Annotated in this window: 106 protein-coding genes and 1 tRNA gene; 42 read left to right on the forward strand and 65 right to left on the reverse strand. The window is 74.2% G+C overall.

Features of this window, described 5'->3' with window-relative positions; translation table 11 throughout:
- Positions 1-513: 513 nt before the first annotated feature.
- Positions 514-2085: an FG-GAP-like repeat-containing protein gene (locus ACWCXH_RS24125; protein ID WP_449803538.1), complete on the reverse strand. Its 1572-nt coding sequence runs from the start codon at positions 2083-2085 to the stop codon at positions 514-516.
- Positions 2086-2240: 155 nt separating this feature from the next.
- Positions 2241-4205, reverse strand: a complete 1965-nt coding sequence (locus tag ACWCXH_RS24130; RefSeq protein WP_449803539.1) for an FG-GAP-like repeat-containing protein — start codon at positions 4203-4205, stop codon at positions 2241-2243.
- A 410-nt stretch (positions 4206-4615) separates the two neighbouring features.
- Here ACWCXH_RS24130 and ACWCXH_RS24135 point away from each other — a divergent pair, with 410 nt between their 5' ends.
- From ACWCXH_RS24135 to ACWCXH_RS24145, 3 genes are all read left to right on the forward strand, one after another.
- Entirely contained in the window at positions 4616-4939 is a 324-nt protein-coding gene (locus tag ACWCXH_RS24135) for a DUF1330 domain-containing protein (RefSeq protein ID WP_449803540.1), read from the forward strand.
- 224 nt (positions 4940-5163) lie between these two features.
- Positions 5164-5556, forward strand: coding sequence for a Scr1 family TA system antitoxin-like transcriptional regulator (locus ACWCXH_RS24140; protein WP_449803541.1), 393 nt, complete (start codon positions 5164-5166; stop codon positions 5554-5556).
- Positions 5553-5765: a DUF397 domain-containing protein gene (locus ACWCXH_RS24145; protein ID WP_449803542.1), complete on the forward strand. Its 213-nt coding sequence runs from the start codon at positions 5553-5555 to the stop codon at positions 5763-5765. The genes ACWCXH_RS24140 and ACWCXH_RS24145 overlap by 4 nt, the downstream gene beginning before the upstream one ends.
- Positions 5766-5902: 137 nt before the next feature.
- Here the strand turns inward: ACWCXH_RS24145 and ACWCXH_RS24150 are convergent, their stop codons facing one another.
- Positions 5903-6340 carry a hypothetical protein gene (locus ACWCXH_RS24150; protein WP_449803543.1) on the reverse strand — a complete coding sequence of 146 codons (438 nt, stop codon included), beginning with the start codon at positions 6338-6340 and terminating at the stop codon, positions 5903-5905.
- A gap of 443 nt (positions 6341-6783) precedes the next feature.
- Here ACWCXH_RS24150 and ACWCXH_RS24155 point away from each other — a divergent pair, with 443 nt between their 5' ends.
- The 3 genes from ACWCXH_RS24155 (at position 6784) to ACWCXH_RS24165 (ending at position 9290) form a co-directional block, all read left to right on the forward strand.
- Positions 6784-7017, forward strand: a complete 234-nt coding sequence (locus ACWCXH_RS24155; RefSeq protein ID WP_449803544.1) for a hypothetical protein — start codon at positions 6784-6786, stop codon at positions 7015-7017.
- A gap of 150 nt (positions 7018-7167) precedes the next feature.
- Positions 7168-7941: a serine/threonine protein kinase gene (locus ACWCXH_RS24160; RefSeq protein ID WP_449803545.1), complete on the forward strand. Its 774-nt coding sequence runs from the start codon at positions 7168-7170 to the stop codon at positions 7939-7941.
- 32 nt (positions 7942-7973) lie between these two features.
- Positions 7974-9290 (forward strand): serine/threonine-protein kinase, encoded by a 1317-nt coding sequence (locus tag ACWCXH_RS24165; RefSeq protein ID WP_449803546.1) that lies wholly within the window; start codon positions 7974-7976, stop codon positions 9288-9290.
- A gap of 120 nt (positions 9291-9410) precedes the next feature.
- Here the strand turns inward: ACWCXH_RS24165 and ACWCXH_RS24170 are convergent, their stop codons facing one another.
- Positions 9411-9962, reverse strand: a complete 552-nt coding sequence (locus ACWCXH_RS24170) for a hypothetical protein (protein ID WP_449803547.1) — start codon at positions 9960-9962, stop codon at positions 9411-9413.
- A gap of 280 nt (positions 9963-10242) precedes the next feature.
- Here ACWCXH_RS24170 and ACWCXH_RS24175 point away from each other — a divergent pair, with 280 nt between their 5' ends.
- On the forward strand, positions 10243-11292 hold the full coding sequence (locus ACWCXH_RS24175; RefSeq protein WP_449803548.1) for a hypothetical protein: 1050 nt from the start codon (positions 10243-10245) through the stop codon (positions 11290-11292).
- A 23-nt stretch (positions 11293-11315) separates the two neighbouring features.
- On the opposite strand, the gene ACWCXH_RS24180 is transcribed toward ACWCXH_RS24175, so the two are convergent.
- From ACWCXH_RS24180 to ACWCXH_RS24195, 4 genes are read right to left on the reverse strand one after another with little or no spacing between them, the layout of a single operon-like run.
- Positions 11316-11984 carry a response regulator gene (locus ACWCXH_RS24180; protein ID WP_449803549.1) on the reverse strand — a complete coding sequence of 223 codons (669 nt, stop codon included), beginning with the start codon at positions 11982-11984 and terminating at the stop codon, positions 11316-11318.
- On the reverse strand, positions 11981-13273 hold the full coding sequence (locus tag ACWCXH_RS24185) for a DUF7134 domain-containing protein (protein WP_449803550.1): 1293 nt from the start codon (positions 13271-13273) through the stop codon (positions 11981-11983). Before ACWCXH_RS24185 ends, ACWCXH_RS24180 begins: the two co-directional genes overlap by 4 nt.
- 34 nt (positions 13274-13307) lie before the next feature.
- Positions 13308-14171, reverse strand: a complete 864-nt coding sequence (locus ACWCXH_RS24190) for an ABC transporter permease subunit (RefSeq protein ID WP_449803551.1) — start codon at positions 14169-14171, stop codon at positions 13308-13310.
- On the reverse strand, positions 14168-15112 hold the full coding sequence (locus ACWCXH_RS24195) for an ABC transporter ATP-binding protein (RefSeq protein WP_449803552.1): 945 nt from the start codon (positions 15110-15112) through the stop codon (positions 14168-14170). The genes ACWCXH_RS24190 and ACWCXH_RS24195 overlap by 4 nt, the downstream gene beginning before the upstream one ends.
- A gap of 437 nt (positions 15113-15549) precedes the next feature.
- Here ACWCXH_RS24195 and ACWCXH_RS24200 point away from each other — a divergent pair, with 437 nt between their 5' ends.
- The 3 genes from ACWCXH_RS24200 to ACWCXH_RS24210 all read left to right on the forward strand — a co-directional run bounded on the left by ACWCXH_RS24200 (position 15550) and on the right by ACWCXH_RS24210 (position 24730).
- Positions 15550-17523 (forward strand): trypsin-like serine protease, encoded by a 1974-nt coding sequence (locus ACWCXH_RS24200; protein WP_449803553.1) that lies wholly within the window; start codon positions 15550-15552, stop codon positions 17521-17523.
- Positions 17524-17918: 395 nt separating this feature from the next.
- Positions 17919-19919: a trypsin-like serine protease gene (locus ACWCXH_RS24205; RefSeq protein ID WP_449803554.1), complete on the forward strand. Its 2001-nt coding sequence runs from the start codon at positions 17919-17921 to the stop codon at positions 19917-19919.
- Between the two features lie 263 nt (positions 19920-20182).
- The gene (locus ACWCXH_RS24210; RefSeq protein ID WP_449803555.1) at positions 20183-24730 is read left to right on the forward strand and encodes a polymorphic toxin-type HINT domain-containing protein; all 4548 of its coding nucleotides are present in this window, start codon (positions 20183-20185) and stop codon (positions 24728-24730) included.
- A gap of 106 nt (positions 24731-24836) precedes the next feature.
- On the opposite strand, the gene ACWCXH_RS24215 is transcribed toward ACWCXH_RS24210, so the two are convergent.
- Positions 24837-25484, reverse strand: coding sequence for a Fic family protein (locus ACWCXH_RS24215; RefSeq protein WP_449803556.1), 648 nt, complete (start codon positions 25482-25484; stop codon positions 24837-24839).
- Positions 25474-26211 (reverse strand): hypothetical protein, encoded by a 738-nt coding sequence (locus tag ACWCXH_RS24220; protein ID WP_449803557.1) that lies wholly within the window; start codon positions 26209-26211, stop codon positions 25474-25476. The genes ACWCXH_RS24215 and ACWCXH_RS24220 overlap by 11 nt, the downstream gene beginning before the upstream one ends.
- A 295-nt stretch (positions 26212-26506) precedes the next feature.
- Between ACWCXH_RS24220 and ACWCXH_RS24225 the strand changes: the two genes are divergently transcribed.
- Positions 26507-29071 (forward strand): collagenase, encoded by a 2565-nt coding sequence (locus ACWCXH_RS24225; protein WP_449803558.1) that lies wholly within the window; start codon positions 26507-26509, stop codon positions 29069-29071.
- 69 nt (positions 29072-29140) lie between these two features.
- Here ACWCXH_RS24225 and ACWCXH_RS24230 read toward each other — a convergent pair whose 3' ends face one another.
- The 4 genes from ACWCXH_RS24230 to ACWCXH_RS24245 form a co-directional block, all read right to left on the reverse strand.
- The gene (locus ACWCXH_RS24230; protein ID WP_449803559.1) at positions 29141-30211 is read right to left on the reverse strand and encodes an ALF repeat-containing protein; all 1071 of its coding nucleotides are present in this window, start codon (positions 30209-30211) and stop codon (positions 29141-29143) included.
- A gap of 264 nt (positions 30212-30475) precedes the next feature.
- Positions 30476-31255 (reverse strand): PE-PPE domain-containing protein, encoded by a 780-nt coding sequence (locus ACWCXH_RS24235; RefSeq protein WP_449803560.1) that lies wholly within the window; start codon positions 31253-31255, stop codon positions 30476-30478.
- Positions 31256-31478: 223 nt separating this feature from the next.
- On the reverse strand, positions 31479-32459 hold the full coding sequence (locus ACWCXH_RS24240; RefSeq protein ID WP_449803561.1) for an aldo/keto reductase: 981 nt from the start codon (positions 32457-32459) through the stop codon (positions 31479-31481).
- Between the two features lie 44 nt (positions 32460-32503).
- Entirely contained in the window at positions 32504-34066 is a 1563-nt protein-coding gene (locus ACWCXH_RS24245) for a PTS transporter subunit EIIC (protein ID WP_449803562.1), read from the reverse strand.
- A 50-nt stretch (positions 34067-34116) separates the two neighbouring features.
- Here ACWCXH_RS24245 and ACWCXH_RS24250 point away from each other — a divergent pair, with 50 nt between their 5' ends.
- Positions 34117-35922, forward strand: coding sequence for a glycoside hydrolase family 35 protein (locus ACWCXH_RS24250; RefSeq protein ID WP_449803563.1), 1806 nt, complete (start codon positions 34117-34119; stop codon positions 35920-35922).
- Positions 35923-35979: 57 nt separating this feature from the next.
- On the opposite strand, the gene ACWCXH_RS24255 is transcribed toward ACWCXH_RS24250, so the two are convergent.
- The 4 genes from ACWCXH_RS24255 to ACWCXH_RS24270 form a co-directional block, all read right to left on the reverse strand.
- Positions 35980-36402 carry a DUF4253 domain-containing protein gene (locus tag ACWCXH_RS24255; RefSeq protein WP_449803564.1) on the reverse strand — a complete coding sequence of 141 codons (423 nt, stop codon included), beginning with the start codon at positions 36400-36402 and terminating at the stop codon, positions 35980-35982.
- The gene (locus ACWCXH_RS24260) at positions 36399-37121 is read right to left on the reverse strand and encodes a helix-turn-helix transcriptional regulator (RefSeq protein WP_449803565.1); all 723 of its coding nucleotides are present in this window, start codon (positions 37119-37121) and stop codon (positions 36399-36401) included. The genes ACWCXH_RS24255 and ACWCXH_RS24260 overlap by 4 nt, the downstream gene beginning before the upstream one ends.
- A 16-nt stretch (positions 37122-37137) precedes the next feature.
- Positions 37138-38106 (reverse strand): alpha/beta hydrolase, encoded by a 969-nt coding sequence (locus ACWCXH_RS24265; protein ID WP_449803566.1) that lies wholly within the window; start codon positions 38104-38106, stop codon positions 37138-37140.
- 105 nt (positions 38107-38211) lie between these two features.
- Positions 38212-38793 carry a hypothetical protein gene (locus ACWCXH_RS24270; RefSeq protein ID WP_449803567.1) on the reverse strand — a complete coding sequence of 194 codons (582 nt, stop codon included), beginning with the start codon at positions 38791-38793 and terminating at the stop codon, positions 38212-38214.
- 198 nt (positions 38794-38991) lie between these two features.
- Here ACWCXH_RS24270 and ACWCXH_RS24275 point away from each other — a divergent pair, with 198 nt between their 5' ends.
- Positions 38992-39438, forward strand: coding sequence for an XRE family transcriptional regulator (locus ACWCXH_RS24275; RefSeq protein ID WP_449803568.1), 447 nt, complete (start codon positions 38992-38994; stop codon positions 39436-39438).
- 901 nt (positions 39439-40339) lie between these two features.
- Here the strand turns inward: ACWCXH_RS24275 and ACWCXH_RS24280 are convergent.
- Positions 40340-40810 carry a carboxymuconolactone decarboxylase family protein gene (locus ACWCXH_RS24280; RefSeq protein WP_449803569.1) on the reverse strand — a complete coding sequence of 157 codons (471 nt, stop codon included), beginning with the start codon at positions 40808-40810 and terminating at the stop codon, positions 40340-40342.
- A 154-nt stretch (positions 40811-40964) separates the two neighbouring features.
- A complete protein-coding gene (locus tag ACWCXH_RS24285; RefSeq protein ID WP_449803570.1) occupies positions 40965-41855 on the reverse strand; it encodes a LysR family transcriptional regulator in 891 nt (296 codons plus the stop codon).
- A gap of 65 nt (positions 41856-41920) precedes the next feature.
- Between ACWCXH_RS24285 and ACWCXH_RS24290 the strand changes: the two genes are divergently transcribed.
- Entirely contained in the window at positions 41921-42724 is an 804-nt protein-coding gene (locus ACWCXH_RS24290; protein ID WP_449803571.1) for an NAD(P)-dependent oxidoreductase, read from the forward strand.
- 29 nt (positions 42725-42753) lie between these two features.
- Here ACWCXH_RS24290 and ACWCXH_RS24295 read toward each other — a convergent pair whose 3' ends face one another.
- On the reverse strand, positions 42754-43488 hold the full coding sequence (locus ACWCXH_RS24295; RefSeq protein ID WP_449803572.1) for an alpha/beta hydrolase family protein: 735 nt from the start codon (positions 43486-43488) through the stop codon (positions 42754-42756).
- 152 nt (positions 43489-43640) lie between these two features.
- On the opposite strand from ACWCXH_RS24295, the gene ACWCXH_RS24300 reads away from it, so the two are divergent.
- Positions 43641-43808: an SflA family class IV lanthipeptide gene (locus tag ACWCXH_RS24300; RefSeq protein ID WP_449803573.1), complete on the forward strand. Its 168-nt coding sequence runs from the start codon at positions 43641-43643 to the stop codon at positions 43806-43808.
- Positions 43809-43896: 88 nt separating this feature from the next.
- Positions 43897-46515, forward strand: a complete 2619-nt coding sequence (gene lanL / locus ACWCXH_RS24305) for a class IV lanthionine synthetase LanL (RefSeq protein WP_449803574.1) — start codon at positions 43897-43899, stop codon at positions 46513-46515.
- A gap of 24 nt (positions 46516-46539) precedes the next feature.
- Here lanL and ACWCXH_RS24310 read toward each other — a convergent pair whose 3' ends face one another.
- A complete protein-coding gene (locus ACWCXH_RS24310) occupies positions 46540-46713 on the reverse strand; it encodes a hypothetical protein (protein WP_449803575.1) in 174 nt (57 codons plus the stop codon).
- 212 nt (positions 46714-46925) lie between these two features.
- On the opposite strand from ACWCXH_RS24310, the gene ACWCXH_RS24315 reads away from it, so the two are divergent.
- Positions 46926-47771: a BPL-N domain-containing protein gene (locus ACWCXH_RS24315; protein WP_449803576.1), complete on the forward strand. Its 846-nt coding sequence runs from the start codon at positions 46926-46928 to the stop codon at positions 47769-47771.
- A gap of 157 nt (positions 47772-47928) precedes the next feature.
- On the opposite strand, the gene ACWCXH_RS24320 is transcribed toward ACWCXH_RS24315, so the two are convergent.
- Both ACWCXH_RS24320 and ACWCXH_RS24325 read right to left on the reverse strand, forming a co-directional pair.
- Positions 47929-48423, reverse strand: a complete 495-nt coding sequence (locus ACWCXH_RS24320; protein WP_449803577.1) for a hypothetical protein — start codon at positions 48421-48423, stop codon at positions 47929-47931.
- A 368-nt stretch (positions 48424-48791) separates the two neighbouring features.
- Positions 48792-49403: a hypothetical protein gene (locus tag ACWCXH_RS24325; protein ID WP_449803578.1), complete on the reverse strand. Its 612-nt coding sequence runs from the start codon at positions 49401-49403 to the stop codon at positions 48792-48794.
- A gap of 821 nt (positions 49404-50224) precedes the next feature.
- Here ACWCXH_RS24325 and ACWCXH_RS24330 point away from each other — a divergent pair.
- The 4 genes from ACWCXH_RS24330 to ACWCXH_RS24345 all read left to right on the forward strand — a co-directional run bounded on the left by ACWCXH_RS24330 (position 50225) and on the right by ACWCXH_RS24345 (position 53325).
- A complete protein-coding gene (locus ACWCXH_RS24330) occupies positions 50225-51454 on the forward strand; it encodes an FAD-dependent monooxygenase (RefSeq protein ID WP_449803579.1) in 1230 nt (409 codons plus the stop codon).
- 131 nt (positions 51455-51585) lie between these two features.
- Complete coding sequence (locus tag ACWCXH_RS24335) at positions 51586-52356, forward strand: MerR family transcriptional regulator (RefSeq protein WP_449803580.1); 771 nt, start codon at positions 51586-51588, stop codon at positions 52354-52356.
- The gene (locus tag ACWCXH_RS24340) at positions 52353-52553 is read left to right on the forward strand and encodes a hypothetical protein (RefSeq protein WP_449803581.1); all 201 of its coding nucleotides are present in this window, start codon (positions 52353-52355) and stop codon (positions 52551-52553) included. Before ACWCXH_RS24335 ends, ACWCXH_RS24340 begins: the two co-directional genes overlap by 4 nt.
- A 148-nt stretch (positions 52554-52701) precedes the next feature.
- A complete protein-coding gene (locus tag ACWCXH_RS24345) occupies positions 52702-53325 on the forward strand; it encodes a carbonic anhydrase (protein ID WP_449803582.1) in 624 nt (207 codons plus the stop codon).
- 182 nt (positions 53326-53507) lie between these two features.
- Here ACWCXH_RS24345 and ACWCXH_RS24350 read toward each other — a convergent pair whose 3' ends face one another.
- From ACWCXH_RS24350 to ACWCXH_RS24370, 5 genes are all read right to left on the reverse strand, one after another.
- Positions 53508-53720: a DUF4287 domain-containing protein gene (locus tag ACWCXH_RS24350; RefSeq protein WP_449803583.1), complete on the reverse strand. Its 213-nt coding sequence runs from the start codon at positions 53718-53720 to the stop codon at positions 53508-53510.
- A 2-nt stretch (positions 53721-53722) separates the two neighbouring features.
- Complete coding sequence (locus ACWCXH_RS24355) at positions 53723-53974, reverse strand: hypothetical protein (protein WP_449803584.1); 252 nt, start codon at positions 53972-53974, stop codon at positions 53723-53725.
- 117 nt (positions 53975-54091) lie between these two features.
- Positions 54092-58078, reverse strand: coding sequence for a Pls/PosA family non-ribosomal peptide synthetase (locus tag ACWCXH_RS24360; RefSeq protein WP_449803585.1), 3987 nt, complete (start codon positions 58076-58078; stop codon positions 54092-54094).
- A gap of 410 nt (positions 58079-58488) precedes the next feature.
- On the reverse strand, positions 58489-58716 hold the full coding sequence (locus tag ACWCXH_RS24365; RefSeq protein WP_449803586.1) for a zinc-binding dehydrogenase: 228 nt from the start codon (positions 58714-58716) through the stop codon (positions 58489-58491).
- 382 nt (positions 58717-59098) lie between these two features.
- Positions 59099-59716 (reverse strand): PadR family transcriptional regulator, encoded by a 618-nt coding sequence (locus ACWCXH_RS24370; protein WP_449803587.1) that lies wholly within the window; start codon positions 59714-59716, stop codon positions 59099-59101.
- Positions 59717-59855: 139 nt separating this feature from the next.
- Between ACWCXH_RS24370 and ACWCXH_RS24375 the strand changes: the two genes are divergently transcribed.
- A complete protein-coding gene (locus tag ACWCXH_RS24375; protein WP_449803588.1) occupies positions 59856-60311 on the forward strand; it encodes a hypothetical protein in 456 nt (151 codons plus the stop codon).
- Positions 60312-60411: 100 nt separating this feature from the next.
- Positions 60412-60657: a hypothetical protein gene (locus ACWCXH_RS24380; RefSeq protein WP_449803589.1), complete on the forward strand. Its 246-nt coding sequence runs from the start codon at positions 60412-60414 to the stop codon at positions 60655-60657.
- 25 nt (positions 60658-60682) lie between these two features.
- Here ACWCXH_RS24380 and ACWCXH_RS24385 read toward each other — a convergent pair whose 3' ends face one another.
- A complete protein-coding gene (locus tag ACWCXH_RS24385) occupies positions 60683-61150 on the reverse strand; it encodes an NADAR family protein (RefSeq protein WP_449803590.1) in 468 nt (155 codons plus the stop codon).
- 298 nt (positions 61151-61448) lie between these two features.
- On the opposite strand from ACWCXH_RS24385, the gene ACWCXH_RS24390 reads away from it, so the two are divergent.
- Positions 61449-62204 carry a dienelactone hydrolase family protein gene (locus ACWCXH_RS24390; RefSeq protein ID WP_449803591.1) on the forward strand — a complete coding sequence of 252 codons (756 nt, stop codon included), beginning with the start codon at positions 61449-61451 and terminating at the stop codon, positions 62202-62204.
- Between the two features lie 414 nt (positions 62205-62618).
- On the forward strand, positions 62619-62822 hold the full coding sequence (locus ACWCXH_RS24395) for a DUF397 domain-containing protein (RefSeq protein WP_449803592.1): 204 nt from the start codon (positions 62619-62621) through the stop codon (positions 62820-62822).
- Between the two features lie 213 nt (positions 62823-63035).
- Here ACWCXH_RS24395 and ACWCXH_RS24400 read toward each other — a convergent pair whose 3' ends face one another.
- Positions 63036-63767, reverse strand: coding sequence for an MBL fold metallo-hydrolase (locus ACWCXH_RS24400; protein ID WP_449803593.1), 732 nt, complete (start codon positions 63765-63767; stop codon positions 63036-63038).
- 234 nt (positions 63768-64001) lie between these two features.
- Between ACWCXH_RS24400 and ACWCXH_RS24405 the strand changes: the two genes are divergently transcribed.
- Positions 64002-64535: a hypothetical protein gene (locus tag ACWCXH_RS24405; protein WP_449803594.1), complete on the forward strand. Its 534-nt coding sequence runs from the start codon at positions 64002-64004 to the stop codon at positions 64533-64535.
- On the opposite strand, the gene ACWCXH_RS24410 is transcribed toward ACWCXH_RS24405, so the two are convergent.
- On the reverse strand, positions 64522-65352 hold the full coding sequence (locus ACWCXH_RS24410) for a patatin-like phospholipase family protein (RefSeq protein WP_449803595.1): 831 nt from the start codon (positions 65350-65352) through the stop codon (positions 64522-64524). The two genes, ACWCXH_RS24405 and ACWCXH_RS24410, sit on opposite strands and share 14 nt — an antisense overlap.
- 72 nt (positions 65353-65424) lie before the next feature.
- Here ACWCXH_RS24410 and ACWCXH_RS24415 point away from each other — a divergent pair, with 72 nt between their 5' ends.
- Entirely contained in the window at positions 65425-65991 is a 567-nt protein-coding gene (locus ACWCXH_RS24415) for a TetR/AcrR family transcriptional regulator (RefSeq protein WP_449803596.1), read from the forward strand.
- 60 nt (positions 65992-66051) lie between these two features.
- Here the strand turns inward: ACWCXH_RS24415 and ACWCXH_RS24420 are convergent, their stop codons facing one another.
- The 7 genes from ACWCXH_RS24420 to ACWCXH_RS24450 form a co-directional block, all read right to left on the reverse strand.
- Positions 66052-67329, reverse strand: a complete 1278-nt coding sequence (locus ACWCXH_RS24420; protein ID WP_449803597.1) for a sugar ABC transporter permease — start codon at positions 67327-67329, stop codon at positions 66052-66054.
- Entirely contained in the window at positions 67326-68111 is a 786-nt protein-coding gene (locus tag ACWCXH_RS24425) for an ATP-binding cassette domain-containing protein (protein ID WP_449803598.1), read from the reverse strand. Before ACWCXH_RS24425 ends, ACWCXH_RS24420 begins: the two co-directional genes overlap by 4 nt.
- A gap of 67 nt (positions 68112-68178) precedes the next feature.
- On the reverse strand, positions 68179-69273 hold the full coding sequence (locus ACWCXH_RS24430; RefSeq protein ID WP_449803599.1) for a sugar ABC transporter substrate-binding protein: 1095 nt from the start codon (positions 69271-69273) through the stop codon (positions 68179-68181).
- Positions 69274-69829: 556 nt separating this feature from the next.
- Positions 69830-70195 carry a hypothetical protein gene (locus tag ACWCXH_RS24435; RefSeq protein ID WP_449803600.1) on the reverse strand — a complete coding sequence of 122 codons (366 nt, stop codon included), beginning with the start codon at positions 70193-70195 and terminating at the stop codon, positions 69830-69832.
- 118 nt (positions 70196-70313) lie between these two features.
- Positions 70314-71213, reverse strand: a complete 900-nt coding sequence (gene ypfJ / locus ACWCXH_RS24440) for a KPN_02809 family neutral zinc metallopeptidase (protein WP_449803601.1) — start codon at positions 71211-71213, stop codon at positions 70314-70316.
- Between the two features lie 318 nt (positions 71214-71531).
- Positions 71532-73607, reverse strand: a complete 2076-nt coding sequence (fusA, locus tag ACWCXH_RS24445; protein ID WP_449803602.1) for an elongation factor G — start codon at positions 73605-73607, stop codon at positions 71532-71534.
- A 120-nt stretch (positions 73608-73727) separates the two neighbouring features.
- Positions 73728-73862 carry a hypothetical protein gene (locus ACWCXH_RS24450; RefSeq protein ID WP_449803603.1) on the reverse strand — a complete coding sequence of 45 codons (135 nt, stop codon included), beginning with the start codon at positions 73860-73862 and terminating at the stop codon, positions 73728-73730.
- A gap of 276 nt (positions 73863-74138) precedes the next feature.
- On the opposite strand from ACWCXH_RS24450, the gene ACWCXH_RS24455 reads away from it, so the two are divergent.
- Positions 74139-74318, forward strand: a complete 180-nt coding sequence (locus ACWCXH_RS24455; protein ID WP_449803604.1) for a hypothetical protein — start codon at positions 74139-74141, stop codon at positions 74316-74318.
- A 202-nt stretch (positions 74319-74520) separates the two neighbouring features.
- Here the strand turns inward: ACWCXH_RS24455 and ACWCXH_RS24460 are convergent, their stop codons facing one another.
- Positions 74521-75432, reverse strand: a complete 912-nt coding sequence (locus tag ACWCXH_RS24460; protein WP_449803605.1) for a DMT family transporter — start codon at positions 75430-75432, stop codon at positions 74521-74523.
- A gap of 47 nt (positions 75433-75479) precedes the next feature.
- Here ACWCXH_RS24460 and ACWCXH_RS24465 point away from each other — a divergent pair, with 47 nt between their 5' ends.
- Together ACWCXH_RS24465 and ACWCXH_RS24470 are read left to right on the forward strand one after the other, a co-directional pair.
- Positions 75480-76019 (forward strand): MarR family winged helix-turn-helix transcriptional regulator, encoded by a 540-nt coding sequence (locus tag ACWCXH_RS24465; protein ID WP_449803606.1) that lies wholly within the window; start codon positions 75480-75482, stop codon positions 76017-76019.
- A gap of 51 nt (positions 76020-76070) precedes the next feature.
- Entirely contained in the window at positions 76071-76613 is a 543-nt protein-coding gene (locus ACWCXH_RS24470) for a DUF6328 family protein (protein WP_449803607.1), read from the forward strand.
- 51 nt (positions 76614-76664) lie between these two features.
- Here ACWCXH_RS24470 and ACWCXH_RS24475 read toward each other — a convergent pair whose 3' ends face one another.
- Positions 76665-76997, reverse strand: coding sequence for an ArsR/SmtB family transcription factor (locus ACWCXH_RS24475; RefSeq protein ID WP_449803608.1), 333 nt, complete (start codon positions 76995-76997; stop codon positions 76665-76667).
- A gap of 120 nt (positions 76998-77117) precedes the next feature.
- On the opposite strand from ACWCXH_RS24475, the gene ACWCXH_RS24480 reads away from it, so the two are divergent.
- Positions 77118-78326 (forward strand): MFS transporter, encoded by a 1209-nt coding sequence (locus tag ACWCXH_RS24480; RefSeq protein WP_449803609.1) that lies wholly within the window; start codon positions 77118-77120, stop codon positions 78324-78326.
- Positions 78327-78330: 4 nt separating this feature from the next.
- Here the strand turns inward: ACWCXH_RS24480 and ACWCXH_RS24485 are convergent, their stop codons facing one another.
- Entirely contained in the window at positions 78331-78729 is a 399-nt protein-coding gene (locus tag ACWCXH_RS24485; protein ID WP_449803610.1) for a nuclear transport factor 2 family protein, read from the reverse strand.
- Positions 78730-78861: 132 nt separating this feature from the next.
- On the opposite strand from ACWCXH_RS24485, the gene ACWCXH_RS24490 reads away from it, so the two are divergent.
- A complete protein-coding gene (locus ACWCXH_RS24490; RefSeq protein WP_449803611.1) occupies positions 78862-79335 on the forward strand; it encodes a MarR family winged helix-turn-helix transcriptional regulator in 474 nt (157 codons plus the stop codon).
- Positions 79336-79450: 115 nt separating this feature from the next.
- On the opposite strand, the gene pgm is transcribed toward ACWCXH_RS24490, so the two are convergent.
- From pgm to ACWCXH_RS24505, 3 genes are all read right to left on the reverse strand, one after another.
- Complete coding sequence (gene pgm / locus ACWCXH_RS24495) at positions 79451-81091, reverse strand: phosphoglucomutase (alpha-D-glucose-1,6-bisphosphate-dependent) (RefSeq protein ID WP_449803612.1); 1641 nt, start codon at positions 81089-81091, stop codon at positions 79451-79453.
- Between the two features lie 204 nt (positions 81092-81295).
- Positions 81296-81595, reverse strand: coding sequence for a YciI family protein (locus ACWCXH_RS24500; RefSeq protein WP_449803613.1), 300 nt, complete (start codon positions 81593-81595; stop codon positions 81296-81298).
- A gap of 51 nt (positions 81596-81646) precedes the next feature.
- A tRNA-Tyr gene (locus ACWCXH_RS24505) sits at positions 81647-81726 on the reverse strand.
- Between the two features lie 523 nt (positions 81727-82249).
- Between ACWCXH_RS24505 and ACWCXH_RS24510 the strand changes: the two genes are divergently transcribed.
- Positions 82250-82579, forward strand: a complete 330-nt coding sequence (locus tag ACWCXH_RS24510) for a hypothetical protein (RefSeq protein ID WP_449803614.1) — start codon at positions 82250-82252, stop codon at positions 82577-82579.
- A 144-nt stretch (positions 82580-82723) separates the two neighbouring features.
- On the opposite strand, the gene ACWCXH_RS24515 is transcribed toward ACWCXH_RS24510, so the two are convergent.
- Entirely contained in the window at positions 82724-84253 is a 1530-nt protein-coding gene (locus tag ACWCXH_RS24515; protein ID WP_449803615.1) for a multicopper oxidase family protein, read from the reverse strand.
- Between the two features lie 307 nt (positions 84254-84560).
- Here ACWCXH_RS24515 and ACWCXH_RS24520 point away from each other — a divergent pair, with 307 nt between their 5' ends.
- The 3 genes from ACWCXH_RS24520 to ACWCXH_RS24530 are packed head-to-tail and all read left to right on the forward strand — an operon-like array spanning position 84561 to position 87335.
- The gene (locus ACWCXH_RS24520) at positions 84561-85940 is read left to right on the forward strand and encodes a pyridoxal phosphate-dependent decarboxylase family protein (protein ID WP_449803616.1); all 1380 of its coding nucleotides are present in this window, start codon (positions 84561-84563) and stop codon (positions 85938-85940) included.
- Between the two features lie 49 nt (positions 85941-85989).
- On the forward strand, positions 85990-86688 hold the full coding sequence (locus ACWCXH_RS24525) for a hypothetical protein (protein WP_449803617.1): 699 nt from the start codon (positions 85990-85992) through the stop codon (positions 86686-86688).
- On the forward strand, positions 86685-87335 hold the full coding sequence (locus tag ACWCXH_RS24530; protein ID WP_449803618.1) for a DUF6875 domain-containing protein: 651 nt from the start codon (positions 86685-86687) through the stop codon (positions 87333-87335). Before ACWCXH_RS24525 ends, ACWCXH_RS24530 begins: the two co-directional genes overlap by 4 nt.
- A gap of 286 nt (positions 87336-87621) precedes the next feature.
- Here ACWCXH_RS24530 and ACWCXH_RS24535 read toward each other — a convergent pair whose 3' ends face one another.
- From ACWCXH_RS24535 to ACWCXH_RS24555, 5 genes are all read right to left on the reverse strand, one after another.
- Positions 87622-88245: a TetR/AcrR family transcriptional regulator gene (locus ACWCXH_RS24535; RefSeq protein ID WP_449803619.1), complete on the reverse strand. Its 624-nt coding sequence runs from the start codon at positions 88243-88245 to the stop codon at positions 87622-87624.
- Positions 88246-88249: 4 nt separating this feature from the next.
- The gene (locus ACWCXH_RS24540; RefSeq protein ID WP_449803620.1) at positions 88250-88861 is read right to left on the reverse strand and encodes a maleylpyruvate isomerase family mycothiol-dependent enzyme; all 612 of its coding nucleotides are present in this window, start codon (positions 88859-88861) and stop codon (positions 88250-88252) included.
- Between the two features lie 210 nt (positions 88862-89071).
- The gene (locus tag ACWCXH_RS24545) at positions 89072-89281 is read right to left on the reverse strand and encodes a DUF397 domain-containing protein (RefSeq protein WP_449803621.1); all 210 of its coding nucleotides are present in this window, start codon (positions 89279-89281) and stop codon (positions 89072-89074) included.
- A gap of 40 nt (positions 89282-89321) precedes the next feature.
- On the reverse strand, positions 89322-89531 hold the full coding sequence (locus ACWCXH_RS24550; protein ID WP_449803622.1) for a DUF397 domain-containing protein: 210 nt from the start codon (positions 89529-89531) through the stop codon (positions 89322-89324).
- A complete protein-coding gene (locus ACWCXH_RS24555; RefSeq protein ID WP_449803623.1) occupies positions 89516-90355 on the reverse strand; it encodes a helix-turn-helix domain-containing protein in 840 nt (279 codons plus the stop codon). Before ACWCXH_RS24555 ends, ACWCXH_RS24550 begins: the two co-directional genes overlap by 16 nt.
- 121 nt (positions 90356-90476) lie before the next feature.
- Between ACWCXH_RS24555 and ACWCXH_RS24560 the strand changes: the two genes are divergently transcribed.
- The 3 genes from ACWCXH_RS24560 to ACWCXH_RS24570 are packed head-to-tail and all read left to right on the forward strand — an operon-like array spanning position 90477 to position 91392.
- Positions 90477-90668, forward strand: a complete 192-nt coding sequence (locus tag ACWCXH_RS24560) for a hypothetical protein (RefSeq protein WP_449803624.1) — start codon at positions 90477-90479, stop codon at positions 90666-90668.
- A complete protein-coding gene (locus ACWCXH_RS24565; protein ID WP_449803625.1) occupies positions 90668-90925 on the forward strand; it encodes a hypothetical protein in 258 nt (85 codons plus the stop codon). The genes ACWCXH_RS24560 and ACWCXH_RS24565 overlap by 1 nt, the downstream gene beginning before the upstream one ends.
- 5 nt (positions 90926-90930) lie before the next feature.
- Positions 90931-91392: an NUDIX domain-containing protein gene (locus tag ACWCXH_RS24570; RefSeq protein WP_449803626.1), complete on the forward strand. Its 462-nt coding sequence runs from the start codon at positions 90931-90933 to the stop codon at positions 91390-91392.
- A gap of 94 nt (positions 91393-91486) precedes the next feature.
- Here the strand turns inward: ACWCXH_RS24570 and ACWCXH_RS24575 are convergent, their stop codons facing one another.
- The 12 genes from ACWCXH_RS24575 to ACWCXH_RS24630 all read right to left on the reverse strand — a co-directional run bounded on the left by ACWCXH_RS24575 (position 91487) and on the right by ACWCXH_RS24630 (position 103176).
- Complete coding sequence (locus ACWCXH_RS24575; protein ID WP_449803627.1) at positions 91487-92392, reverse strand: alpha/beta hydrolase; 906 nt, start codon at positions 92390-92392, stop codon at positions 91487-91489.
- Positions 92389-93096: an indole-3-glycerol-phosphate synthase gene (locus ACWCXH_RS24580; protein WP_449803628.1), complete on the reverse strand. Its 708-nt coding sequence runs from the start codon at positions 93094-93096 to the stop codon at positions 92389-92391. Before ACWCXH_RS24580 ends, ACWCXH_RS24575 begins: the two co-directional genes overlap by 4 nt.
- Positions 93093-93836, reverse strand: a complete 744-nt coding sequence (locus tag ACWCXH_RS24585) for a phosphoribosylanthranilate isomerase (RefSeq protein ID WP_449803629.1) — start codon at positions 93834-93836, stop codon at positions 93093-93095. The genes ACWCXH_RS24580 and ACWCXH_RS24585 overlap by 4 nt, the downstream gene beginning before the upstream one ends.
- Positions 93833-94978, reverse strand: a complete 1146-nt coding sequence (locus tag ACWCXH_RS24590) for an acyl-CoA dehydrogenase family protein (RefSeq protein ID WP_449803630.1) — start codon at positions 94976-94978, stop codon at positions 93833-93835. The genes ACWCXH_RS24585 and ACWCXH_RS24590 overlap by 4 nt, the downstream gene beginning before the upstream one ends.
- A gap of 97 nt (positions 94979-95075) precedes the next feature.
- On the reverse strand, positions 95076-95450 hold the full coding sequence (locus ACWCXH_RS24595; protein WP_449803631.1) for an ectoine synthase: 375 nt from the start codon (positions 95448-95450) through the stop codon (positions 95076-95078).
- Positions 95431-96450 carry a tryptophan synthase subunit alpha gene (gene trpA / locus ACWCXH_RS24600; RefSeq protein WP_449803632.1) on the reverse strand — a complete coding sequence of 340 codons (1020 nt, stop codon included), beginning with the start codon at positions 96448-96450 and terminating at the stop codon, positions 95431-95433. Before trpA ends, ACWCXH_RS24595 begins: the two co-directional genes overlap by 20 nt.
- Positions 96443-97582 (reverse strand): hypothetical protein, encoded by a 1140-nt coding sequence (locus ACWCXH_RS24605; protein ID WP_449803633.1) that lies wholly within the window; start codon positions 97580-97582, stop codon positions 96443-96445. The genes trpA and ACWCXH_RS24605 overlap by 8 nt, the downstream gene beginning before the upstream one ends.
- Positions 97583-97587: 5 nt before the next feature.
- Positions 97588-97857 (reverse strand): acyl carrier protein, encoded by a 270-nt coding sequence (locus tag ACWCXH_RS24610; protein WP_449803634.1) that lies wholly within the window; start codon positions 97855-97857, stop codon positions 97588-97590.
- Between the two features lie 97 nt (positions 97858-97954).
- Positions 97955-99589, reverse strand: a complete 1635-nt coding sequence (locus ACWCXH_RS24615; protein WP_449803635.1) for an AMP-binding protein — start codon at positions 99587-99589, stop codon at positions 97955-97957.
- Between the two features lie 7 nt (positions 99590-99596).
- On the reverse strand, positions 99597-100616 hold the full coding sequence (locus ACWCXH_RS24620) for a MaoC family dehydratase (RefSeq protein ID WP_449803636.1): 1020 nt from the start codon (positions 100614-100616) through the stop codon (positions 99597-99599).
- Entirely contained in the window at positions 100613-101869 is a 1257-nt protein-coding gene (locus ACWCXH_RS24625) for a beta-ketoacyl-[acyl-carrier-protein] synthase family protein (protein WP_449803637.1), read from the reverse strand. The genes ACWCXH_RS24620 and ACWCXH_RS24625 overlap by 4 nt, the downstream gene beginning before the upstream one ends.
- Before the next feature lie 98 nt (positions 101870-101967).
- Complete coding sequence (locus tag ACWCXH_RS24630; RefSeq protein ID WP_449803638.1) at positions 101968-103176, reverse strand: aminotransferase class I/II-fold pyridoxal phosphate-dependent enzyme; 1209 nt, start codon at positions 103174-103176, stop codon at positions 101968-101970.
- Between the two features lie 730 nt (positions 103177-103906).
- On the opposite strand from ACWCXH_RS24630, the gene ACWCXH_RS24635 reads away from it, so the two are divergent.
- On the forward strand, positions 103907-104776 hold the full coding sequence (locus tag ACWCXH_RS24635; RefSeq protein WP_449803639.1) for an AfsR/SARP family transcriptional regulator: 870 nt from the start codon (positions 103907-103909) through the stop codon (positions 104774-104776).
- Positions 104777-105166: 390 nt separating this feature from the next.
- Entirely contained in the window at positions 105167-105850 is a 684-nt protein-coding gene (locus tag ACWCXH_RS24640; RefSeq protein ID WP_449803640.1) for a hypothetical protein, read from the forward strand.
- 75 nt (positions 105851-105925) lie between these two features.
- Here the strand turns inward: ACWCXH_RS24640 and ACWCXH_RS24645 are convergent, their stop codons facing one another.
- Positions 105926-106906 carry a zinc-dependent alcohol dehydrogenase family protein gene (locus ACWCXH_RS24645; protein WP_449803641.1) on the reverse strand — a complete coding sequence of 327 codons (981 nt, stop codon included), beginning with the start codon at positions 106904-106906 and terminating at the stop codon, positions 105926-105928.
- Between the two features lie 665 nt (positions 106907-107571).
- Here ACWCXH_RS24645 and ACWCXH_RS24650 point away from each other — a divergent pair.
- Positions 107572-108921 carry a Tim44 domain-containing protein gene (locus ACWCXH_RS24650; RefSeq protein ID WP_449803642.1) on the forward strand — a complete coding sequence of 450 codons (1350 nt, stop codon included), beginning with the start codon at positions 107572-107574 and terminating at the stop codon, positions 108919-108921.
- 422 nt (positions 108922-109343) lie between these two features.
- Here the strand turns inward: ACWCXH_RS24650 and ACWCXH_RS24655 are convergent, their stop codons facing one another.
- The gene (locus ACWCXH_RS24655) at positions 109344-109466 is read right to left on the reverse strand and encodes a hypothetical protein (protein WP_449803643.1); all 123 of its coding nucleotides are present in this window, start codon (positions 109464-109466) and stop codon (positions 109344-109346) included.
- Positions 109467-110087 lie beyond the last annotated feature (621 nt).

Below are 110087 nucleotides of genomic sequence, written 5' to 3' on the forward strand. Positions count from 1 at the left end.
ATGATCAACCGGACGGTATCGACTCGATCCCTGCACGTCAAAGCGAAAATCCACACCAAAGCACCACATCGGCAACCACGTGTGAACCCGGGCCGAACTTGACGTGTCCCACGGCCCCTTCGGGCGCTCCGACGGCCCGTCAGGGCCCTGGCGGGGCGGCCGCTTCCAGTTCGGCGACGGCCTGCCGCCGGGTGGGGACCGCCGGTCGGGCCCGGGTGCGAGCCGGTCACCGGCCGCGGCTGCGGACGGACCGGTGGCCGCGGCCGGCGCCGACCGCTGCGCCGGTCCTGCCGGCGGGATCCGAGCTCGCCGGGTCGGTGGCGCCGGACTCCGCCGGCACACAGCCGGCTCCCCGTCGGGAGCGGAGTCGGGAGCGACGGTGCGGGCGTCCCGGCACTGCCGTCCCGGTCAGCCGGCCGGAGTGAGGTCTGTCCGGCGGATCTCACCACCCGCCGGAACACCGGCAGATCGGGGAGCCGGACCCTTCGAGCGGTGCCGTGCGCCGCCTCGCGGTCAGGCGCCGCCGGCGATCTGGCCGAGGTAGGTCCAGCCGTCCGGGCCGCTGGGGTCGCCGCCGTTGTTGGCGTAGGCGGTAACGTGGCCGTCCGCGTCGGTCCGCAGGTAGTCGGCGTGGGTGTCGGCGGTGAAGTCGACGAGTTGGACGCTGGTGTGGTCGGTGGTGACGCCGGTGGCGATCCGGCCGAGGGCCTGCCAGCCGCCGTGTCCGTCGCCGCCGCGGTTGAGCCACGTGGAAATGGAGCCGTCCGGGTTGATGACGTGGTAGTCGGCCTTGCCGTCGCCGTCGAAGTCGGCGAGGCGGACGCGGCTGCGGTCGGCGGTGACGCCGGTGGCCACCTGGCCGAGGGCCTGCCAGCCGTTGCCGCCGGCGGGGTCGCCGCCGCGGTTGAGCCAGACCTTGACCGAGCCGTCGGGGTTGATCAGCCAGTAGTCGGCCTTGCCGTCGCCGTCGAAGTCGGCGAAGCGTACCTGGTCCGGGTCGGTGGTCAGGCCGGTGGCGACGATGCCGATGTCCTGCCAGCCGCTGGGGCCGGACACGTCGCCGCCCTTGTCGAGCCAGACGTGGACGGAGCCGTCGGGGTTGATGAGGATGTAGTCGGCCTTGCCGTCGCCGTCGAAGTCGGCGAGGCGGACGCGGCTGCGGTCGGTGGTCAGGCCGGTGGCCACGCGGCCGAGGGCCTGCCAGCCGTTGCCGCCGGCGGGGTCGCCGCCGTGGTTGAGCCAGACGTTGACCGAACCGTCGTCCTCGATGACGACGTAGTCGGGCTTGCCGTCGCCGTCGAAGTCGGCCCAGCGCACCCGGCCGCTGCCGCCGGCCTCGGTGCCGGCGCGGGGGACGGCGCGGCGAGGGGCCCAGCCGTCGGCGACGGTGTGGTCGAGGGCGTCGTGGAAGACCTGGGCCATCTTGCGGTAGCCGTCGTCGTTGGGGTGCAGTTGGTCGGGCAGGTCGGTGGCGGGGTCGAGGGCGGCCGGGGCCGCGTAGCGGACGTGCCGGCCGGCGCGCTGCCGGTCGGCCAGCAGGGCGCCGGCCGTGCTGTTGAAGGCGGCGGTCTGCTGCTCTAGGCCGGGTGTGGCGGTGAGCAGGCCCTGGACGATGACGGCCGCTCCCGGCTTGTCGGCGTGGATGCGGTCGACGAGCTCGGACAGCCGGGTGGCGGCCTGGACCGGATCGGCCTTGTCCCACTTGAGGTCGTTGATCCCCAGGTGCAGCAGGACGACGTCCGGGTCGGCGGCGGTCAGCCACTGGTCGATGCCGTCGCGGATCTGTGCGATCCGGTAGCCGCTGTGGCCTTCGTTGTCCGGGTCCGCCATGGAGCCGGCGGAGTTCGAGCCGACCATGTCGATGGTGTAAGGGGACTGACTGGCAGTCATGTCCCACAGCGGCGCGCGGTAACCGGCGCGGGTGTTGCTTCCGGCCCCGTAGGTGATCGAGTCGCCGAGCGGCATGACCTTGATCAGGGGAGGCGCGGGCTTGGTGGCGGCGTGGGCGGCGGTCGGAGCCGGGCCGAGGCTGGCGCCGGCCACGGCGAGGAGGGCCGCCAGCGTCCGGGAGGCGGTCTTTTTCATGGCAGAAGGTGCGGCTTTCGAACGGGGCCGGTGGTGGCCGGCCGTGGAGTGCGTGGGGCCCGGGTCGCTTCGCGCGCCGTGCGGCGCGCGGAGCGACCCGGGTGGTCGTGTGACCGGGTAACGACCGGGCCCGGCCGGCCGTCACCCCAGGCGGGTCAGGCGCCGCTGGCGATCCGTCCGAGGTCCGCCCAGCCGTTCGGACCGGCCGGGTCGCCGCCCTTGTTGGCGAACGCGCGGGTGCTGCCGTCACCGGGGTTCCAGAGGTAGTCGGCCTTGCCGTCGCCGGTGAAGTCCGTCAGGTAGACGGAGTTCTGATTGGTCGTCAGTCCGGTGGCGACGCGGCCGAGGGCCTGCCATCCGTTGCCGCCGGCCACGTCGCCGCCCTTGTTGAGCCAGAGCTTGACCGAACCGTCGGGGTTGATCACCCAGTAGTCGGCCCTGCCGTCGCCGTCGAAGTCCGCCAGGCGGACGCGGCTGCGGTCGGTGGTGACGCCGCTGGCCACCTGGCCGAGGGCCTGCCAGCCACTGCCGCCGGCGGGGTCGCCGCCCTTGTTGAGCCAGACCTTGACCGTACCGTCGTCCCCGATGACGACGTAGTCGGCCTTGCCGTCGCCGTCGAAGTCGGCGAGACGGACCTGGTCCTGGTTGGTGGTCAGGCCGGTGGCGACGATGCCGATGTCCTGCCAGCCGCTGGGGCCGGACACGTCGCCGCCCCTGTTGAGCCAGACGCGGACGGAGCCGTCGGGGTTGATCACCCAGTAGTCGGCCCTGCCGTCGCCGTCGAAGTCCGCCAGGCGGACGCGGCTGCGGTCGGTGGTGACACCGGTGGCCACGCGGCCGAGGGCCTGCCAGCCGCTGCCGCCGGCCGGGTCGCCGCCCTTGTTGAGCCAGACCTTGACCGAACCGTCGTCCTCGATGGTGACGTAGTCGGGCTTGCCGTCGCCGTCGAAGTCGGCGAACCGCAGCCGACCGCTGCCGCCGACCTCGTTCGCGGTCGCCGAGCGGCGGTCGCGCGTGTCCGCGATCCACGCGGCGATGTCGTCGACCCGGGTCTCGCCGGCGCCGGTGCGGGTCTCGGTCTCGCCGAGGCAGCCGCCCTGCCAGGCACGGCTGGTGACGGCGGCGATCTCGTAGCCGCCGTTCTTGGCGCGCAGGGCGGGACCGCCGGCGTCACCCTTGCAGACGGTGGCATCAGCGGGGGTCTTCGCGGCGAGATCGAAGCCGGAGGCGGCGACCGTGCCGGTGGTGAAAGTCGCGCTGTGCGGCTGGGCGGGCAGCCAGTCGGTCCTGGTGCGGCCGAGGCCGAGCACCTGGAGGTCCTCGCCCGTGGCGGGCGCGGTGGTGGCGACGGCGAGCGGCGTGACACCGTTGACGGGCTCGACCAGACGGACCATGACGATGTCGCGGTCGGTGCGGGGAACGAGTGCGGAGACGTCGAAGCCGCGGCCGGCGATGGTGGCGGTGACCTGGGTCCTCGGCAGGCCGGCGGGGACGGTGCTGAGGTCGTTGGGGTTGTCGGCGAGGCAACTGGCCGCCGACAGCACCCACTGCGGGGCGACCAGGGTCGTGGTGCAGGCGCGCGAGCCGGGGTGGCCGGGCTGGCCGACCGTCAGGGTCCCGACCGCGGGGAAGGTGCTCGCGGGGGCCTGGACGGCGGGGCCGTCGGTGGCGTTGAGCTCCAGCAGCGTGGTCGAGCCGTTGGTGCCGCCCTCGCCGACCGGGGTCCAGGCGTTCTTGTTGACGTCGACGCTGGTGACCGTGCCCGCCGTGTTCAGCGTGGCCTTGATCGCGTGGTCGTCGCCCTTGATGTTGTAGATCTGCGGGATCTCCAGCGACAGGTACCCCGTGCGACCGGTGATCTTGAAGCACACCTGGCTCGGGTTCGCCGCCCGGCTGTACAGCTCCACCAGGCCCGGCCCCGACGCGCAGTCGGCCAGCATGATGTGCCCGTCGCCGGCCTTGAGGGTGATGTTGTGGTCCGCGAGGATCTTCGCGGCCCCCGGGTAGGAGTAGTCGTCCACCACCACCGGCGCGACAGCCTCCGCAGCCGAGGCCGTCACCGCCGGAACCGACCCCGCCACCACCGGTATCACCACTGCCAGGCCCATGGGCCAGGCCACTCTTCGCATCCTGCGTTGCACGAACTCTCCCGAAAAGGACATGCCCGGGGAGACGCCAACGCCCCCCAGAGCTGGCAAAGAAAAATGATCAACCGGACGGTATCGACTCGATCCCTGCACGTCAAAGCGAAAATCCACACCAAAGCACCACATCGGCAACCACGTGTGAACCCGGGCCGGACCCAACGTGCCCCACGGCCCCTTCGGGCGCTCCGACGGCCCGTCAGGGCCCTGGCGGCGCAGCCGCTTCCAGATCGGCGGCGGTGCCGGACATCACCGTGCGCAGGTGGCGGGTGAGGGGCTCGTGATCGGTCAGCCTACCTATGCACGACAGATTCGGAGGCGGTGCGCCACGGCCTACCGTCGTGGACGTCGACAGACGACAACAGCGGTAGGCCGAGGAGGAGTTCATGAGCGCGTTCGCGATCGCCCACGTCAGGTCGGTGGAGTTCGGGCCCGACATCGTCGAGTACCTGGAGCGCATCGACGCCACCCTGGAGCCGTTCGGGGGCCAGTTCGTGGTGCACGGCGGGAACGTCGAGGTGGTCGAGGGGAGTTGGGGGTCCGACATCATCGTCATCGAGTTCCCCGACCGGGAGCGGGTGCGCGCGTGGTACGACTCCCCCGCGTACCGGGAGATCCTGCCGCTGCGCACCCGCCACATGGACGCCGACGCCGTCTTCGCCGACGGCGTGCCCGAGGGCTACCGGGGCGCGGACTCGCTGTCGCACTGAGCGCCGGCGGGGCGCTCTCGGGCGACCAGGTCGGTGCGGCCGGCGGTGGCGTCGAGCCAGACGACACGGGTGCCGCGGTCGGCGGCGGGCTGCTCCTGGGAGCCGCGGTCGCAGGAGACGCGCTCGGGGGTGCCGCCGGTGAGCGGGAGCCGCCACAGCTTGCCGGTCTGCGCGTTGGTCCAGGCGCCCGTCAGCGGCGGCGGTCAGCCAGTTGACGGGACGCCATGGCACGAACACAAGCCATTGCTCACGCGCCCTTCGTCTACGCCGCCCTGGATGAGAGCGCGCTCCGATGGCAGCTCGGCGGGCCCTCTGTCATGGCTGAGCAGCTCGAACACCTCGAAGAACTGGCAACCAGGCCGAACGTCATGATCCAGGTCGTCCCGTTCAGCATGGGGGTTCACCGCTCTTTCGCTTCAGCCGTCACACTGCTGACCATCGGAGACAACAACACCCAGCTCGGATACACCGAGACGCTTCACCGCGGCTTCCTCGAACGAGACCGAACCACTGTCACAAGATGGCGCAGGAGATACGATTGCCTGCAGGTAGACGCGCCTCCCAGGGCTGAATCCCTGACCATGATCAGAAGAATCCGGAAGGAACTGGCACCATGAGCTCCCGCCTCGACCTGTCTTCTGCCCGCTGGGTCAAGTCCTCCCGCAGCACCAACGGAGGCCAGTGCATCGAGGTGGCTCCCGGCTTCACCGGCGTCATGCCCGTTCGCGATTCCAAGGACCCCAACGGCCCCGCGCTCATCTTCCCCTCCGCCGCCTGGCAGTCCTTCATCACCGCCGTCCGCGCCGGCGAATTCGACGCCCGGTGACAGCAGCTGCTCCTGGCCCCGCCGCCCCACGCCTGGGGCGGCGGGGCCCTTCGGTCTCCTGGCTCAAGGTCGGATCGACCAACTGACCAACATCCACAAGAGCACGAGACGAACTCACTGCCCGTCAGACGGATGAGCTACCCCGGCACGCCCGCTCGTGGCACCACCCAACGGACGAGCAGCGCAAGTCCGATGACGTACAGAACACTGGCCGCGGCCCCGGCGACGAGAAAGCTCCAGACCGGGCGGTGGACCAGACCGGCCAGGCCGGCGGCAGCCGGCACCACGCCCACCGGGACGAGGTTGCACAGCACCGCCTCCTGCAGCCGAACCGTCGCGGGCGCCCGGCGCAGGAGGACGCCGAGGAGGGCGCAGGCGACGAAACCCACGCTGGCGCCGACGACGAACATCCAGACGGCCATCGACGTGGGAAGCCCTCTATGAGCGATGGTGGTGGCCAGGACCCCGCTGATGCACAGGGTGTATCCGTGCGGAACCACCAGCATCTGTGTCGTGCCGCGCAGAGTGTCGGCCCAGTGGTCCGGGCGGCCGGAGCGCTGCCGTCCGGGGATCATCGCCGTCTCCGCGCGACCTGCGGGGCCGTCTCTTCGCAGGCGCTGGTCTGCAGCACGTTACGGTCCTCATCCTGTGCCGGCGGGCCTTCGCGGGCAGGCATCGAGCCGCGGTCCTCGCTCGCATCGCCCCGGGGGCTGAGCGTGCCCGCAAGCGCCGCATCACCCTATCGTCGGGCTGCCGGGTTCCCCCCACGACCCGGGCGCGCCCAATGGGTGAGGTACGAGGCACCAGCGGCCCGTCTGCCGGCCGGTCCCCGTCCTGTGCGGCGCCGCCGAGGCAACCCCCCGGACCTCGCCGCCGGCGCAGGAAGTCGGGCCCGCCGACTTTCCGCTCTTACCGGACTCCCCCACGGCTGCTCCCGGCCCCGCCGGCGGAGCGGGACCGGGCGTGGATCTGGGAGGATCTCCGGTGGCGTACGAACGGCTGAAAGACGGTGGGGAACATGGTCGGTGTGGTGCTGGTCGTCGTGCTGGCGCTCGTCATGGGCGGGTGCGGGTGCGTGGTGTGGGCGCAGCGTGGGGGGCCGGGGTGGGTGCGGGCGGTGGCGGCGGTGACGCTGGGGGCGGGCGAGTTGGTGCGCTCGGCGCAGCGCAGGCGCCGGCGGCGGCAGCGCAGTTCGATCGGTGGCGGCGACGTCACCGGTCTGGGTGACGGCGGCAGCAGCAGCGGTTCGTGAAGGACGGGCACACGCTTCGCGATCGACCCCGTACGTTGTGTACCGTCGCCCTGAGGGCGAAGGAGGGGCGCAGGTGAGCGAGCGCAGCGAGCGGGGCATTGTGAGGTGCGCGTTTCGCGAAGCGACCGCCGAGCGCAGCGGGGCGGGCGCATGAGCGGGGTTGTCGTCCATCTGCCGGCGGCGGGTGACGGGAGCGGGGCGGTGACGCTGCGGCTGGGGCCGGGTCAGGTGGCGCGGTTCGGGCGCGGGTCGGCGGCGGTGCCGGTGGAGCTGCGGCTGGCGGACGCGGCGGTGTCGCGGCTGGCCGGGGAGATCCGGGTGACCGAGGATCACTGGCAGTTGAGCAACCACAGTGCGACCCAGAGCTACCTGGTGGAGAACCCGGAGGGCGCCGGGGAGTACCTGCGGGTGCCGCCGCGCCGGGCGGGGGCGCCGATCCCGTTCGAGTTCTCGCGCGTGGTGCTGCCGACCCGTCACGGCGGCACGCTGGCCTTCCAGGTGTTCGCCCCCGACCACGTCTACCTCGACCCGGAGGGGCTCGACACCGGCGCCCTGCGGGGCACCCGGACGGTCACCGCGTACTCGCTGGACGAGACGGCCACCTACTTCCTCGTCCTGGTGGCGCTGTGCGAGCCGCGGCTGCGCGACGAGTCGCCGCTGGAGGTGCCGACCACGCCGCGGATCGTCGAGCGGCTGGCCGGCCACCCGGCGTGCGCCCGGCTGACGGCGCGGGCGGTCAGCTCGCACATCGACTACCTCGCCGAGGAGAAGATGCGGATCAGCACTCCTGTGGAGGAGCGCGGCGGGCGGCGCAACGGCAAGCGGGAGACGATCGTGGCCGTCGCGCTGCGGTTCGGGCTGGTGCGCGAGGAGCACCTGGTGCTGCTGCCGCCGCGCGGCGCGGGCCGTCTTGCCGGGGGCTGAGCGGCGTGCACCCGCTGCCGCCGGGCCGGCGCGTGGGGCGCTGGGAGGTCACCGGGCCGATCGCGGCCGGGGGTTGGGCCTGCGTGTACGCGGGGCGCCCGGCCGGCGAGGACGGCGAGGTCGCGCTGAAGATCCTGCCCACCGCCGGGCTGACCCCGCGCCAGGCCGCGAAGGTCGCCGAAACCGCCCGCCGCGAGGTGGAGTTCGCCCGCCGCACCCGTCACCCGCGTCTGGTGCGCCTGCTGGACACCGTCCAACTCGGCGAGGAGGGCGACGCGTTCCTCGACGGCGCGATCGTCCTGGTGATGGAGCGCGCCGAACGCAGCCTGCGCGACCGGCTGACGGCCGGGGAGGTCACCGAGGCCGAGGGCGCCGCGCTGATCGCCGGGATCTGCGAGGGCCTGGCCCACCTGCACGCCTCCGGCTGGGTGCACGGCGACCTCAAGCCCGACAACGTCCTGCTCGCCGCCGACGGCTCCGTCAAGCTCGCCGACTTCGGCCTGGCCACCGAGCTGACCGGGACCCGCGGCACCCACGGCCACGCGCCGCCGATGGGCACCTTCGACTACCTGCCGCCCGAGCGCTGGCGGGCGCCGCTGGACGAGCTGGGCGTCACCGTCCGCCCCAGCGGCGACATCTGGTCGCTGGGCATCGTCGTGCACGAGGTGTTCGCGCGCGGCGTCTCGCCGTTTCCCGGCGCCACGGCGGCGGCGCGCGCGGCCGCCGCCCAGGAGTACGCGGAGCGGCGCGCGCCGCTGCGCATGGCGGACGCGGTGCCGCCGTTCTGGCGCGCGCTGGCCGCCGACTGCCTGGCCCCCACCCACGCCGAGCGCGCCGCCCACACCGCGGAGAGCCTGCTCGCGCGCATCCGCGCCCACCGGGCCGGGGCCCGGCGCGGGCGGCGGCGCCTCGTGCCCGCCGGGCTCGCGGCGGCGGCCGTGCTGGCGGGCGGGGCGGCGGTGGCGGGCACGGTGGCGGCGGGCTGGACGCACGCCGGGGTCAGCTCCCCGGCGGGCGGGCACGTGCGGGTGTACAACGCCGATCCGGGCTGTCAGGCCCGTGCCGACCGGGACCCTCAGTGCAGTCTGGGCCTGGCGATCGACCCGCGCGAGCCGTACCTGGCCGGGAACGTGGTGGCGACCCGGGTGTGGCACGGCGACGTCCTGGACGCGGAGTGCCAGGAGCTCCACGGGGTGCCGATCGTGGACGAGATGGGCACCCAGTCCCCCCGGTGGTTCCGGGTGCGGCTGCCGCAGGGGCCCGGGCCGTCGACGGCGTGGCTGCCGGCCGTGCGCACGCTGGACCGCCCGGAGCTGCCGCCGTGCCCGTCCGTCTCCCTCGCGCCATGAGGACCGCCCCCCCGTGCCCCGGGCTTGACGTTGGACCACAGCGGTAGGGCAGCGTCTCTGATCAGGCAAGCGATCCTGTGTGATCCACGGGGAGCGTTCCGCACCTCGGGGGCCTCTCGGTCAGGTGGTGCGGCGGCGCCGCCGTGCGTAGGCGACCGTGACGACGGCGACCAGCGGCCCCCACAGCAGGAGCGGCGCGTAGCAGGCGTTCATGATCCACGCGGCCGCGCCCTGGGGGGCTTCGCGGCCGCCCACGGAGGCGGGCAGCCTGCCCCAGAACATCGGCGCTGTCACCGCCATCACCGCGAGCGCCCCCAGGGCCGCCGGAACGACCGCCGCCCACACCGGGACGCGCCTGCGGCCCAGGAGCGGGATCCAGTGCGGTGTCCTCTCGCCCCACGGCCTGACCAGGCCGATCGTCAGGAAGGCGAGCACCTCGGTGATGAGGGTCAGCAGGGTGATGTAGGAGGACGTCTCCAGGCCCGGCCGCCAGTCCTCGGCCAGCCGCCCGCTGAAGCCGACCGGGATCCCCACGGCCATGGCCATCCGCCACAGCCCCGACGGCAGGACCGCCAACGGCACGGCACGCGCCATCCGGTCCGACCAGCGCGGTACGGAACGGGAAGCGGCGTCGGCGTTCAGGTCGGCGCGCAGCGGTTTCGCGGGGGGCATGATCGTCTCCTGGGCGGTGTAGGCGTCACCTCAAGGCTGGCCGGGTGCCCCGCGGGTCACATCCCCGCGCAGAACCATCGCCATCCCCCGCCCGGGTGAGCCGCCGTCCGTCCGAGGACGGACGGAAGTGCCGTGGCCGCCGTCCCCGAGCAGCACAGAGCGGCCCGTTGGCGAGAGCCCGTCAATCCGGAGGCTTCCGGGTACCTGCCCCGCGCCGCCCGGGACTAGCTTGCGGACGTCCCGTCAGCGTCCTTCCACCGAGCACCCTCAGGAGTCAGCCTTGCGCACAACGCCGATCCTGCGGCGCGCCGCGCGCGCCGTGGTCCCCGTCCTGGCGGCGGCCGCGCTCGCCCTCGGCGCGGTGCCGTCCGCGAGCGCCGCGCCCGCCGGCGCGACCGCCGTCCGCTCCCCCGCCTCCGACACCGACGGCCCGATCGGGCGCGGCGAGGCGATGGACCGCGCCTGGTCGTGGATCGCCGAGCAGGTGCCGTACAGCCAGCAGGGCTGCCACGGCAACCAGTTCGGCTGCTACCGCCCCGACTGCTCCGGTTTCGTGTCGATGGCCTGGCACCTGGGCACCTCGCTCGACACCTGGCACCTGTGGAACGTCACCGCCGACATCCCGGCCGACGACCTCCAGCCCGGCGACGCGCTGCTCAAGGACTCCGGCGGCACCGACCACGTCGCCCTGTTCGTCCGCTGGGCCGACCCCGGCCACACCCAGCCGGTGGTGCGCGAGGAGTACGACTACGGGCACGTCGCCGAGGAGCGGACGTGGGGCGACGGGCTGCGCGGCTTCGCCCCGCGCCGCTACAACCGTCTGGACGACCTGATGCCCTACGGCTCGATCCGGGTCAAGTACGACAGCATGGGCGGGCTGAACAGCGTGCTGGGCGCGCCGGTCCGCGGCGAGCGCGACTCGATGGCCGGCGGGCGCTTCCAGCAGTTCCAGAACGGCATCATCCTGTGGCACCCGGATTCGGCCTTCGCCGTCCACGGCGACATCCTCACCCGGTTCTGGGCCACCGACGCCGAACGGGCCTGGGGCTTCCCGACGATGGACGAGGCGGACGCCTCGGCGGCCCCCGACGGCACCCGCGGGCGCTACCAGTTCTTCGAGCGGGCCCTGATCCTGTGGTCCGCGCCGACCGGCTCGCACGTCGTCCACGGCGCCATCTACGACGCCTTCCACGCCGCCGGCCACGAGAAGGCGGTGGGCTACCCCCTCACCGACGAGAGCGACGAACCGGGCGGGCGCGTCCAGAAGTTCCAGAACGCCACCATCCACTGGAACGCCGCCACCAACACGACGTCGATCACCCGACCCTGACGTCTCCGTGCGCCGGGCCCGGCTCAGGCGGGCTGGACGAGGCGGTTCTCGTAGGCGTAGACGACGGCCTGGACGCGGTCGCGCAGGCCGAGCTTGAGGAGGATGCGGCTGACGTGGGTCTTGACGGTGGCCTCGGCGAGGGTGAGTTCGGCGGCGATCTCGGCGTTGGACATGCCGCGGGCCACCTGGATCAGGACGCTGCGCTCGCGGGCGGTCAGGGCGGCGACGGCCTCCTCGCCGCGGGTGGCGCCGCGGCCGTCGGCGGGCAGGTGGGAGGCGAAGGTGTCGAGCAGGCGGCGGGTGACGCGCGGGGAGACGACCGCGTCGCCGGCCGCCACGCAGCGGATCGCGGCGAGCAGCTCGTCCGGCTCGGCGTTCTTCAGCAGGAAGCCGGAGGCCCCGGCGCGCAGCCCGGCGAAGGCGTACTCGTCGAGGTCGAAGGTGGTGAGGATGAGCACCTTGGTGTCGGGGTGGCGTTCGACGATGCGGCGGGTGGCCTCGATGCCGTCGGTGCCGGGCATGCGGACGTCCATGAGGACGACGTCGACGGGCCGTTCGGCGGCCAGGCGGATCGCCTCCTCGCCGTCGCCGGCCTCGCCCGCCACCTCCAGGTCGGGCTGGGAGTCGAGGGTCATGGAGAAGGCCAGGCGCAGCAGCGGCTGGTCGTCGACCAGCAGGACCTTGATCGTCATGCGGGGCTCGGCTCCTCGTCGGCGTTGGAGGGGTGGTCGTTCTCGGCGCGCGGGGAGTGGTCGTCGAGGTGGAGGGTGGCGGCCACGCGCCAGCCGCCGCCGGGGGCGGGGCCGGCGGTGAGGTGTCCGCCGTAGGCGGCGACGCGTTCGCGCATGCCGGCCAGGCCCTGGCCGAGGCCGGGGGCGGCGGCGGTGGGGCGGCCGTCGTCGCGGATCTCCAGGGTGACGGCGGCGGGGGCGGCGTGGACGGTGACGCGGGCGCGGGCGCCGGGGGCGGCGTGCTTGAGGGTGTTGGTGAGGGATTCCTGGACGAGGCGGTAGGCGGTGAGCTGGGCGCCGGGTGAGACGGCGGCGGGCTCGCCGCTGACGTGCAGCTCGGTGGGCAGGCCGGCGGCGCGCACGTGTTCGGCGAGGACGGCGAGCTGGCCGATGCCGGGCTGGGGGTGGCGCAGCGCGTCGGGTTCGTCGGCGCGCAGGACGCCGAGGAAGCGGCGCATGTCGGTGAGGGCCTGGCGGCCGGTCTCGGCGGAGCGGCGCATGGCGTCGGTGGCCTTGTCGGGGGCGGTGGCGTTGGCGTAGGCGGCGGCGTCGGCGAGGGCGACCATGACGGACAGGTTGTGGGTGACGATGTCGTGCATCTCGCGGGCGATGCGGGAGCGTTCCTCGGCGACGGCGAGGGCGGCCTGCTGGTCGCGCTGGTGTTCCAGGTCGCGGGCGCGCTGGCGCAGGGCGGTGAGCTGGGCGCGGCGGGCGCGGCCGCCGCGTCCGAGGGCGACGGCGGCCAGGACGGTGCCGGAGAACAGGACGAACACGCGCAGCCACATCGGCAGGTGGGTGCGGTCGCCGTGCTCGCCGAGGGGCGGCCAGCGCAGCAGGGCCATGACGACGCCGAGCTCGGCGATGCCGTAGGCGATGAGGGTCAGGCGGCGCCGGCAGTGGGCGGCGACGGTGTAGAGGGCGAGCAGGACGGCCGCGTCGGCGGGCATGGGGTGGCCGGTGGCCCATTGGAGGAGGGCGGCGAGGGAGATCGCGGCGAACACCGGGAAGGGGGCGCGCCGGCGCAGGGCGAGCGGCATGACGAGGGCGACCTGCAGGGCCCAGAGCCAGGGGGTGGCGTGCAGCTCGTGGCGCTGGGGCAGGGCGGTGAGCACGAGGATGCCGAGGGCGGTGACGAGGTCGACGAGGGCGGGGTGGCGCTCGGTGAGGACGGCCGCGCGCAGCCGGGCGAGCCCGCGCGGGACGCGGAGGCGTCCTGCGCGGGCTGCGGGGGTCCGTTCGGCGGTGGTCACCGGACCATGCTCACACGGATGAGGGGGGTGCCTGTCATGCGTCGCGTCGCTTGAGGACGACGGCGGCGCCGATCAGGGCGGCGAGGACGTAGAGGCACATCACGCCGAAGCCGGTCCAGGGGGCGAGGTCGTGGGGGCCCTGGTGGAGGGTGGCGAGGGCCTGGCCGGCGTTGCCGGGCAGGTAGGGGGAGATGGTGTCGCGCCAGGAGCTGGGCAGGGCCTCGGTGAGCAGCGGGAGCAGCATGAGGACGCCGAAGACGCTCGCGATGCCGCCGGCGGTGTTGCGGATGAGGGTGCCGAGGCCGACGGCGAGCAGGCCGACGGCGGTGAGGTAGAGGCCCATGCCGAGGACGACGCGGGTGACGCCGGGGGCGGTGAGGGTGGTGTCCAGGTGCTTGCCGGCGAGGATGGACTGGCCGACGAAGAAGGCGATCAGGCAGGCGGCCGTGGAGACGACCCAGGCGACGGCCCCGAACACGGCGGCCTTGGCCCACAGCACCGGCAGGCGCTTGGGGACGGCGGACAGCGAGGCGCGGATCATGCCGGTGGAGTACTCGCCGGTGATGATCAGCACGCCGAGGACGCCGATGGCCAGCTGGGCGAAGTGGTAGCCGAGGAGGCTGTGCTCGGCGGCGCCGAAGTGGAGGCGCTCCTCGGCGGGCAGGTGGTCCCAGCGGCTGACGGTGCCCCAGCACAGCAGGGCGCCGAAGCCGATGGTGAGGGCGACGGTGATGCCGAGCGTCCAGTAGGTGGAGCGCAGCGAGCGGAACTTGATCCACTCGGCGTGGACGACCCGGGCGAGGGTGACGCCGGGGCGGGCGGGGCGGGAGGAGGGGGCGAACGCGGGGGTCGCGGTCGCGGCCGGGGCGGTCCCGGCGGTGGGGGTGGCGGTGGTCATGCGGCCTTCTCCTTGACCGGCTGGGCGGGGGTGACGACGGCCTGGTACTCCACCGCGTCCTTGGTGAGCTCCATGAAGGCCTCCTCCAGGGAGGCCTGCTTGGGGGTGAGTTCGAACAGCACGAGGGAGTGGGCGGCGGCCAGGCGGCCGATGCGCTCGCAGTCGGTGCCGGTGACCTCCAGGCGGTCCGCCTCCTCGGCCTGCGCGACGTCGACGCCGGGCAGGTCGGCCAGCAGTTCGCGCAGCCGGGCCGCGTCCGGGGTGCGCACGAGGACGGCGCTGCCGGCGGCGCGGGCGGTGAACTCGGCCACCGAGGTGTCGGCGATCAGCCGGCCGCGGCCGATGACGATCAGGTGCTCGGCGGTCAGGGCCATCTCGCTCATCAGGTGGGAGGAGACGAGGATGGTGCGGCCCTCGGCGGCGAGCGACTTGAGGAGGTTGCGGATCCACCGGATGCCCTCGGGGTCGAGGCCGTTGACCGGCTCGTCGAGGATCACCGTGGCCGGGTCGCCGAGCAGCGCGGAGGCGATGCCCAGGCGCTGGCCCATGCCGAGGGAGAACCCGCCGGCCCGCTTGCGGGCGACCTCGCGCAGGCCCACCAGGTCGACGACCTCCTCCACCCGGCGCCGGGAGATGCCGTGGGTGGCGGCGAGGGCGGCCAGGTGGTTGAAGGCGCTGCGCCCGGTGTGGACGGCCCGGGCCTCCAGCATGGCGCCGACCTCGTGCAGCGGCGCGGCGTGGTCGGCGTAGCGGCGGCCGTTGACGGTGGCGTGCCCGGCGCTGGGGGTGTCGAGGCCGAGCAGCATCCGCATGGTGGTGGACTTCCCGGCGCCGTTGGGGCCGAGGAAGCCGGTGACGATGCCGGGGCGGACGGTGAAACTCAGGTCTTCGACGGCTGTGCGTGGGCCGTAGCGCTTGGTCAGGCCGACGGCTTCGATCATGGCGGGTCCTAGCTAGGGGGAGTCCGGGGTGTCGTCTCCACGCTAGGGGCCCGTAGCGGGGCGAACGAGCGCCACTGGGACGATCTCGCAGCGGCCCTGTTGGGCCGCGCGATGCACCCGGCGTACATCTCACGACGGATGCCGGGGGCGGGGGGCTCACCGTCACGTTGGGGAGGAAACGTCATCGAACCGTAATGGTCGGGCGATGGGCTTTCCGTCCTCTCATTCATCCTTAATGTCCGCATTCGGACGTCCCGGGCCCGAACAGCCCGATCGCGTTTTCCCGTGCGGTGCTTGACCGCAGGTCAGGAGCTCGCCGACCGCGCCCGCGCGCTTTGACGTGCGCAATTGCGGACCGATAGCGTCCGCTTGATTCTTTCTTTGCCAGCTCGGGGGTGCTGGTGTCTCCCGGGCGCATCTCTCTTTCTGGAGTCCCTGTGCGTACCGTTCGCAGACTGGCCTGGCCCCTCGGCGCGGCCCTGGCGATACCCGTCGTGGCCGCTCCGATGCCGGCCACGGCCGCGGAGGCCGCGCCGCCGAGCGCGGTGGAAGGCTTCTCCTACCCGGACGCGGCGAAGGTCCTCGCGGACCGGAACATCACCCTGAAGACGGGCGACGGGCACATCGTGCTCGCCGACTGCGCGTCAGGCCCGGGCCTGGTGCAGCTGTTCAGCCGGGCCGCCAACCCGAGCGAGGTGTGCTTCCGGATCACCGGGCCCACCGGGTACCTGGCCCTGGAGATCCCCAAGATCTACAACATCAAGGGCGACGACCACACCATCAAGGCGACGGTCAACACCGACGGCAACGCTGCCACCTTCGACGTCGTCAAGAACACCTGGACGCCGATCGGCGAGGGCGGGACCACCGCCAGCGCCACCACGCTGCTCGAACTCACCGCCACCGACGGGCCGGCCGCACCCGCCAACACCGACTACCCGGCCGTCGGCACCGTCACCGTCGGCCAGCCCGGCCACGCCGACGCCCGCTCCTGCACCGCGACCCTGGTGGACCGCTACTGGGTCCTCACCTCCGCCGGCTGCTTCAACGGCGCCTCCGGCACACCCGCCGTGAAGAGCACCGCCGCCATCGGCGGACACACCGTCGACATCGCCGAGCTCGTCACCCGCGCCGACCGCGACCTGGTCATGGCCCGCCTCGCCACCCCGGTCGACGGCATCACGCCGACCGCACTCGGCACAGCCGCGCCCGCCGCCGGCGAGAGCCTGCGCATCCCCGGCTTCGGCCGCACCACCACCGAGTGGGCACCCCTCAAGACCCACACCACCACCCACACCGTCGGCGCCGTCACCGCCACCGGCATCGACACCGCGCCGACTGCGGGCGCGGCACCGATCTGCCAGGGCGACGCCGGAGCCCCCCTGCTGCGCGACCACAACGGCACCACCGAGATCGCCGCCATCGCCTCCCTCTCCTGGCAGGGCGGCTGCCTCGGCACCCCCACCACCGAGACCCGCACCGGCGCCACCTCCTCACGCGTCGACGACCTCGCCGGCTGGGTGAAGGACCTGCGTTCCCGTACCGCGGACGTGAAGGCCGGCACCCACGTGCAGATCATCGGCGCCGACAACACCCTGTGGGACACCACCGCCGACTACAAGGCCGGCCGGTGGACGGGCAGCTGGTCACCCGTCACCAGCGGCGCCCTCACCGCCGTCGACTCCGTGGCCATCGGCGACACCGTCCACGTCTTCGTCGTCGGCTCCGACGGCCACGTCTACACCCGCGACGGCAAGGCCGGCGGCACCTGGACCCCGTGGGGCGAGATCCCCGGCGGCGCCGCCGGCGCCAAGGGCATCACCGCCACCGCCCGCGGCAACATCGTCGACCTCATGATCATCGGCTCCGACGGCTCCCTCTACAGCACCAACGCCGACTACACCGCCGGCCGCTGGAACCCCACCTGGAACCAGATCGGCACCAACAACCTCAAGGCGATCACCAGCACCGCCACCGGCAACGTCGTCCACGTCTTCGCCATCAACGAGGACGGCAGGGTCTACACCCGCGACGCCGACTACAACGCCGGCAAGTGGACCCCCTGGGGCGAGATCCCCGGCGGCGCCGTCGACGTCAAGGGCATCACCGCCGCCACCCGCGGCAACATCGTCGACCTGCAGATCATCGGCTCCGACGGCTCCCTCTTCAGCACCAACGGCAACTACGACGCCGGCCGCTGGGACCCCGCCTGGTCCAAGGTCAGCGACAACAAGCTGAAGGCCATCACCAGCAGCGCCGAGGGCAACGTCGTCCACGTCTTCGCCATCAACGAGGACGACAAGGTCTACACCCGCGACGCCGACTACAACGCCGGCAAGTGGACCCCCTGGGGCGAGATCCCCGGCGGCGCCACCGGCGTCAAGGCCCTCACCGCCGCCACCACCGGCTGACAACCGCCCGCCAGCGGCCCCTGACCCGGCGTCACCAGAGCCAGCGGCACCAGAGTCGGCGGACGGCCGCGCCACGCGCGGGGCCTCCGCCGCGGCCCGGGCGCCGGATGTGCCCTCCCCCGAGAAAGCCGTCCGACCGGACCGCGAACTCTCGAATTCCAGCACCATTCTGGCCCTGAATTCATCCAAAGCCGTCCGTGTACATCCTGGCCCGTTTCCCGGCGACCTGATCGCGCTTTCCCGTTCACTTGACTGCACGTCAGATATCTGCCACAGGCGGTCTCGTGCGCTTTGACGTGCGGGATTGCCGACCGATAGCGTCCGCTTGATTTCTTCTTCGTCAGCTCGGGGGTGCTGGTTTCCTCCCGAGCACATCTCTCATTTCTGGAGTCATTGTGCGTACCAGTCGCAGACTGGCCTGGCCCCTCGGCGCGGCCCTGGCGATACCCGTGATGGCCGCTCCGATGCCGGCCACGGCCGCGGAGGCCGCGCCGCCGAGCGCGGTGGAAGGCTTCTCCTACCCGGACGCCGCCAAGATCCTCGCGGACCGGAACATCACCCTGAAGACGGGCGACGGGCACATCGTCCTCGCCGACTGCGCGTCAGGCCCCGGCCTGGTGCAGCTGTTCAGCCGGGCCGCCAACCCGAGCGAGGTGTGCTTCCGGATCACCGGGCCCACCGGGTACCTGGCCCTGGAGATCCCCAAGATCTACAACATCAAGGGCGACGACCACACCATCAAGGCGACGGTCAACACCGACGGCAACGCTGCCACCTTCGACGTCGTCAAGAACACCTGGACGCCGATCGGCGAGGGCGGGACCACCGCCAGCGCCACCACGCTGCTCGAACTCACCGCCACCGACGGGCCGGCCGCACCCGCCAACACCGACTACCCGGCCGTCGGCACCGTCACCGTCGGCCAGCCCGGCCACGCCGACGCCCGCTCCTGCACCGCGACCCTGGTGGACCGCTACTGGGTCCTCACCTCCGCCGGCTGCTTCAACGGCGCCTCCGGCACACCCGCCGTGAAGAGCACCGCCGCCATCGGCGGACACACCGTCGACATCGCCGAGCTCGTCACCCGCGCCGACCGCGACCTGGTCATGGCCCGCCTCGCCACCCCGGTCGACGGCATCACGCCGACCGCACTCGGCACAGCCGCGCCCGCCGCCGGCGAGAGCCTGCGCATCCCCGGCTTCGGCCGCACCACCACCGAGTGGGCACCCCTCAAGACCCACACCACCACCCACACCGTCGGCGCCGTCACCGCCACCGGCATCGACACCGCGCCGACTGCGGGCGCGGCACCGATCTGCCAGGGCGACGCCGGAGCCCCCCTGCTGCGCGACCACAACGGCACCACCGAGATCGCCGCCATCGCCTCCCTCTCCTGGCAGGGCGGCTGCCTCGGCACCCCCACCACCGAGACCCGCACCGGCGCCACCTCCTCACGCGTCGACGACCTCGCCGGCTGGGTGAAGCAGGTGCGGGCGACCGCGACCGGCTGGAAGACCCAGGCCCTGGTCAAGGGCGACACCGGTCTGTTCCAGGCCACCCGCCTCTACGACGGCAGCTGGACCCCCTTCCAGGACGTCCAGGCCAAGGCCGGGAACATCGGCGGCGTCAAGGCCGTGGCCGCCGCCGGCATCAACGGCGACACCCACGTCCTCGCCCTCGGCGGCGACGGCCACCTCCACCACACCCTGCGCAAGCCCGACGGCACCTGGTCCGCGTTCGGCGACCTCAACACGGCCGTCGGCGACCTCGGGAACATCACCCAGGTCTCCGCCTCCTCCATCGGCGCCGACCTGCACGTCGTCGTCCTCGCCGACGGCCAGGTCTTCCACACCGTCCGCCACGCCGACGGCACCTGGACCGGCTTCGGCGCCGTCTTCGGCGCCGCCGGACCGCTGAACGGCGTCACCTCCGTGGCCGCCGCCGGCACCGGCAGCGAGCTCCAGGTCGCCGCCACCGCCGGCGGGAACGTCTACCACACCGTCCGCGCCGCCGACGGCACGTGGAGCGCCTGGGGCTCGGTCGCCGACGCCGCCGGACCCGTCGGCACCGCCGTCTCCGTCGCCATGGCCCGCCAGGGCGACGACATGGACCTCGTCGCCGTCACCGCGACCGGCGCCCAGTTCCACACCGTGCGCCGCGCCGACCGCACCTGGCAGGCGTTCCAGCCCCTGACCGGCGTCCTCGGCAACGTCACCGCCACCTCGGTCAGCGCCACCCCCGTCGACGGCGACGCCCAGTTCGCCGTCACCACCACGGACAACCGCGTCCTGACCACCGCCCGCCACGCCGACGGCACCTGGGCCCCCGTCCAGCCCGTCGACCTCGGCGCCGTCACCGGCAACCACACCGGCACCGCCATCACCGGCACCCTCTGACGGCTGCCCGAACAGCCCTCCCGGCCGGGCGGCGGTGCCCGTGCGATCGCCGTCACCGCCGCCCGGCCGGGCCCCCCAGCCACCTGCCGTCGCGTCCGTATCCGACGTGACGTCAGGTCCCCGTGGTGTCACGCCCTTCCCGGCGCCACCACACACGTCCGAGTGACGACCAGAGCCGCCGGCGCGGATTGCGGACGCCGGCTGCCGCACGGCACTTCGGTGCCCGATTCAGGATGGATTGCGAAATTTCGATGAGGATGTCATTGACATCACGGGCCCGGTCGCGCCTCGCGGCCGGGTTCGTGGCCGGCAGCCTGCTGACGGGGTTGCTGACGACTCCGGCGCTGGCGGCCGACGTGCCGTCGGCGACCGCCGCGGACCCGGACCGGGTGAAGGCGGTCGCGGCCTGGCAGGCGGGCGGTCCGGCCGTGCGCCACGCGGCGGAGACCGCGCTCACCGGCTCGGCCGACGACCTGAAGGCGTTCCTGACGGGTGGCCAGGCCACGGCCACCGACCAGGACCTGCGGGCCAAGATCGAGGACCTGGTCGCGAACTCCGGCCCCGGGGTGCGCGAGGCCGGGGCGGCCGCGCTGAAGGGCACGGCCGACGACCTGAAGAAGTTCCTCGACAAGGGCGCCCAGAAGGCCTACGAGGACGACCAGCGGGTGAAGGTCTCCCAGCTCATGGCCACCGGCGGGCCGGGCGTGAAGGCCGCCGCCGCCAAGGCCATGGACGGCACGCTGACCGACGTCAACCAGTTCCTGAACGAAGGCCAGTTCAAGGCGCGGGACGACGACGACCGCGTCCACCTCTCGCAGCTGATGGCCTCGGGCGGGGACGAGGTGAAGAAGGCCGCGAACACCGCGCTCAACGGCTCGATGGACGACGTCCAGCAGTTCCTGCAGTACGGCTACCAGACCGCGGCCGCCCACGACCAGGAGAAGCTGTCCGTCGGGCAGTTGGCCGACCTGACGAAGACCGCCGCCGACCAGGCCGGCCAGCAGGCGATGACCGCCAAGGACGCGGCCGGCAAGGCCGTCGACGCCACCAGGCTCGCCAAGGAGGCGGCCGAGCGGGCCGCGAACGAGACCAAGGCCGCGCAGGGCTCCGCCGGACAGGCGTCCAACGCCGCGGGCCGCGCCGCCGACGCGGCCACCCGGGCCGCCGCGGCCGCCAAGACCGCCTCGTCGGCGGCCAGGGCCGCCAACGAGGCGTCCCGCCAGGCCGCCAACGCCGCCGCCAACGCGGCTGCTGCCGCCACCAAGGCCGGCAACGCCGCCTCCCAGGCACTGGCCGCCGCGGCCGCCGCCGGCAGCGACGCGGGCAAGGCCGACGCCGCCACCAAGGCCGCAGGCATCGCCCGTGACGCCGCCGTCCAGGCCCGTACCGCGGGCGAGGCCAGCCAGTGGGCCGGCTTCGCGGCGACCCAGGCAGGGCTCGCGGCGCAGGCCGCCGCCTCCTCGGGCACCAACGCCGCCGACGCCGCCCAGGCCGCCGCCGACGCCGCCACCTACTCGGGCGTGTCCGCCGCGGACGCCGCCCAGGCCCGCCTCGCGGCCGCCCGTGCCAAGGCCGCGGCGTCGGAGGCCACCCGCGCCGCCAACGCCACCGTCGCGATCGCGAACCAGGCCGCCGCGGCCGCCGCGGACGCCCAGCGCGCCGCCAACGACGCCGCCGCCCACGCGGAGGCCGCGGCGACCGCCGCCGCCGAGGCCGCCAAGCACGCCGGCGAGGCCGCCGGCTGGGCCGACATCGCGGGCACGGCCGCCACCGCGGCCGGCAGCTCCGCCGACTCGGCCGCGCAGTCCGCCCAGCAGGCCCACAAGATCGCCGACATCGCCCGCGCCTCCGACCAGGAGCGCCTCGACGCCCAGCAGGCCACCGAGATGGCCGCCGCCGACGAGGCCTCCCGCGAGGCGGACCTGAAGGCGAAGACCGCCGCCTGGGAGTCCGGCAAGGTCACCCAGTTCGCCGCCGACACCGATCAGCTGATCAAGGACGCGACCGCGTCCGGCGTCGATGCGAAGACCGCCGTGCTGAAGGGCCGCCAGGCCGCGCTGCGGCTGCTGGACGCCGGCGGCCCGTGGACCAAGGCCGCGGCCCAGACCGCACTGGAAGGCGACGACACCGCCGTCCAGACGTTCCTGGCCACCGGCCTGACGACCGCCCGCGACTACGACGACCGCACCAGCGTCATGGCCATCGCCCAGTCCCCGGGCAAGCTGGAGAAGCGCCTGGCCGCCGAGACCGCCTCGGTCGGGACCTCCGACCAGGTGCGCGCGTTCCTCGCCACCGGCCAGTACCCGGGCAAGGACGACGACGACCGCGTCGCCCTCTCCCAGATCATGGCCACCGGCGGACCGGGCGTGAAGGCCGCCGCCGGCAAGGCCCTCGACGGCACCATCGACGACGTCCGCGCCTTCCTGGCCACCGGCCAGTTCAAGGCCCGCGACGACGACAACCGCGTCCTGGTCACCCAACTGCTCACGACCGGCGGCGCGGAGGTCAAGGCCGCGGCCCAGGCCGTGCTGTCCGGCCCCGCCGACCGCCTGGTGCCGTTCCTGCAGACCGGCCTGCCCAAGGCCCAGCAGCGCGACGCCGTGACCGCCGCCCACGTGGCGACCATCCAGTCCTACCTCGCCACGATCGACGGCTCCGTCGCCCAGGCGCGCCAGTACGCCGCCCAGGCCGCCCAGTCCTACGCCACCGCGCGCGGAGCGGCCAACGAGGCCGCCGGCTACGCCAACCAGGCCAGCCAGTCCGCCCAGCAGGCCCAAGGCTTCGCCGACCAGGCCGCCCAGTCCGCGCAGGCCGCCCAGGCCTCCGCGGCGCAGGCCGCCCAGTCCGCCCAGCAGGCCCAGGCCTCCGCGGCCTCCGCCAACGCCGCGGCCCGCAGCGCCAGTTACTCGGCAGCGGCAGCCACCAGCTACGCGGCGCAGGCCCAGCAGTACGCGTCCGCCGCGAAGACCGCCTCCGACCAGGCCCAGGCGTCCGCCGCCGCGGCCAAGCAGAGCGCCGCCGACGCCGCCAAGGCCGCCGCCGACGCCAAGGCCGCCGTCTTCACGAAGCAGTGCACCGACACCATCGCCGGCCAGCTGGAGAACCAGACCGCCACCGTCGACTCCAGCGGCCGGGTCTCCTACATCGAGGCCGTCCCCCAGGACGACATGAAGACGGATCAGGGCAAGGACAACCTGTCCCACTGCACCGCCGGCGACTTCGTCCTGGGCCGCAGCGACATCATGCTGAAGAACATCGACCCCAAGGTCTGGCACGACAACGGCAAGGGCGACACGGTCTGTGACGTCACGGTCAACGTCAAGGTCACCGGCACGGTCAACTACATCATGAAGACCTGCCCGGAGCCGGGCCTGTCGATCGTCGCCTGCGCCGGGAAGTACACCGTCTGGAACACCGTCCTCGTCAGCAGCACCCAGGTCAGCGACCAGCGCGACGAGACGTTCCAGCTGACCTACTTCGACTACAAGGCGCACTACTCGCCGGAGGCGCAGCGGGGCCAGTTCCTGTACCACGCGCTCACCGACGACTTCGTCAAGTGCTACCACAACCCCGGCCTCAACTCGTCCTGCGCGTGGGCCGCGGCCAACTTCATCCCCTACGGCACCCTCGCCAAGGGTGCCAAGGCTGTGGTCGCGTTCCGCTTCGCGCTCGAGACCGGCGTCGGGATCGAGGACGCCAAGCTCGCCGTCCAGGCGACGCTCGACGGCTACAGCCAGGCGGCCATCAGCAAGCTGATGTCGACGTCCGACCTGGTCTCGAAGTTCCGTCAGACCCTGGTGGACGGTGTGGGAACCGATGCCGCGCTCCAGGCCCTGAAGCAGGACCTGAACGTCGACCGCGAGCTGGTGAACCAGCTGCCGGACGAGATCAAGATCGCTGACGACGTCCGCACGACCTGCGAGCTCAACAGCTTCCCGGCCGGGACGCAGGTGCTGCTCGCCGACGGATCGCACCGGGACATCAGCCGGATCCGGACCGGCGACCAGGTCCTGACGACCGATCCCGCGGTCGGCGGACTGCACCCGCAGCCGGTGACCGCCACCTACGCGCACGACACCGGTCGGCTCGTGGACATCGGCGTCGCCGACGGCAGCACCGTCTCCACGACCGCGGGGCACCGCCTGTACGTCGACGGGGCGGGCTGGCGCGAGGTGGCCTCGCTGCACGTCGGCGACGCGCTGGTCGGCCAGGACGGAACCAGGCAGCGGATCGTGGCGCTGCACGACCGTTCGGGCATCGCCCCGACGGCGGTCTTCGACCTCACCGTCGGTGGTCCGCACACCTTCTACGTGCGCGGACCCCAGAACGCCGGCACGGACGTCCTCGTCCATAACTGCTACAACCTGGTCAAGGACGAACTCGACCCGAAGACGAGCTCGCACACCATCAGCGACCACGTCGCCGAGGGCGCCTACGGGCCGAACGGGCGGACGATGGGAGTCTCGCCCCAGCTCGCGGAGCAGCTCGCCCGGGACAAGGGCACGAACGGTGTGTTCACCGACCTCGCCGTCGCGGAGAAGGCGCTGAGGACGGCGATCCAGAAGCAGACCGGGTGGATGTCCAAGTTCGGGAAGTCCGGCAAGAGCTCGGACAAGTTCCAGATCACCCTCGGTGCCCTGGAGGTCGACGGGAAGCAGGTCACCTCGTTCGGCAAGACGTACAAGCTCATGCCCAACGGGACGGTGGAGTCCTTTGACACCGGCACCCGGGTCGAGGTGCGCATCGTCAAGGACGCGAACCACGAAGGACGGAACTGGTACATCTCGTCGATCTTCCCCGTCGAGGGGTAACGAGGGCGAGTAGTGCGCAACGGGCTGGTCGGGTACGGGTACCCGTCCAGCCCGTTGCGTTTCCTCCCGAATCCTCGCTCACGGACCGGCGCTCACGGACCGGCGCTCACGGACCGGCGCACGGTCCGCTCGCGGTCGCACGGCGCCGGGCCGCCCGGACGAGGACGTCGACCAACCGGGCGAGGTCGGCGGCTCCGGCCGCGTCGTCCGCGTACCGGGTGGTCTGCAAGGGCTCGACGAGGTCCAGTCGCACGCCCTCCACGTCCAGGACGTACGAGAGCGTGAGCAGCGCCGAGCGGGCGTTGCCGTCGGGAAACGGGTGGAAGAACGCCACGTCGAGGTAGGCCCTGGCGGCACGGGAGGCCAACGGGAGCGCGGGATCGGAGCTCTGCTCCAGGCAGCGGGCGAAGTCCTGCCAGGTGGCCGCGGTGAGCCCGTAGCGCTCCCGGCCGCGTTTGGCGAACGCGTCACCCTCCCGGAAGGCGACATCGGATGTGCCGAGGACACGGCGCTGCCAGCCGGTGAGGAGGGCAGGGGTGAGCGGGCGCCGGAGCAGGGCCTGCGCACGGGAAAGGGCCGTCGCGGCCAGCAGACGGTCCGCGCGCTCGGGGTCGCGGCTGCGGACCGGACCGTCGATCCATGACACCAGCCCGTCGCGGCGCGGCACCACGGGAGCGACGTGCGCCGGACCCGCGGACGCCCAGTCGACACGCTCCCGCACCACACGCCACTGGGCCAGCGCGTCAGCCGTCACTCGCCGCCGCTGCCCGGCCGTACCCGGCCGCAAGGGCCTCTCCCACGGCGTCGACATCACTGCGGGTCGGTTCGGCCCAACTCGTGAACCGCCCGCCGATCGCGGCGTCCACGACCTGTTTCGCCGCCTCGCCCGTGATGCCCAGGGACGAGAGGTATCCCGTCAGGACCAGGCCGCAGAGCCAGTACCAACCCGCCTCGGCACCCGTGCGGTCCACGACCAGGGTCACCAGGCGGCTCACCGCCCGCTCCACGTGCCAGTCGCGGTCCTCGGCGCCCGCCGCGGCCGGCGGGGCCAGATCGGCGAAACGCCCGGCGAGTTCGTCCAGCCAGTCACGCCATTCCAGCAGCGCGGCGACGATGGCGCGGGCCGTGGCTTCGGGCTCTCCGATCGAGTGGGCCTCGCAGCACCAGCTGGTGACCACTCCACCGTTGCCGCCTTCGCCGTGCGTCCACTTCCATCCGCAGGCCCACCGCCCGTACCGCGCCGCGAGCATGTCGGTGACGCCGTCGGCGAAGCGGCGCTTTTCGTCACGGGAGGCATCGACCGGCGGGACCGTCTCGGAGATCAGGGCGATGACCCGCCTCTCCTCCTCCTCGTTCCACGAGAAGGGGTTGCCGCCGGGGTCGACAGCCGACCACGGCAGCAGGCGCGGGACCAGGTCCAGGTTGGTGAACGTAGTACTCCTCCGAAGGCCGACGCGACCGGTCGGGTGGTTGCGGGCCACGCGACGCCGGTCATCCGCTGCGCCTGGTCAGGACAGCACAGGGCAGCACAGTGCAGGGCAACAAGGCTACCCGCACGGCCTTGACCGGCCTCGGCCAGGGCCCGGGTCCGGAGCCGGGGCCGGGTGTGGGAACCCCGCGCAACAGTGCCATGTCACACCCTTGCGATGGAATATAACCTGTGACATTGTTCTGACCCTGAATCCGGTGACAGGTTGTCGTCAAGGTCCCCCTCCCTCACGCCTCGTGGCTGACGCTCCGTTGCTCATCTCCCCCACTCAGGACAAGGACACCGCAGTGCGTCTGCGCCAACCCCTTCCCCTTCTCGTGGCCGGCGCCCTCGCCGGGACCGCGTTCATGCTGCCGACCCCCGCCCTCGCCGCGCCCGCTGCGGCCGCCGCACCCGTGAAGGCGGCCGCCTCCCCCTCGATACCCAGGCCGTTCGGGGCCGAGGTCGCCTCGCAGGCGTCCGAGGCGATGGGGCGCACGGCCGCCCCGCTGACGTCGGCTCAGCTCGGGCAGGCGCTGCAGCCGGCCGGGACGGCCGTGCAGACCACCCCGGCCACCCCGCGCACGGGCGCCAAGCAGCAGGCGCCCGCTCCCGCAACGCACACGCTCTCCGCCAAGTCCGCCGCGGACGCGGCCAGTTGCGCTCCGGCCGACTTCGGATCCCGCAGTGGCGCCGGCCTGGTCTCCTTTGTCCAGGGCTCGACCACGGACTGCGTCAACACGCTGTTCAACGTCACCGGCACCGACGCGGGGAACATCTTCAAGCAGTCGCAGATGCTCACCGTCGCCGCCGCCTTCCAGGCCCAGGCCGCGCACTACACCGGCGACAACTCCACCGGCATCCTGCAGCTCGTGCTCTTCCTGCGCGCCGGCTACTACGTCCAGTCCAACAACGCCTCCGCCGTCGGCCCCTACGACGCCTCCCTCACCGCCGCCGTCAAGGCCGGCCTCGACGCCTTCTTCGCGAGCGCGCACTGGAACGACGTCAGCGACGCCAACGGCCTCGTGCTCTACGACGTGCTGATCCTCACCGACAGCGCCAACATCCAGGCCCGGTACCTGAACGTCTACAAGCAGGTCCTGAACGGCTACACCAACGGCTACAACGCCTTCCCGAAGATGGTGAAGGCCGTCAACGCCGTCCTGTTCGCGCCGCTGTGGCGGGCCAACTGGAACCCCGACTACGTGAGCGCGGTGAGCGCCGACCCGAGCGTCGTCACGGTCCTCGCGAACTTCGCGCAGAACCACAAGGACCTGCTCGGCACCGCCAACCAGTTCCTCGACGTCAACGCCGGCAACGACCTCGCCCGCACGGCCGGCGACGGCGGCTCCGTCGAGGCCTTCGCCAAGCCCCTGGTCAAGCAGGTCCTCGACGCCACCCCGGTCACCGGCAGCACCGGCCCGCTGTACGTGTACACCGCGTACAACGCCAACCAGTACGACAACGCGCAGTGCTCCTACTACGGCACCTGCGACCTGCCCGGCAAGCTCACCGCCGCCGTCCTGCCGAACTCCCTGGTGTGCGACAACCGCACCATCCGCGGCGAGGCCCTGTCCGCCGCCGACCTGGCCACCGTCTGCGCCAGCCTGCGCGGCGAGGACGGCTTCTTCCACACCATGGTCAAGGACAACGGTCCCGTCCCGAACCAGTACGGCAAGACCATCACCCTCGCCGTCTTCAAGAACCAGCCCGACTACCTCACCTACTCCTGGGCCATCTACGGCAACTCCACCAACAACGGCGGCCAGACCGTCATGGACGTCACCGACCCCAACAACCAGCCGGTGTCGGTCATGTACCAGAAGTCGTGGAACGACGGCTTCCCCGCCAACGTGTGGAACCTCAACCACGAGTACACGCACTACCTCGACAACATCTACGACATGAAGGGCAACTTCACCACCGAGATATCCGTCCCGGACATCTGGTGGATCGAGGGCGTCGCCGAGTACGAGTCCTACGCCTACCGCGGCACCACCGACACCCAGGCGATGACCGAGGCCGCCGCGCACCGCTACAAGCTGAGCACGATCTTCCAGAACACGTACGACAACTCGGACTCGGTGCGCACCTACCCGTGGGGCTACCTGGCCGTGCGCTACATGCTGGAGAAGCACCCCGCCGACGTGTACACCATGCTCGGCCACTTCCGCACCGGTGACTACCAGGGCGGCTACGCGGTCTACAACAGCCTCGGCACCTCCTACGACGCCGACTTCGACGCCTGGCTGAACGCCTGCGCGGCCGGCGCCTGCTACGCCGACGGCCCCACCGCCCTGTTCGGCCAGTCCGTCGACGGCGCCACCGTCACCCTGACCGACAAGTCCGTGGAGACCAACTCCCCGGCCAAGCTCGCCTCCTGGCACTGGACCTTCGGCGACGGCACCTCCTCCGACCAGCAGAACCCGGTGCACACCTACGCCAACCCCGGCACCTACACGGTCGCCCTGACCGTCACCGACAGCGCCGGCAAGAGCGCCAGCACCCCGTCCTCCGTCACCGTCACCACCGGCGCCGCCCTGCCGACGTGCACCGACCCGCGCACCGACGCGCTCGGCCAGAACTGCTCGCGGCCCAACCAGGCCCGCACCGCCGGCAACCTCGACTACTTCTACCTCTACCTGCCGGCCGGCACCACGACGCTGAAGGTCTCCGCCTCCGGCGGCACCGGCAACGCCTCCCTCTACTACAACGCCGACACCTGGGCCTCCCCCAGCGCCTTCACCGCCTCCTCCACCAACCCCGGCACCACCCAGAGCCTCACCGTCACCAACCCGACAGCGGGCTACCGCTACGTCAGCCTCTACGCCAACACCGACTTCAGCGGCGTGACGGTCAGCACCCAGTTCTGACCGGGGCCCTGCCCGCAACGCCCGAGCGGCGCGTCCCCAACGGGGGCGCGCCGCTCGGGCGTTGCGGGATCAGCTCTCGGTCGAGCGGCGGCGCGAGACGGCGACGAGCGCCGCGCCCGCGGCGACGGCCGCGGCGGCGCCGCCGGCCTCCCAGCCGAGGCCGTCCGTACCGGTGGCCGCCAGCTGGCCGGGGCCGGCGGAGGTGACGGCCGCTCCGGTGGTGGTACCGACGGCCGTGCCAGTCGTGCCGGTGGTCGTGGTCACCGCGGCGGGCTGGACGCCCTGGCCGTTCTGGCCGTTCTGGCCGTTCTCGCCGGACTGCGGCTGCTGCGCGGTCGTCGGCTTCGGGTCCGGGGTCCGGTCCTGGGCGGGCTTGCGGGCGGCGTCGGCCTCGTCCTGGGCGCGGGCCGTGAACTGGCCCTCCTTGAGGAACTTCACGACGTCCTCGTAGGTGCCGTCCAGCGCCCGGCCGGCCGCCGCCTTCACGGCCGGCCCGCCCTTGTCCATGATCTGCGCGAGCTTGACCCGGTCGTCGTCCTGACGGGCCCTGGCATACCCGGTCTCCAGGAAGCGCCGCACGTCCGCGGCCGTGCCGTCGAGCGCCTTGCTGCCGGCCTCGCGCACACCGGGGCCGGACTCCTTGTCGGCCATGAGGCGCAGCACCGCGACGCGGTCGTCCTCGGCCTGGGCCTTGGCCCAGCCCTCGTCGAGGAACTTCACGATGTCCGCGTCGGTGCCGTCCAGCGCCCGGTTCGCGGCCTCCTTGACGGCGCGCCCGGTGGCGGCCGACAGGATCTGCGAGACCTTCACCCGGTTGTCGTCGGCGCGCTGCTTGGGGAGTTCGACCTCCAGGAAGTGCCGCACGGCGGCGGCGTCGCCCTTGAGGGCCTTCTCGCCGGCTTCGCGAACGCCGCGGCCGGTCTCCTTGTCGGCAAGGATGGCCTGCACCTCGGCGCGGTCGCGCTTCTCCTGGTCGGCCGCGTCGTGGTTGCCGGTGTCGCCCGCCTTGTCGGAGGCGGTGTCAGGGCCGGTGACGCCGGCCGGCTGCGGGTTGTCGGCGGCCGAGGCCGCGGACGGGAAGAGGACGGCGGGGGCCAGCACGGCAGCCGCGATCACGGCGGACACCTTGGGCAGCTTCATCCAGCGAAACCTGATTCATGCGAAGAGATTGTGAACGACCTCAGCATAGATCGTTTTTGATGGTTGCCGTACCGGATTTTTGCCTGCCGGAATTGCCCCTTTGCGAGGAGGACGCGAACCGACGGGTTCGCGTCCTCCTCGTTCCGCTACCGGGCGTCAGGTCCTCCCCTGTGCGCCCCGGGCCCGGTGTGCGGGGGCGGGTGGCGCCGCGGTCCGTTCCCCTCGGACCGCGGCGCCGGTTTTCCCGTTGGTTCGGTTGCCCGGTCAGGCGCCGGCCGGGTACCAGGTGGTGCCGTTGCCGCCGGTGGTGGCGAGGGTGTCGGCGATGACGGTGGCGGGGTAGCGCGGGTGCTGCTGCAGGAACCCGCCGAAGGAGTCGAGTGACGTCGCGTCACAGACGCCGTCGGTCTTGATGCAGAAGCGCTGGACCGGCATGCCACCGGGGAAGTTCTCCGGGCCGGTGCCCGGGGAGTACGCCACGAACGGGACCAGGGTGCCCTGCGGGACGAGGTGCCAGAAGCCGGTGCCCGGCTGCATCGGGTCGGCGTAGAGCATGCCGTCGACCTGCTCGCGGGGCACGGCGGTGCCGTTGTTGGCGATCGTCTGGAGCAGCAGGTCGCCGACCCAGGCGCCCTGCGAGTAGCCGGCGATGGTGAAGCGGGCGGTGGGGTCGGCCTTGTAGGCGTTCTCCAGGGCGGCCTTGGCGTTCCAGTAGCCCGCGTTGACGCTGTCGCCGAAGCTCGGGGTGAACAGCGGGGCCGGCATCTGGTTCTGGCTGCCGACGAACGGGCCGCCGCTGGCGGGGTAGCAGACCGGGATCGCGGTGCTGCCGGCGGCGAGGCGCTGGTTGGCGAGGTCGAAGGTGTAGGTGCACCTGGGCGCGTCCAGGGCCGTTCCGGTGCCGCCGATCTCGATGTAGTAGTGGTGCGGCGCGGCCGTGTCGGCGTGCGCGGCGGTCGGCACGACGGCGGCTGCGGTGAGCGCGAGCGCCGTCGTCGCGAGGACGGCCTTGAGGCGGCGGGCGAGGCTGGCACGCATGGTCATTTCCGGTCTCCCTCGGGTCGGGTGGGACGCCGCGGCGGGTGCGGCGACCGGTGCCCATCGTGTTGTCCGGGCCGCTCGGCGGGCCAGGACGGGGACCGGCCATATCTGGCCGGTCCCCGCAAGCCCAGGTCAGGGGCCGTTTCTGACGGCGCCGTGACAGTTGTGGGCGCTGGGGGAGCCGGCCCACCCTGACCGCCCTGACCGCCCGGGCCCGCTCAGACCCTCACGACCACGCCAGCCTCGCGCGGGTCTGCCAGTACTCCCCGGCGGGCTCGGCGAGTTGCGTGAGGGTGGCGAGGTCGGTGGAGGTGAGGGGGTGGGTGGCGGCGGTGAGGTTGGAGGCGAGCTGGGCGGGGGTGGCGGCGCCGGAGAGGACGAGGTCGGCCCAGGGCTGGGCGGCGGCCGCGGCCAGGGCGAGGGCGTCGCAGGGGGTGCCGGTGCGGGTGGCCAGGGTGCGCAGGGCGGCGGTGTCGGGGCCGGTGGCGTTGCGGTCGGCGAGGCGGCCGTTGGCCATGGCCTCCTTGACCACCACGAGCCGGCCGGCCGCGTGGGCCTCGGCGAGGGCGGGGGCGGCGGAGGGCTCCAGCAGGTTCCAGGTGGACTGGACGGCGGCGAACAGCGGGCGCCCGTCCACCGTCACGGCGAGGGCGGCGCGGATGGCGGCGGCCTGGTCGGGGCCGCTGGTGGACAGGCCCACCCGCACGCCCTCGGCGGCCAGTTCGGCCAGGCGCCCGTGCAGGGCGGGGTCGGTGAGCGCGGGGCTGTCCGGGGTGACGGAGTGCACCAGGTAGATGTCCAGGTGGCGCCCGAGCAGGGCCCTGGTCTCCTTGAGCTGGCGGTCGAACACCGCCGTCGAGTGCTCCTTGATCTCGTGCGCGTCCACGCCGGAGGTGCGCCAGTCGGCGGTGTAGGTGTAGCCCCACTTGCTGCCCACCACCGTGTCGGCCGCCGCCTCGGGGTGCTCGGCCAGCCACTGCGCGACGAACTCCTCGGCGCGCCCGTACGAGCGGGCCGTGTCGACGTACCGCACCCCGGCGGCGTACGCGGCGTCCAGCAGTTCGTGGGTGCGCCGGCGCAGCGCCTCGACGCTGCGCTCGGCGGGAAGGTCGGCGTCGCGCCCGAGGTTGATGTATCCCGGGCGCCCGACGGCGGCGGTGCCCAGGCCGAACCTCGCGACGGTCGGTTCGGTGGCCGGGTTCGGCATGGCGGGCACTCCTCGGAAGATCGGGTGGGTCGTCCGTACGGACCCTATCCGGCCGGGTCGCGCGGGTCGGGGCGGCCTGCGGGGGCGGCGTTCGGCACGGGCGCGGCCGGGGCGTTGAGGGCGGCGAGCGTCGTCGGGGTGAGGCCGAAGGCGTAGGTGGCGGCGCAGGCGGCGCAGGCGGCGGTGAGCCAGCCGCCGGTGTAGACGAGGACGGCGGGGCCGATGCCGTGGCTGCCGTCGAGCAGGGGCAGCAGCACGAGGCCGGAGGGGCCGATCGCGGTGGAGCCGGTGGTCAGGCCGAGTTGTGCGAACAGGCCGACGACGGCGCCGCCCGCCGCGGCCCCGATCCCGGCCGTGACGAACGGGCGCACCAGCGGCAGTGTGACGCCGTAGATGACGGGCTCCGCGACCCCCAGGACGCACGTGGGCAGCGCGGACCTGATGACCCGGCGCAGCGAGGGGTTGTGGCGGGCGCGCAGGTAGACGGCCACGGCGGCGCCGGCCTGGCCGCCGCCGGCCATGGCGAGGATCGGGTAGAGCGCGCTGTAGCCCTGGTGCTCGATGAGCGTGGTGTGGATGGGGATGAGGGCCTGGTGCAGGCCGAACATGACGAGGGTGGCGAACGTGCCGCCGAGCACGACGCCCGCGCCGGCCCCGGCGTGGGCGAGCAGCCAGGTGGCGCCGCTGCCGATGCCGTCGGCGATGACGCCGGCCAGCGGCATCAGGACGAGCAGCGCGGCCAGGCCGGACAGGGCGACGGCGATGGTCGGCACGAGCAGCATCTGCAGGGCGTCGGGCACCCACCGGCGGGCCCGGCGTTCCAGTGCCGCGCACAGGGCGGCGGCGCCGAGCGCCCCGAGGACGCCGCCCTGGCCGGGCTTGAGGTGGCCGAAGAGGGTGTGGGTGATGGTGGCGACGCCCGGGTGGACGGCGATGCCGGCCACCGCGCCGCCGAGCACCGGGGTGCCGCCGAACTCCTTGGCCGTGTTGTGGCCGACGAACACCGCGATCAGGGACATGAAGCCCTGGGAGAGCGCGGTGGTGACGGGGATGATGCCGGTCAGGGCGGTGGTGTGGGTGGACAGGGCGAGTGAGTTGAGGGTGGCGCCGAGGCCGGCGATGACGCCGCAGGCGATGAGGGCGGGGATGAGGGGGACGAAGATGTCGGCGATACGGCGCAGGAACAGTTTGCCGGGGGTGGCGTTGGGGCGTTTGCGGTCGTCCTTCAGTGCGGCTCCCCTGGCGGCGAGGGCGTCGGCGTCCGTCGGGGAAGCCGTACCCGGATCCGTGGCCGTGGCCGGGGCCGGGGCCGGGGCGGCGTCCTCGGCCACGAGCCGCTCGAACGCCTCCGCGACGCGGTCGACGGCCGCCGGTCCGAGGACGATCTGGTAGGTGCCGTCCACGACGACGCCCAGCACCGCCGGATGGTCCTTGATCTGCTGCGTGCGCGCGAGGCCCGGGTCGGCCAGGCCCAGGCGCAGGCGGCTGATGCAGTGGGCGGTGGAGGTGACGTTGGCGGCGCCGCCGACGAGGGCGAGGAGGTCGCGGGCGGTGCGGGTGTGCGTGTCCGTCATGAGCATCTGGTTGCCCACGCGCGGTCCGGGCATACCGATCATCGTCCGTACGCACCCGCCCGCTGCCTCCGAAAGGCCCGCGCATGCTCGACCACGACGCCTCCGGATTCCTGCGCGACGGCGCACCGCACCGCATCGTCTCCGGCGCCCTGCACTACTTCCGCGTCCACCCCGACCTGTGGGACGACCGGCTGCGCCGGCTGCGCGCGCTCGGCGTCAACACCGTGGACACCTACATCCCCTGGAACTTCCACGAACTGCCCACCGGTGAGGTGGACTTCACCGGCTGGCGGGACGTCGCCCGGTTCGCCCGCGCCGCGCAGGCCCTCGGCCTGGACGTGATCCTGCGCCCGGGCCCGTACATCTGCGCGGAGTGGGACTTCGGCGGCCTGCCCGCCCGGCTGCTCGCCGTCGACGGCCTGCGGCTGCGCTGCTCGGACCCCGCGTACCTCGCGGAGGTGGACGGCTGGTTCGACGCCGTCGTGCCCGAGATCCTGCCGCTGCTGGCCGGCCGCGGCGGCCCGGTGGTCGCCGTGCAGGTCGAGAACGAGTACGGCAGCTACGGCCGCGACACCGCCTACCTGCGCCACCTGCGCGACGGCCTGGTGCGCCGCGGTGTGGACTGCCTGCTGTTCACCGCCGACGGCGCCCACGACACCATGCAGCAGGGCGGCGCCATCCCCGGCCACCTCGCCACCGCCACCTTCGGCTCCCGCGCCCCCGAGCGCCTCGCCGTGCTGCGCCGCCACCAGGCGTCCTCCCTGCCCGGGCCGCTGACCGCGATGGAGTTCTGGATCGGCTGGTTCGACCGCCTCGGCGAGCCCCACCACGTGCGCGACCCCAAGGAGAGCGCCGCCTCCCTCGACGAACTCCTCGCCACCGGCGCCTCCGTCAACCTCTACATGGCCCACGGCGGCACCAATTTCGGCCTGTGGGCCGGCGCCAACCACAGCGGCGCCCACCCCTGCGACGCCGGGTTCGAGCCCACCTCCACCAGCTACGACTACGACGCGCCGATCGGCGAGGCGGGCGAACTCACCGAGAAGTTCCACGCGCTGCGGGAGGTCATCGGCCGGTACGTGCCCCTGCCGGACGGCGAGCTGCCCGCCCCGCCGCCGCGCCTGACACCGCGCCGCCTGGAGCGCCCCACCGGACGCGCCCGCCTGCTCGCCGCCCTGGACCCGCTCTGCGCCCCGGTGCGGCGGGCCTGCCCCGAGCCCATGGAGCGCCTCGGCCAGGCCCGCGGCCTCATCCACTACCGCACCCGCGTCCCCGGACCGCGCCCCGAACTGCCGCTGCGCATCGACGGACTCGCCGACCGCGCCCACGTGTTCGCCGACGGGCGCCCGCTCGGCGTCCTCGACCGCAACAGCCCCCGGGCGACGCTGCCGCTGGCCACCGGGCCCGACGGCGCCACCCTCGACATCCTGGTCGAGGCCCTGGGGAGGGTGAACTACGGCCCCAACATGGACGACCGCAAGGGCATCACCCGCGGCGTCGCCCACGGCGACCAGCTGCTCTTCGGCTGGGAGATCCGGCCTCTGCCGCTCGACGACCTCGCCCCGCTGCGTTTCGACGCCCCGCCGTCCGTGGCGCCCGCGGACGGCGACCCGGCGTTCCACCGCTTCGAGACGGTCGTCGACACCCCCGCCGACGCCTTCGTCGCCCTGCCCGGCTGGGGCCGCGGCCTGCTGTGGCTCAACGGCTTCCTCCTCGGCCGCCACACCGCCGAGGGCCCCCAGCGCACCCTCTACGCGCCGGCCCCGCTGTGGCGCCCGGGCCGCAACGAACTCCTCGTCCTCGAACTCGACCACCACGGCGAGACGATCGACATCCGCGACCACCCCGACCTCGGCCCCACCGCCCAGGCCCCGAGCAGCGAGTACTGACCGGGCGACTGCTGCGTGGGAAGTCGACCGGGCCGGCTTCCCACGCGTCGCCCGCGGTCAGTCCCACCAGAACATCCAGTCGTACGAGCCCACGAGCAGGTCGGCGTACGCGGTGAGGCTGCCGGTGCCCTGGAAGACCTGGTCGGGGCAGAATGCCACGTGCTCGGCAGCCACCCGCAGAGCCTCGTCCCGCGTCGTGGGCGGGGCGAGGACGCTCAGCTCCAGGGCGTCGAAGCCCACGCGGACCACGCGTGCGCCGAAGCGCCGTTCCCAGTCGGCGAGGACGGCCGCGATCCGGCCGGTGTGGGCGTGGTTGGCCGGGGCCGTCCAGCCGCAGGCGGCCAGCGCCGCCGCCCCGCCGGGGGCCGCGACCAGGCCGATCCGCAGGTTCGGCCCGCCCTCCAGGGCCGAGGCCCGGATGCGGGCGCCCTCGTCGGCGTCGGCGTCCGGGACGGGGGTCGAGGGCGCCCCGGCCCTCACGCCCCCGCCGTCAGGGGATCCAGCGCCACCGGCCGCACCGCCCCGGCGGCGGCGGAGCCGGCCAGCAGGTCGGCCAGGTCGTGGGGCGGCGCCTGTTCGGCGGTCGGGGCCGCGCCCGTGATGCGGTCCAGGCGAAAGCCCCGGCCGGCGCGTCGGGTGCGGCACCAGGCGATGAGGTACCAGTTGCCGCCGGCGGTGAGCAGTCCGGCCGGTTCCACCTCGCGCTCGCTCTCCCGCCCGGCCGCGTCGATGTAGGACAGCCGCAGCACCGTGGCGCCCGTGAGGGCCTGTTCCACCGCGGTGCGGACCGACTCCTCGGTGCGGGCGGCCGGCAGCGCGACGATGCGGGCGGCGAGTTCCTGGGCGGCGGCCGCGGCGGGGCCGGTCATCGAGGCGGCGATCTTCTGGGACGCCGTGCGGGCCGCGCCGGCGTAGGGGGCGCGGGCGTCGGCCGCGGCGAGGGCGGCGACCAGGGCGGAGGCCTCGTCGGTGGTGAAGCGGATCGGGGGCAGGGTCATCGCCCGGTCGATCGACCAGCCGCCGCCGCGCCCTGTGGTGGTGCGCACGGGGACGCCGGCGTCCATGAGTGCCTGGAGGTCGCGCTGCACGGTGCGCGTGCTGACCTCGAACCGCGCGGCGAGCGCCGCGACCGTCAGCGGTCGCGGCGCCGCGGCGCGCAGTTCTTCCACCAGTGCGTAGAGTCGCGGGGTGCGGTTCACGGCGCCGACGCTACCTTCACGCGCCGGTCAGGAAGTCGCGCTCGCGCTGGTGTTCGCGCCGGGTGATGGTGAGCGGGAACAGGGTGAAGCCGTGCATCGCGCCGGCGACGACGCCGAGGTGGGCGTCCGCCCCGGCGGCCTGCCAGCGGGCGGCGAGGAAGCGCGAGTCGTCCAGGAGCGGGTCTTCGGTGCCGACGACGATCCGGGCGGGCGGCAGGCCGGTCAGGTCGGCGAAGAGCGGGGAGATGCCCGGGTCGCGGCGCTGTTCGGCGTCCGTGCCCGGCGTGAAGAGCCCGTAACTTCCGCGTATGGAGTCGGTGTTGCTCAGCAGTGGCCGGGAGCCGAAGAGCCGCTGGCTCGGTGTCATCGACAGGTCGTAGGGGCCGAAGGCCAGTTGGGCGGCCCGGAACGCGCCGGTGATGCCGTGGCGGTCGCGCAGGCGCAGCAGGGTCAGGACGCTCAGGTGGGCGCCGGCCGATTCGCCGCCGATCATCAGGCGCCTGGTGCCGAACTCGGTCTCGGCGTGGTCGACGAGCCACCGGGCGGCGGCTTCGCAGTCGTCGGGTCCGGCGGGGAAGGGGTGTTCGGGTGCCAGGCGGTAGTCGACGCTGACGACGGCCAGGCGGGCCTGCTCGGCGAGGCGCCACAGCCGTTCGTCCTGGCCGTCCGCGGAGCCGAACGCCCAGCCGCCGCCGTGGATGTGGAGGTACACGCCGTCGACGCGCTGCGGTACGAACGCCCGGACCTTCACCCCGCCGGCGACGGTCCGCTCCTGCGCCTGCGCCAGCCGCACCGGCGGGGTGTCGCCGCCGAGGCGGTTGCCGCGCAGGCGGGCGAGGGTGGCGGCGTCCAGGGTCCTGGGGCGGGGCGGGCGGTTGGCGGCGGCGGCCTCGAACTGCTCGTTGAAGGCCAGGGTTTCGGCGAGGCAGTCCTCGTCGGTGATCGTGGTCGTCGTGGTCGTCGTGGTCATCGCGGTGGTCGTCATGCGTGGATGATCACAGCCTTCCGCGACAACGCCATGTCACCCTTTTCCAGTGACCTGCGTCACACCCCGGTGTGGCGCGCCTGCGGGTGTGGCCGGCCGTTCGGTTCACCGGCGCCGCAGTGGGGGCCGGCCGTGGGCGGCGAGGACGAGGGCGGCGTAGTCGGGGGCGTCGGGGCGCACGCCGTGTCGGTCGAGGAGGGTGAACAGGTCGGCGAGTTCGGGGGGTTCGGTGCCGCGCGGGCGGCGGTCGCCGGTGGTGGGGAGGGTGCCGAGGGCCGGTCCGCAGCCGGCGGGGCGGGTGGTGGTCAGGCGCAGGCGCAGCGCGAGGCGGGGGCTGCCGGTCTCGGAGTCCTCGCCGAAGTCCATCTCCAGGCCGGTGACGTCCTGCCAGCGGTAGCGGCGGCGCAGCAGCATGCGGGAGAGGGTGAGCCCCCGGTCGTCGGCGCGCAGCCGGAAGGTGCGCGGGGCGGGCAGTGCGACGGCTGCGCCCGCGGCGATCACGAGCAGCAGTGACGGGCCGGCGCCCAGGCGGTCGACGGCGCCGCTCTCGCCGAGGACGACGGCCAGCAGCAGGCTGGTGAGGCTGCCGAGCGCCCAGCCCGCTCCCCGCCACAGGAAGCCGAGGCGCACGGTGTGGTGATGCGCGGCGGCGGTCGCATGCACGGCCTTGTTCACGGCGTTGTTCACGGCGTCTTCCACAGACCCCCCGGAGCTCGCGGCCAGGGCGGCCAGGATGGCACCCGCCACTCCACCGGTCAACTGGCGTGGAAGAGTTGGCGTACCGCATCCACTCGGGCTCATTCCGTTGAGCTATGGTGATCGCTCAGGGTCTCCTCCGTTCACCCAGGCTGAGGCGCGGAGGTCACGGGCGGGAGAGGGGTTGTCATGGCAGAGTCGCCCCGCGAGGACGGGCCGGTCGACACGTCCGGGCTCGCGGCCAAGATCGAGGCGCTGTTCCAGACGGTCCGCCGGCCGGACCGCGAGCAGTACACCAACGAGGAGGTGGCCCGGGCCTGCCGCGAGGCGACCGGGGAGTCCTTCTCCACCACCTACCTGTGGCAGCTGCGCACCGGGCGCCGGGACAACCCGACCAAGCGTCATTTGGAGGCGCTCGCACGGTTCTTCCAGGTGCCGCCCGCCTACTTCTTCGACGAGCGGCAGGGCGCCGAGATCGCCAAGGAGCTCGCCCTGCTCGGCGCGCTGCGCGACGCGGGCGTGCGCAGCCTCGCGCTGCGGGCGATCAGCCTCTCGCCCGAGGGCCTGGACACGGTCAGCGAGCTGATCGACGTCATCGCCCGCCGGGACTCCGCCCGCCGCCCGGCGTCCTCGTGACGCGTTCCTGACGGGCCTCCCGGTTCCTTCCGGACGGCCCCGCGATGACTCCGTGACGGCTCCGTGACGGCTCCCGGAGAACTGCGGGAGCCTTCCGGACGACTCAACAGGACGCAGGGACGGGTCGGGAGGACGTCCGGACGGCTCCGGAAGGCGGGGACACGGACCGTCCTGCGGAGGGCGTCCGGGCGCAGCGGCGCGGCCGGGTGCGCCACCACCTCGACCCGCGCACCCCGCGGTGGCTCACCGCCGCCGCCCGCCCCTTCCCTCCGCTCGCCGCCCAGGTCGCCGCGACCGCGCAGGCGGCCGCGCCGGCCGCCGCGCTGGAGCGGGTACCGGCGCCCTGCCCAGCCCGGGCACCCCGCACGCAGCCGGGGCGTTCAGGGGCCGGGGACGTTCACGGGCCCACGCGCTCGCGTACCACCACCGCGGCGGGGTGTTCCCGGGCGGGCCGTCGCGGCCCGGCAGGAGGGCCCGCCGGATGCCGCCGAACGGGTTCGGGCCGCCCGGACGCGGTGCCGTACGGTGCCGGCGCGCTGCGCTTCGGCGGCGCGTGGAACCCGGACCTGCCGCGCGCGTACCACGTGGTGCCCCGCCGCGGCCAAGGCGGTCGCGGCGGGGTGGTCGTCACCGGTTTCTCAGCACTGGGGCCGGCGGCCGTGATTGGCCCCGCGCCTGGCCCGCGCCTTCTTCTTGCGACGCCGCTTCGACGACATGACACCGCTCCTCTCCTAAAGGGCCGCCCCCTGCGTCCCACCGTTCCACACCACCTCCGAACGGGCCTGTCGAGCAGGGCGGGGGGGGTGGGCCGGACCAGCTGCTCGTTGTCATCGGTGGAGGTGGGGGTGGACATGAGCGGGCAGCCTCCCCGCCTCCCGCCCCGGGCGGGAGGCGGGGCCGCTCACCACTGGCCGGGCTGGTAGTTCCCCGCCGGGGTGCGGCAGATGACGTTCATCCGGTTGTAGGCGTTGATCAGGGCGATCGTCGACACCAGCGCGGCGAGCTGCTCGTCGTCGTAGTGCTTGGCGGCGTTCTCCCACACCCCGTCGCTGACGCCGCCCGCCGCGTCGGCGATGCGCGTGCCCTCCTCGGCCAGTTCGAGGGCTGCGCGCTCGGCGTCGGTGAAGACCGTCGCCTCGCGCCAGGCCGCCACCAGGTTCAGGCGCTCGGGCCGGTCGCCGGCGTGCACGGCGTCCTTGTAGTGCATGTCGGTGCACATGCCGCAGCCGTTGATCTGGCTGGCCCGCAGCAGCACCAGCTGGGTGGTGGTGTAGGGCAGGCCCGCGCCCTTGAGCGCCGCGCCGGCCGAGTTGATGAACTTGGCGAACTTCGCGCCGGTGGCGGTGCCGTAGTAGTTGAAACGGGCTTCCATGTCGGGCTCCTTCGGTTCCGCGCTCGCTGTCCTCGCGTTCGCGCTCACTGTCGCTCTCACTACCTCGACCGCCCTCGCGGCGCCGGTGTGACAGGCCGGCCCCACAACCTCACGTGACCCGCGTCACACCCGTGCCGCACCCGCGTCGCGCCCGCTACGCGCACGCCGCCTCGCGCAGGTGGCCGAGGAAGGCGGCGGCGGCCGGGGGCGGGCGGTGGCCGCGGCGGACGGCCGTGAAGACCTGCCGCACCGGGGTGTCGTCGGGGTGGAGGGCGACGAGGGCGATGTCGGGGCGGGCGGCACGGGCGGCGAGCGACGGGATGAGGGCGGGGCCGAGCCCGGCGGCGACGAGGCCGAGCTTGGCGGTCCAGCCGGCGACGGCGTACTCGACGCGCGGGCGCAGGCCCTCGCGCACGCAGGCGGCCAGCAGGGTCGTCTCGATGGTGCGGTTTGCGGCGATCCAGGGCTCGTCGGCGAGTTCGGCCAGGCGCAGGCGGCGGCGCCGGGCGAGGCGGTGGTCGCGGGGCAGGGCGACCAGGACGGGGTCCTCGACGAGCGGCTGGAGGTCGAACTGTTCATGGTCGTAGGGGTGTTCGGGGTAGGAGGCGACGACGGCGAGGTCGACGCCGCCGTCCGCGAGGCGGGCGAGCAGGTCGGCGCAGAGGCCCTCGGTGAGCGAGACCGCCACGTCGGGGTGGGCGGCGCGGAAGGCGGCGAGGGCGGTGGGCACGAGGGCGGCGTTGGCGCTGTCGAAGGCACCCAGGCGCAGGCGGCCGGCACCGAGTTCGGTGAGGGCGGTGAGTTCGCGGCGGGTGGAGTCGAGGCGCTCCAGGAGGGCCTCGGCGTGCGGGAGGAGGGCGCGGCCGTGCTCGGTCAGGCGCACGCCGCGGGCGAGGCGGTCGAACAGCGGGGCGCCGAGTTCGGCTTCGAGGGTGGAGATCTGACGGGAGATCGCGGACTGGGTGAAGCCGAGGTGCTCGCCGGCGGCGGTGAAGGAGCCGAGGCGGGCGGCGGTGCGGAAGACGTCGAGCCAAGCCATGTCCATCGGGCATGGGTACCATGCGAGACATTCGTTTGTCGCCTGGCTCGGGGCTGCCTAGCGTGGTGGCCATGAACGCCAAGGACTCCTCGAACAGGATCGCTTTCCTCGGGCTGGGCCGGATGGGCCTGCCGATGGCCCGTCGACTGGCCGCCGCCGGGCTGCCGTTGACCGTCTGGAACCGCAGCCCCGAACGCGCCGGGGACCTGCCCCGCGCCGCGACCCCGGCGCAGGCGGTCGAGGGCGCGGACGTCGTCGTCACCATGCTCGCGGACCCGGCGGCGGTCGAGGAGGTGGCCGGACGGTTCCTGGGGCACCTGGCGCCGGGGGCACTGTGGATCGACATGTCGTCGGTCGGGCCGGACACGGTGGCCGCCCTGCGCGAGCGGCTGCCGGAGGGGACGGCCCTGGTGGACGCCCCGGTGCTGGGCAGTGTCGGCCCGGCCGCGAGCGGCGACCTGACCATCTACGCGGGCGGGGAGCCCGGCGACCTCGACCGGGCGCAGCCGGTGCTGGATCACTTCGGGCGCGTGCTGCGCTGCGGGGGCCCGGGCGCGGGTGCGGCGCTGAAGGTCGTGGTGATGGGCGCGGTCGTGGCCGGGGTGACGGCGCTCGGCGAGGCGCTGGCGGTGGCGGACGCGTTCGGCCTGCCGGAGGAGCTGGCGCTGGGCGCGCTGGGGGGCGGCCCGCTCGCGGGGGTGGTGGCCCGCGCCCGCAGCCGGGAGTCGGACTTCCCGGTGCGCCTGGCCGCCAAGGACCTGGCCCTGGCCGGCGGTGGCCGGGTGCTGACGGCGGCGCGCGAGGTGCTGCTGTCGCACCCGGACATCGCGGACGAGGACCTGTCCCGGGCGGTGGCGGCGATCCGCCGGGGCTGACGCCTCGGCTGCGGGCGGGGCGGCGGCCCCTACCCCGCCCGGTTCTCCAGCCACCCGACCGCGGCCGCCCAGCTCCCGTGCCCCGGATCCACCACCTGGAAGTGGTCCGTTCCCGCGTGTTCCACGTACGTCACCGGATCGCCCGCCGCCCTCGCGGCCTCGACGTAGGCGCGGCTGTGGGTGACGGGGACGCGCTCGTCCTGGTCGCCGTGGATGATCAGGTGGGGGCGGCCGAGGGGGAGGCGGTGGAGCGGGGAGGCGTTGCGGTAGGGGGCCGGGTCGTCCTCGTAGGGGGTGCCGACGAACAGCGGGGTGGCCCCCTCCCCCAGGCTCTCGGCCGCGCAGCGCGGCAGGTCGGTGATCGGCGCGAGCGCCACCGCGGCGTTGACGAGCCCGGCGGCGGCCGTCAGCAGGGCGAGCTGCCCGCCCGCGGAGTGCCCGACCGCGATCGACGGGAGGTCGGAGATGGCGGGGCGGACGGCGTGGGCGGCGGCGATCGCGTCGAGGGTGTCGGTGAGCGAGTGCGGCCAGCCCCCGCCGTCGCCGCCGGTGCGGCGGTACTCGACGTTGGCGACGCACCAGCCGCGGCCGGCGAGGTCGGCGGCGAGGGCGTCCATCAGGTGGAGGTCGTGGCGGTCGCGCCACCAGCCGCCGTGCACGGTCACCGCCAGGCCCCGGGCGGGCGGGCCCTGCGGGTCCGCGTCCCACAGCTCGACGAAGTGGCTCGGCGCGCTCCCGTAGCGCACGACCTCACGCTTTTGCATCCGTTTCCCTCACCCACATAGACCAACGTCACGACGGGGCCAACGCTACTCCCCCAGCCGTACAAAAGGTGCCGTCACACCCCTGGGACGGAGCCACGACGGTTAGTACGATGAACATGCCGCACCTGCCGCGTGGATGGGAGGAACTACCCATGGCTGCAAGCATATTGGAGATCCGTGACGCCGGTCTGCTGGACATCGATGAGGAGGGGATCGCGTTCGAGGACGAGTTCGACGCCGATCTCGCCCCGGCGGCCTGTCTCGCCGACCCGTTCGTCACCTGGGTCCCGACAAGGTTCCCCTGCGGCGGCGACTCCTGACCTTCACGGTCCAGTTGACCAGCGGGTGAGCGCCGTACTCCGGGTACGGGGGCGCTCACCCGCCCGGCGTCCCGGGAGGAACGGGCCCGTGCAGGAGCACCTCGCGCGCCTCGTCGCGCAGGCGCCGGGCGGCGGCGGGCGGCGCCGCCTGCACGCCGACGACCGGTGGCTGTACCTGCACGACCCCGAGATGCCCGCGCTCGCCCACGGCTGGAAGCTGCACGTCTCCGCCCGCCCGTCCCGCCTCCCGCTCCTGCTGGACCTGGTGGTGCCGGTGCTGCTGCGCCGCACGTGCGACGCGAAGTTCGCCGCCAGTCGGTCCCTGCTGGGCGAGATGAACTCCGGTGCGCACGGGGCCGCGGCCGTCGGCAAGGCCGTCACGGTGTATCCGCGCGAGGGTGAAGCCGTCGTGCTCGGCGAGGAGTTGGCGAGCGCACTGGCCGGGTGGGACGGTCCGCGGGTGGTCAGCGACCGGCAGCTGCGCCCGGGCTCGCCCGTGTACTACCGCTACGGCCCGTTCCGCGCCCCGTCCGACCGGGACGACCGGGACGACCGGGACGTGCCGCTCATGACCGGCCCGGACGGGCGGACGTTCCCGGGCCTCGCGCAGCCGTCCTACCTCCAGCCCCCTTGGGCCGAGGACCCGTTCGCCGCCCCCTCCCCCGCCCGCCGGGACACGCGCGTGGGCGGGGGCCGCTACCGGATCACCGCCGGGATCACCCGCTCGCCCGGCGGCCACGTCTACCGGGGCGTCGAACTCGCCACCGGGCGCGAGGTGGTGGTCAAGCAGGCGCGGGCCTTCGTCGCCGAGGACACCGACGGCGTCGACGCGCGCGGACGGCTGCGGCACGAGCGGCGGGTGCTGGCGGCGCTGGCGGGCGTGGCGGGGGTGGCGCAGCTGGTCGACTACTTCCGCCACGGCGCGGACGAGTACCTGGTCACGAGCGCCTGCGGGCCGCGCGACCTGCGCCGCGACGTCCTCGCCCACGGTCCCTACGCGGCCGCGGAGTCGGACGGTCGGAACTGGCGGGCGGCGGCCCGGGCGCTGCTGCGGGTGCTGGACGCGGTGCACGCGCGCGGCGTCGTCGTGTGCGACCTGAAGCCCGCGAACGTCGTCATGTCGCCGGCGGGGACGTGGTCGCTGGTGGACTTCGGGGTCAGCGCCCTCGACGGCGAGCGCCCCGCCGGCGCGACCCCGGGCTACGGCCTGCCCGGTGCCTCGCACCCCCAACCCGCCGACGACTACTACGCGCTGGGCACCACGCTGCACTACGCGCTCACCGGCCTCGACCCGGTGGCGGTCGGCTCCGACCCCACCGCCTGCCGCGACCGCACTCTCGCCTGCCTGGCCGCCGCCCTGCCCGGCCCGGACCACCCGGCCCTCGCGGCGGTGTCGGGCCTGCTGGACTTCGACGCCGACGAGCGCACGGCGGCGGCCGCGGCCCTGCGGGAGGGCCGGAGCCCGACGGCCCGAAGCATCGCGCGCCCGGCCGCCGGCGGCATCAAGGGCACCGGCGCCCCCGCCCCCGCACGCCCCACCGCCCCCACACGCCCCACCGCCCCCACACGCCCCGCCGCCCCCGCCTCGGGCCCGGGCCGGCTCGGCGAGACCATCGCCCACACCGTCGACACCTGTGTGCGCATGGCCCACGACCTGCTCGCCGCCCGCCCCGACGGACGCCGGCCGCGCACGCTGCTCTCGCTCTACGACGGCGGCGCCGGCCTCGGCCTCGAACTGCTCCAGCACGCCGACGAGCGCCCCGACGCCCGCGAGGCCGCCGCCGCCCTCGCCCGCTGGACGGCCGCGCACCCGGCGCTCGACCGGCTCGGCCCCGGCCTGTACGACGGGCGCGCCGGAGTCGACCTCTTCCTCGCCCACGCCGCCGACCGGCTGGACACCCCCGGGCCCGCGGCCCCCACCGCCCCGCCGGGCTCCGGCCCCACTGACCAGGTCTCCGGCGCGGCCGGCCTCGGCACCGCCCACCTGCTGCTGGCCGGTCTGACCCGCCACGACCGCGCCCGGCACCACCACGCGGCGGCCGCCGCGTGCGCCCGCCGCCTGACCGACGGCCCGCCCCAGGACCTGGAGGAGGAGCCCAACCCCGGCACCGCCGCCCTCGCCGAGGGCTTCGCCCACGGCCGCGCCGGCCTCGCCCACCTGCTCCTCGCCCTGCCCGACGGGGCGTCCCCGGGCGACACCGCCCGATCAGCCGGACGCGGCATCGTCGAGGGCCTGGCCGCCGACCTCCCGCGCCTGGTCGCCGACGCCGCCCGGCCCGGCGCCACCCGCCGCTACGGCTCGTGGTGCCGCGGCCTGGCGGGCATCGGCACGGTCCTGCTCCAGGCGGGCCTGCGCCTGGGCGAGGACGCGTACGTGGACCTGGCCGCCGACGCGGCCCAGGCGTGCCGGGCGCTGGCACCGCGGATGGGCCAGGTGGTCCAGTGCTGCGGCCTGGCCGGGGTCGGCGAACTGTTCGTCGACCTGGCGCTGGCCACCGGCGAGAAACGGCACTGGGACGCCGCCGGGCACATCGCCGCCCTGCTCCTGTCCCGCGCCGGCGGCCCGCCCCACCGCCCGGTCTTCCCCGGCACCGCCCTGGTCACCGAGTCCCCCGCCTGGGCCGTCGGCACCCCGGGCGTGCTGACCTTCCTGCGCCGCCTGCACCACCGCACCGCCCCCCGCCCGGCGCTCCTGCCGACGATCTGACCAACCGGACGATCCGACCGGCCGTCAATCCGACGGCTTCGGGTACACCCGCTCCCGCCCCTTCACCGAACGGGTGACGAAGAACGTCACCCGGTACACCCCACGCCGCCGGATCGAGGCGCCCTGCCCGTGCCCGTCCAGCTCGCCGAGCGCCTCCTCCTCCGAGTCGTACGCGTAGTTCCGCCCCTTGGCGTCCACGATCCTCCACCCGGCACCCGGCACGCTCTCCGGGCCCGTCGCCGCCCCTTCCGACCTTCGTATCCGAACCGGGAGACGACAGCGCCGCCCCGGGCCCGGTTGTACACCGGCACCGATGACCCCTTAGCGTCGTCGCTGCACGCCGCACCGACGGGCCGCCGGACCGCCGGGGCCCAAGACGACCGTGGGGAAAGAGCGTTGGGGGAAGACCGATGACGCGCGGGCGCCGCACCGTCCGGGCCGCGGCGGTGCTGGGCCTGGCCGTCGCGCTGCTGGCGGCGGCCGCCGGCTGCGGCGCGCCGCAGCCCGGGGACCGCTCCGCGGGCGCCGCCGCCGCGCAGGCCGCCGCCGCGGCGGACGCCGGCCCGGCCCGGCCCCTGGCCGTCGTCTACCGCGGCCCCGCCGCCTGCGACGGCTGTCCCGAGGCCGCGCAGGACCTGCTGGAGCGCAACGGCTTCACCGTCAGCTTCATCGGCCCCGACGAGGAACTGCGCTTCGGCCCCGCCGCACTGGCCGACGCCGCCCTGTACGTCCAGCCGGGCGGCACCAACGGCCAGGAGGTCGCCACCGCGTGGGACCTGCTGCGCCGCACCCCCGGCTTCCGCCCCGAGCTGATCCGCGACTTCGTGCGCGGCGGCGGCCGCTACCTGGGCCTCTGCATGGGCGGCTACCTCGCCGGCGACCCGGGCTACGACCTCCTGCCGGGCGACTCCGGCGAGTACATCAGGACCGTCGGCGCGACCGTCACCGACGAGCAGGACCATCTCGTCGACGTCACCTGGCGCGGGCAGAAGCAGCCGATGTACTTCCAGGACGGCCCCTACTTCGACGTCGACGGCCCCGGCACCGACGTCCTGGCCCGCTACACCAACGACCGCATCGCCGCCGCCGTCGCCGCCTACGGCACCGGCCGCGTCGCCGTCAGCGGCCCCCACCCCGAGGCCCCCGCCGACTGGTACCACAGCTACCACCTGCCCGACGTCTCCCGCAGCGGTCTGAGCCTGGGCGACGACCTGCTGCACACCGCGATGGACACGCCGCGGACCGGCACGCCGTGAGCAGCGTCCTCAGCGCCCCCGCGGCGCCGGCGCCCGGCCCACCGGGACGAACCCGTCCGGGGACCTGACTGCGCGCCCGGTTCCCGGCACGGCGTCCGCGGAGGGCCCACGGCTCGTGCGCGGACGTCGTCGAGCGGGAGCACGTCGGCGATCCGGGCTACCTCCCCGTCATCGAATGGCCCTCGTGGTGCTGCTCGGCCACCCGGAAGCTGCCCACCACGCCGTGCTCGACCCAGATGCCTTCGGTGGGCTCCACCTTCACGCCGTCGCTGGAGCTGTGGGGCCCGACGGTGGCGATGGGGGCGCCGTTGTCGCAGACCGCCCCGCGGAAGACCTCGATGGTCCGGTGGCTCTCGTTGCGGATGTTCAGGGTTTTGGCACCCAGGCCGCTGATCACGGTGACGCAGCCACCCGGGTGGGCGGAGTACGTCCGCTCGTTGATGTGGATCCGACCCTCCTCGAAGAACTCCCGACCCTCGTTGCCCCTGGTGAGACCGCCGTCGCCGGGCGCCTGAACGGGAGCGTCCGCGCGCTGGACGACCGGGACCGCCTTGGCCTGCGGCCCGGAGGCCGACACGGCGTAGGTGATGCCGGTGACGGCCAGGGCCGCGACGGCCGACGCGGCCATCGCGGTGGAGGGGGTCATCTTCATGCAAGTTCTCCTGCTTTCTGAGATCGACTTCGGCAGCCGGCCCGTGATCGAACGTACTGACGATCCCGACTGTCGTTCGGGGCACATCGGAGGACTGACGTTGAGGGGGGACGGGCTGCCAAGAGCAGCCACGCCCCCCGGGGGGATCGGATGATGCAGGGCGTCAAATCGTCAAAGAACTTATTGACAGATAATCGGCCACATTTTTTTGGAGGGTGAGGTCATCTGGCTCTTTCTCACCCTTTCGGCAGCGGGGGGGGTGCCCGGAACTGCCGCGTGATGGTGTGATTCGCCTCCGGGGGATGCGATGCCGTCTGGAGCCCCGGCCCGATTGGGGCGGACCGGGGTTCCCACGTGAAGCAGACGGCTCAGCGGTTGATGCCGTTTCCGCCACCGCGGTTGTTCTCGCCGCCGTGCTCCTCGCCGCCACGGCCGTGCTCCTCACCGCCGTGGTGGTGGCGCTTCTCCACCCGGAAGCTGGCCACCACGCCGTCCTCGACCTCGATGCCCTCGCTGTGGTGCACCTTCACACCGTCGCTGGAGCTGTGCGGGCCGACGGTGGCGACGGGAGCGCCGTTGTCGCAGACCGCCCCGCGGAAGACCTCGACGGTGCTGTGGCTGTCGTTGTGGATGTTCAGGCTCTTGGCGCCCAGGCCGCTGACCACAGTGATGCAGCCGCCCGAGTGGGCCGAGTAGGTCCGCTCGTTGATGTGGATCCGGCCCTCCTCTTCCCGTTCCCGACGAAAGCCGCGGCCCTCATTGCCCTTGACGGCGCCGCCGTCGGCGGGAGCGACCGCCTGCGTGACGGCCGGAGCCGCCTGCTGGACGACCGGAGCCGCCTGCTGAACGACCGGGGCCGCCTGCGCCACCGGGACCGCCTGGGCCGCCGGCCCGGAGGCCGACGCGACGTAGGTGATACCGGTGACGGCCAGGGCCGCGACGGCCGACGCGGCAACCGCGGTGGAGCGGGTCATCTTCATGGAGTTCTCCTGTTCTCTGTGGATCGGCTTTGGCAGCCGACGCGAGATTGAACGTACTAACCGCCCACATGACTGTCATTCCGGACGGATCGAAGGGCTGACCCCGGTGAACCCGAACGGGGTATCCGGAACGGCCGCACACCGCCCCTCGGGAACATCAAGTCACCTGAAAAACAAGAAGATTGACGGAGTTGGGTGCTTAAAGGAGATTATCTGATGTTTGTTCACTCCTTTGGCTGCAAGGACACCTCCCCCCCCCGGCGATGAGGCGAGTCGCCCCCCCGGGGGGAGAGCCCCTCCCCCGGCACCCGACGACGGGGCGGCCGAGGCGGGGAAGAAGCCGGGGGCACCCCCGCCTGCCGAGAGTGCGGGCACAGGTGAAAGCCCGGCGGCGGCGCTCGAAGCCCGGCAGGCCGTCGAGGACGAAGCCGGGGTCCCGATGACGGCGCCGCGCGCCCGCCCCGGGACGCCGCGGCCGGACGCCCGCCGTCCGGGTGCGCGACCGCACCGCTCGGGCGGCCGCCCGAGCGGCTCAGCGCACGGCCTGGCGGGCCCGTAGTCCGGGCGCCCCGCTCACGCGAGCGGCCCGGGCGGACGTCATGACGGCGAAGGGGTGGGGGACGGGCACGAAGCGCGCCCCGAGCTTTTTCCCGGCCCCGGCGCCCCGCACTAGTGCACCTCCCGCCCCGCCCCGCCTGGGCGGCCGCCCCGCGCACCGCCCCGGGGTGCCCTCCGAGCGCCCTAGTGCACTAGTGCGCTGTTGCCAAAAACCTCCCAGTTAAAGCTTGTTGAGCGCATTGCGTACGCCGTACATTCGGGGCATGGAGACGAACGCAGCGAACGACACCGACATCCTCATCTCCGGCGCCGGCATCGCCGGCCCCGTCCTCGCCCACTGGCTGCGCCAAGGCGGCTTCAACCCCCTCGTCGTCGAGCGCGCCCCCGCCCCGCGCCCGGGCGGGCAGACCGTGGACCTGCGCGGCGCCGGCCGCACCGTCATCGAGCGGATGGGGCTGATGGAGCGGGCCCGCGCGCTCTGCGTCGACCAACGCGGGCTCGCACTGGTCGACCGCAGGGGGCGGCTGACCGCGCGGATACCCGTCGAGCTGTTCGAGGGCGAGGGCATCGTCTCCGAGATCGAGATCCTGCGCGGCGACCTCGCCGACCTGCTGTACCGCACCACCGCCCACGAGGTCGAGTACCTCTTCGACGACACCGTCACCGCCCTGGCCGAGGACGCGAACGGCGTCACCGTCACCTTCGAGAAGGCGGCGCCGCGCCGCTTCGCCCTGGTCGTCGGCGCGGACGGGCTGCACTCGACGGTGCGCCGCCTCGCCTTCGGCGCCGGGGACGGGCACTACCGGCCGCTCGGCGGCTACAACGCCTGGTTCACCGTCAGGGACGAAATCGACCTGGACGGCTGGTTCCTGATGTACAACGCGCCCGGCGGCCTGGTCGCCGGCGCCCGACCGGGGCGGCTGCCCGGCGAGATCAAGGCCTCGCTCAGCTTCCGCTCCGCGCCGCTCGCCCTCGAGCGCCGCGACACCGCCGCCCAGCAGCGGCTGCTCGCCGAGCGGTTCGCGGGCGCCGGCTGGGAGGTGGACCGGCTGCTCGCCGGAATGGCCCGGGCCGACGACTTCTTCTTCGACTCCTACGGCCAGATCCACCTCGACCACTACACCCGCGGCCGCGTCGCGCTCGTCGGCGACGCCGGCTACTGCCCCAGCCCGCTGACGGGCCTGGGCACCAGCCTCGCCCTGGTCGGCGCCTACCTGCTGGCCGGTGAACTCGCCGCCGCCCGCGCCGCCGGCACCGGCCACCGTGCGGCGTTCGCCCGCTACGAGGAGCTGATGCGCCCGTACGTCACCCGCTCCCAGGAGCTGCCGCCCGGCGGCGTGAACGGCTACGCCCCCAACAGCGCGACGATGATCCGCCTGCGCGCCGCCTCCATGCGGATGATGGGCCGCTGGCCGATGCGCACCATCCTGGCCGCCCAGTTCGCCAAGGCCGGCGACATCGACCTGCCCGACTACGCCCTCGCCGCCGCCTGACGGCCCGGCAGCCGGGCACACGGGCCACCGCACGGGCCACCGCCCGTCAGCCGTCCTGCGGGTGTTGCCGTCCGCACCGGGGGGCGCCCACCACTTGAACCTCACCCGACGTCAGGAGGCATCGTTGCGGCATGACCTCCGAACAGACCTGGAAGGTCGGCCCCCTCGCCGAGGCGAGCGGGCTGACCGTGCGCACGCTGCACCACTGGGACCACATCGGCCTCCTCAGCCCCTCCCGCCGCACCCCCTCCGGGCACCGCGAGTACACCGAACAGGACGTCGTGCGCCTGTACCTCGTCCTGGCCCTGCGCCGCCTCGGACTCGGGCTGGAGACCATCGCCACCTGCCTGGACGCCGGCGTCGACCCGCTGCGCCTGGTCGGCGAACACCTCGTCGGCGTCGACGCCGCCCTGACGGCCATGACCGCGCTGCGCGACCGTCTCGCCCACATCCACGGCGAACTCGCCGCCGAGCGCACCCCCGACACCGCCGCCCTCATCCGCGTCCTGCAGGCCATGCGCGGCACCGGCGGCACCGGCGCCGAAGGCGCGCTGCGCCGCCACCTCGACGACGACCAGCTCGACGCCCTGCGCGACCACGCCGCCGCGCTGGGGCCCGCCGCGCACTACTACCTCGACATCGAGTGGCCGCAGCTCTACCGGCGCGCCGAGGCCCTGCGCCAGGCCGGCGCCGACCCGGCCGGGCCGGAGGTCCAGCGCGTCGTGCGGCGCATCGACGAACTCGGCGCCCTGTTCTCCGGCGGCGACCGCGCCCTGTCCGGCGCCGTGCGCGGCGCCTGGCGCAGCGACCCGGCCGCCCTGTCCGGCGACCCGCACGCCCCGGCCGGCCAGTGGCGCGAGCTCGCCGACTTCCTCGACCGCGCCCGCGGCGGCGCGGCGTGAGCGCGATGCCCCGCGGTGTGCGGCTGCGCGTCGCGGTGGTCTCCGTCCTGCCCGTCCTGTTCCCGGCCCTGCTGCTGCTCACCGTCGCGGCGATGCTCCACCTGGTGCCCTGGCCGGTGGTCCCCGCGGTGGCGGTGGCCCTGCTCGTCCAGGCCCTGGTCACCTACCTCCGCCCGGGCCGCCCCCGGCGCGACTGACGCCGCGTCCGGCGCGGCTGACGCAACCGGGACCTGCCCCCGAACCGAAACGGCCACCACCGCCGTGGCACCAGCCCATCCGGCCGCGCACCCCGGGCCTGCGGGCCCCGCGCTGCGGGGCGGGGCGGCGGCGATCTAGGGTGCTGGCATGATCTCCTCACCGATATCCGGCCCCCGCGACGCCCTGCAGGTGCTGATGGAGGGCAACGCGCGGTTCGTCGCGGGCTCCCCCGAGCACCCCAACCAGGACGCCGGGCGGCGGGCCGCGCTCGCTCCGGCGCAGCGGCCGTTCGCGGTGCTGTTCGGCTGCTCGGACTCGCGTCTGGCGGCCGAGATCATCTTCGACCGGGGCCTGGGCGACCTGTTCGTCGTCCGTACGGCGGGGCACGTGGCCGGGGCGGAGGTGCTGGGCAGCATCGAGTACGGGGTGAGCGTGCTGGAGTGCCCGCTGGTGGTCGTGCTCGGGCACGACTCGTGCGGGGCGGTGGGCGCGGCGCTGGACGCGCTGGAGCAGGGCCGCATGCCCGGCGGCTACGTGCGGGACGTGGTGGAGCGGGTGACGTCGAGCGTGGTGTCCGCCAGGGCGGCGGGCATCGGGGACCCGGACGCGATCGTGGACGAGCACATCCGCCAGAGCGTCGACCTGTTGCTGGAGCGCTCGCGGCTGCTGGCCGCGAAGGTCGCCGAGGGCACGGTGGGCGTGGTGGGCCTGTCCTACCGCCTGCGCGACGGCCAGGCCCGCACGGTCGCCGCCCGCGGCGACATCGGCTGAGCCGTCCCCGGAACGCCGGCTTCGGGTCCGGTCGAAGTCGTCGGATGAACCCCGGCGCCGCCGCGCGGGCGCCAACGTCGATGCCCGCCCGTGGCGGGGTCGGCCGGCTGCCCGGGAACGCCGTCACCCCGCCCCGCCCCGGGGTGGGGCGGGGCGGGGTGACGGGAAGGCGGGGCCGGGGGTCAGGCGCCGGTGTTCTCGGCGAGGGTGTGGGCGACGAGGGCGTTGGCGTGGCCGTGGCCGAGGCCGTGCTCGGTCTTGAGCCAGGCGACGAGTTCCATGTGCTTGGTGAGCGGCGAGGAGCGGATCAGGTCCTTCCACTCGGCGATGGGGCGGCCGTGCTTCTTCTCGATCGACGGAAAGTAGCTCGCGGGGCCCTTCACAGGTTCGGTCATGATCAGATGTTCCCATCGTTCTCGAGCGAGTTGATCTTCGCGGTCGCGGCGGTGAGCCACAGCAGGCCGAGCGCCGCGCCGGCGGTGAAGGCGGCGACGCCGCCCCCCGGGGAAGAGAACGCGCGGGTGACGTCGAAGCCGTCGCGGGCGAGGCCCTGCGCGGCGCCCCGGGCGAGGAACAGCGGGCCCGCGACGGTGGCGGCCGTCGCCGTCCGGGAGCGGGTGGCGGCAACGGCAGGGGCGGTGGGGGTCACGTCGTCGGGCCTTCCGTGAAGCGGTGCGCGGTGCGTTTCACGGGTTTGGACCGTGATCGCACCGCGCACTCATCGCTTCACTCGCGTGACCTGCGTCACACCGGCATCACTCCGGGATCACACCGCCGCGCGGCGCCTGCCCCGGCCGGCGCGGCGGCCGGCCGGCGGGGTGGGGTCGGCGGTCCAGGCGGCGACGGGGTTGCCGAGCCAGCGGGTGGAGCCGGGGACGTTCTCGCCGCGCATGACCAGGGAGGCCGGGCCGACGGTGGTGCCGTCGCCGAGGGCGGAGTTGAGCAGCACGATGGAGTGCGGCCCGGTGGTGGAGCCGGCGCCGAGGTGGACGGTGCCCAGGCGCATGACGCGGTCGTGGAAGAGGTGGGTCTGCAGGACGGTGCCGCGGTTCACGCTGGCGCCGGCCTCGACGGTGACGAGGTCGCTCTCGGGCAGCCAGTGGGTCTCGCACCACACGCCGCGCCCGATGCGCGCGCCGAGGCTGCGCAGCCACAGGTTCAGGTAGGGGGTGCCGGTGATGCTGGAGCCGCCGAAGGGCATGGCGAGTTCCTCGACGAAGGTGTCGTAGAGCTCGTTGCGCCACACGAAGGAGGACCACAGGGGGTGTTCGTCGGTGCGGAAGCGGCCGACGAGCAGCCACTTGGCGGCGGTGGTGAGCGCGCAGGCGAGGACGGCGGCGGCTGCGAGGACCAGTCCGCCGGCGGCAATGGCGACGGGCACGCCGTAGTCGTCGCGGATCTCCTGGAAGGCGACGAGGACGAAGTCGCCGAGGATCGCCGCGAGGATGATCGGCAGCAGGCGGCAGGTCTCGACGCCGGCGCGCGCCCACATCAGGCGCTTGGGCGGGTCGTAGGTGCGTGCCTCGCCGCCGGTGTCGGCGACGCGGGGCAGGGCGAAGGCGGGGCGCCCGAGCCAGGAGGAGCCCTCGGGGGCGTGGGCGGGGGTGTCGGAGAGGACGCCGACGAGGGAGTTGTCGGGCAGGTGGCGGCCGGGGCCGACGATGCCGGAGTTGCCGACGAAGGAGCGGCGCCCGACCCGGGAGGGGCCCAGGTGCAGCCAGCCGCGGCGGACCTCGTAGGGGGCGACGAGGGTGTCGTCGGCGAGGAAGGCGCCGTCGTCCACGCGCATGAGCCCGGGCAGGGACAGCACTGTGGAGGCCTCGACGCGCCGGCCGATCTTCGCTCCGAGCAGGCGCAGCCACAGCGGGGTGAAGAGGCTGGCGTAGAGGGGGAAGAGGGTGCGGCGGGCGGTGTCGGTGAGGCGGTGGACGGCCCAGGCGCAGAAGGCCACCTTGCCGTGGGCGGGGTGGTGGCCGGGGCGCAGCGGGAGGGAGAGGAGGCGTACGGCCAGCACTATGAGGGTGGCGTGGCAGAAGAGGGTGAGGACGGTGAGGGGGATGGTGAGGGGCAGGAGCTGGAGGATGGCCTGGCTGAGGGTGCGGTCGGTGTCGATCATCGGGTAGACGATCGTGAGGGCGGGCAGGGCGGCGGCGACGGGCAGGAGGCCGATGAGGGTCAGGCCGATGCCGTAGGCGAGGTTCCACGCGCGTGGGCGGGATGCCGGGGCGGGTTGCGAAGGCCAGTCGGCGGGTGTCTCGGGGGCGGGGCGGGCCGGGGAGCCGTGCCAGTGTTCGCGGGCGGGGACGGCGCCGGTGACGCAGGAGCCGGGGGCGATGTCGGCGCCGGTGCCGATGCGGGCGCCGGGCATGAGGGTGGAGCGGGTGGCGATGCGGGCGCCTTCGCCGACCTCGATGTGGCCGAGGTGGAGGATGTCGCCGTCGAGCCACCAGCCGGCGATGTCGACCTCGGGTTCGAGGACGGCGCCGGCGCCGAGGCGGGCGAGGCCGGTGACGGGGGGCAGGGTGTGCAGGTGGACGTCCTTGCCGATGCGGCAGCCGACGGCGCGCGCGTAGCGGGCGGCCCAGGGGGTGCCGGCGAGGGCGGCGACGCCGAAGAGGGCGACGGTGCGTTCGGCCAGCCACAGGCGCAGGTGGACGTGGCCGCCGCGCGGGTGGCTGCCGGGGCGGATGCCGGCGGTCAGGACGCGGGCGGCCGCGGCGGCGAGGAGGGTGCGGCCGGGGGCGCTGTAGAAGAGGAGGAGGCCGGCGAGGACGGGCCACCAGGAGGAGTGGGGGGCCCACGGGAGGTGGGCGCCGACGAGGTTGTCGAGGGCGACGAGGACGAGGACCCAGCGCAGGCCGGCGAGGGTGAACAGGCCGAACAGGGCGATGGTCTGCCACAGGCCGGCGCTGGCGGGGGTGCGGCGCACCCTGCGCTCGACGAGCGGCGCGTGGGCCGGGGCCGCGTGGGCCTCGGTCTGCGGCGGGACGAGGGAGTCCAGGTGCGCGGCCATCGCGCTCAGGCCGGGGTGGGCGTAGAGGTCGGCGACGGACACGCCGGGGTAGCGGGTGCGCAGTTCGGAGACGAGGCGGGCGGCGGTGAGGCTGGAGCCGCCGAGGGCGAAGAAGTCGTCGCCGGCGCCGGGGGCCATGCCGAGCAGGGCCTCCCAGCGGCCGGCGAGCCAGCCGGCGGTGCCTTCCAGGGGGCCGGCGGCGGTGTCCTGCTGGCCGGTGGTGGCCAGCGGCCAGGGCAGGGCGTTTCGGTCGACCTTGCCGGAGATGCGGGTGGGCAGGGAGTCGACGAGGGCGAGGACGGGGACGAGCGGGGCGGGCAGGCGTTCCAGCAGCAGTTGGCGGGCGGCGGCGAGGTCGGGCCGGGTGCCGGGCTGGGCGACGAGGTAGCCGACCAGCAGGTCGGCGCCGGCGGGGGTCTTGCGGACGGCGGCGGCCGCGGCGCGGATGTCGGGCAGGGCCTGGAGGGCGGCGTCGATCTCGCCGAGTTCGATGCGCCGGCCGCCGAGTTTGACCTGGTCGTCGGCGCGGCCGAGGAAGACCAGGCCTTCGGGGTCGTTGCGCACGAGGTCGCCGCTGCGGTAGACGCGCGGGGAGGCGAAGACGGGGTGGGGGCTGAACTTCTCGGCGTCCTTGGCGGGGTCGAGGTAGCGGGCGGTGCCGATGCCGCTGATGAGCAGTTCGCCGGTCTCGTACCAGGGCACGGGGTTGCCGGCCTGGTCGACGACGGCGATCTCCCAGCCGTCCAGGGGGGCGCCGATGCGCACCGGCTGTCCGGGCAGCATGCGGGCGGCGGTGGCGACGACGGTGGTCTCGGTGGGGCCGTAGGTGTTCCAGAACTCGCGGCCCGCGGTGGCCAGGCGCTCGACGAGTTCGGCGGGGCAGGCCTCGCCGCCGACGATGATCAGGCGCACCGCGTCCAGGCACTCCTGGGGCCACAGGGCGAGGAGGGTGGGGACGGTGGAGATGGCGGTGATGCGGCGTTCGACGAGCCAGGGGCCGAGGTCGGTGCCGGCCTTGACGAGGGAGCGGGGGGCGGGCACCAGGCAGGCGCCGTGGCGCCAGGCCAGCCACATCTCCTCGCAGGAGGCGTCGAAGGCGACGGACAGGCCGGCGAGGACGCGGTCGCCGGGGCCGAGGGGCTGCGGCCGGAGGAACAGGCGGGCCTCGGCGTCGACGAAGGCGGCGGCGCTGCGGTGGGTGACGGCGACGCCCTTGGGGCGGCCGGTGGTGCCGGAGGTGAAGATGATCCACGCGTCGTCGGCGGGCGAGGGCCAGGCGGGGCGGCCCGAGGGGCGGGCCTGGGGGCCGGCGGCCAGCTGCCGTCCGGCGCCGATGACGGCGCACACCTGGGCGTCGTTCCAGATCATGTCGGCGCGCTCGTCCGGGTCGTCGGCGTCCACCGGCACGTAGGCGGCGCCGCAGCGCAGGACGGCGAGGACGGCGACGTACAGGTCGGCGGTGCCGGAGGGGATGCGCACGCCGACGCGGTCGCCGCGGCCGATGCCGTGGCGGGCGAGGGCGCCGGCGAGGGCGTCGACCTCCTGGAGGAGGGTGCGGTAGTCGAGCACCTGGGTGCCGGTGTCCAGCGCGGGCGCGTGCGGGTGGGTGTCGGCGGTGGCGGCGATGATGTCGAGCAGGCTGCGCGGGTGGGCGGGCTGGGCCACCGGCCACGCGGCCGCGTACCCGGGGTGGGGGCGGTACAGCGTGCCCGGGCCGGCCGTGTCCTGACGTACGTCCATGTGGGGTGGTTCCTCGGCTCCGGTTTCCTGGGGCAGGTCTCTTGGCTCAGGTCTCTTGAGATCAGGTGCGGTGGCACCCGCGGGTGGGCGGGTGCGAACGCGGACGGGCGTCACTCGGGGTGACGCCCGTGGAAGCACCTTCTTTCACCATGACTCGGTCGGGAGTCCGGCGGATGCAGGGGAAGAGGGGTCAAAGGAAATTCTCATCATCAGTGCCGTGCGGGCCGACAGGGGAACGATTCGAATGTCATTTCGGTATTTTTGGGATGTTTTCGCTGGTGAAGGGTAGCGGCTGCGCAAGGGCCGCGCCGCGACGGGAGCGGCGGGAGTGATGAACGCCATGCGACCGCGACGCTACCGGTTGCGGCGGGAACCGCGCAGCCGAGGGGATGTGCGAACCACTCACCCGGTCAACACACAGTGATGATGACCTTGCCTCGGAGGTGTCCTTCGCAGACGCACCGGATCGCCCCGGGGACCCGGGCGAGAGGGAGGACGCGGCCGACGGCCGGGCGCAGCCGCCCCGCCCCGGCACGGGCGGCGCGGGCGGCGAGGGCGTGCGGGCCGGCGGCGCGGGGGCGGGCGGGCGCACACGCATTCGGCGTAGGAGCCGTCGGCGACGCCGTGGACCGCGTCACCCGGTGCGAAGGTGCTCACCCGTTCGTACCGCCTCCACCATCCGGGCGAGGTCGCTGCCGCGCACCGGCGTGCGGCGCGTGCGGCCCGCGGGCCCGTCGCACGGTGTACGGGGTGCCGGCGTACGGGGTGCCGGTGGCCGGGTGCCACGGGCCGGGGCCGGCGGAGGCGTCACGCTCCGGAAGCCGGGTGCGGGCGGGCCGCCCGTGCGGCTGCTGGCGTCGTCGTCCGTGAGCCTGGTCCCGGTACGCGGCGGCCGGGCACTGGAGCACCGGGGGCGTGCCGGACGCCGCCGGCCGACCGGAGCGTCCAGCCGGCCTGTCTCACGTCCCGGCTCCCGGCCGCGGCCGGCGCACCGGGAGGGCGGCGGCCGCACCGCCCACCTCAGCCCTCGGACTCCTGCCCCTGCGCGAAGGCGATGAGCTGCTCGGCGGACCACACGAGCCGGCCCGTGCGCAGGTCCTCCAGCACCGAGCCCAACCACGCCGCCTCCGCGCCGGTGACCGCGCGCAGGTACTCGGTCTCCAGCAGGACGATCCGCGGCAGGCCCATCCGCTCGCCCTGGACAAGGTCCGCCTCCAGGCCCTCCAGTGCCTTGGTCATTCGGGCGAGCCGCGCCTCAAGCGCCTCGACGATCTCCCGCGGCTCCAGCAGCAGCACGTGCGAGAGCGCCGCCGGGAACTCCGGGAACTCCGCCTTGGGCGCGGCGAGCATCTCCAGCAGCCAGGCGCGCGCGGTCGCGCGGCCTGCGCCGGTGAGCTCGTAGACGGTGCGCTCGGGGTAGAGCTGGTCGCGCCCGGTCTCGCGCACCGCGATCAGGCCCGCCTCCAGCAGGCGCTCGATCGTGCGGTAGAGGCTCGCCCGCTGGCCGACGTTGACGACCTGGTCCTTGCCCCACTGCTTGATCAGCCGCTGCACGCCGTACGGGTGCAGCGGCCGGTAGTGCAGCAGGGCGAGGACGGTGAGGGCGAGCGGTGAGCTGCGCGGTGCGGTGGTGGCCATGCGACCGATTTTACCCGCCGAACTATCCCCAGAAGAACTAGTTGCACTGAGACTAGTCAGCATTGCATGATGGATCCGCGCCGGACGGCCGAACGGAACGGACCGCCCGCACGCCCAACCCGCCTGGGAGGAACCCGAGATGAGCACCATCGCCACCACCGCCGAGCGCATCCACGCCGACCACACCACCGTCAAGCGCATGGGCCACTGGACCGAAGCCGGCGTCATCGAGGTCCGCGCCCGCAGCGGCGCCGTCGTCCTCGACCTGCGCTCGCCGCAGGTCCCCGGGGAAGTCGAGATCCGCCTCGGCCTGCACCGCGCGATGGTCAAGCTGCTCCTGCCCGAGGACGCGCCCGTCGACCACTGGGACCTGCACTGGAGCGGCAAGGGCAGGATCAAGGACGCCGCCGGCGCGGGCACGGGCGGCTCCCGCCGCATCCGCCTGACCGGCACCGCCGCCGACAGCGAGGTCCGCGTCCACCGCGGCGGCGTCGCGGTCCTGTCCGCGATGTGCTCCCGCGAGTACGTCCAGGACCTGCGCGCCGCCCACCGCGAGGGCCGCATGCCGATCGTCGACGACCCGGCCCGCGGGTGAGCGGCCCGCGCCGGACAACCACCGTGCCCCACAACCGCGCGGACGGCGGTCGAGCGGTTATCGCCCGACCGCCGTCCGCGCCCGTGCGACGCTGCCCCGCATGACCAGCCCCGCCGCCTCAGCCACCCCGTTCACCCCGGCGGTCCAGGCCTGGCACGCCGCCTTCGACGAGCCGTGCCGCCTGGACGACACCGCACGCAAGCGCATCCCCCATCTCCCCACCGCCGCCCACGATCCGGCCTTCGCCTGCCGCAACCTCGACACCCGGGCGCTCCTCGCCCGCATCGGCATCAACGACGGACACCCCGTCAGCGGCGGGCTGGAGATGAGCGACAGGACCAGCTGACCGCCCAGGACACCCGGTCGACCGGCTACCCGAACCGGCCGCGGCCTTCTTGGACTTCGGCGCGCAGTTGGCTGCGGGTACGCATCAGGATCCGGCCGAGCATGTTCCTGCCGGATCCGGTCCTGCCGCGGCCCCAGTAGTGGTCGGTGCTGGTGTCCTCGACGATCTCCTCGTCGCCGGTGGACAGCAAGATGCCGCGGATGTCCGCGTGCGCCCGGAACTTGGCCGCCACGGCACGGCGCATCACGTCGTCCTTGACCCGCTCCCAGTCCCGCCGCAGCGGCTTGGCCCGGTCACGGCCCAACTCGGCGGCGCGCAGCGGCGTGCGGGCCCGGCGGATGAGGTCGGCGTGGCGGGTGCCGGCGAACTTCTGGGCCTGGAAGTAGTGCTCCGAGGTCGGCCACACGTGCCCGTCGAGGTCCACGCCGTGCGCGGAGAAGTTGGAGAAGCAGCCGTAGGGGACTTCGTCGGCGCCGTAGAAGTAGATCGTCAATCCGAGCCTCGTGACGGTTGCGGGAACCCGCACGGTCCCAGGCGCCGGACGCACGCGCAACGGGTTTTGCCCGTCCCTGCCGTCGCCAGGTGGCGCACCGGCCGTGGAGCAGGAGGGGGACGGAAAAGAGATTGCGCGAGTTCCCATGCGCACTGCTACTCTCCTCCCGCAACCGTGACCGCACGTCAGGAGGTGACACCCGTGAACGCAGTACACACGTGGGTGCTCCCTCTCCCCGTCACGGCATAGGTCTTCGCCGGGAGCGCCGAAAACGACGCATCCCCAGAAGGTGATTCCTATGTCCTCTCTTCACTTCATTTCTGACGCCTCCTCCAACGGTGTCCGCGAGCGCGACTTCCTCCTCGGTGAGATCCCCGGCGTCCTCTGGTCGCCCGAAGCCGGCTCCCGGCACGCGCCGCTCGTCCTCATGGGCCACGGCGGCGGGCTGCACAAGAAGACGCCCGCCCAGGTCGACCGCGCCCGCCACCTCGTGACGACCTGCGGCTACACCGTCGTCGCCATCGACGCACCCGGGCACGGCGAGCGTCCGCGCACCGACGTCGACGACCAGGCCCGCGCCGACATGATCCAGGCGCGGCAGGACGGCGAGCCGCTCGGCCCGATCGTCGCCGCCTACGGCACCCACCTCGCCGAACTCGCCGTCCCGGAGTGGCAGGCCACGCTGGACGCGCTCCAGCAGCTGCCCGAGATCGGCACCGGGGCGCCGATCGGCTACGGCGGCGGCATCACGCTGGGCACCGCGATCGGCATTCCGCTGACGGCGGTCGAGCCGAGGATCAGGGCGGCGATCTTCGGCGGCGGGTTCATCCCCCACGAGGGCCTGCGGGCGGCGGCGCGGCAGGTCACCGTCCCGGTGGAGTTCCTGCTCCAGTGGGACGACGCGGAGGTCCCGCGCGAACTGGCCCTCGGGCTGTTCGACGCCTTCGGGTCGAAGGAGAAGACCCTGCACGCCAACCCCGGGGGCCACGGCGACGTCCCCGCCTTCGAGGACCCCGCCGTCTTCCTGCGCCGCCACCTCGGCGACGCGGCGTGATCCCCGGGCGCAGTGGCAAGTCGGCCCCGCCGACTTGCCACCGCGCCACTGCGATTCGCCGCCGCGCCGAGGACGTGTCGGCGCAGCCGCAACGGCCGCAGGACGCGGGCGAGTCCGAGGAGGGCGAGGCCTAGGGAGCGACAGCGCACGAGCGAGCGCGCCGGGTCCGCCGCCCGGACGCCGCACCGCGCACGCGCCGACCGGGCCCGCCGCCCGGCCGGCGCGTGCGTGTGCCGCTCCCCTACCGGCGGGCGGCGATGAAGTCCAGGAGGCGTTCGTTGACGAGTTCCGGGCGTTCCAGGTTGAGGCCGTGGCCGGCCTTCTCGACGATCTCGGGGCCGGGTGTCGCCGGCGGCGGCCGCGCCCGTACCGTGGTGGCAAGTTGGCCGCGTTCAATCAGGAGGGGTTATCGCGATGGACGCCCTTACGACCACCTGGCGCAAGAGCACGCACAGCGGCGGGTCCGACGCCTGCGTGGAGGTCGCCGACGGGCTTGGCGGGGTCCTGCCCGTGCGGGACTCCAAGGACCCCGGCGGGCCGGTGCTGCGTTTCCGCTCCCGCGCGTGGCGGGACTTCGTGACGGCCGTACGGGCCGGGGAGTTCGACGGCCCGGCATAACACCGCCGGACCGCGCAGGCCCCGGCCCACCGCACCGCCGTGCGGCCGGCCGGGGCCCGTCGGCCGGAGCATGTTGCCGGGGTCGTCCGGCCAGGCGCGGTGGTCGCCGGCCGCGGTCACGCTCACGGTCATGCCGGAGCGGGTGAGGCCCGGGCAAGGCACCCGGATGCCGTCTCCCACTGCCCGCAGCAGGCGGTTCGAGGAACACTGCCCCTACAGCGCCAGCACCATCCCTTCCTCCGCCACGATCACCTCGCCGCCGGGGAAGGCGGCTCGGGCCTGCGCCAGGGCGCGGGTGCGGTCGCTGCCCGGCCAGAAGTGGGTGAGCAGGAGGCGGCGGGCGCCGGCGCGGGCGGCGCAGGCGGCGGCCTGGACGGCGCTGAGGAGGTGGGGGTCGGCGGCGTCGCCGTTCAGGGTGGTGCCGGCGATGAACAGGTCGGCGCCGGCGGCGAGTTCGGCCAGGGCCGGGGACGGGCCGGCGTCGCCGCTGTAGGCGAGGGTGAGGCCGGGGGCGGTCAGGCGCACACCCGCGTGGGGGACGTGGTGGGGCAGGAGCGCGGCGTCCAGGCGCAGCGGCCCGATGTGCACGGTTTCGGTGGTCGGCAGGGGCTGGATGTCGAAGACTTCGTGGAGGTCCTCCGTCGGTTCCATGGCCTGGACGCGGGCGATGACGCCGGGCGGGCAGTGCAGGGGCAGGCGGGGGCCGGGGGCGGAAGCGAAGTAGCGGGCGCGGGCCAGGGCGCTGAGGTCGGCGCAGTGGTCCGGGTGTTCGTGGGTGATGACGACGGCGTCGAGCGGGTTCCCCAGGGCGGCCAGGCGGGGAAAGGTGGCGTAGCCGAGGTCGAGGGCGACGCGGTGGCCGTCGTGGTCGAGGAGGAAGCCGCTGGCGGCGCGCCCGGCTTCGGGCCAGGCTCCGCACGTGCCGAGGACGGTCAGTTGGCTCACGCATGTGATCATCGCACTCCCCTGCCCCGGGCGAGGGGGCGGGAGCGGGCCTCCGTGGAGGGGGCGGGTGTTCGGGGTGCTTCGCAGGGGGAGGACGTGGGCTGTCCGGTCGGCGGCCGGGCCGGGGCGCGGCCGGATGGGGGCCAACGGCCTTGGGTGTCGTAGGTGTTGGCCATAATCGGACGCACACGACACCGTGCCGCCGCGCGGCCCGAGGAAGGGCGGGGAGTGCTGATGGCCGAGCAGGTACGGAAGTTGACGGGGGCGCACGCGCACCACAGGAAGCTGAGCAGTCGCAACGGGACGGGCTTCGCGCTGACGGGGTTCAGCCGCAAGGACGCGGAGGGGAACTGCTTCGCCACGCGCTGGTTCACGCTGCTGGGCATCGGCGTCGTCCCGCTGGCCCGGCTGTACGTGCGCGAGGGCGAGACGACCACGGTGGACGGGCGCACCCCCGGCGGGCAGAGGACGACCACGACCACGACGCGGTACGCCTTCCTCGGGATCGGACGGCTGAAGGCGTGGGAGATCGTGCGGCACTACCTGTTCTGGCTGGTGACGATACCGGCGTCGGCGCTGCCGTCGTGGTGGCTGATCGTGCTGATGGACCACAGCAGCCGCCCGGGCGGGATCCCGCTGTTCCTGCTGTGGCTGGCGGGCGTGATCTCCATGCCGGTGATCATGCTGGTGGTCTTCGTCCTGCTGCTCCACATCTACCGCGCCAGGCTGGCCCCGGTGTACGAGGTGGAGTGGGTCAGCGGTCCGTGACGGGCCGCCAGGCCTCGCGCAGGAGGTCGGCGGCGGCGCCGGCCTGGGCCAGGCCGGCCCGGTAGGCGCCCGCCCAGGCGGTGCGGTCGGCGGGGCCGGTGGCGTCGAGGAGGCGGGCGGCGGCGGGGTCGGGGGTGAGGGTGAGCGCCCCGGCGGGGCCCTGGCCGGGGTGGCGGTGGGCGAGCGGGTCGACGACGACGAGGGTGCGGGCGCCGGCGGCGAGGTCGGCGTTGGTGCCGGCGCGCAGGGCGCCGTCCAGGTAGTGGCGGCCGTGGACGGTGACGGGCGGTTCGGTGCCGGGGAAGGCGCTGGAGGCGGCGACGGCGCGGGCCAGGGGGACGCCGCCGGCGGCGTCCCAGACGACGGGCTCGCCGCTCTCGGCGTCGACGGCGGGGATCAGCAGGGGGCGCCCGGGCCAGGTGTCGGCGGCGATCAGCGCGGCGCGGCGTTCGACGAGGGCGTGTTCGGCCTCGGGGTCGGCGGTGTCCAGCGCGATGCGGCCCACCTCGCGGCGGGCCTCGGCGGGCTCCAGGCCCTGGCCGAGGACGGCGAAGACGGCGCCGGTCACGGCGGGGTCGGGGCGTCGGGGCGGGCCTGCGGCGGCGGGGGTGGCGAGGCGGGCGGGGTCCTGTCCGGCCGTCAGGACGGCGGCGACGATGGCGCCGGCGGAGGTGCCCACCGTCAGGTCGGCCTCGGCGAGGTCGATGCCGGCGGCGCGCAGGCCGGCGGCCAGGCCTGCCGTCCAGGCGGTGCTCAGGTGCCCTCCGGGGCCGAGCACCAGGGCGCGGTCGGTCACGAGTGTGTCGTCGGTCCGCATGGCGGCTCCCCCCGTTGTTGAAACACCTGTTTCATATAATGGCACACCCTGGAGACGAGGACGACGAAGAACATGGGACGACCGGCCGACCCGAACCGGCGCGAACGCACCCTGGCGCTGGCCACCGACTACGTGCTCACCGAGGGACTGGCCGGGCTGAGCCTGCGTCCGCTGGCCGACGCGCTCGGCACCAGCCCGCGGATGCTGCTCTACGACTTCGGCAGCAAGCAGGAACTGGTGGCGGCGGTGCTCGCCGAGGCGCGCCGCCGGGGGGCCGCGCGCCTGGCACAGGGGCTGCCGGCGCTGCGGGGGGCGGGCGCCGAGGAGCGGCTGCGCGGGATCTGGGCGTGGCTGAGCGCGGAGGAACGGGCGCCGTTCGTCCGGCTGTTCTTCGAGGTGCACGCCGACGGGCTGGCCCACCCGGAGAACCACCCCGAGGCGCACCGGGCCGTCACCGACTGGTTCGCCACGCTGCGCGCCCACCTCGCCGACGTGTGCGCCGGCCCGCAGGACACCGTCACGCCCACCCTCGTCATGGCCGTCCTTCGGGGTCTGCTGTTCGACCTCACCCTCACCGGCGACCGTGAGCGCACCACTTTGGCCGTGGAGCGTTTCGCCGCCCTCCTGCAGCAGGCATGACGGCGGCGGGCCCGCGCGGTCCTCACGGATCGCACGGGCCCGCCGCCGGGGGGCGCCGCGTCAGGTGCGGGCGCCTGCGGCGCGGGTGCGCCGGGAGACGGAGTCGAGGACGACGGCGGCGAGCAGGACGGCGCCGGTGATCATGTACTGGATGGCCTGGGCGGCGTGGACCATGTCCAGTCCGGTGGTGATGGACTGGATGACCAGGATGCCCAGCAGCGCCGACCAGGTCTTGCCGCGTCCGCCGAAGAGGCTGGTGCCGCCGATGACGGCGGCGGCGATCGCGCTCATCAGGACGTTGCCGCCGCCGAGCTGCTTGTCGGCGGAGCCCTGCTGGGAGGCGATGAACAGGCCGCCGAGGCCGGCGAGGGTGGCGGAGGTCATGTAGACGGAGATCCGCACCCAGGCGACGTTGATGCCCGCGCGGCGGGCGGCCTCGACGCCGCCGCCGACCGCGAAGACCTGGCGGCCGTAGGCGGTGCGGCGCAGGACGAAGTCGGTGGCGACGACGACGCCGAGCAGGACGACGAGCGGCAGGGGCAGGCCGCGGTCCTGGTTGAGGGCGTAGGCCAGCGGCAGGGCGAGGACCGCCAGGACGCCGGTGCGCAGCGCGATGTCGGTGGTGGGGCGGGCGGTGAGGCCGAGTGCGCGCCGGCGCTGGGCGGTGCGCAGCTGGGCGGCGAGGTAGAGGGCGGGGGCGAGGATCGCCAGGGCCCAGGCGTAGGCGACGTCGCCGTCGCCGAGGAAGTGGGTGTCGAGGGTGGCGATGAGGCCGTCGTGGCGGTTGTTGACGGTGCCGAGGTCGCCGAGGACGTAGTCCTGCAGGCCGCTCCAGGCGAGCATGCCGGCGAGGGTGACGACGAAGGCGGGGACGCCGATGCGGGCGAAGAAGAAGCCGTGCAGGGCGCCGATGGCGCAGGCGGCGGCGAGGGCGAGGAGGACGGCGAGCCATTCGTCGAGGCCTTCGCGCACGGCGAGGGCGGAGGCGATGGCGGCGCAGACGCCGGCGACGGAGCCGAGGGAGAGGTCGATCTCGCCGAGGAGGAGGACGAAGACGACGCCCACCGCGATGAGGCCGGGGCCGGCGATGTACTTGGTGATGTTGGTGAGGTTGTCGGCCTGGAGGAAGTGGCCGGTGGCGGACTGGAAGATGACGGCGATGAGGATGAGGCCGAGGACGACGGGGGTGGAGCCGAGTTCGCCGCTGGTGAGGCGGCGGCGGGCCTCGTCGAGGTAGCCGCCGAGGCCGGCGGTGCGCTGGAGCAGGCGCGGGTCGGCGGCGGGGGCCTTCGGCGCGGGGGCGTCGGTGGGGGCGGGGGTCGGGGCGGGGGTGGTCATGCGGCGTCCTCCTGCGGGGCTCGGCGGGCCTGGCGTCGGGTGACCGCGTTGTCGGTGGCGCCGGTGATGGCGGAGATGATCTGTTCCTGGGTGGTGTCGGCGACGGTGAAGACGCCGTTGTTGCGGCCCAGGCGCAGGACGGCGACGGTGTCGGCGACCGCTCGGACGTCGGCCATGTTGTGGCTGATGAGGATGACGCCGAGGCCGCGTTCGCGCAGGCGCTCGACGAGGTCGAGGACCTGGGCGGTCTGTTCGACGCCGAGGGCGGCGGTCGGCTCGTCGAGGATGACGACGGCGGGCTCGCCGACCAGGGCGCGGGCGATGGCGACGACCTGGCGCTGGCCGCCGGAGAGGGCGGCGATGGGGATGCGCACGTCGGGGATGCGGATGGACAGGGTGTCCAGGAGCTCGCGGGCGTGCTGTTCCATGGCGACCTCGTCGAGCAGGCCGTGGCGGCGCTTCTCGCGGCCGAGGAAGAGGTTGGCGACGACGTCGAGGTTGTCGCACAGGGCGAGGTCCTGGTACACGGTGGCGATGCCGAGGGCCTGGGCGTCCTGGGGACGGGTCAGGCGCACCGCCTCGCCGCGCCAGGTGATGGCGCCCTCGTCGACGGGGTGGACCCCGGCGATGGTCTTGACGAGGGTGGACTTGCCTGCGCCGTTGTCGCCGACGAGGGCGACGACCTCGCCGGCGTGGACGTCGAGGTCGACGTCGGTAAGGACCTGGACGGCTCCGAAGCGCTTGGAGACCGCGCGCAGTTGGAGGACGGGTGCGCCTGTCACGTGAACCTTCTCGTGTGGTGGGGTGCTTGAGGCGGGACGCAGGCCCGCGGGCCTGGTGCGGGCGCTGCTACTGGAGGCCGGCGGCGGCGCAGGCGGCGGCGTAGTCGGCGGTGCAGATGTCGGCGGCCTTGTAGAGGCCGTCGGCGATGACGGTGTCCTTGATGTTGGCCTTGGTGACGACCTTGGCGTCCAGGAGCTTGGCGGGGATGGCCTTGTCGGTGGCGCTGTCGACGGTGGCGGTGGCGACGGTCTTGACGTCCGTGCCCTTGAGGAGGTCGACGGCGAGTTCGGCGGCGGAGTCCGCGAGGGGGCGGTAGGCCTTGTAGATGGTGTAGGCCTGGTCGCCGTTGACGATGCGCTGGATGGCGTCGAGGCCGGCGTCCTGGCCGCCGACGGGGACCTTGATGCCGGCGCCCTGGAGCTGGGTGATGATGGCGCCGGCCATGCCGTCGTTGGCGGAGTAGACGGCCTGGAAGCCGTCCTTGCCGAGCTGGCTGACGGCGGCGCCGACCTTCTGGGAGGCGACGGTGGGCTTCCACTCGCCGGACTGCTCGTAGACGACCTTCTTGACCTTGGTGTCGAGGACCTTGTGGGCGCCGGACTTGAACTGGGCGGCGTTGGGGTCGGCCTCGTCGCCGTTGATCATGACGATGTTGGCGTTGGAGGCCTGCGGGCCGAGGGCGTCGACCAGGGCCTGGCCCTGGAGTTCGCCGACCTTCTCGTTGTCGAAGGAGGCGTAGGCGGCGACCGGGCCGGTGGCCAGGCGGTCGTAGGCGACGACCTTGACGCCCTTGGCGGCGGCGTCCTGCACCCAGCTCTGGGTGGACTTGGCGTCGTAGGCGTCCAGGATGATCACCTTGACGCCCTGGGCGATCAGGGTGTCGAACTGCTGCTTCTGCTTGGCGGCGCTGCCTTCGGCGTTGTTGTAGAGCACCTTGCAGTCCCCACACAGGGACTTGACCTTGGCCTCGATGAAGGGGCGGTCGAAGGACTCGTAGCGCGTGGAGGAGGCGTTCTCCGGCAGCAGCAGGCCGATGGAGGTGCTGTCGCCGGAGGCGGCGGAGTCCTTCTTGTCGCCGCCGGCCTTGCCGCACGCGGCCATGGACAGGGCCATCGCGACAGCGGTGGTGGCGATGAGGGCGCGACGCGTCATTGCGTTCATGGGTGGGGTGCCTCTCGTGGACGTCGCCGCAGCGCAGCGGCGGAGTGTGGGGAGTTAAACCTGCCCACACGTATGACGTCAATAAGTAAATCCATGCTCCGGGGAATCCGCCATCATTCGTTATCTTCATGAACGCTTGCCCGAGATCGAAACCTGGAGGAAACTCCAAAGGCCAGGTCAGGGCGGGGGGTGTTGCGGCGGGGTCAACAGCCTGATACATCTGACGAAGTGTCAGGTTCTGGTCAGCATGTCCAGGTCACAGGGGCGCCGGAGGCGGTGCGGGCCGTCCGCCGCCGGGTGGGGCGGGCCGTCGGGGCCGGGCGGTGAAGCGGCGGGTGCGGGCGGCGCGCGGTTCGGGGCCGGCCTCGCAGCGGGTGGACGGGTGGATCACGTCGGTCGGCTCGCGCGTCAGCGGGTGGGCGCAGCACCGCTCCGGGCGGTACTTGCACGCGCGGCCGGCGCGGGGGCGGGGGTCGCCGCCCGGCCGTGAGCGCGCAGGCGGGTGCCCGCTGTCCCCCCGTGACAGCGGGCACCCCGGCTTTCGTGCGACTGGCCGTCAGGGACGGTCGAGGGTGATCGAGTTGATCGGCCCGAGGTCGTACCAGACGCCCTTCTGGGCGGCGATGTCGTAGACGCAGTCGGCGCCGCCCGAGCCGCGGCACAGGTGGGAGTGGGCGCCGCCGCTCTGGTTGTTGAGGACCCAGTGGTTGCCGTTCTGGCCGCTGAGGTTGTGGGCGCCGTAGCTCCAGAACACGTCGCTGGGGGCGGAGGCGGGGTTCTGGTCCTGCGGGTAGATGCAGACGGCGCCCGACGGGCAGCCGGCCCAGGAGCCGTCGGCGGCGCCGGCGCTGCCGGTGGCGAGGGCGGTCAGGGCGGCGGCCGCCAGGGCGAGTGCGGCGGCGGCGTGGGTGATCCTGCGCATGAGGTGGTTCTCCCTTGCTGGTGGTTCGCTGGTGTGGCCAGTGGTCAGCAGCGTAGGGAGGCGGGCGCGGCGGCGGTCCCTGACAGGTGACAGGGGTGCGCCGCCGGCCCGTTCGCCGTCACAGCCTGGTGGCGGAGAAGGTGTCGCACTGGGTCATGTCGCCGCTGCGGTAGCCGGTGGTGAACCAGGTCTTGCGCTGGTCGGAGGAGCCGTGGGTCCAGCTCTCGGGGTTGACCTTGCCGGTGGCCTGCTGCTGGATGCGGTCGTCGCCGACGGCCGCGGCGGCGTCCAGGCCCTGGGCGATGTCCTGGTCGGTGATCGAGGTGATCAGCGGGCGCCCGGTGGAGGGCTGCTTGGTGGTGGTGGCGTAGTGCGCCCACACCCCGGCGTAGCAGTCGGCCTGGAGCTCCAGGCGCACGGAGGCGCTGGTGGCGCCCTGGCGGTCGCCGCCGACCTTCTGCATGGCGCCGGTGAGGGTCTGGATGTGGTGGCCGTACTCGTGGGCGGCGACGTAGGACTCGGCGAACGGGCCGCCCTTGGCGCCGAAGCGGGCGGACAGTTCGTCGAAGAAGCCGAGGTCGAAGTAGGCCTTCTGGTCGCCGGGGCAGTAGAACGGGCCCACGGCGGAGGTCGCGGGGCCGCAGGCGGTGCTGACGCGGCCGGTGAACAGCACCGTCTGCGCGCTCTTATAGGCGGTGGCGTGCTTGGGCAGTTCGGTGCGCCAGAAGTCCTGCAGGCTGTTGGTGACGGCGACGATGCGGCAGTCCTGGCGCTTGTTGGCGTCCGCGCCGCTCTTGCAGGCCTGCTGGACCTCGCCGGCGGTGCGGGTGCCGGCGGAGGAGGCGCCGGCGCCGGCGGAGGACAGGCCCAGCAGCTGGGGGTCGACGCCCAGCAGGACGGCGAACAGCACGGCGACCAGGCCCACCGCCCCGCCGCCGATGGCGACCTTCCCGCCCGGCAGGCCGCGCCGGTCGTCGACCTGTGAGGTGTCGAGATCGCCCTGGTCGTCGAACTGCATGCCTGTGCCCGCTTCTGTCTCGTCGTCGTACGTGTGTGCCGGTCGGCCGGCCGCACCAGCCTACGGGCAGCGAACGGCCCCGCCCGGCAGCGCCCTCGCACGGGCGCCGGGGCCGCGGGCGGGCTCGCGCGTGCGCGGGTCGGCGAACCGGCGCAGCACGAGGTTGGTTCGGCCCGTGGGAGGGGCAGGGGTCGACGGCGGCGGCGCGCCGGGACCCGGGGTGGCGGCCGCTGTGCCCGTCGGCGTGGGCGGCGCTGGAGGCGGGGGCGCTGTAGGGGCCCGCCCCCGGCCCGGTGCGGGCAGGGGGCGGGCCGGGGTTCACGCCGCCGGTGCCGGGGCGGGGGCTGGGGCGTAGCCGGCCGGGCGGGTGGTGAAGGTGCCGCGGCCCTGGGTGCGCGAGCGCAGGCGGCTCGCGTAGCCGAACAGCTCGGCCAGCGGCACGAGTGCCGTCACCTGGGCGGTGCTGCGGGTGGTGCCGGGGGCCGTGCCGGTGGAGCGGACGTGGCCGCGGCGGGCGGCGAGGTCGCCGATCACGGTGCCCAGCGCGTCCTCGGGCACGCTGACCGTCACCTGGGCGACGGGTTCCAGGAGTCGGAGGTGCCCGGCGCGCAGGGCCTCGCGCAGGGCGCCCCGGGCGGCGGTGCGGAAGGCGAGCTCGGAGGAGTCCTTGGGGTGGGTGGCGCCGTCGGTGAGGGTGACGCGCACGCCGGTGACGGGGTGGCCGCCGAGCGGGCCCTCGGTGAGGGCGTCGCGGCAGCCGGCCTCGACGGCCTGCACGTACTCGCGCGGGACCCGTCCGCCGGTGACGGTGGACGTGAACACGAACTCCTCCTCACAGGTGTCCTCCAGGGGCTGGACGTCGAGCACCAGGTGCGCGAACTGTCCGGCGCCGCCGTCCTGTTTGACGTGCCGGTGGACGAATCCGCGCACGCCGGCGACCAGGCGTTCGCGGTGGGCGACGCGCGGTGGGCCCACCGTCGTCTCGATGCCGTGCTCGCGGCGGATCTTCTCCACGGCGACCTCCAGGTGCAGCTCCCCCAGCCCGGACAGGGTGCGCTGCCCGGTCTCGGGGTCGGTGCGCACCCGCAGCGACGGGTCCTCCTCGGCGAGGCGGGCCAGCGCGGTGGCGAGCTTGTCGGTGTCGGCGGCGCGGCGGGCCTCGACGGCGACGGTGACGACCGCGTCGGCGCCGCAGGGGGCCTCCAGCACGATGGGCGCCGTGGGCGCGCACAGGGTGGCGCCGGTGCGGGCGGCCTTGAGGCCGATCACGGCGACGATGTCCCCGGCGAGGGCGCGTTCGGTCTCGGTGCGGCGGTCGGCCTGGACGCGCAGGATGCGCGCGACGCGTTCCAGGCGGCCGGTGGCGGTGTCCAGCACGAGGTCTCCCTTCTCCAGTCGTCCGGCGTACACCCGCAGGTAGGTCAGGCGTCCGGTGGGGGCGGCGCTCACCTTGAACGCCAGGGCGGTGAACGGCTGTTCGGGGTCGGCGGCGCGTTCCTGGACGGTGTCGTCGCCGGGCCCCGTGGTGCCGCGCACGGCGGGCAGGTCCAGCGGGGAGGGCAGGTAGGCGCAGGCGGCGTCCAGAAGCGGTTCGATGCCGCGGTTGCGGTAGGCGGAGCCGCACAGCACCACCACCGCCTCGCCGCTGCGGGTCAGGTCCCGCAGGGCGGCCTCGAGGGTGGCGGCGCTCAGGGCGCCGTCGGCGCAGAACTCCTCCAGGGCGCCGGGGTGCAGCGCGGCCACCTCCTCCTCCAGGCTGCGCCGGCGGGCGGCGGCCTCGGCGGCGAGGTGCTCGGGTACGGGGCCCTCGCGCATGCCGTCCTGGGTCTGGCTCCAGGTGAGGGCGCGCAGGTGCAGCAGGTCGACGACGCCGGTGAACGCCTCCTCGGCGCCGATCGGCAGCTGCACGGCCAGCGGGTGCGGGTGCAGGCGCTCGCGGACGGAGGCGATCGCGGTGTCCAGGTCGGCGCCGGCGCGGTCCAGCTTGTTGACGAAGGCGATCCTGGGCACGCCGTGGCGCTCGGCCTGGCGCCACACCGACTCGCTCTGCGGCTCGACGCCGGCGACCGCGTCGAACACCGCGACCGCGCCGTCCAGGACGCGCAGCGAGCGCTCGACCTCGTCGGCGAAGTCGACGTGGCCGGGGGTGTCGATGAGGTTGATCCGGTACCCGGCCCAGGCGCAGCTGACGGCGGCGGCGAAGATGGTGATGCCGCGGTCGCGCTCCTGGGGGTCGAAGTCGGTGACGGTGGTGCCGTCGTGGACCTCGCCGCGCTTGTGGGTGGCGCCGGTGAGGTAGAGGATCCGTTCGGTGACGGTGGTCTTGCCCGCGTCGACGTGGGCGAGGATGCCGAGGTTGCGGACGGCGGAGATGGTGCTGGTCTCGGTGCGCATGGCCCGGGTGCCTTTCGGAGGTGGTCCGTGCAGGGTGGTGGGCGCGCGATTCACGAGTTTTCGTGACGGTTCGTCGGACAGGGCAGTGCGGGCTGGTCTCGGCCGCTCGCGTTGCCGGTCTCAGGCGGAGGTCACACTCGTCTGCCGGTGCCGGCCGCGCAGCGGGCACCGGAAGGACGGGGACACCAGGATCACCTCGTAGCGGGACGCGGGAGAGGCGGGAGAGGGGGCGAGGACGGCACGCTGCGCGACCATGGCCATTCCCCTCCCTCACTGCTGTCTCGGCGTCACGGACGTGACTGCCCGGCGAGTCTAGGGAAAGCGGGCGGCACGGCGCACCGGGATTTTCCGCACCCGGGTGCGGGGCAGGACTTGACATACGCATGGACGCCGCCCCCATGTCCGGATCCTGCCGGCCCCCGCCCCACCCGGCGAAGGGAATTCGGGCATACGGCAGCCCTACGAAACACCCGTACGCGCGGCGAACTCACGCACGCCCGGTACCGTCACCGGCGCGTACAGGAGTCGGCCGTGAGCGCCCGCAGTGCCGGACGGCACACCTCCTCCGGCGCCACCTGCCCGGCGAACCGGAGCGAGGCGAACGTGCGGCGGTGGTCCCCGAGGCGGTGCCACATGCGAGCACAGTCCGTGCCGTACCGGGCGCGGCGCGCGTTCGCGGGCGGCAGCACCGAGGCGCTGCCGTTCCGCTGAGGGCCCGCAGCCGGCGAAGCGGCCCCCGCCCGGCGGGGCCGGGCGGGATCGCGCGAGCGCCGGATTCCCGAAGTGCCGTGTGGCGCAGGGTGCTTACGGGAGGAGGATGCGGCCGGTGTTCGCACGTTCCTCCAGGAGGCGGTGGGCGGCGGCCGCGTCCGCGAGGGGGAGTTCGGCGTGGACGGCTGCGGCGGCCGGCCGGTCAGCCGCCCGTGCGGACGGGCCTCGGGGCGTCCGGCTGCGGGGCATCGGGCTGTGGGGCGCGGGCGGGGCTGCGGGGGCGGCCGAGGAGGACGCCGGCCAGGACCAGCACCAGTCCGGCCCCCTGGCGCATCCCCAGGTGCTCCCCCGCCACCGCCGTGCCCAGCAGTACCCCGGCGAGCGGGTTGAGCAGTCCGAGCAGCCCGACGGTGCCGGCCGGCAGGTGGCGCAGGCCCGCGAACCACAGCGCGAACGCGAGCGCGGTGGCCACCAGCGTCACGTATCCGAAGGCGAGCAGCACGCGGGTGTCCATGGCGGGCGGCGCGCCTTCGGCGGCGGCGGCCAGCGGCAGCAGGAGCAGGCCGCCGGCGGTCAGCTGCCAGGAGGTGGCGGCCAGCGGGTCGGCGCCCTCGCGCCAGCGTGCGGCCAGGACGTAGCCGACGGAGGAGACCAGCATGGCCGCGCCCGAGGCCGCCAGCCCGCCTGCGCTCACGCTCCCGCCGGAGCCGAGCAGCATCAGCGCGACCCCGCCCAGCCCCACGAGTGCGCCCGCCAGGTGGGCGCGCCGGGGGTGCTGTCCGGCCAGGGCCCACGCGGTGAGCAGCATGGCCAGCGGGGAGGCGGCCATGACGGTGGCGGCGACGCTGGTGGGCAGCTGCTGGGAGGCGAGGTAGAGCAGGACGAAGAAGACGGCGGTGTTGAGGGTGCCGAGCAGGGCCGAGCGCCACCACCAGGGGCCGTGGGGGCGGCGGCGGGCGAGTGCGAGCAGGAGCAGGCCCGCGGGCAGGGCGCGCAGGGCGGCTCCCCACAGGGGCTGGCCGGCGGGCAGCCAGGCGCGGGTGACGTAGTAGTTGGCGCCCCAGGCGAGGGGGGCGAGGGCGGTCAGGAGCACCCACCGCAGATTGGCTTCCATGGAAGACAATATAGCTTCCCGGGAAGCTATCGGGGTAGGGTGGGGGCATGGAGCAGCACCGGAGCACACCCGCCGGCCACCGGCCCGACCACGTCGCGCTGATCCAGGCCGAGTGGCGCCGCCAGCGCCCCGACCTGGACGTCTCCCCGCAGGCCGTGATCGGACGCCTGCACCGCCTGGCCGCCCGCCTCACCGACGAGCTGGGCCTGGTCTACGCGCGCTACGGCCTGGGCGAGGGCGAGTTCGACGTGCTGGCGGCGCTGCGCCGCGCCGGCGCCCCGTACGAGCGGGCGCCCGGGGAGCTGGCCGCGCACACCATGGTCACCACCGGGGCGATGACCAAGCGGATCGACCGCCTGGAGCGGGCCGGGCTGGTCACCCGCCGCCAGGCCGAGGACGACCGGCGCGGGCGCGTCGTCGCGCTCACCGGCGCGGGCCTGCGCCTGATCGACGAGGCGTTCACCGCCCACATGCGCAACGAGCACCGCCTGCTGTCGCTGCTCACCGGCGAGGAGGCCGCCGCGCTGGAGGGGCTGCTGACCGTCTGGCAGCACCGCCTGGAGGCGGGCCCGGACGCCGGACGCTGACCGGCGGCCGCCCGCGGGACGCCGCCGCCCGCGGGACGCACAATGTGACGCATGACCAGCACCCCGCAGCCGCCCGCCGACCCGCCCTCCCCCTCCCCCGCCGTGCAGGAGAGCCCGGCGGCGCGGGCGGACCGGCGGCTGATCGAGCTGCTGCAGGAGCTGCGGGTGCTGCAGACCGGCGTGCAGATCGTGTTCGCGTTCCTGCTCGGGGTCGCCTTCACCCCGCGTTTCGCCGCGCTCAACGACGCCCAGCAGGACGTCTACATCACCACCCTGCTGCTGGCGGTCCTGGCCTCCGCCGTGTTCGCGACCCCGGTGGCGCTGCACCGCGGGCTGTTCCACCACCCGGGCAAGGAACGGATCGTCAAGGTCTCGGTGCGCATCGCCCAACTCGGCCTGGTGCTGCTCGCCTCGGCGCTGAGCGGCGCGGTGCTGCTGGTCCTGGACGTCATCCTCGGCACGCCCTTGGCCGTGGCCCTCACCGCCGTCGTCGCCCTGGTCTTCGCCGGCCTGTGGTTCGTCCTGCCGTGGGCGGTGGGGCGCCCGCTGCGGGAGGACGCCGGGGAGGCCGGGACAACGATGACCAAGACGTGACTGTGACACCGGAGCCCGGCCCGGCGCCGCGCCGTCTTCGGGGCCGGCGGATCAGGCCGGGCGGGGGGCGGCGGCCAGGAGGGCGTCGAGCAGGCCCGGGAAGCGGGCGTCGAGGTCGGTGCGGCGCAGGCTGACGAAGCGGTTGCGCCCGGCGACGCGGGTGGTGGTGACGCCCGCCTCGCGCAGCACGCGCATGTGGTGGGAGACGGTCGACTTGTGCAGGTGCTCCAGGCCCAGGCCGCGCGGGTCGCAGGAGTGCTCGGCGCCGTCGGCGTAGCCGAGGAGCAGGTGCATGCGGACGGGGTCGCCGAGGGCGGCCAGGACCGTGACGAGGTCGAGGTCGGCGGTGGCGGGCTGGGGCAGCCGCTCGTCTTCGGTCGGCACGGTCGGTCCTCGTCGGGCGTGGCGTTCGGGCATTGGTTTGACAATCATCCACCAATCCATAGTGTTTGACGAGCGTCAAACTGTTGCGTGTTCGTCCAACAATCGGGGGGTTCCCGTCCCATGCCCGTGCGTCTGCTCCTGCTCGCCCTCGGCACCTTCGCCGTGGGCACCGACTCGATGGTCGTCGCCGGCATCCTCGGCCCGGTCGCCGCGGACCTGGGGGTGTCCGTGCCGGCCGCGGGCCAGCTGGTCACCGTCTTCGCGCTCGGCTACGCGCTGCTGGCGCCGGTGCTGGCGGCGCTGACCGCCCGCTGGCCGCGCCGGCGGCTGCTGCTGACGGCGCTCGCGGTGTTCACCGCGGCCAACGCGCTCAGCGCGCTCGCGCCCTCCTTCGGCCCGCTGCTGGCCACCCGGGTGCTCGCGGCGGCCGGGGCGGCGCTGTACACGCCGACCGCCAACGCGGCGGCCACCGCCCTGGTGGCCCCCGGGCGGCGCGGGCGGGCGCTGGCCACCGTGCTGGGCGGGATGACGGCGGCCACCGCGCTCGGCGTGCCGCTGGGCACCTGGGTGGGGCGCGCCGACTGGCGGATGACGATGTGGCTGGTCACCGCGCTGGGCCTGGCGGCGCTGGCGGGACTCGCCCTGCTGCTGCGCGACCTGCCCGCGCCCGCCGCGGCCCCGGGCCTTCGGGCGCGCCTGGCACCGCTGGGGCGGCCGAGGGTGCTGGGGGCGGCGGCCACCACGCTCGCGTTCTTCCTCGCCTTCCAGAGCGTCTACATCTACCTGGCCACCGCCGTCGCCGGCGCCACCGGGGGCGACGCGAACCGGCTGAGCGCCGTCCTGGCGGCCGGCGGCGTCGCGTCGGTCGCGGGCAGCTGGCTGGGCGGGCGCCTGGTGGACCGGATGGGGGTGCGCCGGGTGCTGCCGGCCGGCTCGGCGCTGGCCGCGCTCGCGTTCGCCGCGCTGCCGTGGCTGGGGCGCAGCATGCCGGGGGCGCTGGTGTACGCGGTGGTGGCGTCGCTGGCGGGGTGGGCGGTGTCGGTGGCGCTGGCGCACCGTCTGGCGTCGGTCGACCCGGCGAACGCGCCGGTGCTGCTCTCCCTGAACTCCAGCGCGCTGTACCTGGGGACGGCGGCCGGCGGGGTGGCGGGCAGTGCGGCGATCGCGGTGCTGGGCGGGCGGTGGTTCCCGCTGGCGGCGGCGGTGCTGGCGCTGGTGGCCGCGGCGACGGCGGCGGCCACCACGCGCCCGCGGCGTGCGCCGCGCCCGGCGGCGGGGGCGGGGGCGGGGGCGACGATGCGCCGGGCCCCCGCCCCGGTGCGGCGGTGAGGGGTCAGCCGCGGGCGGAGCCGAGGTCGCGGTCGGTCTCGGCGCCCTTGAGCAGCAGGGTGGTCTCCTCGATGCGCTTGAAGCGCCCGCAGGGGCCGAACTCGCCGAACAGGTAGACCTCCATGCTGACCTCGGTGCCGTCGGTCTTGACGACGTGGACGGTGTGGCGGTCGGCGGTGCGCGTGCCGTCGGTCAGTTCCTCGTGGACGTCGATGCGCCCGGAGGCGACGACGGCGCGCAGGTGGCCGATGTGCTCCATGAAGCCGGCCCGGTCGGCCCAGCTGCCGTCGGTGCGCTGGCGGTAGTCGGGGGTGAAGTGCCGCTCCACGGCCTCTTCCAGGGGCAGGCCGGGGGTGAGGAGCAGGTCGGCGAGGGCGGCGGTGATGGTGGTGTTCGCGGGCATGGGGCGCCTCCTTGGGGCGTGGGGGTGGCCGGGGCCGGATCGGCCGGCCACCGAGATGCGTGCGTTGAGCACGCTTTCTGGGAGAGGACTCTACCCCAGGAATGCGTGCGCTGCGCACGCTACGATCGGAGGGTGAACCACAGCCCGGATCCCACCCCACCCCCCGCCCTCGGCGACACCGTCGCCGACGCCCTCGCCGCCCTGCTGCGCCGCCCCGCCCGCGCCGCGCTCTACCGGCGCCTGACCGAGGGCCTGGGCGCGGCGGTGGACGAGACCACCTACCCCGTCCTCAGCGGCCTGGCCCGCTTCGGGCCGCGCAGCGCCGCCGACCTGGCCGCCGAGATCGGCCTCGACCGCTCCGGGGTCTCCCGCCGGGCCACCCGCCTGGAGGGCGCCGCCCTGCTGCGCCGCGAGGCCGACCCGCACGACCAGCGCGCCACCCTGCTCGCGCTCACCCCCGCCGGCGAGCAGGCGGTGGCGGTGATGCGCCGGCGCCTGGCCGGCGGCATCGAGGAGGCGCTCGCCTCCTGGCCGCCCGGCGAGGCGGAGGTCTTCGCCCGGGGCCTGGCCCGCTTCGCCGCCCAGGGCCCCTTCGCCGGGCCGTGAACACGCCCTTCGGCGTCCCGTGGACGTCCGGCACCGCCCCGCGGAGGTGCGTGTGCCCCGTCCCGGGGATCCCGGGACGGGGCACACGGCGGGCCGTCAGGCGCCCGCGGGGGCGTCAGGCGCCGAGGACCTCGCCCACCAGGGCGCGGGCCTCCTCCTGCACCCGGGCGAGGTGCTCGGGGCCGTGGAAGGACTCGGCGTAGATCTTGTACACGTCCTCCGTGCCCGAGGGGCGGGCGGCGAACCAGGCGTTTTCCGTGCACACCTTGAGGCCGCCGATGGAGGCGCCGTTGCCCGGCGCCTTGGCCAGTACCGCGGTCACCTTCTCGCCGGCCAGCTCGCCCGCCCTCACCTGCTCGGGGGACAGCCGGGCCAGGCGGGCCTTCTGCTCGCGGTCGGCCGGGGCGTCCACGCGGGCGTAGGCGGGGGCGCCGTGGCGCCCGGTCAGCTGCCGGTAGTAGGCGCTGGGGGTGGCGCCGGTGACGGCGGTGATCTCGGATGCGAGCAGCGCCAGCAGGATGCCGTCCTTGTCGGTGGTCCACACCCCGCCGTCGCGGCGCAGGAACGAGGCGCCGGCCGACTCCTCGCCGCCGAAGGCGATCGAGCCCTCCAGCAGGCCGTCGACGAACCACTTGAAGCCGACCGGCACCTCGACCAGGTCGCGCCCCAGGTCGGCGGCGACGCGGTCCAGCATCGAGGAGGACACCAGCGTCTTGCCGACCGCGGCGTCCAGCGGCCAGTCGCCGCGGTGGCGGTAGAGGTAGTCGACCGCCACCGCCAGGTAGTGGTTGGGGTTCATCAGGCCGCCGTCGGGGGTGACGATGCCGTGCCGGTCGGCGTCCGCGTCGTTGCCGGTGGCGACCTGGTACTCCGCGCGGCGCCCGATCAGCGAGGCCATCGCGGACGGGGAGGAGCAGTCCATGCGGATCCTGCCGTCCCAGTCCAGGGTCATGAACCGCCAGGTCGGGTCGACCACCGGGTTGACGACGGTCAGGTCCAGGCGGTGCGTCTCGGCGATGCGCCCCCAGTAGGCCACCGACGCCCCGCCCAGCGGGTCGGCGCCGATGCGCAGGGACGCCGAGCGCACCGCGTCCAGGTCCAGCACGCGCGGCAGGTCCTCGACGTAGGCGGTGAGGTAGTCGTGACGGCCGGTGGTGGCCGCGGCCAGCGCCCGCGCGTAGGGGACCTTGCGCACCCCGCGCAGGCCCTCGCGGATCAGCTCGTTGGCGCGGTCCTGGATCCAGGTCGTCGCCTCGGAGCCGGCCGGGCCGCCGCTGGGCGGGTTGTACTTGAAGCCGCCGTCGCGCGGCGGGTTGTGCGAGGGCGTCACGACGATGCCGTCGGCCAGCGCGCGCGGGCTGCGCCGGTTGTGGGCGAGGATCGCGTGCGAGACCGCCGGCGTCGGGGTGTAGCCGTCGGCCGAATCCAGCAGCACCTGCACGCCGTTGGCCGCCAGCACCTCCACGGCCGTGGTCTTCGCCGGCTCCGACAGCGCGTGGGTGTCCGCGCCCAGGAACAGCGGCCCCGCAACGCCCTGCAGCGCCCGGTACTCGCAGATCGCCTGCGTGGTCGCCGCGATGTGGTCCTCGTTGAACGCCGCGTCCAGGGACGAGCCCCGGTGCCCCGAGGTCCCGAACGCCACCCGCTGACCCGCCTCCTGCGGGTCGGGGTGCAGCGCGTAGTAGGCCGTCACCAGCCGCGCCACGTCCACCAGATCACCCGGCTCGGCCTGCCGGCCGGCCCGTGCGTGTGCCATCCGTCTCTCTCCCGCCACAATCCTGCGCGTCCTTGCCCCGTGCGACCGATCGTAGCCAGAACGCGACCGTGCCCCGTACCGGCGACCGGGACGGGGCACACTACACGCCCCGGGGAACGCCCCGGGGCCACGACGCCCGGTTGCGGACGGAACGGGACGGTCGTGCGCGCCGGACAGCCCCGGCGCGGGCCGCCGCCGCGGGCGTCAGGCGGGCAGCTGCTGGCGGTAACCCTCCAGGGCGGGGGCGGTGACGGTGGCGAGGAACTCGGTGATCCGGTACTCGGTCAGGCCCTCGCGCACGAACGGGTCGCCGGCCACCAGCGCCTCGATCGCGGCCCGGTCCGATCCCGCGGCCAGGATGACCCCGCCGTCGCGCGGCACCTTGCGCCCGGAGGCCAGGAACGTGCCGTCGGCGTAGTGGCCGTTCAGCCACTCGACGTGCTGCGCGAGCACGGCGTCGATGCGCTCCAGCGGGGCGCTGTACGTGAGCTCCAGAACGAACATGCGCCCAGGCTAGACCCGCCCCGCCGAACGCGGCGGGGCGGGGGTGCGAGGTGGGCGAGGACGGATTCGAACCGCCACAGCCGAAGCGGGAGCTTTACAGGCTCCTGGGCTCGCCGGTGCCCAGCTCGCCCTCGGAGAAAGGAATCGGGTACTCAACTGCGGTGCGCGGCACGCGCGAAAGGCGCAGAGTGCGCGAAGAAGCGCGGAAAACGACGGCGGCCGAAAAGCACGCGGACCGGGCCCTGGCGGGGCCCGCGGCGGCTTCAGCGCGCGGCGGGACAGCTCACGCGACAGCGCGGGGAACCCGGATAGGTGCGGTGCATCGCCAAGTCCCCTTTCTCCATTCGCTGTACGCGGCTGATCGCGTCGCCGGGGATCACTCTGCCGTGCCCGGGCCGGGGCGGCAACCGGTTTCCCGTCCCGCTGTCCGGGGTGTGTGGCGAGTCCAATCCTGCCAGGTCAGCGGGTGGTTGCGGTAGGACGCAGAGCACCCGGCTTTCGCCTTGTGCGCACCCGGGCGCGGCCCGCAGACTCGTGCGCATCCACCTTCCCCGGCCTCGTGCCGGTTCCCGCCTGCGGGGGCCGGCGCGCGCCTCGTGCTGCGCGACAGCCGGGGGCGGGTGGAGCACAACGACACGAGGGGGCTTGAGGAATATGGACCGGGATCTGGTGCTCAGGGCACGGATGCGGCTGCTGAGCCACGACGGGCGGGTGCTGCACGCTCCCGCCGGACTCGCCGTCTACCGGCTGCTGTTCACGGTGAGCCCGCAGGTGTACGCCTCGCGTCTGGCGTACGTCCTGGAGGAGTCGAGCCGCTCGGCGCGGGTCGCGCACCTGCCGCAGCGGCGGCGGGCGCTGCTGGAGGAGGCGCTGGCGGCGCTCGCCGTGCTGGCGCAGGACCACCCGTTCCGGGCGAAGGTCCTGGCCCGGGTGGCCGCCGGGCTGCGCGCGCTGGAGACGCAGGAGGGGCGGGCGGGGCAGTAGGTGCGAAAGGGGCCTTCGCGGTACGGCACGTGCTCTTTGACGGTTGATCGGAGCAGCCCGGCCGCCTCCCGCGTCCAGCCGGCCGAGCGCGCCCGGCGCCCCGGGGCCGCACGTGGCAGGCGTGCGGCCCCCAAAGGGCCGTGGCTAGGAGATCTCCATCTGGGCCATCATGCCCATCGCGGAGTGGTCGAGCAGGTGGCAGTGGTAGGGGTAGCGGCCGTGGTAGGAGTCGAAGACGGCCTGCAGGCGCACGCTTTCGCCGGGCAGCAGGCGCACGGTGTCCTTGAGGCCGGACTCCTCGGGGCCGGGCGGGCGCCCGTTGCGCTCGAGGACGCGGAACTGGACGAGGTGCAGGTGGAAGTTGTGCGGCACGTCCTTGTTGGCGTTGCTGACCGTCCACACCTCGCTGGTGCCGAAGGCGATGCGCGCATCGACGCGGTCCGGGTCGTAGACCTTGCCGTCGATCATGCCGCGCGGCTCGGCGCGCCCGTCCTCGTCGGCCTGGAGGACGACGGTGCGTTCGCGGTCCGGGGCGGGCAGGGCGGGCAGGGTGCGCAGCACGGCGGGCACCGAGCTGGGGTCGTGGGCGGCGCGGGTGATGTCGAAGCGCAGGATCTGGCCGACGTGCTCCGGGGGGCCGGGGGGCATGGCGTTGGTGAGGGTGACGCTGGTGCCGACCTTGTAGCGGGAGAAGTCGATGACGACGTCGGCGCGCTCGCCGGGTGAGAGGTCGACGGTGTCGGTGACGTGGGGGCGTTCCAGCAGGCCGCCGTCGGAGCCGATCTGGGTGATCGGGCCGCCGTCCTGGAGTTTGAGGGAGAAGAAGCGCAGGTTGGAGGAGTTGAGCAGGCGCAGGCGGTACTTGCGGGCGGCGACCTCCACGCGGGGCCAGGGGCGGCCGTTGGCGAGGATGGTGGTGCGGTTGAAGGGGTCGTCCATGCGGTAGACGAGGTTGCCGTCGGCGTCGAAGCGGGCGTCGCGCAGGGCGATGGGCAGGTCGTAGCGGCCGGAGGGCAGGGGCAGGGCGGCTTCGGTGGCGTCGGTGAGCAGGTAGAAGCCGGACAGGCCGCGGTAGACGTGTTCGGATTCGGCGTGGTGGGCGTGGTCGTGGAACCACAGGTTCGCGTGGGGCTGGTCGTTGGGGTAGGTGTAGGTGCGGGTGCGGCCGGCGGCGATGAGGGTCATGGGGCCGCCGTCGCTGTCGGCGGGCACGCTGGCGCCGTGCAGGTGGACGCAGGCGCTCTCGTCGAGGAGGTTGGTGTGGCGCACGATGACGGGGCGCCCTGAGCGGGCGCGGATGACGGGGCCGGGGAAGGCGCCGTTGTAGGTGAGGACCTGGGCGGGGCGCCCGGGCAGGATCGGGGTGTGGACCTTCAGCATGGTGACGGCGTAGGTGTCGGCGCCGCCGTCGGTGGCCACGGGGCTGAGCACCGGGGGCAGGGGCATGGCGAGGGAGAACTTCCGGGCCAGCCGGGGGCCGGTGTCGGGGCCGGGGTCCGCGGGCTCGCCGGGGGCGGGGGTGTCGGATTCGTGGACGTGGCCGGGGCCGTGCCGGTCGGCGGCGTCGGCGCCGGCGGGGGTGAGGGAGGCGGCCGGGCGCAGGGTGGTGCGCATCAGCAGGACCCCTCCCCCGGTCGCCAGGGCGGCGCCGATCATCCTGCGTCTGCTCACCATCGTGCGTCCTCCGGGGCGGTGGGTCGGGGCGGCGGGGCCTTCAGGTCCGTGGGGCCCGGGCCGGGGCGCCGGGGCCGGGGCCGGCCTCACGCCGGCGGGCCCGGGATCTTCCGGGGGCGATTGCAGCAACGTCCGTTAGGGCGGCGACGGAGTCCGGCTTGGGCCGGCGCCCGCCTGTTCGGGGGCGCTCGGAGGTGCCCGGGGCGCGGATCGCGGTGAGCTGGGCGTGTTGCGCGCCTGTTGCGCGGGACACCTCACCGTGGCTCGGGAAGCACTGGAGGATCCCTCGAAGGGAAAGGGCCCGAGCGTGGACCTGCGGTACTGGCTGGGCAGGGCGGCCGAGGTCGTCGAGCGGTGGGGCGAGCGGTTCGGGCCCTTCGCGCCGCACCCCTCGCACCACGTGGACGACGCGGACTTCGCGGCCGTGTTCGAGCGTTTCGCCAAGCGCCTGGAGCACAACTACCCGTTCTTCCATCCCCGTTACGCCGGGCAGATGGTCAAGCCGCCGCATCCGGCGGCCGTCGTCGGCTACCTGGCGGCGATGCGCTTCAACCCCAACAACCACGCCTACGAGGGCGGTCCGGCCACCAGCGACATGGAACGCGAGTGCGTGGCGCAGCTGGCCGCGATGTTCGCCCTGCCCGCCCACGTCGGCCACCTGACCAGCAGCGGCACCATCGCCAACCTGGAGGCGCTGTACGTGGCGCGCCAGAGCCACCCCGGACGTGCGGTGGCCTACAGCGAGCAGGCCCACTACACGCACAGCCGCATGTGCCACGTGCTGGGCGTGCGGGGAGTGGCGGTGGCGTGCGACGCCGAGGGGCGGATGGACGCGGGCGCGCTGGAGCGGGCCCTGCGCGGCGGGGACATCGGGACGGTGGTGGTCACCGCCGGCACGACCGGGCTGGGTGCCGTCGACCCCGTCCACGACATCCTCCCGCTGGCCCGGCGCTACGGGGCGCGGGTGCACGTGGACGCCGCCTACGGCGGGTTCTTCACCCTGCTGGCCACCGACCCCGCCCAGGCGGGCGCCCTGGACCTGGACGCGCGGCCGTGGCGGGCCGTCGCCGGCTGCGACTCCGTGACCGTCGACCCCCACAAGCACGGCCTGCAGCCCTACGGCTGCGGCGCGGTGCTGTTCGCCGACCCCGCCATCGGCCGCCACTTCGCCCACGACTCGCCGTACACCTACTTCACCGACGCCGAACTGCACCTGGGCGAGATCAGCCTGGAGTGCTCACGCGCCGGCGCCTCGGCCGCGGCCCTGTGGCTGACCCTGCAGCTGCTGCCGCTGACCCCCGGCGGCTTCGGCGCCGTCCTGGCCGGCGGGCGCCGCGCCGCCCTCGCCTGGGCCCGCCTGATCAAGGACAGCCCCGACCTGACGCTCTACCAGCGCCCCCAGCTGGACATCGTCACCTACCTGCCCGCCGGCACCGGCCCGCTGTCGCTGGCGGGCGTCGACGCCGCCGGCGAGCGCGTCCTGCGCGCGGGCATGGCCTGCGAGGACGACCCCGTCTACCTGAGCCTGCTGCGCGTGGACGCCGCCGACTTCACCCGCCGCCACCCCGGCACGGTGGCCGACGCCGACGGGGCGCGGATCCTGCGCAGCGTCCTGATCAAGCCCGAGGCCGAGGACTACCTGCCGCGCCTGCACGAGCGCGTCGCCCAGCTGGCCCGCGGCGCCTGACTCCTGCTCCTTTTTCTGTCGGTCCATCCTGCCGAGGAGAGTGTGTCCGTTGACCACCGCCACCCTGCGGCCCGGCACCGCCGCGCCCGCCCCCGTGTCCACGACCGCGCCCACGCCCGCGCCCGTGCCCGTGCCCGTGCCCGCGGTCCGCGCGGTTCGCCCGGGCGAGGAGGAACCCCTGGCCGCCGCCCTGGCCGCCGCCTTCCACGACGACGCGCTCATGCGCTGGGTCTTCCCCGACGGCGCCCACCGCGCCCGCGTCCTGCCCGCCTTCTTCCGCGTCCACCTCTCCCAGTGCCTGGCCCACGGCGGCGTTCTCGCCACCGACGCCCTCGACGGCGCGCTGCTGTTCCTGCCCCCCGGCGTGTGGGAGAACCCCCACCGGCGCGACACGCACGCCGCCCGCGCCCTGGACCGGGCGGTGGAGGCCGACCGCCACCCCGGCTGCGCCCTGCGCCTGGCCGCCATCACCCGCCTCCAGCAGCAGCGCCACCCCGTGCACCGCCCCCACTACTACCTCGCGTTCATCGGCGTCGACCCCGCCGCCCGCCACACCGGCACCGCCGCCGCCCTGCTCGCGGCCGTCACCGAACGCATCGACGCCGCGGGCCAGGCCGCCTACGCCGAGACCAGCTCCCCCGGCGGCGCCCACCTGTGCGCCGCCCACGGCTTCACCCGCTTCGGCGAGGCCATCGCCCTGCCCGGCGGCGGACCGCTGCTGCGCCCGGTGTGGCGGGGGCCCAGGTGAGCGCCGCCCTGCGGGTCCTGTCCGCCGCCGAGATCGACGCCGGCCACGGCGCCGATCGCCCCGAGGTCGCCCAGGTCCTCGCCTGGAGCCGCGCCTTCCTCACCGCCTCCCACCCCGACCTCGGCCGCACCGGCCCCGTCTGCCCCTACACCCAGCCCTCCCTGCGCCGCGGCCTGTTCCACATCGCCACCATCGACGGCGACGACGACGGCGACCTGCCCGCCCTCGTCGACGCCCTGCGCACCTGGTACGAGAGGCTCCTGGAAGGCCTGAGCGAGGAGCCGGAGCGCGAACTGCTCACCGTCCTGCTCCTGCTGCCCCACCTGGACGCCGCCGACTCCACCACCCTGGACGAACTCCAGCGCAAGGCCAAGGACGCCTTCGTCGAACAGGGCCTGATGATCGGCCAGTTCCACCCCGTCTGCGAGGAGGGCGGCCTGTGGAACCCCGCCTTCCGCCCGCTGCGCGCCCCCGTCCCGCTGCTCGCCGTACGCAAGCTCCTCGTCTTCGACCTGCCCTTCCTCACCGGCGACGAGACCCACCTGACCCACTACCTCGCCCGCTTCGCCCCCGCCATGCCCGCCCGCATCCGCGACCAGCTCGTCACCGGCATGACCTCCCGCAAGAAGTCCCCCGTAGCCGCCTGACCCGGGGCCCCCGGGACCGGCCGGCGCTCGCCCCGGGGGCCCCACCCGCGTCCCGCGGGCACCACCACGACACCGCCGGGCGCCCCACCGCCCCACCCCGCCCGGGCCCCGGACCCTCGAAGCACACCCGCCCCCGGCCCGCGCATCCGGACCAGGGGCAGCACCCTGCCGCCGCCCGGGCAGATCCCGTGGGCCCGCCGGGCGGCGACCGGGCAGGGTGGGCGCATGAACCGCCACGACCTCGCCGCGCTGCTCACCGACCAGACAGGCCCGTGCCCCGGTGCCCTCAGCCGGTCCGCACCGGGGCGGGGGCGGGCAGGCGGGAGGTGACGAGGTCGGCCACCGCCCGGCTCATCGCCGCGCGCTGCGCCGCCGGGTCGGCGGCGGTGGCCACCGCGACGGCCGCCTGGTGCAGCGCCCCGTACAGCAGGTGGGCCAGCGGTTCGGCCTGGTCCTGGGCGAGCAGGCCGCGGCGGGCGGCGCCGTCCAGGGAGGCGCGCAGCAGCTGCCGGGCGCAGTAGGGGTCGTCGAAGCGCGCCGAGCGTTCCCAGCCGAGCACGAGCGGGCCTTCGATCAGCAGGATCCGCTGCACCGGGGCCTCCAGGCAGGCCGTCAGGTAGGCGTCCATGCCGGCCAGCATCCGTCCGACCACGCCCCGGCCCGTCTCCTCGGCCGCGTTCGCCGCCTGGGCGCAGCGGTCGTGGACGTCGTGCTGGACGGCCTCGTAGGCGGCTTCGAAGAGGCGTTCCTTGTCGGGGAAGTGGTGGTAGAGCGCGCCGCGGGTCACTCCGGCGCGCTCGACGATGCGCGTGGTGGAGGTCTCGGCGTAGCCGTCCGCGGTGAACAGGGCGATCGCCGCTTCGACGAGGTGTCTGCGGGTGGCGTCGCCCTGTTCGGCCTTCTTCGTCATGGCCTCATCGTACGGAGTGGACGTTGACGCTCTGGTCGAGGCCGATGAGGGCGGGGTCCAGGCGGCCGGAGGCGGCGAGGACGAAGGCCATCGGGTCGGCGGCGGGGGCGGCGGCGGCCTGGGGGCGGTGCAGGCGGTGGAGTTCGGCGCGCAGCCAGGTCTCGGCGGCCTTCAGGCCTGGCCCGGTGGCGCTGGGGCGGTGGAGGGCGGTGCGGATGTCGTCGGCGTGGACGAACGCGTCGTACCACAGGGTCAGTACGCCGTTGCCGACGGTGCGCCCGTAGCGGGGGTTGACGCTGTGCCACACGCGGTCGTCGAGGAGGGCGAGGGAGGCGGTGAGGCGGGCGCAGGACTCCCGCAGGAGGCGGGCGAGTTCGCGGGGCGCACTGTCGCGCAGGGCGCGGGCCTGCTCGTCGGGCGTGCGGGTGCCGATGGTGCCGTCCGCGGAGTCGAGCGCGTTGGCGGCCACGTGCGCGGCGACGTCGCGCACCTGCCATCCGGCGCAGCGCGTCGCGGCCTGCCACTCGTCCTCCCCCAGCGCCTCCACCAGATCGGCGAAGCGCGCGAACTCCGCCCCGAGCCCCTCGACGACCCGGTCCCGGTCCATTTCCGTCATGACGTCAACCCCTTGTCCCGTGGCGGCCGTTGGTGGCCGCGCCGTCCCCGCCGACGATACATACATGCAGCCTGTATGCATAGGGCCGGGCGGCGGCACGGAGCGGGGGGTGTCGGGAGAGCGGCCGGGCGGGTCGGCAGGGGATCCGGTCCGGAACGGCAAGGCGCCGCTGCCCCGGAGGTGGGGCAGCGGCGCCGGATGCGACTGTTGCTACTGGGCGTCGAACTCGCCGGTGCGGACGGCGGCGACGAACGACTGCCAGGCGGAGGAGGAGAACACCAGGGTCGGGCCCTCGGGGTCCTTGGAGTCACGCACCGGCATGACGCCGGGGTGACCGGGAGCCACCTCGACACATTCGCCACCGCCACCGCTGTGCGAACTCTTCCGCCAGGAGACGTGAATCAAGTCCATGTCGGTCATGAGGGTCCTTCCGAGCGCCGTGGATGAGAGCAGTAGCTGTTTACTGGGCGTCGAACTCCCCGGTGCGGACGGCCGACACGAACGACTGCCACGCGGAGGAGGAGAACACGAGAGCCGGACCGCTCGGGTCCTTCGAGTCGCGCACGGGCATGACACCAGCGAAGCCGTCTGCGACTTCCACGCACGCGCCACCGTTCCCGCCGCTGTACGAACTCTTCCGCCAGGAAGCGTCGATCAGGTCGACATCCACTCCATGTCCCTCCTTGTCGCACGGATGAAAGCCAGCGATTCGGCCTGGCCCAGGGCCTCGACCGCAAGCCGATCGTAGCCTTTGGCCAGCTTGGCAACCGACTCGACGTCACGGTCGATGTAACCGCGCTGTTCGGCTTCGCCATAGGCGAGAATTTTGCGGTTCGGCATGGTAAGGAGGTGCACCGAGCGAGTGAACGGCCGGTTCTCGCCCAGGGAATACGGTGCCACCTGGATGACCAGGTTGGATCGTTCGGCCAACCGTTCAAGGTGGAGCAGCTGCTCGACCATGACGTCGCGGCCTCCGATGCTCCTCCGCAGGCAGCTCTCGTCGAGGACCGTGTGCAGGAACGCTGGTGGCGTCCGGTCTAGGACCTGCTGCCGGGCGAGTCGGAACGCGACGTGCTCCTCGGCCTGTTCAGGGGTTGCTCCGCCCTGCCGGGCGTACCCCATCTCGATCGCGGTCGCGTACGCCCGGGTCTGTACGAGCCCGGGGATGACGTCGATCTCGAAGATCCTGATCTCCTCGGCAAGGGCCTCGTAGCCGGCGTACTCCGTGAAGCCCTCCAGGAAAGCGGAGTTCTTGAGCGACCACCACAGCAGCATGAGCGTGCCGCCGGTGTTGAGCGCCTTGTCGGCGAGTTCGGCGAGTTTCCGGCTCGGAGGCCGATGCGCAAGTTCGATGAAGGACAGGTGCGAGGAGGAGCACTCGCAGAGCCTCGCGAGCTGGTGCTGCTTGAGGCCGGCTGCCTCGCGTGACCTGCGGAGTTGGATCCCGAACGGGGCCCAGGGGGATGACGTCGGGTCAATGGTCTTCTTGTTCATGGCAATCCCCAGACTCTCGGCCCGCCCCATGGCAAGTCGCAGTTCGCTTCCGATGCTAGGCCGCCTCACGCCACTATGAGCACGGAACGTGAAATCTCGATTGCGGAGGGTTCTCGACGTCATGGTGTCGTCCAGACTTCATGGATACGGGGTCCGCTGGGACCCCGACGCCCGGTGCTACCGGGTGCGCAACGAGATCACCGGGGAGTGGCTGCGAAGTGGCCCCTCCGGTGAACTCGCCTCGTTCACCTCGTTCCACGCCGCGTTCTCGGCGTGGCGGGGCTTCGAGGTGCACCGCAGGACCGGTGTCTGATGACCTCGATGCTCAACCGCGCAACTGCCGAACAGCGGCGCGAGGCCGCCGGCGTGGCCGACGACCTGGCGGCCGTCCTCGCGCTCGGCGGGGCCAAGCTGCCGTCGCTGGAGGTGGACTGGGACTTCGGGCGCCGCACCGGCTGCTACCTGATCTCCCTCGGTGCCGCCCGCACCGCCGAAGTCCTGCGCATCGTCGAGCTGTTGCGCAAGGGCCTGCACTACGAGCGCCTCACCGCCGACGACGAAGGAAAGTAACTCCCGTGCGCGACCCCCGTCTTCTCGCCAAGCCGCCGGTGTGCCGGCTCGGCTGCCTCGTCCTGATCCGCAACCCGCGCGGTGACGTTCTGCTCGTCGACCCGGACTACATGGACGGGATGATCCTCCCGGGCGGCGCCGCCCGCCCCAACGAGCCGCCGCACGAGGCCGCCGCCCGTCACCTGGCCGACCAGAGCGGCATCGTCCGGCGCCTGACCCATATCCTCGCGGTGGACTTCACGCCCGCCGACCGGTACCTGGAGCGCCTGAACCTGGTTTTCGACGGCGGCACCACCACCTGGGAACCCGTCGTTCCGCCGCAGCACCGCAGCGGCCTGCTCGGCGCGCGCTTCGTCCCGGTGACACACCTCGCCGCCGCCATGGCCCCCGCCCAGGGCGCCCGCGTCGCCGAGGCGCTCGCCAACAACGCCGTCCCCCTTCTCCTCCACGGCCAACGCGCCGCTTGAGTCGGCGAGGTGGCGCCCGGGGCGTGGGGGCGGCGTCGACGGTCCGGGGGCCGCGCGGGTCGTCGCGGCGCGGATCGCCGCCGGGTCGCGGGAGTCAGACGGCGGCGAGGGCGGGGCGGGTGCGGGCGGTGGCCGGCGTGCGGGTGAGGCAGTCGTCGGTGAAGGCGAGGGCGCGCAGGTGGTAGGGGCGGGCGGCGTGGCCCAGGGACAGGTTGTGGCCGGCGCCGTGGGCGGTGGTCAGGTGGGCGAGGCCGGGTGGGAAGGCGGTGGTGAGGGCGGCGCGTGCGGCGGCGTCCAGGCGCCACCAGGTCTCGTGGTCGGCGAGGGTCAGGCGCACGGGCACGCGCACGCGTGCGGCCAGGGCCGTGTAGCGGGCGGGCCAGGTGGCCAGTTCGCGGGATTCGAGGGCGGGCACGGGGGTGAGCAGGGTGCGGGCGGCGTGGAAGGTGCCGGGCGGATACAGGCCCAGGGGGCCCCAGTTGAGGCGGCCGCCGCCGGCGAGGTCGTCGGGCCGGTCCCAGGCGCCGGGGGCGTAGTGCTGGGCGAGGCCGGAGATGTCGACGCCGAGCAGGGGCAGGGCGCCGTCGTCGGGCCAGTGGGCGGCGAGCTGGAGGGCGATCTTGCCGCCGAAGGAGTGGGCGAGGAGCTGGATGCCGGCGCCGGTGGGGTGGGCGCGGGCGTAGTCGGTGAGGGCGGCGTGCAGGGTGGCGGCCTGGTCGGCGATGAGCTGGCCGTCGGGCAGGCGGCGGGCGGAGGCGCCGTGGCCGGGGCGGTCGGGGGCGAGGACGGTGTAGCCGAGGTGGGCGGCGAGGGTGAGCAGGTCGGTGTCCCGGTGGGCGGGGCCGGCGAAGTAGGCGGCGCGCATGCCGCGCCCGTGGATGGCCAGCAGCAGGGCCTTGGGCTCGCCCGGGGGTTCGGCGACGAGCGCGGAGACGGGGATGTTGCCGGCGTCCAGGACCAGGGAGCGCACCGCGGGGCTCGGGGCGGGGGCGTGTCTCACGCGGCCACCGCCTGGCGGGCGGCGTCGAGTTCGGCGGTCCAGGCGCTCGGGTCGCCCTGGCGCATGAGGGAGGTGCCGATCAAGAGGCCCGCGTAGCCGGCGTCCAGCAGGCGGGCGCCGTCGCGGGGTTCGGTGATGGCGGAGGCGGAGACGGGGGCGCGGGTGCCGCGGGCGCGCAGGGCGGGCAGCAGGCGCAGGGAGCGGGTGAGGTCGCCGGTGTCGCGTTCGCGGCGGCGGATGTCCTTGTTGTTGACGGCGATCACGCACGCCTCGGGGTGGGTCACGCTTTCGAGTTCGGCTTCCTCGGTGATCTCGACGAACGGGGTGAGGCCGAGGCCGAGGGCGGCGGTGATCAGGCGGCGCAGGGAGGCGGCGGGCAGCAGGGCGGCGGTGAGCAGCACGGCGGATGCGCCGAGGGCGTGGGCGGCTTCCAGTTGGGCGGGGCGGGTGAGGAAGTCCTTCTGCAGGACGGGCAGGGAGGTGGTGGCGGTGACCTCGCGCAGCAGGCGGGGGGTGCCGCCGAACCAGCGGCCGGTGACCACCGACAGGCAGGGGGCGCCGGCGTGTTCGTAGCGGGTGACGAGGTCGGTGACGGTGCGGGGGCCGAGCAGGTCGGCGCCGTGGGGGTCGCGGAGCTTGATCTCCATGATCAGGGGGCGGCGGGCGGCGAGCAGCGCGTCCAGGAAGCGGGTGGAGGTGGTCATCGTCGGGGGTCCTCGGGGGATGGCTGCGGGGGCGGGAGAGGCGGCGGGGCCGGGTGCGGGGGGTGCCAGGCGCGGGTGAGGGCGGTGATGGCCTCGTGGGTGAAGTGGCCGGCGCTGTTGCGGGCGGCGGTGTCGATGTCGGCGCCCGCGTACAGGGGGTGGTCGGTGACGGTGGTGTAGGCGGGGCGGTTGTGGGCGTTCAGGCCGCCGGCGAGGAGGAAGGGGATGGTGAGGCGGGGCAGCAGGGCGTGGACGGCGGCGGGCTCGAGGGGGTGGCCGGTGGAGCCGACGCGGCCGTCGTCGGTGACGGTGTCCAGGAGGAACAGGTCGCATCCGGCGCGTTCGAAGGCGCCGATGAAGGGGCGTTCCAGGCAGCGGCCGCGGGTGAGGTGGAGGACCTTGACGAGGACGGCGTCGGGCAGGCGCCGGCGCAGGTCGGCGATGACGGCGGGGCTCTGGTAGGCGTGGAGCTGGATCCAGTGGATGCCGGCGGCGCGGGTGAGGCGGGCGAGGGCGGCGGTGTCGTCGAGGAAGGTGACCAGGACCGGCTGGAGGCCGGCCTCGTGGGCGGCGTGGGCGAGGTGGGTGAGGCGCTGGGCGCTCAGGTCGGCCGGTCCCCGGGGCACGCCGTGCCACAGGCCCACCAGGGTGGGGCCGCTCGCGGCGAGCAGGGCGATGTCGGCGGTGGTGCGGGCCCCGCACACCTTGAGGTGGCGGGTGGCGGGGGGCGCGGGTGTCATCTGCCGAGTCCGAGCATGGCGGCGATGCGGTTGTACTGGATCTCGTTGCTGCCGGAGTAGATGGTGCCGGCGACGGCGTTGCGTACGTCCTTCTCCAGTCCGTACTCGGACATGTAGCCGTTGCCGCCGAAGACCTGGACGGCGGCCAGTGAGGTGGCGAGGTTGGATTCGCTGGTGAGGAGTTTGGCGATCGCCATGTCGACGGTGACGTTCTCGCCGGCCTCCAGGCGCTGGGCGGTGTCGTAGAGCCACTTGCGGGCGGTCTCCAGGCGGATCTTGGTGTCGACGATCTTGTTGGCGACCGTCTGGTAGGAGCCGATGGGTTTGCCGAAGGACATGCGGGTCTTGGCGTAGTCGAGGCAGCGGGCCAGGCGGTGCTGCATCTCGCCGGTGTTGACGATGAAGGAGTAGAGGATCTCGCGTTTCATCACGTGGTCCAGGACGAGGAAGCCGCCGCCGACGCGGCCCAGGACGCGGCCGGCGGGCACGCGCACGGCGTCGAGGTAGAGCTCGGACAGCGGGGAGGTGCGCAGGCCCATCTTCTTGATCGGGTTTCCGGTCGTGAGGCCCGGCATGTCGCGGTCCAGGAGGAAGGCGGTGACGCCCAGGGCCCCGCCCTGGGGGTGGGTGCGGGCGTAGACGACGATGACGTCGGCGACGGGGCCGTTGGAGACGAAGGTCTTGGCGCCGGTGAGGACGAAGTGGTCGCCGTCGCGCACTGCGCGGGTGCGCATCTGCATGGCGTCCGAGCCGCCTTCGGACTCGGTGATGGCGTGGGCGCCGATCGCCTCCCCGGAGGCGATGCGCGGCAGGTAGGCGTCCTTGAGGGCGGGTGAGCCGAAGGCCTGCAGGGGCACGCCGGTGGAGGCCATGGAGGTGGTGACGCAGAAGTTGAGGCCGCCGTCGCGGCAGTGCTCGCCGAGGCCTTCCAGGACGTACATGGTGGTCAGCAGGGACTGTCCGAGGCCTCCGTGGGCCTCGTCGAAGGGCAGGGACAGGATGCCGGTCTTCTGGATCAGGCGCCATTTGTCGTGGGAGAAGGCGGCCTGTTCGTCGCCTTCGATGTGGCCGGCGCTCAGGTCGTCACCGAAGCGGGCCAGGGCCTCGCGCAGGGCGTCCTGGTCGGCGTTCCAGCGGATCACGGTGGTGCCGCCTTCCTCCCGGGCCCGCCGCGGTGGGGGCCCGGGGTGTCCAACCGGCGCGGGGCGCACCGGCGTTCAGTGGCTTGACTGGCTTCGGCTAGTAGGCGGAGGAGGAGTGGGCGTCGAGCTGGTGGACCTCGTCGCCGCGCAGTGCCGGGGAGAAGACGCACACCAGGCGCAGGTCCTCGTGGGGGGAGGCGATGAGGTAGTGGGCGTCGTGCTCGTCGAGGGCGTACAGGCGTCCGGGGGTGATGGGGTGGGCGTTGCCGTCCATGTCGATGACCTCGCCGGAGCCGGCGATGCAGTAGCAGGCCTCGAGGTGGTTGCGGTACTCCAGGCGGGACTTGGTGCCGGCGTTGACGATGGTGTCGGTGAGGCTGTAGCCGAGGCCGTCGCTTTCCAGGAGGAAGCGGCGGGACAGGCCGTTGCCCCACTCGACGGTCTTCACGTCGTCAAGGTCGCGGATCAGCATGCGGATTCTGCCTTCCTGGTGGCGGGGTGAGGGTGGCGGCGCTACCGGCGGCGGTGACGGTCGTGCCGGTGGTGCGGGCGGTGCGGGCGGTGACGGTGGTGGTGCGGGCGGTGCTGGTGGTTGCGGTCGTGCCCGTCGTGCCGGTGGTGCTGGTGGTGCTGGTGGTGGTGGTGCGGGTGGGTCCGCCCGCCCTCGGGGGGTGGGGCGGGCGGAGTTCGTGGAGGAAGGTGCGCAGCGCCTGGACGGGGTCGGTGCCGCTGGTGAGGGCGCGTTCGACGCGTTCGACGGCGGCGGAGCCGATGACGGCGCCGTGGGCGCCGGTCTGTGCGACGGCCTGCAGGTCGGCGGCGGTGCGCACGCCGAAGCCGATCGCGACGGGGGTGGCGGGGGCGGCTTCGTGCAGGGCGGTGACGGTGGCCTTCAGGGTGCGGTGGCCGGCGGCGGGCGCGGTGCCCGAGCGTCCGTAGTGGGCGACCAGGTACACGTAGGCGCCCTCGGCGGTGCGGGCGGCCTCGGTGAGGACGTCGGGGGCGGAGGTGGCGTAGCAGGTGGTGACCTGGGCGAGGCCGGCGGTGTGGCAGGCCTGCTGCCAGGCGGGGCGCTGGCGCGGGGGCAGGGCGTGGACGAGCAGGGCGTGGGCGCCGGCGGCGGCGATCGCCCGCACGGCGGCCTGGGGGCCTGGGCGGCGCAGGCTGTGGGACCAGTCGGCGAGCAGTGCGATCTTCAGGCGCCTCAGGTGCGGGACGAGGTCGGCGAGTTCGGTGAGGACGGTGTCCAGGGTGGTGCCGGCGGCCAGTGCGCGGGCGGCGGAGCGGCGGATGACGGGGCCGTCGGTGGGCGAGTTCGGGAAGGGGACGGCGAGTTCGAGGACCTCGACGCCCTCGTCGTCGAGCATGCGGGCGAGGTCGGCCAGGCGTGCGGGCGGGTCGCCGGCGTTGAGGAAGAGCGCGAGCGCGGGGCGGCCGTCGGGGCGCTCGGGCAGGAACGGGTGTTCAGACACCGGCCGCCGCCTGTGTCCTGGGGGCCGGCGCGGCCGCCGCGGCGGTGTCGACGGCCGTGGGTGCGGTGGCCGCTGTGGCGGTCGTGCTCGCCTTGGGCGCCGTGGCTCTGGCGGGGTTGCCAAGGCGCGTCGCCAGGGCGCGGGGGGCGCCGTCGGCGAGGGCGTCCAGGGCGGCGGTGTGGGCGGTGGGCCAGTGGGTGTGGCGGCCGGAGGCGATCGCGAGGGCGGCGGCGTTGAGGGCGATGGTGTGGGTGGCGGTGTGGCCGGCTTGTCCCGCGAGGGCGTCGAGGAAGTGGCCGGTCAGGTCGTCGGGGTGGGGGGCGAGGTCGGCGAGGGTGCCGTCGGCGGGGGCGACGGTGCCGGCGGGCAGGTGGATGGTGGTGGTGGGGGTGTGGAGGGTGTTGTCGGCGAAGGGCAGCAGTTCGTCGGCGCCTTCGGTGTTGTGTGCCAGCCATATCTCGGGGCCGGCGGTGTGTGCGCGCGGCTGTGCGGCCAGTTCGCGCAGTGCCGTGAGGGGGGCGGCGTCGCAGACGCCGGTGAGCTGGGCGGTGACGGGGACGGTGGCGAGCCACGGGCCGAGCGCGTTGAGGAAGCGGCCGAAGGGCTTGAGGGCGAGGGGGTGGAGCAGGCGGGCCAGGCGGGTGAGCTGCGGCGGGTAGACGTGGGGGCCGGCGAAGGCGATGCCGTGGCGTTCGAGGTGGTCGGCGGTGGCCGTGTGGGAGGAGGTGAGGGTGATGCCCAGGCGTTCCAGCAGGTCGATGGAGCCGGCCGTGCTGGTGTAGGCGCGTGAGCCGGTCTTGACGACCGGCACGCCCATGGCGGCGGCGGTCAGGGCGGCGGCGGTGGAGAGGTTGAAGGTGGCGGGTCCCCCGCCGGTGCCGACGATGTTGACGCTGTGCGGGTGGGCGGGGCCGGGGTGGGGGCTGCGTTCGGTGAGGGAGGCGGTGAGGGCGGCGAGGGTCTTGGTGTCGGGCAGGCGGGTGGCGAGGCTGGCCAGCAGGGCCGCCGCCTGGGCCCGGTCGCTGTCGCGGGCCGGGCCCAGGGTGGCGCCTTCCAGCCGGTCCCACCACGAGCGCCAGGTGTCCGGGCCGACGGGTTCGCCGGCGAGGAGCGCGGTGAGGGCCGGGTGCATGCCGGTCAGCCGCCGCTCACGCTCGCCGCGAGGGCGCGGCGCTGGGCGATGAAGGCGTCGATCGCCTGCACGGAACGGAAGTTGTTCGGGTCGAGGTCGGTGTCGTCGACGGGCAGGGCGAAGTGGTCCTCGACCCAGGCGATGAGCTTCAGGACGCCGAGGCTGTCGATGACGCCGTCGGTGAGCAGGTCGTGGTCGTCGGCGAGCTGCTCGGGGGTGACGTCGGGCAGGAACTCCTCGATCAGGAACTTCTTGATCTGCGTGATGTTGCTCATGGTGGTCGCAACTCCTTTGGAAGGAAAAGGACTTCGAAACGGCATGGGACAGGACGGACAGGGCGGGGCGGGGCGGGCGGGCCGGGGCCGGGCGGGGTCAGGCGGGCGGGTCGGCGGGGGCGAGGACGGCCTTGCGGTCGACCTTGCCGGTGGGGGTCTTGGGCAGCGGGGTGTCGTGGATGGCCAGGCGTTCGGGCACGGCGGCGCGCGGCAGGTTGGCGGCCAGGTGCTCGCGCAGGACGAGGGTGTTGAGGGCGGAGCCGGGGGCGCGGTGGACGGCGGCGTGCAGGCGTTTGCCGGTCAGCGGGTCGCTTTCGGCGGCGACGGCGGCCTCGCGGACCTCGGGGTGGGCGAGCAGGACGCGTTCGACCTCGGCGGTGTTGACGGCGACGCCGCGGACCTTGACCTGGAAGTCGGCGCGTCCGGCCAGGTGCAGGCGGCCCTGTTCGTCGCGGGTGACCAGGTCCCCGGTGCGGAACCAGCGCCGGCCCGTCCCGGCGCCCTTCGGCCGGGTGGTGAAGCGTCCCGCGTCGCGTGAGCGGTCCAGGTAGCCGGCCGCCTGGAACGGCGTGGAGACGTACAGTTCGCCCTTGCCCGGGCCTTCGACGGGTGTGCCGTCCTCGGCGGCGACAAGGGTGCGCACTCCCGGCAGCGGGGTGCCGATGGGCACCGCCAGCGCGGCGGTGGCGTCCAGGGCGTCGAGCTCGTGCAGGAAGCTGTCGTTGGTCTCGGTGCAGCCGTAGATGTTGTACAGGCGGGCTGCGGGCAGCAGTGCGGGCAGTGCGGCCAGGGTGCGCGCGTCGATCGTGTCGCCGGTGAACGCGGCGTGCTCGACGCTGTCCAGGACCCGCTGCCCGCCGGCGGCCTGGGCGATGAGGGCGTAGCACAGGGGGACGGCCTGCAGGACGTGGGGGCGGTGGCGGGTCAGCTGGGTGAGCAGGTGGCGGGCGGACAGGGCGTGGGCGGGGTCCAGGAGCAGGACGGTGCCGCCGGCGGCGAGGGTGGCCCACACGTCGAGCAGGGCGAGGTCGAAGTTGAGGGGGGCGTAGCTGGCGACGACGCGGCCGGGGCCGAGGTCGAAGGTGTCGTGGGCCCAGGCGGTGAAGCGGTCGACGGCGCTCTGGGCGAGGGGGACGATCTTGGGCAGGCCGGTGGAGCCGGAGGTGGTGAGCATGAACGAGGTGCCGGCGGCGAGGGTGGGCACGGGGTGGGGGGCGGTGGCGGGCAGGGCGGGCGCCGGCCGGCCGAGGGGGGTGAGCAGGTGGCGGGCGCCGGCCTGGGTGTAGAGGGCGGCGAGCAGGGCCGGGGCCAGCTGCGGGGAGGGCAGCAGGAAGGGGCGGCGTTCGGTCAGGCAGGCCAGGACCAGGGCGATCGCCTCGGGGGACTTGTGGGCGAACAGGCCCACCGGCTCGCCGGGGGCCAGCGGCAGGGCGTTCAGGCGCCGGCGTTCGCGGTCGGTGAGGTCGGCGAGCTGGCGGTAGGTGACGGCGCGCTCGTGCCACAGCAGGGCGGTGGCGTCGCCGCGCCGGCGGGCGTGGGCGGCGAACGCGTCCGGCAGCGACAGCGGCGGCACCGCACCCGGCACGACGGGGCCGGTGCCGGTGCCGGGGCGGGGCACGGGGCCGGTTCCGGTGCCGGGGCGGGGCACGGGGGCGGACTCGGAGTCCGGCACGGGCACGGCGGTGGGCGCGGGGGTGGGCGCGGGGGTGAGGGTGGGCGCGGGGGTGGTCATGGGGTGCTCACTCCCCCGCCGGGGCGAGGGTCGCCCAGCCGGCCTTGACGACGGTGGCGGCCTCGGTGGTGACCGTGAAGCGCACGACGCCGGCGCGGTCGTGGGGCTGCAGGGCGATGCGCAGTTCGGTGCCCGGGGTGGCGGGGGCGGCGAAGCGGGCGCCGAGGCCGGTGATGCGGGTGGGGTCGCCGGCGGCGTGGCGGTCGGTGATCTCCTCGGCGGCCAGGGCGAGCAGGTGCATGCCGTGGGCGATGGTGGCGGGGAAGCCGGCCGCGCGGGCGGCGTGGTCGTCGAGGTGGATGGGGTTGAGGTCGCCGGCGGCGTGGGCGTAGGCGTGGATGTCGGCGCCGGTGAGGGTGCGGGTGAGGGTGTGGGGTTCGGCGTCGGGGGTGGTGCCGGGGTGGGCGGTGGGGGGCAGGACGCCGTGGGGGGCGATGGCGGTGGCGCCGAGGAGGAGGGCGGCGGTGGCGAGGTCGGCGATCAGGGTGCCCTGGGGGGTGGTCAGGCGGGTGGTGAGGGCGATGCGGGTGCCGCGGGCCTCGCGGCGGGCGGCGGTGACGGCGACCTCGACGTCCACCTCGGTGTCCGGCAGCAGCCGGTGGTGGGTGCGGATCTCCTGGGCGAGGTGGACGACGCCGGTGAAGGCGTCCTCGCCGGCGGTCAGCGCGGTGACCGTGTGCCGGGCGAGGGTGTGGGCGAGGACGAAGGGGTGCGTGGGGGCCGCGGCCGCGGTGGCGGCGGGGGCCAGGCCGGTGCGGGCGGCGGCACGGTAGGCGGCCAGGGCGTGGGCGGTGACGCTCACGCGGGCGCGGTGCACCGTGCCCGGGCCGCCCGCCGCGGCCGCCGCGGCCGCGGCGGGCACTGCGGGCACTGCGGGCACTGCGGGCACTGCGGGCACTGCGGGCACTGCGGGCGCGGGGGTGGCCGGCGGGGCGGCAGCGGCCGGGGCCGGGGCCGGGGCGGGCACGGCCGGGGCCGGGGCGGGCACGGCCGGGGCCGGGGCGGGCACGGTCGGGGTCGGGGTCATGCGGGGGTCACCACCAGGGTCGAGTTGTGGCCGCCGAATCCGAAGGAGTTGGACAGGGCCGCGCCCGGGCCCATCGGGCGGGGGCGGTCGTGGACGACGTCGAGGTCCAGGCCCTGTTCGGTGGTTTCGTGGTTGGCGGTGGGCGGGATGTGACGGCTGTTCATGGCCGCGATGGCGGCGATCAGCTCGACGGCGCCGGCGGCGCCGATCAGGTGGCCGATGACGCCCTTGGTGGAGGTGACGGGCACCCCGTGGGGGCCGAACACCGCTGTGAGGGCGGCGGCTTCGGCGCGGTCGTTGTGGATGGTGGAGGTGCCGTGGGCGTTGACGTGCGCGATGTCGGCGGGGGTGAGGCGGGCGTCGGCGAGGGCGGCGCGCATCGCGGCGACGGCGCCGGCGCCGTCGGGGCGGGGGTTGGCCAGGTGGTAGGCGTCCGCGCTGGAGCCGTAGCCGGCCAGCAGGGCGTAGGGCCTGCGTCTGCGGGCGCGGGCGTCGGCGAGGCGTTCCAGGACGAGGAAGCCGGCGCCTTCGCCCATGACGAAGCCGTCGCGGTGGGTGTCGAAGGGGCGGCTGGCGCGGGCGGGGTCGTCGTTGCGCTGGGAGTGCGCGCCGAGGTTGCCGAACGCGGCGAGGGTGACGGGGGTGAGGGTGGCCTCGCAGCCGCCGGCGATCACGACGTCGGCGCGGCCGGTGGCCAGGAGCATCGCGCCGTGGCCGATCGCGTCGGCCCCCGAGGCGCAGGTGGTGGCGATGGTGAGGGCCGGGCCGCTCCACGAAAGGCGCATCGCGATCTGGGCAGCGGCGGCGTTGGGCATGGTGACCAGCGGCATCAGCGGCGAGACGCGCAGCGGTCCGTGGTCGGTGTAGGCGGCGGACTCGCGGTCGCTGGTGGTGCGTCCGCCGACCGCGTTGCCGACGACGATGGCGGAGCGTCCGGGCCCGGGGTGGGGGGATCCGGCGTCGCGGTGGGCGGCGAGGGCGGCCAGGGTGCCGTAGTGGGCGAAGGGGTCCAGGCGGCGGGCGTCCTTGGCGGGCAGCGCCTGGTCGTGGGGCAGCGCGGCGACGCGGCAGCCCAGGCGCACCCGGTGGCGGGCGAGGGCGGGGTCGGTGAGGGCGGTGGCGGTGGAGCGGCCGGCGCTGACGGTGTCCCAGAACGCCTGCAGGGTGTGGCCGGCGGGGCTGATGACGCCCAGGCCGGTGACGGCGATCTCGGGCCGCCGGGCGGCGGGGCGGGGCGGGCTGGGGGTGGCCATGCGGGGGTCGTCCTGCCTTCCGGGATACGGGGCGCGGGCCGGATCGGATCGGATCGGGCCGGATCGGATCGGGCCGGATCGGATCGGGCCGGGTCGGGTCAGATCAGGCCGGTCTGGGCGGCGGCGGTCAGGAACGCCTCGGCGGCGAAGTCGATGTCGGCGGCGCTGTGGCGGGCGGTGACGGCGATCCGCAGCCTCGCCAGGTCGTTGGGCACCGCCGGGGTGACCACCGGCAGGCCGATCACCCCGGCCTTGCGGCAGGCGGTGGCGTAGTCGTAGGCGGCGTCGTCGGAGCCGGCGATGACCGGGATGACCGCGGTCCGGCTGTCCATCGTGGAGATGCCCGCCTCGTTCAGGCGCTCGCGCAGGCGCGCGGCCTGCACCTGGGTGCGGGTGACGCGTTCGGGCTCGCGCCGAAGGATCCGCAGGGACTCCAGGGCGGCGCCGGCCTGGGCGGGGCCGAGGGCGGCGGAGAACAGGAACGGGCGGGCGGCGTAGCGCAGGTGGCCGATCAGGTCCGCCGGGCCGGCGACCCAGCCGCCCATGGAGGGGATGGCCTTGGAGAGGGTGCCGAGCTTGACGTCGACGCGGTAGCGGTGGCCGAAGTGTTCCTCGATGCCGCCGCCCGCGGCCCCGATGACGCCCAGCGCGTGGGCCTCGTCGACCATCAGCAGCGCGCCGTGGCGGTCGCACACCTCGCGCAGCGCCGGCAGCGGGGCGATGTCGCCGTCCATGGAGTAGACGCTGTCGACGATCACCAGGCGCACCCCGCCGGGCGAGGCGGCCTTCAGGCGGCGTTCCAGGTGCTCGACGTCGTTGTGGCGAAAACGCGTCACGGTCGCGCCCGACAGGCGGCAGCCGTCGACGATGCTGGCGTGGTCGTACTTGTCGATGAGCACCGTGTCGCCCTGGGAGACGAGCGCGCCGACCGTGCCGACGTTCGCCGCGTAGCCGGAGCCGAACACCAGGGCGCGTTCACGGCGGGCGAAGCGGGCGACCTCCGCCTCCAGTTCCTCGTGCAGCGGGATCGTGCCCGCCAGCGCCCGCACGCCGTGGTTGCCGGTGCCGTACACGTCGACGGCGGCCTTCGCCGCGGCCACCACCCGCTCGTCGCCGGCCAGCCCCAGGTAGCTGTACCCGGACATCATGAGCAGCCGCTCGCCGTCCAGGTCGCAGTAGGCGCTGTCGCGTTCCATCGTGTAGGCGACGAAGCTGTTGCGGCGCGAGGGGTCGGACTCCAGCGCGCTGACGCGCCCCAGCGTCTGGTCCAGCTTCGGCTGAAGGCGCTGCCATGCTGCGGTGGCCATACTGCTCACTCCTCACGGGCAAGGGGGGTTCGGGGACGGTGGGACGGCGGAGAAACGGGGACGGCACCCGGGCAAGACCCGCGGTCACACCCGGGCGGGCACGCCGTTACAGGGACCTGCCCGGGGGCGGTACGTCGAAGGCGGTACTCGAAGGCGGTGCTGCGAAGCGGTGCCCGAAGGCGGTGCTGCGGAGCGGTGCCCGGGGGCAGTGCCCGGGGGCGGTACTGCGGGGCGGTGCTGCGGCCCCGAAGGCGGTGCCCGGGGGCGGTACTGCGGGGCGGTGCTGCGGGGCGGTGCTGCGGGGTGCCTTTTCCCGGGGCGGCGCCCCGGCGTGGTGCGCCCCGCTTTTTCCTTGACGGGGTTTCTCGAAGCGTCCACGCGGGGTGCTCAAGGATGGCTACATTTCTACGGCAGGAACCGCAAGGCGGCCGCAATAGCCGAATTCCCGGCCTGCGGGAACGCTCTGACGTGCGGAAACCTTGCGCCTACGACGCATGGACCGGCCGGCGGGTATGTTTCGCCGGCCGGTGTTGACACCGCGCAAGCAGCCGAATGTATGGTCGAAATCCGCCGAAACCGAATGGCTGGTCGGCGTGCTTTTCCGGTCCGGGTTTCCAAGGCCCGCGGCCCGGTCCCACCGGCCGCGGGCCACGCTTTGGCTCAAGGGGGTTGGAGCTGTGTTGAACGGCTTTGGGGAAGACAGTGCGTCGGGCAGATCGGGGACCCTGTCATGCTGATCCGCCTGACCGGCCTGGTGACCGTCGAACACGAGGGCGGCGCCCCGCAGCACCTGTCCGGTGCCCAGGCCCAGGTGGCCTTCGCCCGCCTGGTCCTGGAACGCTTCGCCGGCACCGGGCGCGACGCCCTGGCCGACACCGTGTGGCCCGACGGCCTGCCCGACACCTGGGCCTCCGCGCTGCGCAGCGTGGTCTCCCGGGTGCGGGCGTTCGTCGCCGCCCCCGGCCAGGGGCCCGGCGCCACCCCGCTCATCTCCCAGGGCGGACGCTACGTGCTGCGCCTGCCCCAGGACGCGGCCGTGGACGTGGAGGTCGCCGCCAGTGCGGTCGGCGAGGCCGGCGAGGCGCTGGCCGCCGGCGCCCACCCGGTGGCCCAGCAGCTGGCCGCCGGCGCGATCGCCAACCTGCGCGGCTCCTTCCTGCCCGACCACGACGGCGAGTGGGCGCTGGGGGTGCGCGAGCACGTCGAGGAACTGCGGATCTGCGCGCTGGAGACCGCGAGCCTGTCGGCCTCCGCCCTCGGCGAGGAGCACCACGCGCTGCGCTGGGCGGAGGAGGCGGTGCGCCGCGCCCCGTTCCGCGAGAGCGCCTACCGCTGCCGCATGGCCGCCCTCGCCGCGGCCGGCAACCGCGCCGAGGCGCTGCGCTGCTACCAGCAGCTGCGCGAGGTCCTCGCCGAGGAGCTCGGCATCGACCCCGGTGCCGAGTCCCAGGAGCTGTACCTGTCGCTGCTGCGCTCCCCCGCCCCGCCCGCCGTGGCCCCGGCCGCGGCGCGGGCGGTGGACCCGGTGCTGATGGGCATCTTCGAGCCGCTGGCGCTGGGACGCCCGGCCAAGGCCGGGCCTCCGGTGCGCGCCGCCTGAACCGCCCGCCCCGCGCCCCCCCTTTTTTCGGGCGGGCGTCTTCCGCCCGCCGCCGGGCGGAAGACGCCCGCGGGGGCGGGGGCGGGGGGCGGGGGGCGGGGGGCGGGGCGGCCGGGCACACGCACCCGCCCCGTCCTCCTCCTTCCCGTGTTCCTGGTTCCTCCCGTCCGTCTTCTCCGTTCCCCCGCTTCGGGCACCGTTTCTCCCCTGCGTCTTGTCCCGTGGGCGTCCTGGGCGTGTTGCGGGCCTGTTGCGGTGGGCGCGCGGGCCGCGTGCAAGAGGGCGGGCGTAGTAGCGTCATGCTCCGAAGTCGCGCGCGGTGCGCGGCGGTTCACACGATGACGCACGCAACGGACGGGGGCCGGAAAATCTTGGGAAGGGGTGGTGGGCGTGGGACGGACGCGCGCTACGGCGCGGGTGATCGAGCACCCGGGCGTGGAGGACCTGAGCGTCCAGCAGGTACTGGAGGCACTCGCGGACCCCGCGCGCAGGTCGGTGGTGTGCCGCCTCGCCCGCACAGGAGCTGACCTCAGCTGCGGCTCCTTCGAGCTGCCCGTCTCCCGCTCCACCTCCACCCACCACTTCAACGTGCTGCGCGCGGCCGGCCTGCTACGCCAGTACTACGTGGGCACCACCAAGATGAACGCCCTGCGCGCCGAGGAACTCGAACACCGCTTCCCCGGCCTGCTCACCGCCGTGGTCGCCGCCGCCGACGCCGAAACCGCCCACACCCGCGACCAGGACCACGGACCGGACCACGGACCGGACACCGGCCGGGACCACGGGACGGACACCGGACCGGACACCGGAGCGGACACCGGCCGGGACCACGGGACGGACACCGGACCGGACCACGGGACGGACGGCGGCCGGGACCACGGACCGGACACCGGCCGGGACCACGGGACGGACACCGGACCGGACCACGGGACGGACACCGGACCGGACCACGGGACGGACGGCGGCCGGGACCACGGGACGGACACCGGCCGGGACCACGGGACGGACACCGGACCGGACCACGGGACGGACACCGGAGCGGACGGCGGGCGGGGTGCCGAACGGCCGCGGTGAGCACGATCGCGCCCGCCTTCGGACGGCGGCTGCCCCGCCCGGTGCCGGCACGGGCGCGCCGGCACGGGCCGGATGTCAGCCGGTCACGGTGAGCACGATCTTGCCGACCTGCGTGCCCTCCTCCAGGTAGCGGTGCGCCCGCACGACGGCGTCCAGGCCCTCGAAGACGCGGTCGACGGCCGGGACGAACGAGCGGTCCGCGAGCCCCGCGGTGACGAACGCGACGGCCCGGCGCAGCCGTTCGTCGTCGCGGGTGACGTGGTGCATGGAGTGGAAGCGGCTGGTGACGGGGGCGAAGGTGTCCTGGCCGGGCAGCGGGGTCTCGCGCGGGTCCAGGCGCCCGTAGACGACGAGCGCGCCGCCGGGGGCGAGCGTGCGGGCGAGCGTGGTGACGCCGGGGCCGGCGACCGGGTCGAAGACGGTGCGCACGCCGCGCCCGGCGGTGATCTCCCCGACGCGGGCGAGGAGGTCCTCCTCGCCGGTGACGATCACCTCGGCCGCGCCCGCCGCCAGCAGGCGCTCCTTCTTGGCGCGGGTGCGGGTGGTGGCGAGGGGCAGCGCGCCGAGGCGGCGGGCGGTGCGGATCGCGGCCAGCCCCACCCCGGAGGCGGCGGCGGTCAGCAGCACGTGGTCGCCCGCGCGCAGGTGCCCGTCCTCCGCGAGGGCGCCGTAGGCGGTGAGGTAGGACATCCACACCGCCGCGCCCTCGACCGGCGTCAGCCCCGCCGGGCGACGCACCAGGGCCCGGGCGGGCACCACGACGTGCGTGCCGTAGGTCGGGTGGTCGTTCTGGGAGAACGCGGGGATCACGTCGACCTCGTCGCCCACCGCGAAGGCGTCCACCCCCGGTCCGAGGGCCTCCACCGTCCCGGCGGCCTCGTAGCCGAGCCCTGCGGGCAGTACCGGCTGCTCCAGGTAGAGGCCCGAACGGAACAGCGCCTCGGCCCGGTTCAGCCCGATCGCCGCGACCCGTACCCGCACCTGCCCCGCCCCGGGCACCGGCACCTGCGCCTCGCGCACCTGCAGGACCTCCGGCCCGCCGACTTGCTCGAACACCACTCTCCTGGACACGCCCGCCCCCCTTCTTTCCCGCCGCAGCGATGAACCCGCCGGATCCCCGCCCGCGCGGCCCGCGCGGTGCGCGCGGTGCGCGGCAGCGGACGGTGGTCACACGGCTCCCACCCAACCCCGTATTTCGAAAACTGTCAAACAACGGAACGGCGAGGAACACCCGCCCCACCCGGGCGAGTTGGCCTCCCACCGGGACGCCACCCTTCACACGGGCGGCGGTGACGGCACCAAAGGCACCCGCCCGGCAGGCACAAACGCGGCCGGGGCGCCGGCGGAGGGCCGGCCGAGGAGGACACCGCGGCCTGCCGCCGGTCCCGGCGCGCCGGGGCGCCGGGGCGGGCGGCCGGCCGGTCGGGCGGGCGGGCGGCACCGCCACACCGACGAGCACGTGCGCACCCGCCGGGCACCAGCGCACACGCACACGCACACGCACAGACAGCGACGCAGACGGCAACGCAGCCGGGGACGGACAGCAGGAGCGGGGAAGCGGAACAGCACCAGGCACGCGCACAGCCCCCACCCCCCGGAATCCGGGGGTCTCGCCGGCCCGCACGCTCGCCTGCCGACGGCCCGCTGACCTCCAAGCCTCCCGAACACCCCCGGCTTGTAGGCTTGCCCGCAACATCTGAGGTTCCTGAAGGGAGGGCCCGGTGCGCGTCCGCCGGTGGATATGTGTGCTCGCGGGAACCCTCTCGCTGAGCGGCCCGACGGCCGCGTACGCCCGCGGCGGGGGCGGTGGTCACGGCTTCGGCGGCCATGGTGGCAGCGGGGGCGGTGGCAGCAGCGGGGGCGGCCACGGCGGCGCCTTCCACGGATCGGGCGGCGGCGGCTTCGGGACCGGCTTCGGGACCGGCTTCGGGGGCGGCGGGCTCGTCACCCTGCTGGTGATCGTGGCCGTCGTCCTCCTGATCCTGTGGCTGTGGTCCCGGCGCCGCAAGGCAACGCCGGCAGACGGCCTGAACACCGTCCGCGACCGCACAGCGCACCGCGCGGACGCGCAGGCGCGCGAGCGCGCCGCCCGCGTCTCGGCCCGCGTCGATGCCATCGCCGACACCGACGCGACGTTCGACCGTGCCGCGCTCGAACAGCGCGCCGTGTGGCTGTACGAGACGGCCCAGCGCGCCTGGACCGGGCACGATCACGCCACGCTGCAGCGGATCCTGTCCCCGGTGCTGTACGGCAAGTGGGCCGAGGAGCTGCGCGACTACGCCTCACGCGGCGAGGTCAACGTCGTGGAGATCGTCTGCGGCCCGGTGGTCGAGCTGGTCGACGTCGCCAACCGCGCGGGCGAGGTGAACGACACCGTCACCTTCCGGATCACCGCGACGCTCAACGACTACGTGCGCCGCGCCGACGGCGGACAGGCCGTGCGCAAGGACGGCTCGACGCGCCCGGTCGAGTACTGGACGCTGCGCAAGAACACGGCCGGGCAGTGGATCGTGTCGTCACTCGAACAGGCCACCGAGGGCGCCCACCACCTGAGCGGCGCCATCGAGACGGACGGCTGGGACCAGAAGGAGGTCGCCCGCGAGGCCGTACTCGAGGTGGCCGCCAAGAGCGCGGTCACCGGGGCCGGCGACATCCTGTCGCTCACCAACATCTCGTGGAGCACGGATGCCGACACCGCCGCCGGCGACCTGAGCGTCCTGGACGGCCGGTTCGACAGGTCGGTCCTGGAGGTCGCCGTCGAGCGGTTCCTCGAGGAATGGGTCATGAACGACGGCAGCCTCGACTTCACGCCCGTGCGCACCGCCCACCGCACCGTCATGCGCCAGGCCGCCGTCACCACCGTCAAAGTGAGCTCACTGGTCTCCCGCGACCCGGTCGTCTTCCGCGTCACGGTCGGCGCCGAGGGCGTCTACTACGAAGTCGACCGCCGCACCGAACAGGTACTGCACGGCGACCCGCACAAGCGCAGGCCCCTCGCCTTCACCTTCGACCTGCGCCTGGACACCACCGGCGCCAACGCGTGGACCGTCACCGCCACCACCGTCGAATAGACACAACCCGCACCAGGACCCACAGCCCCCACACCCACACCCACGCCCCACACCCGGCCTCCCGCCTCCCGCCTCCCGCCGGGACACCCACCACCACCCACGGCCCGGTCACGGCCACCGGACCAAGGGCGCGGGAACCAAGGCCGCGCCGGCCCGGCCACCGGAGCGGCGCAGCCGGCGCCAGGACCTGGGCCAAAACGCTTCCACGCGCGGTCAGCGACACCTTTCAACGCCGTACAGCAGCTCGTCGCACGGTGTTGAAAGGCGGGCTGCCAGGCCCACGTCAAGCTCCAGGAACGCACCACGGGACGCCGTGTCGGCGTGTCGCCCCTGCGCCACCGGGTCGTCCTGGCCGCTCGCCTTCGACGCCGCCGCACCGCCCGCCCCGATGCGGCGCGAGGCCACCTGACCGCCCGGCCGGTTCACGCGCCTGCGGCGTCCGGACGCTCCCATGCCCCGAACAGGTACCAGGACAGCCTGGAGGCGGCCGCCAGCACCTCGATGCCGACAAGACGCCCTCGCCCGTCGAAGCCGAGGTTGATCAAGGCGCCGCCCCCCGCCGATCGCAGGGACACATGCGCGAGGACCTGGTCGGGGCCTGCGGATCGGTGAGGTACACCTACGCTGCCCCCGCAGTCTCGTCGTAGGTGACCCTGACGTCCGCCACGGCCGGCACGCTCCCCCCGGTGCGGCCGGTGACGACACAAAGACGATCTCCGGCCACGAGAATCCCGCCAGACCCGGCCAAAGCCCCACACCGACACCAGGACACGGCCCCGGAAACGGCCACGGCCCCGCCCCCAACACTCTCCCGGGGCGACGGGGAAACCCGTTGAGGGCGGGGCGGGGCAGCGCCGTCCACGGACAACGGACCCGGGGGCAGGGCCCTTGTGCGGACGGCGCACGGCCGGGGAACCAGCACCGCGAACCGAACCGGCCTGCAGCCCCCCCAGACGGGACAGCAGAGGAGCCGAACCCAGGACCGGAACGGCCCGAACCATGAACCGACACCCCAGGCACAGGAGATCCCGCAACGCCCCGGCCGTTTCCGGGCCCGGAAACGGCCACGGCCCCGCCCCCAACACTCTCCCGAGGGAACGGGGAAACCCGTTGAGGGCGGGGCAGGGCAGAACGGGAGAGAGGGGGGGAGGGGAAGAGGGGTTAAT

Source organism: Kitasatospora sp. NPDC001660 (assembly GCF_053596725.1).

Bases quoted from the DNA above. Each gene is read 5' to 3' on its own strand.
- ACWCXH_RS24125 (WP_449803538.1), bottom strand. From the start codon at position 2,085: ATGAAAAAGACCGCCTCCCGGACGCTGGCGGCCCTCCTCGCCGTGGCC.
- ACWCXH_RS24135 (WP_449803540.1), top strand. From the start codon at position 4,616: ATGAGCGCGTTCGCGATCGCCCACGTCAGGTCGGTGGAGTTCGGGCCC.
- ACWCXH_RS24140 (WP_449803541.1), top strand. From the start codon at position 5,164: ATGGCACGAACACAAGCCATTGCTCACGCGCCCTTCGTCTACGCCGCC.
- ACWCXH_RS24145 (WP_449803542.1), top strand. From the start codon at position 5,553: ATGAGCTCCCGCCTCGACCTGTCTTCTGCCCGCTGGGTCAAGTCCTCC.
- ACWCXH_RS24150 (WP_449803543.1), bottom strand. From the start codon at position 6,340: ATGATCCCCGGACGGCAGCGCTCCGGCCGCCCGGACCACTGGGCCGAC.
- ACWCXH_RS24155 (WP_449803544.1), top strand. From the start codon at position 6,784: ATGGTCGGTGTGGTGCTGGTCGTCGTGCTGGCGCTCGTCATGGGCGGG.
- ACWCXH_RS24160 (WP_449803545.1), top strand. From the start codon at position 7,168: ATGAGCGGGGTTGTCGTCCATCTGCCGGCGGCGGGTGACGGGAGCGGG.
- ACWCXH_RS24170 (WP_449803547.1), bottom strand. From the start codon at position 9,962: ATGCCCCCCGCGAAACCGCTGCGCGCCGACCTGAACGCCGACGCCGCT.
- ACWCXH_RS24180 (WP_449803549.1), bottom strand. From the start codon at position 11,984: ATGACGATCAAGGTCCTGCTGGTCGACGACCAGCCGCTGCTGCGCCTG.
- ACWCXH_RS24190 (WP_449803551.1), bottom strand. From the start codon at position 14,171: ATGACCACCGCCACCCCCACCGCCGGGACCGCCCCGGCCGCGACCGCG.
- ACWCXH_RS24195 (WP_449803552.1), bottom strand. From the start codon at position 15,112: ATGATCGAAGCCGTCGGCCTGACCAAGCGCTACGGCCCACGCACAGCC.
- ACWCXH_RS24230 (WP_449803559.1), bottom strand. From the start codon at position 30,211: ATGAAGCTGCCCAAGGTGTCCGCCGTGATCGCGGCTGCCGTGCTGGCC.
- ACWCXH_RS24235 (WP_449803560.1), bottom strand. From the start codon at position 31,255: ATGACCATGCGTGCCAGCCTCGCCCGCCGCCTCAAGGCCGTCCTCGCG.
- ACWCXH_RS24240 (WP_449803561.1), bottom strand. From the start codon at position 32,459: ATGCCGAACCCGGCCACCGAACCGACCGTCGCGAGGTTCGGCCTGGGC.
- ACWCXH_RS24245 (WP_449803562.1), bottom strand. From the start codon at position 34,066: ATGCCCGGACCGCGCGTGGGCAACCAGATGCTCATGACGGACACGCAC.
- ACWCXH_RS24250 (WP_449803563.1), top strand. From the start codon at position 34,117: ATGCTCGACCACGACGCCTCCGGATTCCTGCGCGACGGCGCACCGCAC.
- ACWCXH_RS24265 (WP_449803566.1), bottom strand. From the start codon at position 38,106: ATGACGACCACCGCGATGACCACGACGACCACGACGACCACGATCACC.
- ACWCXH_RS24275 (WP_449803568.1), top strand. From the start codon at position 38,992: ATGGCAGAGTCGCCCCGCGAGGACGGGCCGGTCGACACGTCCGGGCTC.
- ACWCXH_RS24280 (WP_449803569.1), bottom strand. From the start codon at position 40,810: ATGGAAGCCCGTTTCAACTACTACGGCACCGCCACCGGCGCGAAGTTC.
- ACWCXH_RS24285 (WP_449803570.1), bottom strand. From the start codon at position 41,855: ATGGACATGGCTTGGCTCGACGTCTTCCGCACCGCCGCCCGCCTCGGC.
- ACWCXH_RS24290 (WP_449803571.1), top strand. From the start codon at position 41,921: ATGAACGCCAAGGACTCCTCGAACAGGATCGCTTTCCTCGGGCTGGGC.
- ACWCXH_RS24295 (WP_449803572.1), bottom strand. From the start codon at position 43,488: ATGCAAAAGCGTGAGGTCGTGCGCTACGGGAGCGCGCCGAGCCACTTC.
- ACWCXH_RS24300 (WP_449803573.1), top strand. From the start codon at position 43,641: ATGGCTGCAAGCATATTGGAGATCCGTGACGCCGGTCTGCTGGACATC.
- ACWCXH_RS24315 (WP_449803576.1), top strand. From the start codon at position 46,926: ATGACGCGCGGGCGCCGCACCGTCCGGGCCGCGGCGGTGCTGGGCCTG.
- ACWCXH_RS24320 (WP_449803577.1), bottom strand. From the start codon at position 48,423: ATGAAGATGACCCCCTCCACCGCGATGGCCGCGTCGGCCGTCGCGGCC.
- ACWCXH_RS24325 (WP_449803578.1), bottom strand. From the start codon at position 49,403: ATGAAGATGACCCGCTCCACCGCGGTTGCCGCGTCGGCCGTCGCGGCC.
- ACWCXH_RS24330 (WP_449803579.1), top strand. From the start codon at position 50,225: ATGGAGACGAACGCAGCGAACGACACCGACATCCTCATCTCCGGCGCC.
- ACWCXH_RS24335 (WP_449803580.1), top strand. From the start codon at position 51,586: ATGACCTCCGAACAGACCTGGAAGGTCGGCCCCCTCGCCGAGGCGAGC.
- ACWCXH_RS24345 (WP_449803582.1), top strand. From the start codon at position 52,702: ATGATCTCCTCACCGATATCCGGCCCCCGCGACGCCCTGCAGGTGCTG.
- ACWCXH_RS24350 (WP_449803583.1), bottom strand. From the start codon at position 53,720: ATGACCGAACCTGTGAAGGGCCCCGCGAGCTACTTTCCGTCGATCGAG.
- ACWCXH_RS24360 (WP_449803585.1), bottom strand. From the start codon at position 58,078: ATGGACGTACGTCAGGACACGGCCGGCCCGGGCACGCTGTACCGCCCC.
- ACWCXH_RS24370 (WP_449803587.1), bottom strand. From the start codon at position 59,716: ATGGCCACCACCGCACCGCGCAGCTCACCGCTCGCCCTCACCGTCCTC.
- ACWCXH_RS24375 (WP_449803588.1), top strand. From the start codon at position 59,856: ATGAGCACCATCGCCACCACCGCCGAGCGCATCCACGCCGACCACACC.
- ACWCXH_RS24380 (WP_449803589.1), top strand. From the start codon at position 60,412: ATGACCAGCCCCGCCGCCTCAGCCACCCCGTTCACCCCGGCGGTCCAG.
- ACWCXH_RS24390 (WP_449803591.1), top strand. From the start codon at position 61,449: ATGTCCTCTCTTCACTTCATTTCTGACGCCTCCTCCAACGGTGTCCGC.
- ACWCXH_RS24395 (WP_449803592.1), top strand. From the start codon at position 62,619: ATGGACGCCCTTACGACCACCTGGCGCAAGAGCACGCACAGCGGCGGG.
- ACWCXH_RS24405 (WP_449803594.1), top strand. From the start codon at position 64,002: ATGGCCGAGCAGGTACGGAAGTTGACGGGGGCGCACGCGCACCACAGG.
- ACWCXH_RS24410 (WP_449803595.1), bottom strand. From the start codon at position 65,352: ATGCGGACCGACGACACACTCGTGACCGACCGCGCCCTGGTGCTCGGC.
- ACWCXH_RS24415 (WP_449803596.1), top strand. From the start codon at position 65,425: ATGGGACGACCGGCCGACCCGAACCGGCGCGAACGCACCCTGGCGCTG.
- ACWCXH_RS24420 (WP_449803597.1), bottom strand. From the start codon at position 67,329: ATGACCACCCCCGCCCCGACCCCCGCCCCCACCGACGCCCCCGCGCCG.
- ACWCXH_RS24430 (WP_449803599.1), bottom strand. From the start codon at position 69,273: ATGAACGCAATGACGCGTCGCGCCCTCATCGCCACCACCGCTGTCGCG.
- ACWCXH_RS24435 (WP_449803600.1), bottom strand. From the start codon at position 70,195: ATGCGCAGGATCACCCACGCCGCCGCCGCACTCGCCCTGGCGGCCGCC.
- ypfJ (WP_449803601.1), bottom strand. From the start codon at position 71,213: ATGCAGTTCGACGACCAGGGCGATCTCGACACCTCACAGGTCGACGAC.
- fusA (WP_449803602.1), bottom strand. From the start codon at position 73,607: ATGCGCACCGAGACCAGCACCATCTCCGCCGTCCGCAACCTCGGCATC.
- ACWCXH_RS24450 (WP_449803603.1), bottom strand. From the start codon at position 73,862: ATGGTCGCGCAGCGTGCCGTCCTCGCCCCCTCTCCCGCCTCTCCCGCG.
- ACWCXH_RS24460 (WP_449803605.1), bottom strand. From the start codon at position 75,432: ATGGAAGCCAATCTGCGGTGGGTGCTCCTGACCGCCCTCGCCCCCCTC.
- ACWCXH_RS24465 (WP_449803606.1), top strand. From the start codon at position 75,480: ATGGAGCAGCACCGGAGCACACCCGCCGGCCACCGGCCCGACCACGTC.
- ACWCXH_RS24470 (WP_449803607.1), top strand. From the start codon at position 76,071: ATGACCAGCACCCCGCAGCCGCCCGCCGACCCGCCCTCCCCCTCCCCC.
- ACWCXH_RS24480 (WP_449803609.1), top strand. From the start codon at position 77,118: ATGCCCGTGCGTCTGCTCCTGCTCGCCCTCGGCACCTTCGCCGTGGGC.
- ACWCXH_RS24485 (WP_449803610.1), bottom strand. From the start codon at position 78,729: ATGCCCGCGAACACCACCATCACCGCCGCCCTCGCCGACCTGCTCCTC.
- pgm (WP_449803612.1), bottom strand. From the start codon at position 81,091: ATGGCACACGCACGGGCCGGCCGGCAGGCCGAGCCGGGTGATCTGGTG.
- ACWCXH_RS24500 (WP_449803613.1), bottom strand. From the start codon at position 81,595: ATGTTCGTTCTGGAGCTCACGTACAGCGCCCCGCTGGAGCGCATCGAC.
- ACWCXH_RS24510 (WP_449803614.1), top strand. From the start codon at position 82,250: ATGGACCGGGATCTGGTGCTCAGGGCACGGATGCGGCTGCTGAGCCAC.
- ACWCXH_RS24515 (WP_449803615.1), bottom strand. From the start codon at position 84,253: ATGGTGAGCAGACGCAGGATGATCGGCGCCGCCCTGGCGACCGGGGGA.
- ACWCXH_RS24535 (WP_449803619.1), bottom strand. From the start codon at position 88,245: ATGACGAAGAAGGCCGAACAGGGCGACGCCACCCGCAGACACCTCGTC.
- ACWCXH_RS24540 (WP_449803620.1), bottom strand. From the start codon at position 88,861: ATGACGGAAATGGACCGGGACCGGGTCGTCGAGGGGCTCGGGGCGGAG.
- ACWCXH_RS24545 (WP_449803621.1), bottom strand. From the start codon at position 89,281: ATGACCGACATGGACTTGATTCACGTCTCCTGGCGGAAGAGTTCGCAC.
- ACWCXH_RS24555 (WP_449803623.1), bottom strand. From the start codon at position 90,355: ATGAACAAGAAGACCATTGACCCGACGTCATCCCCCTGGGCCCCGTTC.
- ACWCXH_RS24560 (WP_449803624.1), top strand. From the start codon at position 90,477: ATGGTGTCGTCCAGACTTCATGGATACGGGGTCCGCTGGGACCCCGAC.
- ACWCXH_RS24565 (WP_449803625.1), top strand. From the start codon at position 90,668: ATGACCTCGATGCTCAACCGCGCAACTGCCGAACAGCGGCGCGAGGCC.
- ACWCXH_RS24580 (WP_449803628.1), bottom strand. From the start codon at position 93,096: ATGACCACCTCCACCCGCTTCCTGGACGCGCTGCTCGCCGCCCGCCGC.
- ACWCXH_RS24585 (WP_449803629.1), bottom strand. From the start codon at position 93,836: ATGACACCCGCGCCCCCCGCCACCCGCCACCTCAAGGTGTGCGGGGCC.
- ACWCXH_RS24595 (WP_449803631.1), bottom strand. From the start codon at position 95,450: ATGCTGATCCGCGACCTTGACGACGTGAAGACCGTCGAGTGGGGCAAC.
- ACWCXH_RS24605 (WP_449803633.1), bottom strand. From the start codon at position 97,582: ATGCACCCGGCCCTCACCGCGCTCCTCGCCGGCGAACCCGTCGGCCCG.
- ACWCXH_RS24610 (WP_449803634.1), bottom strand. From the start codon at position 97,857: ATGAGCAACATCACGCAGATCAAGAAGTTCCTGATCGAGGAGTTCCTG.
- ACWCXH_RS24615 (WP_449803635.1), bottom strand. From the start codon at position 99,589: ATGACCACCCCCGCGCCCACCCTCACCCCCGCGCCCACCCCCGCGCCC.
- ACWCXH_RS24620 (WP_449803636.1), bottom strand. From the start codon at position 100,616: ATGACCCCGACCCCGACCGTGCCCGCCCCGGCCCCGGCCGTGCCCGCC.
- ACWCXH_RS24625 (WP_449803637.1), bottom strand. From the start codon at position 101,869: ATGGCCACCCCCAGCCCGCCCCGCCCCGCCGCCCGGCGGCCCGAGATC.
- ACWCXH_RS24630 (WP_449803638.1), bottom strand. From the start codon at position 103,176: ATGGCCACCGCAGCATGGCAGCGCCTTCAGCCGAAGCTGGACCAGACG.
- ACWCXH_RS24635 (WP_449803639.1), top strand. From the start codon at position 103,907: ATGCTGATCCGCCTGACCGGCCTGGTGACCGTCGAACACGAGGGCGGC.